Annotated in this window: 82 protein-coding genes, 1 tRNA gene and 2 pseudogenes (1 of these 85 only partly in view); 41 read left to right on the top strand and 44 right to left on the bottom strand. The window is 63.0% G+C overall.

Annotated elements, in window-relative coordinates; translation table 11 throughout:
- Positions 1-275: 275 nt before the first annotated feature.
- The 4 genes from argE (at position 276) to NCR93_RS06730 (ending at position 5,670) form a co-directional block, all read left to right on the top strand.
- The gene (gene argE / locus NCR93_RS06745) at positions 276-1,502 is read left to right on the top strand and encodes an acetylornithine deacetylase (protein WP_175980117.1); all 1,227 of its coding nucleotides are present in this window, start codon (positions 276-278) and stop codon (positions 1,500-1,502) included.
- 23 nt (positions 1,503-1,525) lie between these two features.
- Positions 1,526-2,548, top strand: a complete 1,023-nt coding sequence (locus NCR93_RS06740) for a threonine/serine dehydratase family protein (RefSeq protein WP_175980116.1) — start codon at positions 1,526-1,528, stop codon at positions 2,546-2,548.
- A gap of 569 nt (positions 2,549-3,117) precedes the next feature.
- Positions 3,118-4,041 carry a SphA family protein gene (locus tag NCR93_RS06735; protein ID WP_239294929.1) on the top strand — a complete coding sequence of 308 codons (924 nt, stop codon included), beginning with the start codon at positions 3,118-3,120 and terminating at the stop codon, positions 4,039-4,041.
- Positions 4,042-4,089: 48 nt separating this feature from the next.
- Positions 4,090-5,670 (top strand): NHL repeat-containing protein, encoded by a 1,581-nt coding sequence (locus tag NCR93_RS06730; RefSeq protein ID WP_175980114.1) that lies wholly within the window; start codon positions 4,090-4,092, stop codon positions 5,668-5,670.
- A gap of 107 nt (positions 5,671-5,777) precedes the next feature.
- On the opposite strand, the gene NCR93_RS06725 is transcribed toward NCR93_RS06730, so the two are convergent.
- From NCR93_RS06725 to NCR93_RS06710, 4 genes are all read right to left on the bottom strand, one after another.
- On the bottom strand, positions 5,778-6,593 hold the full coding sequence (locus NCR93_RS06725) for an ABC transporter permease subunit (RefSeq protein ID WP_033536119.1): 816 nt from the start codon (positions 6,591-6,593) through the stop codon (positions 5,778-5,780).
- Positions 6,593-7,501 carry an ABC transporter permease subunit gene (locus NCR93_RS06720; RefSeq protein ID WP_033536118.1) on the bottom strand — a complete coding sequence of 303 codons (909 nt, stop codon included), beginning with the start codon at positions 7,499-7,501 and terminating at the stop codon, positions 6,593-6,595. Before NCR93_RS06720 ends, NCR93_RS06725 begins: the two co-directional genes overlap by 1 nt.
- Positions 7,498-8,670, bottom strand: coding sequence for an ABC transporter ATP-binding protein (locus NCR93_RS06715; protein ID WP_008349801.1), 1,173 nt, complete (start codon positions 8,668-8,670; stop codon positions 7,498-7,500). Before NCR93_RS06715 ends, NCR93_RS06720 begins: the two co-directional genes overlap by 4 nt.
- 129 nt (positions 8,671-8,799) lie before the next feature.
- Positions 8,800-9,915 carry a polyamine ABC transporter substrate-binding protein gene (locus tag NCR93_RS06710; RefSeq protein WP_175980113.1) on the bottom strand — a complete coding sequence of 372 codons (1,116 nt, stop codon included), beginning with the start codon at positions 9,913-9,915 and terminating at the stop codon, positions 8,800-8,802.
- Between the two features lie 552 nt (positions 9,916-10,467).
- On the opposite strand from NCR93_RS06710, the gene NCR93_RS06705 reads away from it, so the two are divergent.
- From NCR93_RS06705 to NCR93_RS06695, 3 genes are all read left to right on the top strand, one after another.
- Positions 10,468-11,805 (top strand): Nramp family divalent metal transporter, encoded by a 1,338-nt coding sequence (locus NCR93_RS06705; RefSeq protein ID WP_175980112.1) that lies wholly within the window; start codon positions 10,468-10,470, stop codon positions 11,803-11,805.
- A 168-nt stretch (positions 11,806-11,973) separates the two neighbouring features.
- A complete protein-coding gene (locus NCR93_RS06700) occupies positions 11,974-13,191 on the top strand; it encodes a phospholipase A (protein WP_175980111.1) in 1,218 nt (405 codons plus the stop codon).
- A gap of 73 nt (positions 13,192-13,264) precedes the next feature.
- Entirely contained in the window at positions 13,265-13,468 is a 204-nt protein-coding gene (locus NCR93_RS06695) for a DUF1289 domain-containing protein (RefSeq protein ID WP_008349809.1), read from the top strand.
- A gap of 69 nt (positions 13,469-13,537) precedes the next feature.
- On the opposite strand, the gene NCR93_RS06690 is transcribed toward NCR93_RS06695, so the two are convergent.
- From NCR93_RS06690 to NCR93_RS06675, 4 genes are all read right to left on the bottom strand, one after another.
- Positions 13,538-15,130 carry an ABC-F family ATPase gene (locus NCR93_RS06690; protein ID WP_008349811.1) on the bottom strand — a complete coding sequence of 531 codons (1,593 nt, stop codon included), beginning with the start codon at positions 15,128-15,130 and terminating at the stop codon, positions 13,538-13,540.
- Between the two features lie 178 nt (positions 15,131-15,308).
- A complete protein-coding gene (thrC, locus tag NCR93_RS06685) occupies positions 15,309-16,754 on the bottom strand; it encodes a threonine synthase (protein ID WP_175980110.1) in 1,446 nt (481 codons plus the stop codon).
- An 11-nt stretch (positions 16,755-16,765) separates the two neighbouring features.
- Positions 16,766-18,088 (bottom strand): homoserine dehydrogenase, encoded by a 1,323-nt coding sequence (locus NCR93_RS06680; protein WP_175980109.1) that lies wholly within the window; start codon positions 18,086-18,088, stop codon positions 16,766-16,768.
- Positions 18,089-18,113: 25 nt separating this feature from the next.
- Positions 18,114-19,352 carry a pyridoxal phosphate-dependent aminotransferase gene (locus NCR93_RS06675; protein ID WP_175980108.1) on the bottom strand — a complete coding sequence of 413 codons (1,239 nt, stop codon included), beginning with the start codon at positions 19,350-19,352 and terminating at the stop codon, positions 18,114-18,116.
- Positions 19,353-19,771: 419 nt separating this feature from the next.
- Between NCR93_RS06675 and NCR93_RS06670 the strand changes: the two genes are divergently transcribed.
- The 12 genes from NCR93_RS06670 to NCR93_RS06615 all read left to right on the top strand — a co-directional run bounded on the left by NCR93_RS06670 (position 19,772) and on the right by NCR93_RS06615 (position 32,600).
- Positions 19,772-20,146 carry an Mth938-like domain-containing protein gene (locus NCR93_RS06670; protein WP_008349815.1) on the top strand — a complete coding sequence of 125 codons (375 nt, stop codon included), beginning with the start codon at positions 19,772-19,774 and terminating at the stop codon, positions 20,144-20,146.
- A gap of 312 nt (positions 20,147-20,458) precedes the next feature.
- Complete coding sequence (locus NCR93_RS06665; protein ID WP_175980107.1) at positions 20,459-22,132, top strand: glycosyltransferase family 39 protein; 1,674 nt, start codon at positions 20,459-20,461, stop codon at positions 22,130-22,132.
- Positions 22,133-22,229: 97 nt separating this feature from the next.
- Positions 22,230-22,601, top strand: a complete 372-nt coding sequence (locus tag NCR93_RS06660) for an SMR family transporter (RefSeq protein ID WP_008349817.1) — start codon at positions 22,230-22,232, stop codon at positions 22,599-22,601.
- A gap of 52 nt (positions 22,602-22,653) precedes the next feature.
- Positions 22,654-23,811, top strand: a complete 1,158-nt coding sequence (locus NCR93_RS06655) for a DegT/DnrJ/EryC1/StrS family aminotransferase (protein ID WP_175980106.1) — start codon at positions 22,654-22,656, stop codon at positions 23,809-23,811.
- A 29-nt stretch (positions 23,812-23,840) separates the two neighbouring features.
- A complete protein-coding gene (locus NCR93_RS06650; RefSeq protein ID WP_008349819.1) occupies positions 23,841-24,878 on the top strand; it encodes a glycosyltransferase in 1,038 nt (345 codons plus the stop codon).
- A complete protein-coding gene (locus NCR93_RS06645) occupies positions 24,875-25,861 on the top strand; it encodes a formyltransferase (RefSeq protein ID WP_008349821.1) in 987 nt (328 codons plus the stop codon). The genes NCR93_RS06650 and NCR93_RS06645 overlap by 4 nt, the downstream gene beginning before the upstream one ends.
- Positions 25,858-26,904 (top strand): bifunctional UDP-4-keto-pentose/UDP-xylose synthase, encoded by a 1,047-nt coding sequence (locus NCR93_RS06640; protein WP_008349823.1) that lies wholly within the window; start codon positions 25,858-25,860, stop codon positions 26,902-26,904. Before NCR93_RS06645 ends, NCR93_RS06640 begins: the two co-directional genes overlap by 4 nt.
- A 9-nt stretch (positions 26,905-26,913) precedes the next feature.
- The gene (locus tag NCR93_RS06635) at positions 26,914-27,810 is read left to right on the top strand and encodes a polysaccharide deacetylase family protein (RefSeq protein ID WP_175980105.1); all 897 of its coding nucleotides are present in this window, start codon (positions 26,914-26,916) and stop codon (positions 27,808-27,810) included.
- Positions 27,811-27,881: 71 nt separating this feature from the next.
- Positions 27,882-28,343 carry a peroxiredoxin gene (locus tag NCR93_RS06630; protein ID WP_008349827.1) on the top strand — a complete coding sequence of 154 codons (462 nt, stop codon included), beginning with the start codon at positions 27,882-27,884 and terminating at the stop codon, positions 28,341-28,343.
- Positions 28,344-28,741: 398 nt separating this feature from the next.
- Positions 28,742-30,607, top strand: a complete 1,866-nt coding sequence (locus NCR93_RS06625) for a PhoH family protein (RefSeq protein ID WP_008349829.1) — start codon at positions 28,742-28,744, stop codon at positions 30,605-30,607.
- 198 nt (positions 30,608-30,805) lie between these two features.
- Positions 30,806-31,735, top strand: coding sequence for a C40 family peptidase (locus tag NCR93_RS06620; RefSeq protein ID WP_033536115.1), 930 nt, complete (start codon positions 30,806-30,808; stop codon positions 31,733-31,735).
- A gap of 58 nt (positions 31,736-31,793) precedes the next feature.
- Positions 31,794-32,600: an SDR family oxidoreductase gene (locus NCR93_RS06615; RefSeq protein ID WP_175980104.1), complete on the top strand. Its 807-nt coding sequence runs from the start codon at positions 31,794-31,796 to the stop codon at positions 32,598-32,600.
- 39 nt (positions 32,601-32,639) lie between these two features.
- On the opposite strand, the gene NCR93_RS06610 is transcribed toward NCR93_RS06615, so the two are convergent.
- From NCR93_RS06610 to NCR93_RS06575, 8 genes are all read right to left on the bottom strand, one after another.
- A complete protein-coding gene (locus NCR93_RS06610) occupies positions 32,640-33,650 on the bottom strand; it encodes an inorganic phosphate transporter (protein ID WP_008349834.1) in 1,011 nt (336 codons plus the stop codon).
- 95 nt (positions 33,651-33,745) lie between these two features.
- Positions 33,746-34,372, bottom strand: a complete 627-nt coding sequence (locus tag NCR93_RS06605) for a DUF47 domain-containing protein (RefSeq protein WP_008349836.1) — start codon at positions 34,370-34,372, stop codon at positions 33,746-33,748.
- A 138-nt stretch (positions 34,373-34,510) separates the two neighbouring features.
- On the bottom strand, positions 34,511-35,899 hold the full coding sequence (locus NCR93_RS06600) for a replicative DNA helicase (protein ID WP_008349838.1): 1,389 nt from the start codon (positions 35,897-35,899) through the stop codon (positions 34,511-34,513).
- A gap of 123 nt (positions 35,900-36,022) precedes the next feature.
- Positions 36,023-36,478, bottom strand: coding sequence for a 50S ribosomal protein L9 (gene rplI / locus NCR93_RS06595; RefSeq protein ID WP_175980103.1), 456 nt, complete (start codon positions 36,476-36,478; stop codon positions 36,023-36,025).
- A 29-nt stretch (positions 36,479-36,507) separates the two neighbouring features.
- On the bottom strand, positions 36,508-36,783 hold the full coding sequence (rpsR, locus tag NCR93_RS06590; protein ID WP_007000150.1) for a 30S ribosomal protein S18: 276 nt from the start codon (positions 36,781-36,783) through the stop codon (positions 36,508-36,510).
- 2 nt (positions 36,784-36,785) lie between these two features.
- Complete coding sequence (priB, locus tag NCR93_RS06585) at positions 36,786-37,085, bottom strand: primosomal replication protein N (protein ID WP_175980102.1); 300 nt, start codon at positions 37,083-37,085, stop codon at positions 36,786-36,788.
- Between the two features lie 33 nt (positions 37,086-37,118).
- Entirely contained in the window at positions 37,119-37,490 is a 372-nt protein-coding gene (gene rpsF / locus NCR93_RS06580; protein WP_008349848.1) for a 30S ribosomal protein S6, read from the bottom strand.
- A 131-nt stretch (positions 37,491-37,621) separates the two neighbouring features.
- Positions 37,622-38,575 (bottom strand): LysR family transcriptional regulator, encoded by a 954-nt coding sequence (locus NCR93_RS06575; protein ID WP_008349850.1) that lies wholly within the window; start codon positions 38,573-38,575, stop codon positions 37,622-37,624.
- 168 nt (positions 38,576-38,743) lie between these two features.
- Here NCR93_RS06575 and gcl point away from each other — a divergent pair, with 168 nt between their 5' ends.
- From gcl to lysM, 4 genes are all read left to right on the top strand, one after another.
- Positions 38,744-40,519, top strand: coding sequence for a glyoxylate carboligase (gcl, locus tag NCR93_RS06570; RefSeq protein WP_175980101.1), 1,776 nt, complete (start codon positions 38,744-38,746; stop codon positions 40,517-40,519).
- Between the two features lie 70 nt (positions 40,520-40,589).
- The gene (gene hyi, locus NCR93_RS06565; protein WP_175980100.1) at positions 40,590-41,390 is read left to right on the top strand and encodes a hydroxypyruvate isomerase; all 801 of its coding nucleotides are present in this window, start codon (positions 40,590-40,592) and stop codon (positions 41,388-41,390) included.
- A 27-nt stretch (positions 41,391-41,417) separates the two neighbouring features.
- Positions 41,418-42,326 (top strand): 2-hydroxy-3-oxopropionate reductase, encoded by a 909-nt coding sequence (locus NCR93_RS06560; protein ID WP_175980099.1) that lies wholly within the window; start codon positions 41,418-41,420, stop codon positions 42,324-42,326.
- Between the two features lie 304 nt (positions 42,327-42,630).
- Positions 42,631-43,125 carry a peptidoglycan-binding protein LysM gene (gene lysM, locus NCR93_RS06555; RefSeq protein ID WP_175980098.1) on the top strand — a complete coding sequence of 165 codons (495 nt, stop codon included), beginning with the start codon at positions 42,631-42,633 and terminating at the stop codon, positions 43,123-43,125.
- Between the two features lie 767 nt (positions 43,126-43,892).
- Here lysM and NCR93_RS06550 read toward each other — a convergent pair.
- From NCR93_RS06550 to NCR93_RS06525, 6 genes are all read right to left on the bottom strand, one after another.
- Positions 43,893-44,894 (bottom strand): asparaginase, encoded by a 1,002-nt coding sequence (locus NCR93_RS06550; RefSeq protein WP_279613021.1) that lies wholly within the window; start codon positions 44,892-44,894, stop codon positions 43,893-43,895.
- A 21-nt stretch (positions 44,895-44,915) separates the two neighbouring features.
- Complete coding sequence (locus NCR93_RS06545; RefSeq protein WP_008349894.1) at positions 44,916-45,842, bottom strand: CysB family HTH-type transcriptional regulator; 927 nt, start codon at positions 45,840-45,842, stop codon at positions 44,916-44,918.
- 25 nt (positions 45,843-45,867) lie between these two features.
- Positions 45,868-46,926 carry a sulfate/molybdate ABC transporter ATP-binding protein gene (locus NCR93_RS06540; RefSeq protein WP_008349896.1) on the bottom strand — a complete coding sequence of 353 codons (1,059 nt, stop codon included), beginning with the start codon at positions 46,924-46,926 and terminating at the stop codon, positions 45,868-45,870.
- A gap of 16 nt (positions 46,927-46,942) precedes the next feature.
- The gene (gene cysW / locus NCR93_RS06535; protein ID WP_175980096.1) at positions 46,943-47,839 is read right to left on the bottom strand and encodes a sulfate ABC transporter permease subunit CysW; all 897 of its coding nucleotides are present in this window, start codon (positions 47,837-47,839) and stop codon (positions 46,943-46,945) included.
- Positions 47,836-48,720 carry a sulfate ABC transporter permease subunit CysT gene (gene cysT, locus NCR93_RS06530; RefSeq protein WP_008349900.1) on the bottom strand — a complete coding sequence of 295 codons (885 nt, stop codon included), beginning with the start codon at positions 48,718-48,720 and terminating at the stop codon, positions 47,836-47,838. Before cysT ends, cysW begins: the two co-directional genes overlap by 4 nt.
- 90 nt (positions 48,721-48,810) lie before the next feature.
- On the bottom strand, positions 48,811-49,833 hold the full coding sequence (locus NCR93_RS06525) for a sulfate ABC transporter substrate-binding protein (protein WP_175980095.1): 1,023 nt from the start codon (positions 49,831-49,833) through the stop codon (positions 48,811-48,813).
- 258 nt (positions 49,834-50,091) lie between these two features.
- Between NCR93_RS06525 and lexA the strand changes: the two genes are divergently transcribed.
- The 3 genes from lexA (at position 50,092) to NCR93_RS06510 (ending at position 51,992) form a co-directional block, all read left to right on the top strand.
- A complete protein-coding gene (lexA, locus tag NCR93_RS06520; RefSeq protein WP_008349903.1) occupies positions 50,092-50,769 on the top strand; it encodes a transcriptional repressor LexA in 678 nt (225 codons plus the stop codon).
- A gap of 197 nt (positions 50,770-50,966) precedes the next feature.
- On the top strand, positions 50,967-51,293 hold the full coding sequence (locus tag NCR93_RS06515) for a hypothetical protein (RefSeq protein WP_008349906.1): 327 nt from the start codon (positions 50,967-50,969) through the stop codon (positions 51,291-51,293).
- Between the two features lie 99 nt (positions 51,294-51,392).
- Complete coding sequence (locus NCR93_RS06510; RefSeq protein WP_175980094.1) at positions 51,393-51,992, top strand: DUF2939 domain-containing protein; 600 nt, start codon at positions 51,393-51,395, stop codon at positions 51,990-51,992.
- A gap of 35 nt (positions 51,993-52,027) precedes the next feature.
- Here NCR93_RS06510 and NCR93_RS06505 read toward each other — a convergent pair whose 3' ends face one another.
- Positions 52,028-52,537 carry a universal stress protein gene (locus tag NCR93_RS06505; protein ID WP_033535751.1) on the bottom strand — a complete coding sequence of 170 codons (510 nt, stop codon included), beginning with the start codon at positions 52,535-52,537 and terminating at the stop codon, positions 52,028-52,030.
- Positions 52,538-52,850: 313 nt separating this feature from the next.
- On the opposite strand from NCR93_RS06505, the gene nodI reads away from it, so the two are divergent.
- Both nodI and NCR93_RS06495 read left to right on the top strand, forming a co-directional pair.
- Positions 52,851-53,813, top strand: coding sequence for a nodulation factor ABC transporter ATP-binding protein NodI (gene nodI / locus NCR93_RS06500; RefSeq protein WP_008349912.1), 963 nt, complete (start codon positions 52,851-52,853; stop codon positions 53,811-53,813).
- Positions 53,814-53,817: 4 nt separating this feature from the next.
- Complete coding sequence (locus tag NCR93_RS06495; protein WP_175980093.1) at positions 53,818-54,663, top strand: ABC transporter permease; 846 nt, start codon at positions 53,818-53,820, stop codon at positions 54,661-54,663.
- Between the two features lie 61 nt (positions 54,664-54,724).
- Here the strand turns inward: NCR93_RS06495 and gnd are convergent, their stop codons facing one another.
- The 3 genes from gnd to NCR93_RS06480 all read right to left on the bottom strand — a co-directional run bounded on the left by gnd (position 54,725) and on the right by NCR93_RS06480 (position 59,146).
- On the bottom strand, positions 54,725-55,705 hold the full coding sequence (gnd, locus tag NCR93_RS06490; RefSeq protein ID WP_175980092.1) for a phosphogluconate dehydrogenase (NAD(+)-dependent, decarboxylating): 981 nt from the start codon (positions 55,703-55,705) through the stop codon (positions 54,725-54,727).
- Between the two features lie 5 nt (positions 55,706-55,710).
- Complete coding sequence (gene tkt / locus NCR93_RS06485) at positions 55,711-57,804, bottom strand: transketolase (RefSeq protein ID WP_008349918.1); 2,094 nt, start codon at positions 57,802-57,804, stop codon at positions 55,711-55,713.
- A gap of 289 nt (positions 57,805-58,093) precedes the next feature.
- On the bottom strand, positions 58,094-59,146 hold the full coding sequence (locus NCR93_RS06480) for an NADP(H)-dependent aldo-keto reductase (protein ID WP_239294933.1): 1,053 nt from the start codon (positions 59,144-59,146) through the stop codon (positions 58,094-58,096).
- Between the two features lie 177 nt (positions 59,147-59,323).
- On the opposite strand from NCR93_RS06480, the gene NCR93_RS06475 reads away from it, so the two are divergent.
- From NCR93_RS06475 to NCR93_RS06455, 5 genes are all read left to right on the top strand, one after another.
- The gene (locus NCR93_RS06475) at positions 59,324-60,748 is read left to right on the top strand and encodes an MFS transporter (protein ID WP_175980090.1); all 1,425 of its coding nucleotides are present in this window, start codon (positions 59,324-59,326) and stop codon (positions 60,746-60,748) included.
- A gap of 54 nt (positions 60,749-60,802) precedes the next feature.
- Positions 60,803-61,000 carry a hypothetical protein gene (locus NCR93_RS06470; protein WP_008349923.1) on the top strand — a complete coding sequence of 66 codons (198 nt, stop codon included), beginning with the start codon at positions 60,803-60,805 and terminating at the stop codon, positions 60,998-61,000.
- 176 nt (positions 61,001-61,176) lie between these two features.
- Positions 61,177-61,566, top strand: a complete 390-nt coding sequence (locus tag NCR93_RS06465) for a hypothetical protein (RefSeq protein WP_175980089.1) — start codon at positions 61,177-61,179, stop codon at positions 61,564-61,566.
- A gap of 4 nt (positions 61,567-61,570) precedes the next feature.
- Positions 61,571-61,909: a hypothetical protein gene (locus NCR93_RS06460; protein ID WP_175980088.1), complete on the top strand. Its 339-nt coding sequence runs from the start codon at positions 61,571-61,573 to the stop codon at positions 61,907-61,909.
- An 18-nt stretch (positions 61,910-61,927) separates the two neighbouring features.
- On the top strand, positions 61,928-62,389 hold the full coding sequence (locus tag NCR93_RS06455; protein ID WP_008349929.1) for a lytic transglycosylase domain-containing protein: 462 nt from the start codon (positions 61,928-61,930) through the stop codon (positions 62,387-62,389).
- Positions 62,390-62,410: 21 nt separating this feature from the next.
- Here the strand turns inward: NCR93_RS06455 and NCR93_RS06450 are convergent, their stop codons facing one another.
- Complete coding sequence (locus NCR93_RS06450) at positions 62,411-63,148, bottom strand: SDR family oxidoreductase (protein ID WP_175980087.1); 738 nt, start codon at positions 63,146-63,148, stop codon at positions 62,411-62,413.
- Between the two features lie 199 nt (positions 63,149-63,347).
- On the opposite strand from NCR93_RS06450, the gene NCR93_RS06445 reads away from it, so the two are divergent.
- Positions 63,348-64,373 (top strand): methyltransferase, encoded by a 1,026-nt coding sequence (locus NCR93_RS06445; protein WP_008349933.1) that lies wholly within the window; start codon positions 63,348-63,350, stop codon positions 64,371-64,373.
- A gap of 25 nt (positions 64,374-64,398) precedes the next feature.
- On the opposite strand, the gene NCR93_RS06440 is transcribed toward NCR93_RS06445, so the two are convergent.
- The 3 genes from NCR93_RS06440 to NCR93_RS06430 form a co-directional block, all read right to left on the bottom strand.
- The gene (locus tag NCR93_RS06440; protein ID WP_175980086.1) at positions 64,399-64,602 is read right to left on the bottom strand and encodes a hypothetical protein; all 204 of its coding nucleotides are present in this window, start codon (positions 64,600-64,602) and stop codon (positions 64,399-64,401) included.
- Between the two features lie 111 nt (positions 64,603-64,713).
- On the bottom strand, positions 64,714-65,109 hold the full coding sequence (locus tag NCR93_RS06435) for a DUF5594 family protein (protein WP_008349935.1): 396 nt from the start codon (positions 65,107-65,109) through the stop codon (positions 64,714-64,716).
- A 40-nt stretch (positions 65,110-65,149) separates the two neighbouring features.
- Positions 65,150-65,452 (bottom strand): hypothetical protein, encoded by a 303-nt coding sequence (locus tag NCR93_RS06430; RefSeq protein ID WP_008349936.1) that lies wholly within the window; start codon positions 65,450-65,452, stop codon positions 65,150-65,152.
- A 180-nt stretch (positions 65,453-65,632) separates the two neighbouring features.
- Here NCR93_RS06430 and dusA point away from each other — a divergent pair, with 180 nt between their 5' ends.
- The 4 genes from dusA to NCR93_RS06410 all read left to right on the top strand — a co-directional run bounded on the left by dusA (position 65,633) and on the right by NCR93_RS06410 (position 67,734).
- Positions 65,633-66,637 carry a tRNA dihydrouridine(20/20a) synthase DusA gene (gene dusA, locus NCR93_RS06425; protein ID WP_175980085.1) on the top strand — a complete coding sequence of 335 codons (1,005 nt, stop codon included), beginning with the start codon at positions 65,633-65,635 and terminating at the stop codon, positions 66,635-66,637.
- Between the two features lie 118 nt (positions 66,638-66,755).
- Positions 66,756-66,831, top strand: a tRNA-His gene (locus tag NCR93_RS06420).
- A 122-nt stretch (positions 66,832-66,953) separates the two neighbouring features.
- On the top strand, positions 66,954-67,199 hold the full coding sequence (locus tag NCR93_RS06415) for a hypothetical protein (protein ID WP_033535750.1): 246 nt from the start codon (positions 66,954-66,956) through the stop codon (positions 67,197-67,199).
- Between the two features lie 109 nt (positions 67,200-67,308).
- Positions 67,309-67,734, top strand: a complete 426-nt coding sequence (locus tag NCR93_RS06410; RefSeq protein WP_008349938.1) for a hypothetical protein — start codon at positions 67,309-67,311, stop codon at positions 67,732-67,734.
- A gap of 48 nt (positions 67,735-67,782) precedes the next feature.
- Here the strand turns inward: NCR93_RS06410 and NCR93_RS06405 are convergent, their stop codons facing one another.
- From NCR93_RS06405 to NCR93_RS06380, 6 genes are all read right to left on the bottom strand, one after another.
- On the bottom strand, positions 67,783-68,892 hold the full coding sequence (locus tag NCR93_RS06405; RefSeq protein WP_034473621.1) for an enoyl-CoA hydratase/isomerase family protein: 1,110 nt from the start codon (positions 68,890-68,892) through the stop codon (positions 67,783-67,785).
- Positions 68,889-69,584, bottom strand: coding sequence for a TetR/AcrR family transcriptional regulator (locus NCR93_RS06400; RefSeq protein ID WP_239294967.1), 696 nt, complete (start codon positions 69,582-69,584; stop codon positions 68,889-68,891). The genes NCR93_RS06405 and NCR93_RS06400 overlap by 4 nt, the downstream gene beginning before the upstream one ends.
- A gap of 49 nt (positions 69,585-69,633) precedes the next feature.
- Positions 69,634-69,816: a hypothetical protein gene (locus NCR93_RS06395; protein ID WP_008349944.1), complete on the bottom strand. Its 183-nt coding sequence runs from the start codon at positions 69,814-69,816 to the stop codon at positions 69,634-69,636.
- Positions 69,817-70,027: 211 nt separating this feature from the next.
- Positions 70,028-70,312, bottom strand: a complete 285-nt coding sequence (locus NCR93_RS06390; RefSeq protein ID WP_008349946.1) for a DUF1488 family protein — start codon at positions 70,310-70,312, stop codon at positions 70,028-70,030.
- A gap of 152 nt (positions 70,313-70,464) precedes the next feature.
- Complete coding sequence (locus tag NCR93_RS06385) at positions 70,465-70,818, bottom strand: hypothetical protein (RefSeq protein ID WP_008349948.1); 354 nt, start codon at positions 70,816-70,818, stop codon at positions 70,465-70,467.
- Complete coding sequence (locus NCR93_RS06380; RefSeq protein ID WP_033535792.1) at positions 70,818-71,084, bottom strand: hypothetical protein; 267 nt, start codon at positions 71,082-71,084, stop codon at positions 70,818-70,820. The genes NCR93_RS06385 and NCR93_RS06380 overlap by 1 nt, the downstream gene beginning before the upstream one ends.
- Before the next feature lie 303 nt (positions 71,085-71,387).
- Here NCR93_RS06380 and NCR93_RS06375 point away from each other — a divergent pair, with 303 nt between their 5' ends.
- Complete coding sequence (locus tag NCR93_RS06375; protein ID WP_175980012.1) at positions 71,388-71,726, top strand: hypothetical protein; 339 nt, start codon at positions 71,388-71,390, stop codon at positions 71,724-71,726.
- A gap of 6 nt (positions 71,727-71,732) precedes the next feature.
- On the opposite strand, the gene NCR93_RS06370 is transcribed toward NCR93_RS06375, so the two are convergent.
- From NCR93_RS06370 to NCR93_RS06335, 8 genes and pseudogenes are all read right to left on the bottom strand, one after another.
- Positions 71,733-72,071 (bottom strand): DMT family transporter, encoded by a 339-nt coding sequence (locus NCR93_RS06370; protein ID WP_008349954.1) that lies wholly within the window; start codon positions 72,069-72,071, stop codon positions 71,733-71,735.
- 18 nt (positions 72,072-72,089) lie between these two features.
- Entirely contained in the window at positions 72,090-72,587 is a 498-nt protein-coding gene (locus tag NCR93_RS06365) for a heme-degrading domain-containing protein (RefSeq protein WP_034473617.1), read from the bottom strand.
- A gap of 607 nt (positions 72,588-73,194) precedes the next feature.
- The gene (gene tssJ, locus NCR93_RS06360; protein WP_372492521.1) at positions 73,195-73,953 is read right to left on the bottom strand and encodes a type VI secretion system lipoprotein TssJ; all 759 of its coding nucleotides are present in this window, start codon (positions 73,951-73,953) and stop codon (positions 73,195-73,197) included.
- A gap of 22 nt (positions 73,954-73,975) precedes the next feature.
- On the bottom strand, positions 73,976-74,992 hold the full coding sequence (gene tssG / locus NCR93_RS06355) for a type VI secretion system baseplate subunit TssG (protein WP_239294937.1): 1,017 nt from the start codon (positions 74,990-74,992) through the stop codon (positions 73,976-73,978).
- A gap of 26 nt (positions 74,993-75,018) precedes the next feature.
- On the bottom strand, positions 75,019-76,833 hold the full coding sequence (gene tssF, locus NCR93_RS06350; protein WP_175980011.1) for a type VI secretion system baseplate subunit TssF: 1,815 nt from the start codon (positions 76,831-76,833) through the stop codon (positions 75,019-75,021).
- A gap of 273 nt (positions 76,834-77,106) precedes the next feature.
- Positions 77,107-77,715, bottom strand: a pseudogene (locus tag NCR93_RS32110) (type VI secretion system protein TssA); the annotation flags it as partial.
- Between the two features lie 88 nt (positions 77,716-77,803).
- Complete coding sequence (locus tag NCR93_RS06340; protein ID WP_308196633.1) at positions 77,804-78,532, bottom strand: type VI secretion IcmF C-terminal domain-containing protein; 729 nt, start codon at positions 78,530-78,532, stop codon at positions 77,804-77,806.
- Positions 78,533-78,590: 58 nt separating this feature from the next.
- Positions 78,591-79,808: pseudogene (locus NCR93_RS06335) on the bottom strand (type VI secretion system Vgr family protein); the annotation flags it as partial.
- A 411-nt stretch (positions 79,809-80,219) separates the two neighbouring features.
- Between NCR93_RS06335 and tssC the strand changes: the two are divergent.
- Complete coding sequence (tssC, locus tag NCR93_RS06330; RefSeq protein ID WP_175980008.1) at positions 80,220-81,608, top strand: type VI secretion system contractile sheath large subunit; 1,389 nt, start codon at positions 80,220-80,222, stop codon at positions 81,606-81,608.
- A 64-nt stretch (positions 81,609-81,672) separates the two neighbouring features.
- Positions 81,673-82,969 carry the 5' portion of a type VI secretion system baseplate subunit TssK gene (gene tssK, locus NCR93_RS06325; protein WP_175980007.1) on the top strand. The gene runs 50 nt beyond the window's last position, so 1,297 of the gene's 1,347 nt are visible here — the first part of the coding sequence; it begins with the start codon at positions 81,673-81,675; its stop codon lies off the right edge, out of view.

Raw genomic sequence — 82,969 nt, 5'->3', positions numbered from 1 at the left:
TGATGCGCGACGGCACAACTTGGAATCCCCCAAAACCATGATCCTTACCAACTCAACCCTTGACGCTCAATACAGTTGCTTTCTTTGCAGCAGCAAAGAAAGTGACTGCCGCCCCGCACAGGGGCAGTGCTAATAGACCACTAAGAAAACGGGATCCAGCGACAACCCCAAAGCGCCAAAGCTCAAAAGCCCCAAAACTCAAAAACCAAAAAGCCCCCTACGGCCAGCATCATTCTTTTGGGCTATGATCAAACCCTACCCGCAGGAGCAAAAATATGTCACAGATCGCTGACACGGCGAATCTCGAAGCTCAATCCAGAACCGAAACGCCCATTTCCCTGCCGTGGATCGAACGGCTCGTATCCATCGATACCGTAAGCCGCAATCCGAATCTCGGCCTGATCGAAACGGTACGCGACGAACTGCGAAAAGCGGGCATCGAAGCGACCATCACCAACGATCCGCGCGGCCAGTGGGCGAATCTCTTCGCCACGGTCCCGGCGCACGACGGCCAAACCGACGGCGGCATCGTGCTGTCGGGTCACACCGATGTCGTTCCGGTCGACGGTCAGGACTGGCAGAGCGATCCGTTCAAGCCCGAAGTGCGCGACGGCCTGCTCTACGGCCGCGGCTCGTGTGACATGAAAGGCTTCATCGGCGCCGCGCTCGCCATGCTGCCGAAGATGCAGGCGACCAAGCTCGCGAAACCCATCCACTTCGCGCTTTCCTACGACGAAGAAGTCGGCTGCGCCGGCGCGCCGCTGATGATCGCCGACCTGAAAAAGCGCGGCCTCAAACCCGATGGCTGCATCGTCGGCGAACCGACATCGATGCGCCCGATCATCGCGCACAAAGGCATCAACACCTATCACTGCTGCGTGCGCGGCTTCGCGGCGCATTCGTCGCTGACGCCGAAGGGCCTGAACGCGATCGAGTACGCAGCGCGGCTCATCTGCCACATCCGCGATCTCGTCGACGAGTTTCGCGCGCAAGGTCCGTTCGACGAACTCTACGACGTGCCCTTCACCACCGGTCAGACGAGCACGATAAAAGGCGGCAACGCGATCAACACCGTGCCCGCCGAATGCAACTTCGAGTTCGAATTCCGCAATTTGCCGACGATCGATCCCGATAAGATCTTCAAACGCATCCAGTCGTACGCGCATGACACGCTGCTGCCGAAGATGCTGAAGGAACACGGCAACGCGGCGATCGAATTCACGAAGCTCGCGTCCGCGCCCGGCCTCGACGCCACCGAGCAGGCCGCGATCACGCAACTCGTGCGCGCGCTCACGCAAAATCAGGACAAGCACAAGGTCGCCTACGGCACCGAAGCGGGCTTGTTCGCGAACGCGGGCGTGCCGAGCATCGTCTGCGGGCCGGGCAACATCGAACAGGCGCACAAGGCGAACGAGTATGTGTCGCTCGAACAGCTCGTCCAGTGCGAGGCGTTCCTGGGCAAGTTCATCCACAGCATGTCCGTCGAAGCACAGCCCCGTTGACCTCTCCAGATCGACAACACGTCATGTCCACTGCCATGCAGCATTCCGACAATACGATCGACGGCACACCGATTCCGACGCTCGACGAAATCGCCGAGCAGCATATGGCGCTCACGCCGTGGGTGACGCGCACCCCGACCTTCGAGCGCCACGACTTTCCGACGCTCGAAGGCACGCCGGTCACGTTCAAGTTCGAACTCTTGCAGGCAAGCGGCACGTTCAAGGCGCGCGGCGCGTTTTCGAATATCCTCGCGCTCACCGACAGCGAGCGTTCGGCGGGCGTCACGTGCGTATCGGCGGGCAATCACGCGGTGGCGGTCGCGTACGCGGCGCAGCGCATGGAAGTGGGCGCGAAGGTCGTCATCATCAAGAGCGCGAGCCCGGCGCGCGTGGCGCTGTGCCGGCGCTACGGCGCGGAAGTCGTGTTCGCGGAGAACGTCGCCGAGGCGTTCGATGTCGTGCGGCGCGTCGAAGCGGAAGAAGGACGCGTGTTCATCCATCCGTTCAACGGCTATCGCACGGTGCTCGGCACGGCGACGCTCGGCTACGAGTGGACGTCGCAGGCGCCCGATCTCGACGCCGTGATCCTGCCGATCGGCGGCGGCGGCCTGGCCGCGGGCGTATCGACGGCGATGCGCCTCGCAAATCCGTCGCTGCATGTCTTCGGCGTGGAACCGGAAGGCTCGGATGCGATGAAACGCAGCTTCGAGGCGAATCACACGGTCAAGATGGGCGCGATGCACGGCATCGCCGATTCTTTGATGGCGCCGCATACCGAGCAGTACAGCTACGAGCTATGTCGGCGGCATATCGACGAGATCGTCACCGTGTCAGACAACGAGCTGCGTCACGGCATGCTGCAGTTGTTCGGTGAACTCAAACTGGCGGTCGAGCCGGCATGCGCCGCCGCCACCGCCGCCCTGCTCGGACCGTTGCGCGAGCGGCTGGAAGGCAAGCGTGTCGGCGTGCTGCTGTGCGGCACCAATACCGACCCGACGACCTTCGCGAAGCATCTAGCGCTCGCGCGGGAAGCGTCGGGCGACTGAAGCTTTCGCAAGCAGGCGTTTGCATGTCTTTTCTCGGGGCGCATCGTGCGCCCCGAACTCGTTTTGCGCAAACTTCACGCTGAGATTTTCTCAAAGCGTATTAATGAAAAAAATAATTGATCTTTGTGCATATCTTTGTCATTCCGGCGGCAAAGCTTGTCTGCGCACGTGCGCGCTGATAGTGTCGCCAACCAAATGCAGTCGGAAGATCTGTTTCTAAACCTGAGCACTGTTTAATCTTTTTCAATCGCCATTAGCGCCCGTTTCAAAGTTCGCGGAGCTGATTCGGCACGAACAAGAACTCTCTCCGGCAAGTACAGGCAGCAACGATCCATCGTTGCGGGAACACGCACACCTACGAATAGCGATTAAATTCAATTAATGTCTACCGCGATATTTACAAAGCGGATAGATAGACGGATCCATTTATTACGGCGCTTTTGGACGCACCAATTTTTCAAACAATGAGCAAAATAAATCGAATCCCAGAAACGGGAATAATGCAATGCGTTTTATCTGAATTCGGCACGCGTCGCGGACTTACCGCGCGCCGATCAGTTCTGGCGCTGATGCTGGCGGCCTCATCGGCCTGCATTCCCGTTGCTCATGCAACCGAAAGCGCGCTCGGCCGGCCTGTCGCGGGCATGAGCGTCGGCCCGAGCGCGGGCATCGTGCCGCCCGAGCCGATGACCATCGTGAACTTCGAGAACATCTATCTCGACGGCTCGATCGGCGCGAACCGCTCCGTGCCGATCGCCGGCACGGCGACTGCCGGCGTCGACGCGAAGATCGACTTCACGCTCGCTACCCTGATGCGCTCGTGGGGCAGCACGGGCGGATGGAGTTTCGCGTCCGCCATCACGCTGCCCTACGTCTGGACCGACGTGAAAGCAGGCGCGTCCGTCGGACGCCTGAACGGCGCGCGCAGCGACAGCGCCGCGAACTTGTTTGACCTCTACTTCACGCCGATCGTCGCGGGATACCACTTCTCGCGCACCGATCACATCGCGCTCAGCTTCAACGTCTGGGCGCCGACCGGCCGTTACGACCCGAACGCGCTCGCCAACACGAGCCTGAACAACTGGACCTTCGTGCCTCAAGTGGCGTACACGAAGCTCGTTCCGCAGTACGGCCTGGAATTCGACGCCGTCGCGGGACTGCAGTTCTACACGCGCAATCAAGCCACCGATTATCAAAACGCCCCGCTCTTCACGCTCGATCTAATGGGCCTGAAGAAATTCGCCAATGGCGTCGGCGTAGGCCTCGTGATGGGCACCGTTCAGCAGCTCGGCAAGGACTCCGGCCCAGTCGCCGATCGGCTCGACGGCTTCGTCGGACATGACTTCTCGCTCGGTCCCATCGTCACTTACGACACCAAGGTGGGCGGCAAACATCCCGTTTCGGCGAGCTTGCGCTGGGTGCCGAGCATCGCGAGCACGAACCGGCTCAAGAGCACCAACAGTTTCATGGCAAGCGCGACGCTGGCGTTCTGATGCCTGCCCGCATCGCGATATGAATTCAACCCGAAGAAGGAGCAACGCATGAAAAAAACCTCTATCAGCACGATAACCGCGCTGCTGTTCGCTGCGGGCACCGCGCACGCGCTGGAAGCGAAGCAGCCGCCGCGCAACCCGTTCCTCGCCGCCGAGAAATATTCGATCACGCACTTCGATTCGTCGCAGAGCGATGCGTTTCCGTATGCGGTCAAGCCCGGCTTCTTCAACGTCGATATCAGCAAGGCGCCGCGCGTCGTCGCCGGTCCGGTGAACATCATGACGCTCGCGTCGACGTCGCCGAACTACATGTGGGGCGTGTCCAGCGAAGGCGTGACGTATATCGACGTGTCGAACGGCGGCTTCAAGGAAGTCGCACGCGCCCCGGCGCCCGGCAACAAGGTCATTCCGGCCGCGCTGCACGACAAGGTGCTCGGCGAGCGCTACACGAACATCAAGCACGCCGAAGACGCAGTGTTCAAGACCTACGGCCTCGACTGGACGCGCGTCGTCAACGGCGTGTACTCGGTGGTGGACAAGGATAATCATGTCTACTACAACGATTCGGACGGCAACATCAGCATGTTCGGTCTCGTGGACGAAAAGAATCCGGCCGCCGGCATCAAGGTCATTAAGACGATCGACATGAAACCGATCGTCGGCAAGGCGCATCTCGTCGGCACGGGTGTCACGTACGACGGCAAGTTCGTCGTGGCATCGAACGTGTCGATCAGCGTGTTCGACCGTTCGCTCGAAGGCCAGCCGCAGACGATCCGCTTTGCGCCGGGCGAATTCGTGAGCAACTCGTTCGCGATCGATCAGAAAGGCGGCATCTACATTGCGTCGAATCGCGTGATGCATAAGGTCGTTTGGACCGGCACGAAGCTCTCGGAAGACGAAGCAGACGGCGCATGGAAGGCCGAATACGAGCACGGCGATCAGCCGCCCGCAGTCAAGTTCGGCGACGGCACCGGCTCCACGCCCACGCTCATGGGCTTCGGCGACGACCAGGACAAGCTCGTGGTCATCACGGACGGCGCGAACCGCATGCACCTCGTCGCGTTCTGGCGCGACCAGATGCCTGCGGGCTGGAAGCAGATTCCGGGTACGAAGTCGCCGCGCATCGCCGGTCAGATCGGCATCACGGCCGGACTCAAGCATCCGCCGAAGTTCGTTCAGAGCGAACAGTCGGTGGTCGTGAACGGCTACGGCGCGTTCGTCGTCAACAACGTTGCCGAGAAGGGCCATCCGGACAAGCTCGTCGACGTGCTGTCGCTCGGTCCGGTCAACAAGCCGGCCTCGGGTGCCGAGCGTCTCGAATGGGATCCGAAGAAGCACGCATGGCGCTCGGTCTGGACGCGTGACGACGTCGTTTCCATCAGCATGGTGCCGAGCACGAGTTCGGCGTCGAACATGGTGTTCGTGAACGGCTACTATCCGAAGACGGGTTGGGAAATCACCGGCATGGACTGGAACACCGGCAAGACCGTGCATCGCGTGTCGTTCGGGCAGAGCAATCTGGGCAACGGCGCTTACGCCATCATCCAGTACCTGTCCAACGGAGACCTGCTCATGAATAGCATCGGCGGTCCGACGCGCGTCGTTCTGAAGGACGCAGCAGCGAAGTAAGCGGCGCGTCTTGATGCAAGAAGGGCCATCGCGACTGAACATCGCGATGGCCCTTCGGCGTTTACAGCGTCGTGCCGGACGCGCTTTTTGCGTCCGGCCACTTGACGTCACATCACCGTTGCGAGCTTTCTCCGTTCGCTGCGCAGCATGAAGACGTTCGCCGCGATCACGCCGACCGTCACGAGCGCGATGAACAAAGTCGCGAGCGCGTTCATCTCCGGATTCAAGCCAAGACGCACGCGCGAGAACACGACGAGCGGCAATGTCGTCGAACCGGGACCGGACAGGAACGCCGACAGCACGAGATCGTCGATCGAAAGCGTGAACGACAGCAGCCAACCGGCGACGAGCGCCTGCGAGATCAGCGGCAGCGTGATCGAGAAGAACACGCGCAGCGGCGTCGCGCCGAGATCGAGCGCGGCCTCCTCCAGCGAAGGATTCAGCTCCCGCACCCGCGATTCCACGATGATCGCCACATACGAGATGCACAACATGACGTGTCCGATCCAGATCGTGAAGAATCCGCGATCCGGCCATCCGATGAGCTTCGCCATTTCGACGAACAAGAGCAGCAGCGAAATGCCCTGAATGACTTCGGGAATCACGAGCGGCGCGTTGATCATGCCCGCGTAGAGCGTGAAGCCCTTGAAGCGCCCCATGCGCGCGAGCACGAAGCCCGCCCACGTGCCGATGACGACCGACGCGCACGCCGTGAAAAACGCGATGCGCAACGACAGCCACGCCGCGTTGATCAGTTCGTCGTCGGTGACGAGCGCGCGATACCACTTGAGCGACGGCTCGGTCCAGACGGTGACGAGCGGCGAATCGTTGAACGAATAGACGATGAGACTCAGGATCGGTATATAGAGGAACGCGAACCCCAGTCCGAGCGCGGTGATTTGCAACGGACGGCTGACCTTGATCATCGCTTTTCCTCCAGTTGCTTCGCCTGGAAGTGCTGGAAAAGCGCCATCGGCACGAGCAGCAAGAGGACCATCGCGCAAGTGACGGCGGAAGCCATCGGCCAGTCGGCGTTGTTGAAGAACTCGTTCCACATGACGCGGCCGATCATCAGCGTGTCCGCGCCGCCGAGCAGTTCGGGAATCACGTACTCGCCCACCGCCGGAATGAACACGAGCAGGCAGCCCGCGATGATGCCGTTCTTCGACAGCGGCAACGTGATCTGCACGAACGCCTTCCACGGCTTCGCGCCGAGATCGTAGGCCGCTTCGAGCAAAGTCAGATCCATCTTCACGAGATGCGCGTAAAGCGGCATCACGAGAAACGGCAAATACGAATACACCATGCCGATATATACCGCGATGTTCGTGTGATACAGCTCGATCGGCGAATGCAGCAGGCCGATCGAAATCAGGAAGTTATTGAGCAGGCCGTTGTTCTTCAGAATGCCGATCCACGCGTACACGCGAATGAGGAACGACGTCCAGAACGGCAGCATCACGGCCATCATCAGGATGTTGCGCGTGGCCGGATTCGAACGGGCGATGTAATACGCCATCGGATAGCCGATCAGGAGGCACAGCACCGTCGATACCGCCGCGACCAGCAGCGAGTTCATGTAGGTCGCGAAGTACAGGCTGTCCTTGACAAGGAACGCGTAGTGCGCGAAGTCGAGCGCGATATGCATCACGCCCTCTTCCATCGTCACGAGATCCGTGTACGGCGGAATGCCGAGCTGGCTGTCGGCGAAGCTGATCTTCACGACGAGCAGGAACGGCACGAAGAACAGCAGCAGGAGCCACAGATAAGGACCGCCGATGACGAGCGTGCGTCCGGAAACGCCGATGCGCTTGAGCCAGTTCGTCATCATGCGGTCAGCACCACACCCGCCGACGCGCTCCAGCGCACGTAGACTTCGTCGTCGAACGTGGGCGAATCGATCTCGCCGATCGCGAGGCTCGACAGGTTCGCGACCACGACCTTGCCGGAATCGAGCGTCACGTGATAGAGCGTGTAGCCGCCCATGTACGCGATGTTCGTCACCTTGCCGCGGCCCCAGTTGTAGGTGCCTTCGGGCGGCTTGCGCGTGAGCGCGATGCGTTCGGGACGCACGGATATCGTCACCGGCATGCCGAGCGGCCCGGTGATGCCGTGGCTCACATAGAGCCGCACCGGAAGGTCCGGCGATTCGACGAAGATGTGATCCGGCTCGTCCTCGACGACATTGCCGTCGAAGAGATTGGTCGAGCCGATGAACTGCGCGGAGAAGCGGCTATTCGGATACTCATAGACTTCGTGCGGCGTGCCGAGCTGCACGATCTGCCCTTCGCTCATCACGGCGATGCGATTGGCCATCGTCATCGCTTCTTCCTGATCGTGCGTCACCATGATGCAGGTGACGCCCACCGTATCGAGAATATTGACGAGCTCGATCTGCGTGCGCTGGCGAATCTGTTTGTCGAGCGCGGACATCGGCTCGTCGAGCAGAAGCAGCTTAGGTCGCTTGACGAGGCTGCGCGCGAGCGCGACGCGCTGCTGCTGACCACCCGACAACTGGTGCGGCTTGCGCTTGGCGAACTTCGCCATCTGCACGAGTTCGAGCGCGTTGTGGACGCGGTCCTTCAGCTCGCCGCCCTTTACGCCTTCCTGCTTCAGCCCGAACGCGACGTTCGATTCCACGCTCATGTGGGGAAAGAGCGCGTAGGACTGGAACATCATGTTGACCGGCCGGTTGTACGGCGGCATCTTCGCGAGGTCTTCCCCGTCGATCAGAATCTGCCCTTCGGTCACCGATTCGAGTCCGGCGAGCATGCGCAAAAGAGTCGACTTGCCGCAGCCCGAGCTGCCCAGCAGCGCGAACAGCTCGCCCTTCTTCACCGACAGGTTGACGCCCCGCACGGCCGTCGTCTCGCCGAACTTCTTCACGACATCGACGATCTGCACGAAGCTGTCGTCCGTGCTCGAGACGGATGGGAAACTGCCCGGCTCGCGCCGGCCGGAATTAGGCGCTGCCTTCAACGCGCTCGACTGCTCACTCATGATTGCCTGTTCGACTCCTTGCTTCCATGCGTCTTTCGTGACTCGCCCCGCCACGCGATGCGATCACGAACAAAGCCCCCGGAGGTCCGGGGGCTTCGTCGTTTCAAAAGAATAACCGGCTTATCGGATTCATCGGCCGGACTTGAATTCCGTCCAGAGCCGCGTCTGCAGGCGCTGGATTTCCGGCGGCAGCGGCTTCAGCAGGAACAGCGTCTTGATGACATCCTGCGGCGGAAACACGGCCGGATCGTTCGCGACGTCCTTGTCCACGTACTTGCGCGCTTCGAGATTTGCGCTCGGGTAGTACACGGCGTTGGTGATCGCGGCGTGAACCTGCGGCGTCTCGATGTAGTTGATCCACTCGTGCGCCGCGTCCTTGTTCTTGGCGTCCTTCGGAATCGCCATCACGTCGAACCACACGGGCGCGCCGCCCTTCGGAATGTAGTACTCGATCTTGAACGGCTTCTTCGCATCGACGGCGCGATGCTTCGCGATCACGACGTCGCCCGACCAGCCGTAGGTGAAGCAGATATCGCCGCCGACCATGTCGTTGATGTAGCCCGACGAGTTGAACTGCGTGATGTACGGACGGATTTTCTTCATCATCGCGAGCGCTTCGCGATAATCGGCCGGGTTCGTGCTCATCGGATCCTTGCCGATGTAATGCAGCGCGGCCGCGAACATCTGGTCCGGCGCGTCGAGCACCGAGACGCCGCACGCCTTCAGCTTCGAGATGTTCTCGGGCTTGAAAAGGATGTCCCAGTTGTTCAGTTCGGCGTTCGCGCCGAGGATCTGCTTCGCCTTGTCGACGTTGTAGCCGAGGCCCGTCGTGCCGTACGCCCAGGGCACCGTGTATTTATTGCCCGGATCCGCGCCCTCGACGAGCTTCATCAGGTCGGGATCGAGATATTTGAGGTTCGGCAGCTTCGACTTGTCGAGCGGCGCGAAGATGTTCGCGGCGATCTGCTTGCCGGCGTAATTGCTGGTCGGCACGACGATGTCATAGCCGGAACGGCCGGTCAGGAGCTTGGCCTGCAGGGTGTCGTCGCTGTCGTAGTTGTCGTACTTCACCTTGATGCCGGTCTGCTTGGTGAAGTTGGGAATCGTGTCCTTCGCGATATAGTCCGACCAGTTGTACACGTTCAACTGCGTGTCTTTCGCGAAGGCCGCGAGCGGAGTCAGCATCGCGGCGCATGCCAGGGCGCCCGCCAGCTTGGCCGTGCGGCTCGCCAGTTTCTCGTTCATTTCGATTCTCCCTTGTTCCGACTTGTCACGACGTCGTGCCGCCCGGACCCGGCGCATTTTCGCATCGCCGAGCGACCCGCGACTCCCCTAAAACCCCGAAAACTACCATTAAACGCGGACGCGACAAAAAATAATCCGCCGCTTGTCGCGCAAAATGTACACGCCCTTGCGCCACGCGGCGACGGTCTTGCCGCGCGGGGCTCTGCCCGGCTTAGCGCCGCGCGCCGACAGCCGGAAAGAGCGCGCATTTTAGCCCCTAATCCGCTGCCGCGGCACGTGATAAACCCACACTCGTCAAAGTGACACGCAGGCGTAAGCCCGATGCAATGTCATTATTCGTGGTCGGTCGCCTGCGTCCCCTTGCGCCCGCCGTTTTGCGAGTCGTTTCTTCGTCGTTTCGTTGACTCGCACGAGCGCGGCCGACACGGGACAAGCCTGACGAATAGCCAGCGGAACAGTTGTTGCGAGCCAATTCGACGTGCGCCGCGAAAAGCGGCGTCTTCTGAACCGGCAACGCGCACCGTTGCAACGCTATCCGAGGCCGCCTCCCGCATGAATACCACTCCCTCCGCGCTCGCCCGGCCGTCAGCCGCGAAATCCGACGCGCAGTCGCCCGTGGCGACCCGTGAAGATCGGGAGCGCGCGCCGCGCCCGCGCAGACACTGGTATTCGTTCGCCGGCGCGGGCGCGCTCGTCGCTGTCGGCTACATGGATCCCGGCAACTGGGCGACGGCGCTCGCGAGCGGCGCGCGCTACGGTTACTCGCTGCTTTTCGTCGTCCTGCTCGCGAGCCTGATGGGGATGCTGCTGCAATGGGTCGCGTCGCGCGTGGGCGTCGTGACCGGGCGCGACCTCGCGCAACTGTGCCGCGAACGCTACAGCCGCCGTACGACGCTCGTTCTGTGGATCGCGTGCGAAATCGCGATCATCGCGTGCGACGTCGCGGAAGTCGTCGGCAGTGCGGTTGCGCTGCAAATGCTCTTCGGCCTCTCGCTCACGGCCGGCGTGCTGGTTTCGGCGGTCGGAACCTTCGCGATGCTCGCGCTGCAAAACCGCGGCAAGCGTTCCCTGCAGCGGGCGGTATCGACGCTCATCTTTCTCGTGAGTTTGTGCTTCGTCATCGAACTCGCGCTGGCGCATCCGGTCTGGGGCGATGCGCTGCGCGGGCTCGCGCCGTCGCGCGAACTCGTCCGCGATGCCGGCATGCTCTGGCTCGCCGCCGGCGTGCTCGGCGCGACCGTGATGCCGCACAACCTTTATCTGCACTCCGCGCTCGTCAAGGAGCACGCGAGCGCGCGCGACGACGCGACCATCGGGCGCGCGCTTCGTGGCGTGAACATCGATACGTTCGGCTCGCTCGGGCTTGCGTTCATCGTCAACGCGTCGTTACTGATCGTCGCGGCCGCCGTCTTCCACGCGAACGGCCACACCGGTGTGAACGATCTCGCCGACGCCCACCGTCTCATTGCGCCGCTCGTCGGCACCCATTGGGCGGGCGTCGTGTTCGCCGCCGCGCTGCTCGCGTGCGGCCTGAACGCGACGGTCACGGGCACGCTCGCCGGCCAGGCGGTGATGGAAGGCTTCCTGCGCCTCAAGATGGCGCGCTGGGCGCGGGCGCTCCTGACGCGCGGGCTCGCGATCGGTCCGGCGCTCGTCGCGGTCGGAAGTTTCGGCCAGCATGGTTCGAACGCGCTCCTCGTCGCGACGCAAGTCGTCTTGAGCCTGCAATTGCCGCTCGCCGTGATTCCACTCGTGCGCTTCGCCTCCGATGCCGCGCTGATGGGCCGCTGGCGCGTCGCGCGCGTGCCGCTGGCGCTGGCGTGGATGTGCGCGGGCGTGATCGTCGCGCTGAACGGCGCGATGCTCTGGCAGGCGGTGTTTTCGGCCTGACGCACCGGTTTCGATGCCATTTCGTCTGGAATGTCGGGATCGCGGCGCGGCTCGCGCTGTCAGACTGTCCTGATGCCCGCCCCGCCCCAACAGGACACGAACTACATGGCCCACGGCCCACGATCGATTTCGCTGAAAAATTCCCGCCGCTCTGCCGGCCGCGCACGCATGTTCGCGCTTCTTCTTGCCGGCCTTTGCACAAGCGGCGCTACGCGCGCGACCGTCGCCGTGCTGCAACCCGCGCGCGAAGCCGCCGCCTCGCAACCGCTCGAACTGACGCTCCTCTATACCGACGATGACGCGAAACCCCTGACCGTCGATGTCCCGAAGCAACTGACCATGAATCTGACCAATGGCGATTTGCCGCCGGCGCCGCTCACGCTCGAGCGCGATCCGACAGTGCCGGACCGTCTGCGCCTTGCGCCCGGCCAGTATCGCCGCGTGCGTTTTTCGGCGCCGTGGCCCGATTCGGCGCGCGGTGCGGTGAAGATCGATCCGGTCGGCTTCGATGCTTCGCCGATGCTCGTGACGCTCAATCGCAGCGATACGCAGACCGAGGTCGCCGCCGCGGAGAAGGCCGAATCGCAAGCGACGACACCCGGCCAACTCGCCGTCGCGACGGCCGCGGCGAATACCGCCGTCCAACCGGCGTCCAGCACGGACACGTTGCTCTCGGGCCGCTTCTCGACGTTCGAGCCGATCTATTTCGCGGATGGCAAAAACGGCGACAATCTCGCGAAATTCCAGTTCAGCTTCAAATATCGCCTGCATCTGCCTGACGATCCCCGCTCGCGCGGCTTCCTCGACAACCTCTATTTCGGCTACACGCAGACGGCCATATGGAATCTCTCGGCCGAATCGGTGCCGTTTCGCGACATCAGCTTTCAGCCGCAACTGTTCTATTACGTGGAGGACACCGGCTGGAAAAGCGCGCTCTTCACGCGCATGGGCGTCGCGGCGGGCATCGGGCATGAATCGAACGGCAAGAGCGGCGACGAATCGCGCTCGATCAACATCGCGTTCGTGCGCCCGACATGGGATTTCGGCGATCTGAACGGCAATCACCTGACGCTCTCGCCGAAGTTCTATTACTACCTGTCGAAGGCGGGCAACGAGGACATCGCGGATTATCGCGGCTACGTCGATTTCCTCGTGAAATACGGCAGCCCGGACGGCTGGCAACTCGCGACGACATTACGCAAAGGCACGAAGCACTGGTACGGCAGCGTGGAATCGCAGTTGACCTATCCGCTCGCGAAGCTGATCGGCAGCGCGTGGGGCGGCTATCTGTTCGTGAGCTACTTCAACGGGTACGGCGAGGACATCCTCGATTACAACCAGCGGCATCACTGGATCGCGCGGATAGGCTACAGTATCGCGCGTTGAGTTTTTTTACGATTTTGAATGCCGCGTTGCCGCCCCTTTTTGTTCGGCGCCGATGCGGTCACGAGCTAGCCCAATGTCTTCGAATCTTCACGATCTGCCTGATAGCCCCTGCATCGGCGTGTGCTCCACGCTCTTCGACGACGTCTGCAAAGGCTGCGGCCGCACGGCCGGCGAAGTGTCCAACTGGGTGTTTCTGAACGACGACGAAAAACGCGCGATCTGGGAGCGCATTACGCGCGAAGGAACGGCGATGCGGTTTCGCAACGACAGGCTTTGACCGGCATGTAAAAACGGCCCGCTCTTTCGAGGCGGGCCGCTTGTTTCAGCGCGAGCGCGAAGCCGGTGATTACTGAATCCCCTGGCTCGCCAGAAAATCTTCGTAATTCCCGCCGAAGTCGCGCAGCGTGCCATCCGTCTTCACTTCGATGATGCGATTCGCCAGCCCGCTCACGAACTCGCGGTCGTGCGACACGAAGATCAGCGTGCCTTCGAACTTCTCCAGCGCGATCTGCAGCGACTCGATCGACTCCATGTCCATGTGGTTGGTCGGCTCGTCCATCAGCAGAACGTTGTGGCGGCCGAGCATCAGCTTGCCCCAGATCATGCGGCCCTTTTCGCCGCCCGACAGCACCTTCACGTTCTTCTTGATATCGTCCGCGTTGAAGAGCAGACGGCCGAGCGTGCCGCGCATCATCTGCTCGTCGTCGCCCTCCTTGCGATACTGGTCGATCCACTCGGTCAGCGTCTCGTCCTTCGGAAACTCTTCGTACGTGTCCTGCGGCATATAGCCGACGTTGGCGTTTTCCGCCCACTTCACCGTGCCGTGATCGAGTTCGAGCGCGCCCTTGAGCGACTTGAGCAGCGTGGTCTTACCCGCGCCGTTCTCGCCGATGATCGCGATACGCTCGCCCGGCTGCACCGAGAGCGAAAAGTTCTGGAAGATCGTGCGGTCGTACTTCTTCGTGATTTCCTCCGCGACCACCGCGATGTTGTGCAGCTTCTTCTCGTACTCGAAGCGGATGAACGGATTCTGACGCGACGACGGCTTGAATTCCTCGATCTTGATCTTGTCGATCATCTTCAGACGGCTGGTCGCCTGACGCGCCTTCGACTTGTTCGCCGAGAAGCGGCGCACGAAGTCCTGCAGGTCGGCCACGCGCTCCTTCGCCTTCTGGTTCGCGGCCTGCTGACGCTCGCGCGCCTGCGTCGACGCCAGCATGTAGTCGTCGTAATTGCCCGGCCAGACCTTCAACGTGCCGTAGTCCATGTCCGCCATGTGCGTGCAGACCTGGTTCAGAAAGTGCCGATCGTGGGAGATGATGATCATCGTCGAGTTGTACTGGTTCAGCACGTCTTCCAGCCAACGGATCGAGTTGATGTCGAGGTTGTTGGTCGGCTCGTCGAGCAGCAGCACGTCGGGCTTCGAGAACAGCGCCTGCGCGAGCAGCACGCGCAGCTTCCAGCCCGGCGCGACGTTGCTCATCGGGCCATTGTGATCGTTGATGTTGATGCCGATGCCGAGCAGCAGTTCGCCCGCGCGCGCTTCGGCCGTGTAGCCGTCGTATTCGGCGAACTTGGCTTCGAGGTCGGCGGCGCGCATGTAGTCGTCGTCGGTGGCGTCGGGGTTGGCGTAGATCGCGTCGCGCTCGGTCATCGCGGCCCACATTTCGGTGTGGCCCATCATGACGACGTCGAGTACGCGCATGTCTTCGTACGCGAACTGGTCCTGGCGCAATTTACCGAGACGCACGTTCGGCTCCAGCATGACGTTGCCCGATGACGGCTCGAGATCGCCGCCCAGGATCTTCATGAAGGTCGACTTGCCGCAGCCGTTGGCGCCGATCAAGCCATAGCGGTTGCCTTCGCCGAACTTGACCGAGATGTTCTCGAAGAGGGGCTTGGGCCCGAATTGCATGGTGATATTGGCGGTAGACAGCACGGCGCGTCCTTTTGAATGGGGTACGACGAAAAACCTGAGATTTTAACAGCTTTTGGCGGGCTTTTGCCCGCGAGCGGCGATTCTGCCAAGCTGGCTCGGGCGGCGGATTTCGTGCCGCATCATGAAAAACGGGGCGCGGCCGTGCAGCCGCGCCCCGTTCATCCCGATGACGATCCTGTTACGTGCGCTCGGCGATGAACGCCTTCACGACGCCAGCATCGGCAGGAACGATATCGAACCTTTGTGGCAGTTTTTCAAGTCCGACGAACGCAGCCGGCCGCTCGGGCTCGCGATTGAGCGCCTCGCGGATCGTCTCGCCGAATTTGATCGGCTGCGCGGTTTCGAGGACGATCATCGGCACGCCGGGCTTCAGATTTTCGCGCGCGACCTTCACGCCGTCGGCGGTGTGCGTGTCGATCATCGTGTGATAGCGCTCGAATACGTCGCGGATCGTCTTCACGCGGTCGTCGTGGCCACTCTTGCCCGACACGAATCCGAATTCCTTCACGCGCGCGAAATCGCCGCTCACCGCGAGGTCGAAGCCGCCCTTCTCTTCGACGTCGCGGAACAGTTGCAGCACGCGCGCCGGATCGCGTCCGAGCAGGTCGTACACGAAACGCTCGAAGTTCGACGCCTTCGAGATATCCATGCTCGGGCTCGTCGTGTGATACGTCTCCGCCGCGCCGCGCACGCGATACACGCCGGTCTTGAAGAACTCGTCGAGCACGTCGTTTTCGTTGGTCGCGACGACGAGTTGATCGATCGGCAGGCCCATCATGCGCGCGATGTGCCCCGCGCACACATTGCCGAAATTGCCCGAGGGCACCGTGAACGACACGCGTTCGTCGTTGCTCTTCGTCGCGGCGAAATAGCCTTTGAAGTAGTACACGACCTGCGCGACGACGCGCGCCCAGTTGATCGAATTGACCGTGCCGATCTTGTGCTTCGCCTTGTACGCGTGATCGTTCGACACGGCCTTGACGATGTCCTGGCAATTATCGAAGTTGCCTTCGACCGCCAGATTGAAGATGTTCGGATCCTGCAGCGAGAACATCTGCGCGGTCTGGAACGCGCTCATCTTCTTGTGCGGCGAGAGCATGAACACGCGCACGCCGGTCTTGCCGCGCATCGCGTATTCGGCGGCGCTGCCGGTGTCGCCCGAGGTCGCACCGAGGATGTTCAATTCATCGCCGTGCTTGGCCAGTGCGTACTCGAACAGATTGCCGAGCAGTTGCATCGCCATGTCCTTGAAGGCGAGCGTCGGGCCGTTCGAGAGTTCCAGCAGCGACAGCGTCGTGCCGTTTTCCTCGCCGAGCGTCTTCAAAGGCGTGATCTGAACCGCGCTCTCTTCGTGGCGCACGTTGCTGTACACCTGCGCGGTGTACGTCTTGCGCGTAAGCGAGCGCAGGTCGTCGGCAGGAATGTCGTCGCTGAACTTCGACAGCACTTCGAATGCGAGATCCGCGTACGACAGCGTGCGCCAGCGCGCGAGTTCGTCGGCGCTGACTTTCGGATACTCCGCCGGCAGATACAGGCCGCCGTCTTTGGCGAGGCCGCCCAGCAGAATGTCGGAGAACGTGTGGCGTTCGTCGGTGCCGGCGCCGCGCGTCGAAATGTAGTTCATCGTGCTTGCCTTTAGTTGAGCGCTTCCATGCGCAGCTTCGTCACCTTGGAGACGACCGTGGACAGCGCCTCGATCTGCGCGATCGCCGCGTTCACGTTCTTTTCGAGCGTCTCGTGCGTGATGAGGATGATGTCGGTCTCGCCCTTGTTCGCGCCGTCGACTTCTTCCGATTCCTTCTGCAGCAGCGCGTCGATGGAGATGCCCTTGTCCGCGAGAATGCGCGTGATGTTCGCGAGCACGCCCGTCACGTCCGCGACGCGCAGGCGCAAGTAGTAGCCGCTCGTCACTTCGTCGATCGGCAGGATTGGCGTGTTCGACAGGCTGTCCGGCTGGAACGCCAGATGCGGCACGCGATGCTCGGGATCGGCCGTATGCAGGCGCGTCACGTCGACGAGATCGGCGACCACGGCGGACGCCGTCGGCTCCGCGCCCGCGCCCTTGCCGTAGTAGAGCGTCGTGCCGACCGCGTCGCCGTGCACGACGACCGCGTTCATCGCGCCTTCCACATTGGCGAGCAGGCGCTTGGCCGGAACGAGCGTCGGATGCGTGCGCAGCTCGATGCCCTTCTCCGAGCGCCGCGCGATGCCGAGCAGCTTGATGCGATAGCCGAGATCTTCCGCGTAGCGAATGTCGATCGCGGCCAGTTTGCTGATGCCTTCCACATACGCGCGATCGAACTGCACCGGCACGCCGAACGCGATTGCGCTCATGATCGTGACCTTGTGCGCGGCATCGACGCCTTCGATGTCGAAAGTCGGATCGGCTTCGGCGTAACCCAGTTCCTGCGCGGCCTTCAATGCGGTCGCGAAGTCGAGCCCGCGGTCACGCATTTCCGAAAGAATGTAGTTCGTCGTGCCGTTGATGATGCCCGCGATGTACTCGATGCGGTTCGCCGTCAGCCCTTCGCGCAGCGCCTTGATGATCGGAATGCCGCCCGCCACCGCGGCCTCGAACGCGACCATCACGCCCTTCGCGCGCGCGGCCTCGAAAATTTCCGTGCCGTGCACCGCGAGCAGCGCCTTGTTGGCCGTCACGACATGCTTGCCGTTCGCGATCGCGCGCAGCACCAGTTCGCGCGCGAAGCCCGTGCCGCCGATCATTTCGCACACGATGGCGATGGAAGGATCGTCGACGACAGCGTTGAAGTCGTCCGTCACCGCGATGCCTTCCTGCTTCGCCGCTTCGGCCTTCGCCGGCGTACGCACGGCGACGCGCGAAATTTCGATGCCGCGTCCCGCGCGTCGTTTGATTTCTTCCTGGTTACGGCGCAGCACCGTGAAGGTGCCGCTGCCGACCGTGCCGAAGCCCAAGAGTCCTACTTTGATCGGTTCCATGCAGCGCGAGTCTTTAAAAGAGAGATTAAGCGGAATGTCGTTTGCGATAGCCGTCGAGGAAGCGCGCGATGCGGTTGATCGAATCCGCGAGATCGTCGACGTTCGGCAGGAAAACCACGCGGAAGTGATCCGGCGTCGGCCAGTTGAAGCCGGTGCCTTGCACGAGCAGCACGCGCTCCTCGAGCAGCAGATCCGTGATGAACTGCTGGTCGTCCTGGATCGGATACATCTTCGGATCGAGCTTCGGGAACATGTAGAGCGCGGCTTGCGGCTTCACGCACGTGACGCCCGGAATCGCCGTGAGCATGTCGTACGCGAGTTCGCGCTGCTTGAAGAGGCGCCCGCTCGGGACGATCAGGTCGTTGATGCTCTGATAGCCGCCGAGCGCCGTCTGGATCGCATACTGGCCGGGTACGTTCGGGCACAGGCGCATCGACGCGAGAATGCCGAGGCCTTCGAGATAATCCTTCGCGCGGCGGCGGTTCTCTTCGATCAGCCCGGAGATCGCCATCCAACCCGCGCGATACCCGCACGAGCGGTAACTTTTCGAAAGGCTGTTGAACGTGACCGTGACGACGTCTTCGGAGAGCGCGGCCATCGACGTGTGCGTCTTGCCGTCGTAGACGATCTTGTCGTAGACCTCGTCCGCGAAAATGATGAGGCCGTGCTCGCGCGCGATCGCGATCAGATCGCGCAGCAGTTCGTCGGAGTACAGCGCGCCTGTGGGGTTGTTCGGGTTGATGACGACGAGCGCCTTCGTGTTCGGCGTGATTTTCGCGCGGATGTCGTCGAGATCGGGCATCCAGCCGTTGCTCTCGTCGCACATGTAGTGGCGCGGCGTGCCCGACGACAGGCTCACCGCGGCCGTCCACAGCGGATAGTCCGGCGCCGGAAGGAGCACTTCGTCGCCGTCGTTGAGAAGCGCCTGCATCGCCATGACGATCAGTTCCGACGCGCCATTGCCGATGTAGATATCGTCCAGTTCGACGCCCGTCACACCCTTTTGCTGCGTGTAATGCATGATCGCCTTGCGCGCGGCGAACACGCCCTTCGAATCCGAATAGCCCGACGAACCCGGCAGATTGCGGATCATGTCCTGAATGATCTCGTCCGGCGCCTCGAAGCCGAACGGCGCCAGATTGCCGATATTCAGCTTGATGATGCGATGGCCTTCTTCTTCGAGGCGCTTCGCGTGTTCGAGCACGGGCCCGCGAATGTCGTAGCAGACGTTTTGCAGCTTGTTGGATTTGAGAATCGGTTTCACGGCTGGCGCTCTGGGTCTGATGTGAATGCGGACGGGTTCTGGTGATGTCGGTCGCGTGCGGCTCGGAATTCGGGGCAGCCAGCCTCGCGCGCGGCGGACGGGCGTTGCAATAAATACCGAGGTGAAAGCCGATGGCGGCTCGCCCGGACGGCCCGCTTTTCCCGAGCGCCGAACGATGCATTTTAGACGCCGCGCCAGGTAAGGCATGGGCGATGCGGACCGGATTGCGTGTCGAAGGCGGCTTGTGGCGGCACGCGAGCGCAACGGGTGACGCACGAGCGAGCCCGGCAGCCAAAAAGTTATAATTTACTGATTATGGCCCAGTTCCGCAATGCACCAATCGAATGCGCCGGAACCGGCGCAAACGGCGCTGCGCGCGCCCGCCGGGCCTCTCTCCTTTTCCTTGCCGGATCATTGTTTTGAAACTGCACCAGGATTCCACCAGCGCGCTCAATACCATCACGAGCTACGGAGACGGTTTCGTGGCGATCAATCTCGAAAGGCACGAAGGCAGCGTGATCGTCATGCCGCAGACGCCCGTCGCGGCGTGGCCGGTGTCGTCGTTCGATGCGCTCAAGCCCGAGGATTTCGATGCGCTCGTCGAGGCCGCGCCGGAAGTCGTCATTTTCGGCAGCGGGTCGCGGCTGCGCTTTCCGCATCCGCGCCTCACCGCGCAACTGGCGAAACACCGCATCGGCGTCGAAACGATGGATTTCGGCGCGGCCTGCCGCACCTACAACATACTGATGTCCGAAGGCCGGCGCGTGGCCGCCGCACTGCTGATCGAAGCCTGAGGGGATCGCTAAGGCGGCGCTAAGGAAGCGTTGGCAGACTCCCGCCGCCCGTCCGATATCGGCAGCAGCCGTCGCTTGCCAGTCGTCAATTTTGACGGATGCCGGTCGGCCGTGCGCTACACTCCCGCCCGGCATCGTCGTTACGCCGGGCGTTTCGACGTCGGACAAGTGCGCAGCGCGCGCTCGAACGTGCGAACTCGCATCGACAATGCGTGCCTGAGCATGCACGAGTTGCATCCTCGCGCGGCGCGCATTCATCGCTCAATTCGTTTCATTAGCGCCGCGCATCGCGGCATCGGACAGGTCGACTTCATGAACGATACGCCTACCCGGCTACCGCTCACGCGTCTTTCGCTCATTCTTCTGGTACTCGCACTCGCGATCATCTGGTTCGCGCCGCTCGGGTATCGTCATCTCGTGCCCAGCGACGAAGGCCGTTACGCCGAAATGGCGCGCGAGATGTTCGTGACCGGCGACTGGATCACGCCGCGCTACAACGGCTACAAGTATTTCGAAAAGCCGCCCCTGCAAACTTGGGCGAATGCCCTCACCTTTGCGTGGTTCGGCATCGGCGAATGGCAGGCGCGCCTTTATACGGCGCTCACGGGCTTTCTGGGCGTGCTGCTCGTCGGCTATACCGGCACGCGCGTATTCAACGCGATGACGGGCTTCGCCGCCGCGGTCATCCTCGCGACGTGCCCGTACTGGAACCTGATGGGCCACTTCAACGCGCTCGACATGGGCCTGTCGTTCTGGATGGAGCTGACCCTCTGCGCGCTCCTGCTCGCCCAGCGCCCCGGACTGCCGACCCGCGAAGTGCGTCTCTGGATGTGGCTCTGCTGGGCCGGCATGGGCGCCGCGGTGCTGTCGAAGGGTCTCGTCGGCCTGATCCTGCCGGGCGCCGTGCTCGTTCTGTATTCACTCGTGTCGCGCGACTGGGCGCTCTGGAAGCGGCTCTATATCGGCAGTGGGCTGATCGTGTTCCTGATCGTGACCGGCCCGTGGTTCGCGCTCGTGCAGATGAAGAACCCGGAGTTCTTCGACTTCTTCTTCATCGTCCAGCAGTTCAAGCGCTATCTGACGCCCGAGCAGAACCGCCCCGGCGCGTTCTATTACTTCGTGCCGGTTCTGATCGTGGGTTTTCTGCCGTGGCTGTCGATCGCCTTTCAGAGTGTGCGCCACGGCTTGAAGACGCCACGCCAGCCCAACGGCTTCGCGCCGGTCACGATGCTGCTGATCTGGTCCGCGTTCATTTTCCTGTTCTTCAGCGCGTCGCATTCGAAGCTCATTTCGTACGTGCTGCCGATCGCGCCGGCGCTCGCGCTCGTCATCGGGCTGTATTTGCCCTCGCTGACGAAATCGCAGTACCGCATGCATCTGATCGGCTATGCGGTATTTCTGATCGCCGCGGCCTTCGGAGCGATTTTCCTCGGCCGCGCGGGCAGCGCCAACACGCCTAACGCGCTTTATCGCGAGTTCCAGATCTGGGTGTACGCGGGCCTCGCCGTCGCTTTCGTCGTGACGATATTCGCGTTATGGCTGAACCGGCGCAGCGTGCTCGCGGGCGCGACGGGACTAGGCGCGGCCTGGCTGCTGCTGGGCACGATCGCGGGCTCCGGTCACGATGTCTTCGGCACGCAGAGTTCCGGCGTGCGGCTCGTGCCGGCCGTGAAGGCCGCGATGGCCAAGCTCCCGCCCGACACGCCGTTTTACTCGATCGCGAAGCTCGACCACACGATGCCCTTCTACCTCGGCCACACGATGATCATGGTCGGCGAAGCCGACGAGCTGACCTTCGGCGTCCAGACCGAGCCGCAAAAATGGGTGCCGAGCGTCGACGAATGGGTCAGGCTGTGGGATTCGGAGCGCTACGCGTTCGCGCTGATGCCGCCCGCACGCTACGACGAGCTCATGGCACGCCACGTGCCCATGCAGGTGATCGCCCGCGACGAGCGCCGCGTGATCGTGGAGAAACCGCAGCCGTGAGCGCGCGTTTTCCTCCCGGTCGCGATGCTGCGCTGCACGATCGTTCGGCATTTCGCGATGAACCGAGTATCCTTGTTCCGCATTTGAAAAACGCGCGATGAACCCGATCTCCTTTATTTGCATCGTCATCGGCGTATCGTTGAACGCATGCGCCCAGCTCCTGCTCAAAGCCGGCGTGAACGCGGTGGGCCATTTCGACATGACGCCCGCCAACATTCTGCCGGTCGGCATCAAGATCGCGACGCAGTGGCCGATCATCGGCGGGCTTGCCTGTTATGTGCTGAGCGTCGTCGTGTGGATCGTCGGGCTGTCGCGCGTGGACGTGTCGATCGCCTATCCGATGCTCTCGCTCGGCTACGTCGTCAACGCGTTCGCCGCGTGGTACCTGTTCGGCGAAGTGCTGTCGATGCAGCGGCTCATCGGCATCGGCATCATTCTGGTCGGCGTCGTGGTGCTCGCGCGCGGCTAGTTGCCGGACCGAAGCGTCCGCCGGATCAATTCATTTTTTAAACGCATAGTCCATGACTCAAACAACGCGGCCGTTCCTGCCCTTCGTGAAGCCCGATATCGACGAAGAAACCATTCAGGGCGTCGTCGACGTGCTGCGCTCGGGCTGGATCACGACCGGCCCGCAGAATCAGCAGTTCGAGGCGGAGTTGTCGGCGTACGTGGGCGGCCGCCCGGTGCGCGCCTTCAACTCGGGCACCTGCACGATGGAAATCGGCTTGCGCATCGCGGGCGTCGGCCCCGGCGACGAAGTCATCACCACGCCGATGACCTGGGTGTCGACCGCGAACGTGATCCTCGAAGTCGGCGCGACGCCGGTGTTCGTCGATATCGATCCGGTCACGCGCAACATCGACCTGAATCTGCTCGAACGCGCAATCACGCCGCGCACCAAGGCGCTGATGCCCGTCTATCTGGCCGGCCTGCCCGTCGACATGGACAAGCTCTACGAGATCGCGCGCGCCCACAAGCTGCGCGTGATCGAAGACGCCGCGCAGGCGTTCGGTTCGACGTGGAAAGGCCAGCGCATCGGCGCGATCGGCGACATCGTGTCGTTCAGCTTCCACGCGAACAAGAATGTGACGTCGATCGAAGGCGGCGCGCTAGTAATGAATAACGAGGACGAAGCGGAACTCGCGCGCAAGTACCGTCTGCAAGGCATTACGCGCACGGGCTTCGACGGCATGGATTGCGACGTGCTCGGCGGCAAGTACAACCTGACGGACGTGGCGGCGCGCGTCGGCCTCGGCTCGTTGAGGCGCGTCGAGAGCCTCACGCAGCAGCGCCGCGAACTGGCGCGCCTCTATTTCGAAGCCTTCAAAGGCGGCGCGGCGGTCGAGCTCGGCATGGGTCTGCCGGTCGAGAACTTCACGGACCACAACTGGCACATGTTCCAGATCGCGCTGCCGCTCGAGAGGCTCAAGCTCACGCGCGCGGAATTCATGGCGCAACTGAAGGAGCGCAACGTCGGAAGCGGCGTGCATTACCCGGCGCTGCACTTGTTCACGCTGTATCGCGCGCGTGGCTACAAGGAAGGCATGTACCCGCATTCGGAGCATTACGGCGCGTCGAACGTGACGCTGCCGCTCTTCCCGGGCATGACCGCCGACGACGTGACGCATGTCGTCCGGTCCATCGACGAAATCTGCGAGCAGTTCGGACACAACGGGTAACACGGACCATCAAGGACAATCAGCGCAACATGAGTCATTTCGATTTTCCGGCGACGTCCCCCGAGCTTTCGGTGATCATCCCGGTGTACAACGAAGCGGACGGCCTCGCCGCGCTTTTCCAGCGCCTCTATCCGGCGCTCGATGCGCTCGGCACGTCGTACGAGGTGATCTTCATCAACGACGGCAGCCGCGACAAGTCGGCCGCGCTGCTCGCGCAGCAGTTCCACGTGCGGCCCGACACGACGCGCGTCATTCTGCTCAACGGCAATTACGGCCAGCACATGGCGATCCTCGCGGGCTTCGAACAGTCGCGCGGCGAGATCGTCGTCACGCTCGATGCCGACCTGCAGAATCCGCCCGAGGAAATCGGCAAGCTCGTCGCGAAGATGCGCGAGGGCTACGATTACGTCGGCACGATTCGCCAGCAGCGGCAGGACAGCCTGTGGCGCAAGAAGGCGTCGCGCGCGATGAACCGCCTGCGCGAGCGCATCACGAAGATCAAGATGACGGACCAGGGCTGCATGCTGCGCGCGTACAGCCGCCATATCATTGATACGATCAATCGCTGCGGCGAGATCAACACGTTCATTCCGGCGCTCGCGTACACCTTCGCGCAAAACCCGATCGAAGTCGATGTCGCACACGAGGAGCGGTTCGCGGGCGAGTCGAAGTATTCGCTCTATAGCCTCATCCGCCTGAACTTCGATCTCGTTACCGGCTTTTCGGTCGTGCCGCTGCAATGGCTGTCGTTCATCGGCGTGATTCTGTCGGTCGGCTCGGCGGGCCTGTTCCTGCTGCTGTTGATTCGCCGCTTCATGTTCGGCGCGGAAGTCCAGGGTGTGTTCACCCTCTTCGCCATCACGTTCTTCATGCTCGGCGTCATCATCTTCGCGCTCGGGCTGCTCGGCGAGTACATCGGGCGCATCTATCAGCAGGTGCGCGCGCGGCCGCGCTATCTCGTGCAGACGATTCTCGAACAGCGCGACGGCGTATCGGTCGCCGCCAAGCCGTTGCAGGACGCCGTGCAGCAAGTGGTCGCCGTCACGCGCGAGGAAGACGACCGATGAAGCCGCGCGCAGTCGTCTTCGCGTATCACAACGTCGGCGTGCGCTGTCTGCAGGTGCTGCTCGCGCGCGGCGTCGATGTTGCGCTCGTCGTCACGCACGAAGACAGCGCAAGCGAGAACATCTGGTTCGGCAGCGTCGCGCAGGTCGCGGCGGAACACGGCATCGACACGATCACGCCTGCCGATCCAAAGTCGCCCGAGCTTTTCGGCGCGGTGGAGAAAATCGCGCCGGACTTCGTGTTCTCGTTCTACTACCGGCACATGCTGCCCGTCTCGCTGCTTTCGCTCGCAAAGCGCGGCGCGTACAACATGCACGGCTCGCTTCTGCCCAAGTATCGCGGCCGCGTGCCGACGAACTGGGCCGTCATCAACGGCGAAACCGAGGCCGGCGCGACGCTGCATGAAATGCTCGCGAAACCCGATGCAGGCGCGATCCTCGCGCAAACGCCGGTGCCCATCCTGCCCGACGACACAGCAGCGCAAGTCTTCGACAAGACCGTCGTTGCCGCCGAACAGACGCTCTGGCGCGTGCTGCCCGCCTTGCTCGCCGGCGAAGCGCCGCATCTGCCGAACGATCTCGCGGCGGGCAGCTATTACGGCGGACGCAAGCCGGAAGATGGCCGCATCGACTGGTCGCAGCCGGCGCAGCGTGTCTACAACCTGATTCGCGCGGTCGCACCGCCGTATCCGGGCGCGTTCACGGATATCGGCGCCGATCGTTTCATCGTCGCGCGGGCGCGGCTCGTGCCCGAAACGGGCGCGCCGGGCGTTTCACCCGAAAGACTCCGTGAGCTGCGGGGTTTGCCCCCGGGCCTGACCGTGGCGGATAATGCGCTGTTTGGCGTCTGCGGCGATGGCCGCGTCATCGCCATCCACGAATTGCGTCACCGGCCCCTGAACGCCGACGCGCAACCGTCGGGCGAAGAACGCACCGTCGATCCTTCCGAATTCGGCCGAATCATTCAATCCTCTCGTCATTCATGAAAAAAGTTCTGATCCTGGGTGTCAATGGCTTCATCGGCCATCACCTGTCCAAGCGCATCCTCGAAACCACCGACTGGGAAGTCTTCGGGATGGACATGCAAACCGATCGCCTGGGCGACCTCGCGAATCACGAGCGGATGCATTTCTTCGAGGGCGACATCACGATCAACAAGGAGTGGGTCGAGTATCACGTGAAGAAGTGCGACGTGATCCTGCCGCTCGTCGCGATCGCCACGCCCGCCACGTACGTGAAGCAGCCGCTGCGCGTGTTCGAGCTCGACTTCGAGGCGAATCTGCCGATCGTGCGTTCGGCCGTGAAGTACGGCAAGCATCTGGTGTTTCCGTCGACGTCCGAGGTGTACGGCATGTGCACCGACGAGCAGTTCGATCCGGAAAACTCCGTGCTTTCCTACGGCCCGATCAACAAGCCGCGCTGGATCTACGCGTGCTCCAAGCAACTCATGGACCGCGTGATCTGGGGCTACGGCATGGAGGGTCTCAACTTCACCCTCTTCCGTCCGTTCAACTGGATCGGCCCGGGCCTCGACTCGATCTACACGCCGAAGGAAGGTTCGTCGCGCGTCGTGACGCAGTTCCTCGGGCATATCGTGCGCGGCGAGAACATCAGTCTCGTCGACGGCGGCGCGCAAAAACGCGCGTTCACCGACATCGACGACGGCATCGGCGCGCTGATGAAGATCATCGAAAACAAGGGCGGCGTGGCGTCGGGCAAGATCTACAACATCGGCAATCCGACGAACAACTTCTCGGTCCGCGAACTCGCGAACAAGATGCTCGCGCTCGCAAACGAATTCCCCGAGTACTCGGACAGCGCGAAGCAGGTGCAACTGGTCGAGACGTCGTCGGGCGCGTACTACGGCAACGGCTATCAGGACGTGCAGAACCGCGTGCCGAAGATCGACAACACGATGCAGGAACTCGGCTGGGCGCCGCAAGCGTCGATGGACGACGCGCTGCGCAAGATCTTCGAAGCGTACCGCGGCCACGTGGGCGAGGCCCGCAAGCTGGTGGAACAGGCGTAAGGCGCGCGCGTGGCTCGCATCGTTCTGAAAATCGACGTCGATACGCTGCGCGGCACGCGCGAAGGCGTGCCGAACCTCGGGCGGCTCCTCGACAAGTACAGCGCCCGCGCGACGTTCCTCTTCAGTCTCGGCCCGGATCATACCGGCTGGGCGCTGCGGCGGGTCTTCCGGCCCGGCTTTCTGAAGAAGGTGTCGCGCACGTCGGTGGTCGAGCATTACGGCCTGAAGACGCTCATGTACGGCGTGCTGCTGCCGGGGCCGGATATCGGCCGCGAAGCGGTGTCGGAAATGCGTGCGATCCACGAGGCCGGCTTCGAATGCGGCATCCATACGTGGGATCACGTCTACTGGCAGGACAACGTGCGCGGGCGTGATCGCGACTGGACCGTCGCGCAGATGCAGCAGAGCCACGCGCGCTTCATCGAGATTTTCGGCGGACCGCCCGTCACGCACGGCGCCGCCGGCTGGCAGATGAACGGCTACGCGTTCGAGCAGATCGACGCGTGGGGCATGCGCTACGCATCCGACGGGCGCGGCCACACGCCGTATATTCCCGTGCTCGACGGCCGCACGCTGAATCACATCCAGATGCCGACCACGCTGCCGACGCTCGACGAAGTGCTCGGCGTCGACGGCGTCGACGAAAGCAATGTCGCGGCGCACGTGCTGCGTCATACGGCGAACAATCCGCACGATCAGGTGTTCACGCTGCACGCCGAACTCGAAGGCCAGAAGCTCGCGCCGGTGTTCGAGCAACTGCTCGCCGGCTGGCGCGCGCAGGGACACAGCTTTGCCACGATGGGCGATTACCATGCGGCGCTGGACCGCGCGTCGCTGCCCACGTACCCTGTGACGTGGGGCGAGATTCCGGGCCGCGCGGGCGAACTGATCGTCCAGCCGGGCTGAAGCGGCGCGTGGCCGCTTTTTCCCCGCCTCGCTTTTCTCACCGATAAACCAGAACAACCGGAGAAACCTACGTGTCAGTTGCAGTCGACCAGCCCGTTCCCGACTTCACCGCACCCGCGACGGGTGGCGAGTTCACCCTGTCCTCCTTGCGCGGCAGAAAGGTCGTGCTCTTCTTTTATCCGAAGGACAACACGCCCGGCTGCACCACCGAAAGCCTGCAATTTCGCGACCACTACGATCAGTTCAAGGCGGCCGGCGCGGAAGTGATCGGCATCTCGCGCGACAGCGTGAAATCGCACGACAACTTCAAGGCGAAGCTCGAGCTGCCTTACACGCTGGTTTCGGACGCTGACGAAGCGATCTGCACGCTCTTCGATGTCATCAAGATGAAGAAGATGTATGGCAAGGAAGTGCGCGGCGTGGAGCGCTCGACCTTCCTCGTCGACGCAAACGGCGTGCTGCGACGCGAGTTTCGCGGTGTCAAGGTGCCGGGCCACGTAGAGGCGATCGTCGAGGCTGTACAAGCGATTTGAGGCACGTTATATTGGTTCGCAATGAGCGCCTGCCTTCCCCATTTCCTTCGTTCCAGTGCAAGCCGCCGTGTGCCTGTGGGTACGGTGGGCATGGACCCGGGCTATGTGGATCCGGCAAGGGAAAGGCGCTCTGAAGCTGAAGTCAGCCGCTGGTTCCGGTAGTCGGAACGGCGGCTTTTTCATTTGGCGTCGCACGAAAGCCACGCTTCATCGGCTCGGGCGCGGCGTGTTGCACGCAACCTCCAAGGAGCAGATCGAAACTTAGGCGAACCGGCGATTTCGACAACGAAGCGCGCCTCCGGGCGCAAACTGCAGGATTCGTATCGCTTCGAGGGCGTACGAGCAGGATGCGACAGGCGGCGCACGATACACGACCCGATTCCTTTCGAGGGAACATCATGCCTTTGCCTACCGCCCCGGCCAAGCTCGGCCATCTCCTTCCGGCTGAAGAATACAAGGCCAAAGCCCGGCCTTCGAAGCAGTCGAAAAAACAAGCCGCGGCGAGCGATGACGACGCCTATGGCGCGGTCGAGACCGTCGCCGCCGAGCGTCCCGCCACGAACGCCGCGCACACGCTGCGCTCGATCGCGAACGAAGTGCTGACCCAGATTCCGGCCGAGCCGCACGTCGAAGCCGTCGTGCCGCCGCCCGCACCGGGCACCGTCCCTACGCGCGGCCGAAAATCGAAGCAGACCGCCGCGCTCCTGCAGCCGACGCCCGGCGCCCGCGCCACGCCGGATGCAGTCGAAGCGCGCACGGAGCGCGCCGAAACGCCCGTCGCGACCGAAGCACCTGTCTCGGCCACGGCGCGCGATACGCGCGCGCAGAACAAACGTCGCAAGGGCACGGCTGCCGAAGCCGAATTACGCAAGCTCTTCGTGCTCGACACCAACGTGCTGATGCACGACCCGAGTTCGCTCTTCCGCTTCGAGGAACACGACGTCTATCTGCCGATGATGACGTTGGAAGAACTCGACAACCACAAGAAGGGCATGTCGGAAGTGGCGCGCAACGCGCGTCAGGTGAGCCGGACGCTCGATGCGCTCGTCGCGCACGCGGGCAACGCCAGCAAGATGGCCGAAGGGCTTCCGCTCGCTGCGCAAGGCAATCGCGACGCGCTCGGCCGCCTCTACTTCCAGACGACGCTCACGGACATCGAGCCGGTCGAAGGCCTGCCCGTCGGCAAGGCGGACAACCAGATTCTCGGCGTCGTGCGCGCGCTGCAGAAGGAGCGGCCGGATCGCCAGGTCGTGCTGGTGTCGAAAGACATCAACATGCGCATCAAGGCGCACGCGCTCGGTCTGCCTGCCGAAGACTACTTCAACGATCAGGTTCTCGAAGACAAGGATCTGCTCTACTCCGGCGTGCGCGCACTGCCGCAGGACTTCTGGACCAAGCACGCGAAGGGCATGGAGAGCTGGCAGGACACCAAGACCGGCACCACGTATTACCGCGTGACCGGGCCGCTGTGCCCTTCGATGCTCGTCAACGAGTTCGTCTATCTCGAGCCGCAGAACGGCGAGCCGTCGTTCCATGCGGTCGTGCGCGAGCTCAACGGCAAGACCGCGCTCCTGCAGACGCTGCGCGACTACGGTCATCACAAGAACAACGTGTGGGGCATCACTGCGCGCAACCGCGAGCAGAACTTCGCGCTGAATCTGCTGATGAACCCGGAAGTCGATTTCGTCACGCTGCTGGGTCAGGCCGGCACCGGCAAGACGCTGATGGCGCTCGCCGCGGGCCTTGCGCAAGTGCTCGACGACAAGCGCTACAACGAGATCATCGTGACGCGTGCGACGGTTCCGGTCGGCGAGGACATCGGCTTTCTGCCCGGCACCGAGGAAGAGAAGATGCAGCCGTGGATGGGCGCATTCGACGACAACCTCGAAGTCCTCCAGAAGACCGATGACGCCGCCGGCGAATGGGGCCGCGCCGCGACGCAGGAGCTCATCCGTTCGCGTCTGAAGGTGAAGAGCATGAACTTCATGCGCGGACGCACGTTCGTCGACAAGTACGTGATCATCGACGAGGCGCAGAATCTCACGCCGAAGCAGATGAAAACGCTCGTCACGCGCGCGGGCCCCGGCACGAAGATCGTGTGCCTCGGCAACATCGCGCAGATCGACACGCCGTACCTGACCGAAGGCAGTTCGGGTCTCACGTATGTCGTCGATCGCTTCAAAGGCTGGACGCACAGCGGTCACGTGACCCTCGCGCGCGGCGAGCGTTCGCGCCTCGCCGATTACGCGTCCGACATTCTGTAAGCGCGCGGCTTTCAACGCGATGAAACGGCCCGGCGGAGCGATCCTGCCGGGCCGTTTCCTTTCGTCCTAACGTTCCGCACTTGCAACACTTACGGCACAGACTTCATGTAAATCCTCAAGACATCTTGCCGCACGGCCGTGCGGCGGATTAGTATCGGCACACTGTCCTTCCTGGCGGGTTGCCGCTCGCCTTTTGCAATGCGTCGAATCTGCCTGCCGCTACTTGTTACCGTCATGCTCGCCGCGTGTGGATCCGCGCCGCAGCAGACGGCACGCAAGCCTGCGGCCAGCACGAGCGCCAACCGCACTTATAGTCCGCCGCCCGGTTTTCCGAAGTTCGTCGATCACAGTGTCGGGCGCGAGGAAATCTCCATTCAGGCGATGTCGCTCGTCGGCGTGCCGTATCGCTGGGGCGGCAACACGCCCGATGCGGGCTTCGATTGCAGCGGGCTCGTGCGGTATGTCGTCGACCGCGCAGCGTCCGTGAATCTGCCGCGTACGACCGCCGACATGAGTTCGCGCGGCGAATCGGTCGAACCCGACGAGATCGCGCCGGGCGATCTGATCTTCTTCAACACGACCGGACGGCCGCATTCGCACGTGGGCATCTATGTCGGCAAGCTGCGCTTCGTGAATGCGCCATCGACGGGCGGCACGGTGCGCCTCGACTATCTGACGAACCCGTACTGGGCGAAACGATTCGACGGCATTCGCCGCGTCGCGCCGCCGAAGACCGCGCCTACCCCGTTCGATGCGCCGACTTACATCGCGTCGCCTGCGCCCGTGCAAGCGCCTGCTCCGTCATCCGCCGACGCTTTCGAGCCACCGCCCTCGACGCTCAACGCGGCGCAACGCCAGGCTCGCGCCGCTAGCGCTACGACGCCTGGCGTCGCGACGATCAACGCTTCATCGGATCCGATTCAGGCCGCCGCCGACGCCTTCGAACCGCCGCCCCCGACATCGACCGCCGCGCGTCAGCAGGCGCGCTCCGCACAAGCCGCTGCCGATCCCTACGATTCCGCCGAGCCGCCCGTGCGCGTGATGCGCGCCTCCACCGGCTCGCTCGCCGCACCCCGCCCCGCACAGAACGACGATCCCATCGCCCGCTTCGCCACCGGCACGAACTGACGCGCGCTGCGCGTCTCTGCTATCGTGTTCCGATCATTCGTCGACGGAGCGCAACACCATGGACCTGGGACTCGCGGGCAAGGTTGTCCTGATTACGGGCGGCAGCAAGGGGATCGGATTTGCATGCGCCAGAGCGTTCGCGAGCGAAGGCGCGAAGGTCGCGATTGTTTCGCGCGACGCTGCGAATCTGGCCCGCGCCCGGGAGCAACTCGCGAGCGACGGGTATCACGTGCATCTCGCGCGCGCCGACCTGCACGAGGCCCACAGCGCCGAGGATGTCGTCGAGGAAGCGAGCACGGCGCTCGGGCCGATCGACATTCTTATCAACAGCGCCGGCGCCGCGCGCCGCTACGATCCGGACACGCTCGACGCCGCGGCCTACAGAGCGGCGATGGACGCCAAATACTTCTCCTATGTCTATCCGCAGCAGGTCGTTCTCAAGCGCATGGCGGAGCGCCTGCGTAACGATCCGAAAGCCGAGCCTGGCGCGATCGTCAACATCGTGGGAATGGGCGGCAAGATCGCGACGGACATCCACATCGCAGGCGGCGCGGCCAATGCGGCGCTGATGCTCAACACCGTCGGGCTCGCGCATCACTACGCGAAGCTCGGCATCCGCATCAACGCGATCAATCCGGGCGCGACGCTCACGGAACGCGTCGAGGAAGCGCTCGATCTGGAGGCGAAGCGGCAAGGCGTGACGCGCGATCAGGTGCTCGCCGACAGTCAGGCGAAAGTGCCGCTCGGACGCTATGCGAAGCCGGAGGAAATCGCCGACGTTGCGCTCTTTCTGGCGAGCCGCCGCGCGAGTTACGTGTCGGGCGCAATCATTCCGATGGACGGAGTGTCGTCGCCGATCATCTGACGCGCTGCGGGCCCGATGAGAGCCCGCAGGCGGAACGAATCAAAGGAAGCGGTGGCCGATCCACCAGCCGGCCGCCGCGAGCGCGGCGGACGCGGGAATGGTCAGAATCCACGCCCACACGATATTGCCCGCGACGCCCCAACGCACGGCGCTGAATTTCTGCGTCGCGCCGACGCCGACGATCGCGCCGGTGATCGTATGGGTCGTCGAAACGGGAATGCCGAGGAACGACGCGACGAAGAGCGTGATCGCCCCGCCCGTCTCCGCGCAGAATCCGCCGACCGGCTTCAGCTTCGTGATCTTCTGACCCATGGTCCGCACGATGCGCCAGCCGCCGAAGAGCGTGCCGAGACCCATCGACAGGTAGCACAGGCCGATTACCCAGACGGGCGGCGCTTCGGCTGTTGCGGAGGCGTAGCCGGTCGCGATCAGCAACATCCAGATGATGCCGATGGTTTTTTGCGCATCGTTGCCACCATGGCCGAGCGAATACAGGCCAGCCGAAACGAGCTGCATGCGGCGGAAACGCCGGTCGACCTTCGAAGGCGGCGTGCGGAAATACAGCCACGACACGAGTAGCATGAAGAACGAGCCGAGCACGAAGCCGAGCAGCGGCGAGATGAAGATGAATGCGACGGTCTTGAGCAGCCCGTCCCAGTTGAGCGACCCCCAGCCGGATTTGGCGAGCGCCGCGCCGACGAGGCCGCCGATCAGTGCGTGCGACGAACTCGATGGAATGCCGTAGATCCAGGTGACGATGTTCCAGCCTATCGCGCCGACGAGCGCGCCGAAAATGACGTAATGATCGACGATTTCGGGATCGATCGTGCCCTTTCCGACGGTTGCGGCGACCTTGAGGTGAAAGATGAAATACGCGATGACGTTGAACGCCGCGGCGAAGGCGACCGCCTGCTGCGGCTTCAATACGCCGGTCGAAACGACCGTGGCGATGGAGTTGGCGGCGTCGTGAAAGCCGTTCATGAAGTCGAACGCGAGTGCGACTATGACGAGCAAGGCGACTGCCCAGATGGCGAGTTGAATCGAATGCATCGGTTGGTGTTGTTTTTACCGGCGCTCGAAGACGGCGCGGGATTGTGTCGTCGTTGCCCGCGTTGCGTGATGCGCCGCGGGCTCGGGCGGCATGATCAGGCGTTTTCCAGCACGATGCCTTCGATGATGTTCGCGACGTCTTCGCACTTGTCGGTAATCGTCTCGAGCAGTTCGTAGATCGCCTTCAGCTTGATGAGCGTCTTGACGTCGTCTTCCTCGCGGAAGAGCTTCGACATCGCCGAGCGCAACACGCGGTCCGCGTCCGACTCGAGCCGGTCGATTTCCTCGCAGATCTTCAGGATTTCGCTCGCGCGCTTCATGTCCGCCAGCAATTCGACGGCCTGCTGCACGCGCGTGACCGTGCTCGTGCAGATATGCGCGAGCTGGCTCGCCTCCGACGTCACGAAACGCACGTCGTACAGGGAAATAGCGGTGGCCACGTCCTCCATCAGGTCGAGGATGTCGTCCATCGTCGTGATGAGCTTGTGGATTTCGTCGCGGTCGAGCGGCGTGATGAACGTCTTGTGCAACAGGTCGATGGTTTCGTGCGTGAGCTTGTCGGCGCGCTTCTCGTTCGCCTGCACGTTCTGCTTGTGAACCTCGGCTTCGTCGAGGTTGTCGATCAGCAGTTCAAGCTCGCGGCTCGCGTCGACCATGCACTTCGCATGCGCGTTGAAAATCTCGAAAAATTTGCCCTCGGTGGGCATGAAACGACCGAACATGAAAATCCCGATAAATGGGTCAATCTGAGTCAGACATCAAACTGACATATTGTACCTGTGTGCACTACCCGACGCACCGCGCGCATCTGACGCGCGGCCGCTATTGCCCCGGACTTGACAGCGGTTGCGGTAACTGGCCTATTCGCCGCCGTAGAAGTTTTGTGCGCCCGCGAAGTTGTCGAACTTCGTGTATTGGCCGTGGAAGGTCAGGCGAACCGGCCCGATCGGACCGTTACGCTGCTTGCCGATGATGATTTCCGCCGTGCCCTTGTCGGGGCTGTCGGGATTGTAGACTTCGTCACGATAGATGAAGAGGATCACGTCCGCGTCCTGTTCGATAGCGCCCGATTCGCGCAGGTCCGACATGATCGGCCGCTTGTTCGGACGCTGCTCGAGACCGCGATTCAGCTGCGACAGCGCGATGACCGGCACGTCGAGTTCCTTCGCGAGGCTCTTCAGCGAACGCGATATCTCGGAGATTTCGGTCGCGCGGTTTTCGCCGCCGCCCGAGCCGGACATGAGCTGCAAGTAATCGACGATGATGAGGCCGAGCTTGCCGCACTGCCGCGACAAACGCCGCGCGCGCGAGCGCAGTTCCATCGGATTCAGGCCGCCGGTTTCGTCGATGAAAAGTTGCGCCTCGCTCATTTTCTGGACGGCGTGCGTGAGCTTCGGCCAGTCTTCGTCGGTGAGACGCCCGGTGCGCATGCGATGCTGGTCCAGCCGGCCGACCGAGCCGAGCATACGCATGGTGAGCTGCGTGCCGGGCATTTCCATCGAGAACACGGCGACGGGCAAGCCGTATTCCACGGCCACGTATTCGCCGATATTCATCGAAAAGGCCGTCTTACCCATCGACGGGCGGCCCGCCACGATGATCAGCTCGCCGCCGTGCATGCCCGACGTCATGCGGTCGAGGTCGACGAAGCCTGTCGGCGTGCCGGTCACATCGCTTGGATTGGCTGTGTGATAGAGCGTGTCGATGCGCTCGACGACTTGCGTCAAGAGCGGTCCGATCTCCAGAAAACCCTGCGTGCCGCGCGCGCCCTCTTCGGCGATCGAGAACACGCGCGCTTCGGCTTCGTCGAGAATCTGGCGGACTTCCTTGCCTTGCGGATTGAACGCATCGGCGGAGATTTCATCGGCGACGGAAACCAGACGGCGCAGCACCGCACGATCGCGCACGATCTCCGCGTAACGGCGGATATTCGCCGCGCTCGGCGTGTTCTGCGCGAGCGCGTTCAGATACGCGAGCCCGCCCACTTCCTCGGCCTTGCCGGCCATCGTGAGCGCTTCGTAGACGGTGATGACGTCCGCCGGACGCGTCGAAGCAATCAGCTTGCCGATATGCTCATAAATGATGCGATGGTCGTAGCGATAGAAATCGCCCTGATGCATCACATCGGCGATGCGGTCCCATGCGGCGTTGTCCAGCAGCAGGCCGCCGATCACGGATTGCTCGGCTTCGATCGAGTGCGGCGGGACCTTCAGCGCGTCGAGTTGCGGGTCTTTGGACGGTGCGTTCATGGGGTGGAATTATCGATGAATTCAGCGCGTAGGAACAACGCTCAGACAAATAAAAAAGGCAGGAACCTCGACGGTTCCTGCCTTTCTTTCGTGCGTTGCGAGACGCGAGGCCTCGCCTGAAACTTACGCGTGCTCGCCGAGCACCGACACGTTGACGTCGACGAGGACGTCCGTGTGCAGCGCCACTTGAACCGGATGGTCGCCGACCATCTTGATCGGGCCTTGCGGCAGACGCACTTGCGCCTTTTCCACTTCCGCGAAGCCTTGCTTCTTCAGCGCGTCAGCGATGTCCGCATTCGTGACCGAACCGAACAGACGGCCGTCGACGCCAGCCTTCTGGGCGATCTGAACCGTGAAGCCGTTCAGCTTTTCGCCCTGAGCTTGTGCGGCTGCCAGCTTTTCAGCGGCGACCTTTTCGAGGTCCGCGCGGCGAACTTCGAATTCGGCGATTGCGTCCTTGGTCGCGCGGCGTGCCTTCTTGCCGGGGATCAGGAAGTTACGTGCGTAGCCGTCCTTGACCTTGACGATATCGCCGAGGTTGCCCAGGTTGACGACCTTTTCCAAAAGAATGATTTGCATTTTTGGCTTTCCTTAGTGCGTCGTCTGATTTAGGCCTTGTGCAGGTCGGTGTACGGCAGGAGCGCGAGGAAACGCGCGCGCTTGATTGCCGTGTCGAGCTGGCGCTGATAGTGCGCCTTCGTGCCAGTCAGACGAGCCGGCGTGATCTTGCCGTTTTCGCCGATGAAGTCCTTCAGCGTTTCCGTGTCCTTGTAGTCGATGTACTCGACACCGGCTGCCGTGAAACGGCAGAACTTCTTGCGCTTGAAGAGCGGGTTTTGTTGCTGACGACGCTTGTCGAATTTCTTACCAGTCGGGCGGGGCATGATTAGTCCTTTCCAATGTCCTGCAATTCTGTGATGTGAAACACCAAGGTTCGCGCGTTACGGCTTCTCTTCGCCAGAAAGCCCGTGAAGCGTGTTTCGACGCCCATCGGACAGCTTTCCAGTTTGCCGCTCGCTTCGCCGGCCGCGACCGCCTGCAGAGTCAGTTCGACTTTCCGGGCGATGCCCGCCTCGACGACTTCTGCCGCGTGTTGCAACGTGCAGCTTGCGATCGGGATGCCGGCGGGCGTGTACCGCACCGGTTCGCGTTCCACGACGCTCGCTGTCAGTTGCAGCCGGTTCACTTAAACCTTGGTGGCTGTGGCGAAAGATTCGCCTTAAGCCTGCGCTTCGGACGGCTGGCTGGCCGCCTTCTTGGCTTCTTCGCGCTGCACTTCCTTCATCATCGGCGACGGGCTGGTTTCAGCCTTCTTCATCTTGACGATAAGGTGACGCAGAACGGCGTCGTTGAACTTGAATGCGTGCTCCAGCTCTTCGAGCGTAGCCTGATCGCATTCGATGTTCATGCAGACGTAGTGAGCCTTCGCGAGTTTCTCGATCATGTAGGCCAGTTGGCGACGGCCCCAGTCCTCGATGCGGTGGATCTGACCACCGTGCGACGTGATCGTGCTCTTGTAGCGCTCGATCATCGCGGGCACCTGCTCGCTTTGATCGGGGTGCACGATAAAGACGATTTCGTAATGACGCATATTCACTCCTTGTGCTGACTTTTGGATGAAAGCCACCCGGGCGTCGGACCGGTGCGGCAAGTGAGAAGCCAAAGATTATAGCTTTTCGTGCGCGCTCGCGCAAATGCAAATTCGAACGCCTTTTCAAGCAGTTAGCGGCCGCGCGCGTGCTCGCGCTGCGGTTCGCCGGGAAGCGTCAGCCGACGGCTCCAATATCCGGGTTGCGCGTAGATTTCCTTAAGATAATCAATAAAGTAGCGCACGCGCGCAGGCACGTAGCGCTGCTGCGGATAGACCGCGAGGATGTCGTAATCGGGAAGTTCGAAGTCGTCGAGCACGGTTTCGAGTTCGCCCGATTCCAGTTGCCGCTGAATTTCCCACGTCGAGCGCCAGCCGAGCCCGAGCCCTTCCGAAGCCCAGCGATGCAGCAATTCGCCGTCGTTGCAGTCGAGGTTGCCGGTCACGCGCACGGTCACGACCTTGCCATTGCGGCGGAAATACCAGCCGCGGTTCTGCCCGCCCTGCAGATTGAACGCGAGGCAATTGTGATTCGGCAGGTCTTCGAGCGTTTTCGGCCGGCCGTGCTTCTTGAAGTACGCGGGCGTGCCGCAGACGACGCGCCGGTTGCTCGCCAGCTTCACCGCGACGAAATTCGGATCGACCGCGCCGCCGATGCGAATCGACAGGTCATAGCCCTCGCGCACCAGATCGACGACGCGATCGGTCAGATTGAACGACATCTGCAATTCCGGTTTGTCGCGCAGGAACGGCGGCGCGTGCGGCGCGACGTGCATGCGCCCGAAGGCCGCCGGCGCCGACACGATCAGATGCCCGCCCACCGCGCGCCGTCCCGCCGCCAGTTCGTTCTCAGCCTGATCCCAGTCCGCGAGCAGGTTCTTGCAGCGGTCGAGGAACGCCGCGCCCTCTTCGCTCACGACGAGCCGTCGCGTCGAGCGATACATCAGCTTCACGCCGAGGCGCTTTTCGAGCGCGTCGATGCGCCGTCCCAGAATCACGGGCGACACGCCCTCTTCCAGCGCCGCCGCCGCGAGACTGCCCGCCTCGGCCACGCGCACGAACGTCTCTATCTGCTTGAAGCGGTCCATCTGCGTCTCCCGCCGATGCCTCATCACTCGGGCATTCGATACTTTTTGTTTGGAAAAAAGCGACTGACGCTGATCTTATCAAAACTTTTTCACAGACTTAAAGTGCAACGGAACCCTGCTTGAATGCAGACAGCGATTTCGGATAGAGACCCCAGGAAGGAGACAACCATGCCCAAAATGAGAGCCGTCGACGCAGCCGTCCTCGTGCTGGAAAAGGAAGGAATCGATACCGCGTTCGGTGTGCCGGGCGCGGCCATCAACCCGTTTTACTCCGCGATGAAAAAGTCGGGCGGCATCAGCCACGTGCTGGCGCGTCACGTCGAAGGCGCATCGCACATGGCCGAAGGTTATACCCGCGCGGCGCCGGGCAACATCGGCGTGTGCATCGGCACGTCGGGCCCGGCGGGCACGGACATGATCACCGGCCTCTACTCCGCCCAGGCCGATTCGATTCCGATTCTCGCGATCACCGGCCAGGCGCCGCGCGCGCGTTTGTACAAGGAAGATTTCCAGGCCGTCGATATCGAATCGATCGCCAAGCCCGTCACGAAGTGGGCTGTCACCGTGCGCGAGCCGGCGCTCGTGCCGCGCGTGTTCCAGCAGGCTTTCCATCTGATGCGCTCGGGCCGTCCGGGTCCGGTGCTCGTCGATTTGCCGATCGACGTGCAGCTCGCCGAAATCGAATTCGACATCGACACGTACGAGCCGCTGCCGGTCTACAAGCCGAAAGCGACGCGCGCGCAGATCGAAAAAGCGCTGACGATGCTCAACGACGCCGAAAAGCCGTTGATCGTCTCGGGCGGCGGCGTGCTGAACGCGGCGGCGGAAGATCTGCTCGTGCAGTTCGCGGAAACGCTCGGCGTGCCGGTCATTCCGACGCTCATGTCGTGGGGCGCGATTCCCGACGATCATCCGCTGATGGCCGGCATGGTCGGCTTGCAGACGTCGCACCGCTACGGCAACGCGACGATGCTCGCCTCCGATTTCGTGCTCGGCATCGGCAATCGCTGGGCGAATCGCCACACGGGCAGCGTCGAGGTTTACACCAAGGGCCGTAAGTTCGTGCACGTGGATATCGAGCCGACGCAGATCGGCCGCGTGTTTGGACCGGATCTCGGCATCGTCTCGGATGCGAAGGCGGCGCTCGAACTGTTCGTCGAAGTGGCGAAGGAATGGAAGGCCGCGGGCAAGCTGAAGGACCGCGGCGCGTGGGTCGCGGACTGCCAGCAGCGCAAGCGCACGATGCAGCGCAAGACGCACTTCGACAATGTGCCGATGAAGCCGCAGCGCGTCTACGAAGAGATGAACCTCGCGTTCGACCGCGACACCTGCTTCGTCACGACGATCGGTCTGTCGCAGATCGCCGGCGCGCAGTTCCTGCACGTGTTCAAGGCGCGCAACTGGATCAACTGCGGCCAGGCCGGCCCGCTCGGCTGGACGATCCCGGCCGCGCTCGGCGTGCGTGCCGCGGACCCGCAACGCAAGATCGTCGCGCTCTCGGGCGACTACGATTTCCAGTTCATGATCGAAGAGCTCGCCGTCGGCGCGCAATTCAAGCTGCCGTACGTGCACGTCGTCGTGAACAACTCGTATCTCGGCCTGATCCGTCAGGCGCAGCGCGGCTTCGACATGGACTACTGCGTGCAGCTCGCGTTCGACAACATCAACGCACCTGAGCTCGAAGGCTATGGGGTCGATCACGTCGCGGTCGCCGAGGGTCTCGGCTGCAAGGCGCTGCGCGTGTTCAAGCCGGAAGACATCGCGGGCGCGCTGAAGCAGGCGCAAGCGTTGGCGGTGGAGCATCAGGTGCCGGTCGTCGTCGAGATGATTCTCGAACGCGTGACCAACATCGCGATGGGCACCGAGATCGACGCGATCAACGAGTTCGAAGAGCTCGCCGAAACGAAGGCGGATGCACCGACCGCCGTTACGCCGCTCGACTAAAGCATCGCCGCCGCGCGTTCATGCAGGAACGCGCGGCGTGCATCCACTGACCGACCATCAGGAAAGAACAATGCCGAAATTTGCCGCGAATTTGACCATGCTGTTCAACGAAGTCCCGTTTCTCGACCGCTTCGCCGCGGCCGCGAACGCGGGTTTCAAAGCGGTCGAGTTCCTGTTCCCCTATGCCTTCTCGATCAGCGACATCCAGACGCGCCTGAAGGACAACGACCTGCAGATCGTGCTGCACAACCTGCCTGCCGGCAACTGGGAAGCGGGCGAGCGCGGCATCGCGTGTCTGCCGGATCGTGTCGCGGAATTCCGCGACGGCGTGCCGCGCGCGATCGAATACGCGAAGGCGCTGAACGTGCCGCAACTGAACTGTCTCGTCGGGATTCCGACGGCGGGCGTATCGGCGGATCAGGCGCGCGCGACCATCGTCGAAAACTTGCGCTTCGCAGCGGAAGCGCTCAAGAAGGAAGGCATCCGCTTGCTCGTCGAGCCGTGCAACGCGTACGACATTCCGGGCTTCGCGCTGAATCGCTCGAAGGAAGGACTGGACGTGATCCAGGCCGTCGGCTCGGACAATCTGTTCTTGCAGTACGACATCTATCACATGCAGCGGATGGAAGGCGAACTCGCCGCGACGATCACGAAGAACCTGCCGAAGATCGCGCATATCCAGCTCGCCGATAACCCCGGCCGCAACGAACCCGGCACGGGCGAGATCAACTACCCGTTCCTGTTCGGGCTGCTCGACGAGATCGGCTATCAAGGCTGGATCGGCTGCGAGTACAAGCCGCTCAACGGCACGGAAGCGGGCCTCGGCTGGCTGCAGAACATCGGCGGCGTGAAGCAGCACGCGACCGCTTAAACCAGACACATAGGAGGAGCTAGAAGTATGGCAACGATCGGTTTCATCGGCCTCGGCATCATGGGCGCGCACATGGCGCGCAATCTCATCAAGGGCGGCCACAAGCTCGTCGTGAACGGCAAGTTTCCGGTGCCGGACGATATCCGCGCGCAGACGCAGGTCGTCGCGGACTCGACCGAAGTCGCACAGGCGAGCGAAATCGTCATCACGATGGTGCCCGACACGCCCGATGTCGCCGCCGTGCTGTTCGCCGATGACGGCGTCGCGAAGGGTCTGACGAAGGGCAAGCTCGTGATCGACATGAGCTCGATCGCCCCGCTCGAAACGCAGGAGTTCGCGAAGAAGATCAACGCGCTCGGCTGCGACTATCTCGACGCGCCGGTGTCCGGCGGCGAAGTCGGCGCACGCGAAGCGACGCTCACGATCATGGTCGGCGGCCCGGAGAAGTCGTTCAATATCGCGAAGCCGCTGTTCGAACTGATGGGCAAGAACATTTCGCTCATTGGCGACAACGGCGCGGGTCAGACTTGCAAGGTCGCGAATCAGATCATCGTCGCGCTGAACATCGAGGCGGTCGGCGAGGCGCTGCTCTTCGCGGCACGCTCGGGCGCCGACCCGGAGCGCGTGCGTAAAGCGCTGATGGGCGGCTTCGCGTCGTCGCGCATTCTCGAAGTGCACGGCGAGCGCATGACGAAGCGCACGTTCAATCCGGGCTTCCGTATCGAACTGCATCAGAAGGACCTAAATCTTGCGCTCGACGGCGCGCGCAAGATGGGCCTCGCCCTGCCCCACACCGCGAGTGCGCAGCAGCTTTTCAGCGTATGTGCGGCGAACGGCGGCAAGGCGTGGGATCACTCGGCGCTCGTGCGTGCGCTCGAAATCATGTCGAACTTCCAGGTGGCCGACGAGCCGCAGCAGGCGAAAGCCGCTGCGTGATTCGCGTCACCTGAACCGTGGGGCGTCCCGCGTATGGGCACGCGGGACAAATGCCGCTCTGGGCTGAGGGCGGCAAAGTGGGGTCCGAGAAGCGGCACCCGGCGGTGCGCCGGGTAAGCCTTGGTCGGTCAGACGGTTTGTCGTCGGGTGTCCGCGTCGGATTGTTGCAAACTGCGTCCTCACGCCGATGCATAGGCGGTGCTACAAATCCTTTTGTTGAAACTCAGAACTATCCGGTGGTCATCGCGACTAATCTGCCTAGACTTCGCGGGCCGTAACACCACCGTCAACCAAGGAGTGAACAATGGGAATCCTCAGCTTTATCAAGGAAGCAGGCGAGAAACTCTTCGGCGCAGCCACGCCGAGCGCGCAGGCGGCGCCCGCTGCGGCACCCGTGGATGTCGCCGCGCTAAATCAGAAGGCAGGCGAAGCCATCGCGACGTACATTCGTTCGCAGGGTCTCAATGCGGACAATCTCGATGTGAAATATGACGGCGCTTCGCATACGGTGACCGTTTCGGGTCAGGCGCCGGATCAGGCCACGAAGGAAAAGATTCTCGTCGCCGCGGGCAATGTGCAGCATGTCGATAAGGTCGACGATAAGCTGACCGTGCCGAGTAGCGAGCCTGAATCGCAGTATTACACCGTCGTGTCGGGGGACAATCTTTGGAAGATCGCCGAGAAGTATTACGGCAATGGGTCCAGGAACGATGTGATCTTCGAAGCGAATAAGCCGATGTTGAAGAGTCCGGATAAGATCTATCCGGGGCAAGTGTTGCGGATTCCTGCTGTTAACTGATTGTCTCTGCTCTACTCGAGAACGCGGACTTCGGTTCGCGTTTCTGCTTTCTGCTGAGGTGGATCTTGGTTTGCCTGCGCTTCTCGGCAATCCTGTGATCGTGTCGGTCTATTAGCGTTGCCCCTGTGCGGGGCGGCACTCACTTTCTTTGCTGCTGCAAAGAAAGTAAGCAAAGAAAGCAGCTCCTGATACGCCCGCGGTCACACGCAATTTGGGTAGTCCTCTCGTCCATCGTGGGCTGCCTAAAGAGTGCCCTCAAACACCTAATCGGGCTTGGCTCGCGCACGGTCTGCCACATCGCACCACACAATAAACTGGTTCAGCACCAAATAGCTCCAGCCCGCTTCGCGGCCGACCGGTCAAGCGGGGATGCATGTGCTTCTCTACTAACGTCTCCATCTCACTGCAATCGCCGCCCTTTGGTTTCCCTTGCATACCCGGCGGCAGCGCGTAGCGCTGTGCCGAAGCTGTTTCGTGCTGAACCAGTGTCCTCAGCGTTTTCGGGCGGCGGACCGTGCGCGATCCAAGCTCGGTTGGGCCTATGAGGGCACTCTTTAGGCGAGTGCCGCCTGTGACGAGAGAACTACCCAAATTGCGTGTGACCGCGGGCCTGAAAAGCTGCTTTCTTTGCCTACTTTCTTTGCAGCAGCAAAGAAAGTAGGTGCCGCCCCGCACAGGGGCAACGCTAATAGACCGACACGAATACAGGATTCCACGACCGACCGCCCGACCAACCGGCGGCCCGCCCGCCCAACACCCCAAACACCTCAATAAACATCAAAAACGCGCTGCACGTCCTGCACATTCGAAGCCACTGCAAGCATAAGCAGCACCCGCGCCTTATAAGGATTCAGCGTCCCCGCGCTGACCGTCCCGAGCGCATCATCGTTAGCGGCGCCGTTGCGCATCACATGTCCCGAACCCACGCGCGAAGCGCGCACCACGGCAACGCCCTGCTTCACCGCATCAGCGAGCGCCTGCGTGAGCACCGCATGCATCGAGCCGTTGCCCGTGCCCGCGACGACGATACCCCTCACGCCCGCAGCAACAAGCGCATCGACCGTCACACGAGACACATCCGCGTAGCTCGCGACGATCTCGACCATCGGCCATCGATCGGCGACAGCGAACTCGCTCGCGACGGTATGCGCCCGCACGACCGTGCGCTGAAACTCGACGCGTCCGTCCTGCACGAACCCGAGCACACCGGTCTCAGGCGAGCGAAACGCATCGACGGCATAAGTGCTCGTCTTGGTGACATCGCGCGCGCTGTGAATCTGATTGTTGAAAGCGACGAGCACGCCCTTGCCCGCCGCATCGTTCGACGCCGCGACCGTCACCGCATTGAGCAAATTCAACGGGCCATCGGCGGAAAGCGCGGTCGATGGGCGCATCGCCGCCGTCAGCACGACGGGCTTCGCGCTCTTCACCGTGAGATGCAGCAGATACGCGGTTTCTTCGAGCGTATCGGTGCCGTGCGTGACGACGACGCCATCGATATCGTCCTGCGCAAGCAGCTCATCGATACGCCGCGCGAGTTGCGTCCACAGCGCGGCGCTCATGTCCTTGCTGTCGATGCTCGCGATCTGTTCCGCGTGGATTCGCGCAACCGAGCCGAGCGCGGGCACGGCGTCGAGCAGCTTGTCGACGCCGACGACGCCCGCCTTGTAGCCCGCGGTCTTGGAGGAATCGCCGGCCTGACCGGCAATCGTGCCGCCCGTGGCAAGCACGGCGACACGAGGAAGCGAGGAAGTATTCATGCCGGCGATTGTAAAACAGCCGGCACGACTCTAAGCGGCTTCGCGAAGCTGCGCGGCGATCTGCGCTTCATCGAGTTGCGGCGCGAACATTTCGATCAGCCGATACGCATACGCGCGCAAGAACGCGCCCTTTCGCAAGCCGACACGCGTCGTGCTCGCCTCGAACAGATGCTGCGTATCGAGCGCGACGAGCTCGGTGTCGCGCTTCGCGTCATACGCCATCGCCGCGACGATGCCGATACCCATGCCCAGTTCGACATACGTCTTGATGACGTCGGCATCGATTGCGGTCAGCACGATATCGGGCATCGCGCCCGCGCTCGCGAACGCCTGATCGACGTGCGAACGCCCGGTGAAATCGTTGTCGTACGTGACGATCGGATATTCGGCGATCTGCTCGAGCGTGATGTTCTCGCGCCCGACGAGCGGATGATCCTTCGGCACAACGACCGTGTGATGCCACGAATAGCAGGCAAACGTGACGATGTCCGGATAACGGTCGAGCGCTTCGGTCGAGATGCCGATATCCGCTTCGCCGTTGATGATCATCTGCGCGATCTGCTGCGGGCTGCCCTGACGCAGCGCGAGATGCACCTTCGGAAACACCTCGGTGAACTGGCGGATGACCTTCGGCAACGCGTAACGCGCCTGCGTGTGCGTCGTCGCGACGACGAGATGGCCGTTGTCCTGATCCGCGAACTGGCGCGCGACGCGCCGCAGATTCTCGGCATCGAGCAGCATGCGCTCGATCAGCTGATGCACTTCCTTGCCCGGCTCGGTCAGTCCCGTCAGACGCTTGCCGCGGCGGATGAAGATATCGACGCCGAGTTCGTCCTCGAGATCCTTGATCTGCTTCGACACGCCCGACTGCGACGTGTAAAGGACGTTGGCGACCTCCGTCAGATTCATGTTCTGACGCACGGCCTCGCGCACGAAGCGCAACTGCTGGAAGTTCATGTCAGCCTCTTTGATTTTTATGATGTCACTGCGCGGGAAACACTCGCAACGCGCGTGGAACGGCGGTCACGCCATCGCCGATATCGAGCCTGAGCGCGCGCCACGCCTCGCGATCCAGTTCTGCCTCGATCACGCCGCCCGCGTTGCCTTCGAGCTCGACGCGCACCGAGCCGCCCAGCGTCACGACGCGCCGCACGCCCACCACGATGCCGTCGCGATGCGTGCCGTCGGCGGGATACAGCGCGAGATCATGCGGACGCACGTACGCGAGCGCCCGCCCGCTGAAATGCGCCTGAGCCGCGATCGGGCTCGCGGCGCCATCGGCGATGAAGCCGTTCGCGTTCACTTCGCCCTGCAGCCGGTTCGCGGCGCCGAGAAACTCGTAGACGAAGGACGTCTGCGGATGATCGTACACGTCTTGCGGACTGCCCACCTGCTCCACGCGGCCATGATTCATTACGACGATGCGATCCGCCACTTCGAGCGCCTCTTCCTGGTCGTGCGTGACGAAGAGCGTCGAGATATGCAGATCGTCGTGCAGCCGGCGCAGCCAGCTGCGCAGTTCCTTGCGCACTTTGGCGTCGAGCGCGCCGAACGGCTCGTCGAGCAGCAGCACTTTCGGCTCGACGGCAAGCGCCCGCGCCAGCGCAATACGCTGCCGCTGTCCGCCTGACAGTTCCGACGGAAAACGCTCCGCGAGCCAGTCGAGTTGCACGAGCTTCAGCAGCTCATGCACTTTCTCGCGAATTTTCGCTTCGCTCGGACGCTCGCGGCGCGGCTTCACGCGCAAGCCGAACGCGACGTTCTCGAACACGGTCATGTGCCGGAACAGCGCGTAATGCTGGAACACGAAGCCGACCTGACGCTCGCGCGCGCCGACCGCCGCGACGTCTTCGCCGTGCAGCACGACCTGTCCCGCATCGGCGAATTCGAGGCCCGCGATCACGCGCAAGAGCGTGGTCTTGCCGCAGCCCGAAGGCCCGAGCAGCGCGACCAGTTCGCCCGCCGGAAAGTCGAGCGACACGTTGTCGAGCGCGGTGAAATCGCCGAAGCGTTTTTGCAGATTGCGAACGATGATGCTCATGATGTTTATCGGCCTCTCAATTCTGTGCGGTGGCTTTTGCGGCGGTCAATGCTTGCGTCATGCGGCGCTCCGCGAGAAGTTTCAGCGCGAGCGTCACGAGCGCGAGCAGCGCCAGCAGCGACGCCACCGCGAACGCAGCCGAGAAGTTGTATTCGTTGTAGAGAATTTCGACGTGCAGCGGCATCGTGTCCGTCTGCCCGCGGATGTGCCCGGACACCACCGACACCGCGCCGAACTCGCCCATCGCGCGCGCGTTGCAGAGAATCACGCCGTAGAGCAGGCCCCACTTCACGTTGGGCAGCGTCACGCGCCGGAAGATCTGCCATCCCGATGCGCCGAGCACGTGCGCCGCTTCCTCTTCGTCGTTGCCTTGCGCCTGCATCAGCGGAATGAGTTCGCGCGCGACGAACGGAAACGTGACGAAGATCGTCGCGAGCACGATGCCGGGCACCGCGAAGATGATCTGCACGTCGTGCGCGGCGAGCCACGGGCCGAACCATCCTTGCGCGCCGAACATCAGCACATAGACGAGACCCGAGATGACCGGCGACACCGAGAACGGCAAGTCGATGAGCGTCGTCAGGAGCGCCTTGCCGCGAAACTCGAACTTCGCGATCGCCCACGACGCCGCCAGTCCGAAGACGACATTCAGCGGCACGGCGATCGCGGCGGTGATCAGCGTGAGCTTGATCGCGGACCACGCGTCGGGATCCTTCAGCGACTCGAAGTAATAGTCGATGCCCTTGGCGAACGCCTGCACGAACACCGCGACGAGCGGCACGACGAGAAAGAACGCGAGAAACGCGAGTGCGATACCGGTCAGGAGCCATCGCACGGCGCGCGGCTCGGTGACGGGATTGAGGCCGTGCGCGTCGCGCTGTGTCGTCGTCTGCAATGGAAGCACCTCGCTCATGCCGTTTCTCCCGCTGCCAGGGAGACGTTGACCGGCGCCGCGCCCGTCTTGCTCGTGCGGCGCTGCAGCCACCATTGCAGCGTGTTGATCAACAGAAGCATCAGGAACGACACGCACAGCATCACGACGGCGAGCGCGGTCGCGCCGGCATAGTCGTACTGTTCGAGCTTCGTGATGATGAGCAGCGACGTGATCTCCGACTTCATCGGCACGTTGCCCGCGATGAAAATCACCGAGCCGTATTCGCCCAAGGCGCGCGCGAACGCGAGTGCGAAGCCCGTCAGCAGCGCCGGAAAGAGCGACGGCAGCACGACGCGCCGGAACGTGAGCCAGCGCGTCGCGCCGAGGCACGCGGCGGCTTCTTCCTGCTCGCGCTCGAAGTCTTCGAGCACGGGCTGCACGGTACGCACGACGAACGGCAGGCCGATGAACGTCAGCGCGACGAGCACGCCGAGCGGCGTGAACGCGACCTTGATGCCGAGCGGCGCGAGATATTGCCCGATCCAGCCATTGCCCGCGTAGACCGCGGCGAGCGAAATGCCGGCGACCGACGTCGGCAGCGCGAACGGCAGATCGACCATCGCATCGACGATGCGCTTGAACGGGAACGTGTAGCGCACGAGCACCCACGCGACGAGAAAACCGAACACCGCGTTGATGAGCGCGCCGCCGAGCGCCGCGCCGAACGTCAGCCGATACGATGCGAGCACGCGCGGCGACGTCACCGCGCGCACGAACTGCGCCCAGTCGAGCGTCGCCGTCTTAGCGAAGGTGGCGGCAAGCGGAATCAGCACCACGAGGCTCAGATAAGCCACCGTGATGCCGAGTGTCAGGCCGAAACCGGGTAGCGCGCTCGGTTTCCTGAATGTGAGAGTCGTCATCCTTGAATCATCCTTTTTGCGCGCGGGGTGGGCGCGCGTTGCTGCTTCGGGCGCGCGGCGTCTTGAACGCGCCGCGTCGCCGGTTGACGCTTATTGCGGCTGATAGATCGAATCGAACACGCCGCCATCCGCGAAATGCGTCTTCTGCGCCTTGGTCCAGCCGCCGAAGGTGTCGTCGATGGTATAGAGCTTCAGCTTCGGAAACTGCTTCGTCAGATCGGCGGGCACCTTGTCCGAACGCGGCCGATAGAAATTGCGCGCGGCGATCTGCTGCCCTTCGTCGCTATACAGATACTTGAGATACGCTTCGGCGAGCTTGCGCGTGCCGTGTTTGTCGACGACCTTGTCGACCACCGCGACCGGCGGCTCCGCCAGAATGCTCACCGACGGCACGACGATCTCGAACTTGTCCGGACCGAATTCCTTCAGCGACAGGAACGCCTCGTTTTCCCACGCGATGAGCACGTCGCCCTGACCGCGCTGCACGAAGCTCGTCGTCGCGCCGCGCGCGCCGGAATCCAGCACGCCGGCGTTCTTGTAGAGCTTCGTCACGAACTCCTTGGCGGTCTGCTCGTTGCCGCCCGGCTTGTGCTGCGCGTACGCCCACGCCGCGAGGTAGTTCCAGCGCGCGCCGCCCGATGTCTTCGGATTCGGCGTGACGATCGACACGCCCGGCTTCGTCAGATCGTCCCAGTCCTTGATGTGCTTCGGATTGCCCTTGCGCACGAGAAACACGATCGTCGACGTGTACGGCGATGCGTTGTCCGGCAGGCGCTTCTGCCAGTCCGCGCCGACGAGTCCCTTGCCCGCGAGCGCGTCGATGTCATAAGCGAGCGCGAGCGTAACGACGTCCGCCTGCAGTCCGTCGATGACCGCGCGCGCCTGGCCGCCCGACCCGCCATGCGACTGCTTGAAGGTTACGGTCTCGCCCGTCTCCGCCTTCCACTTTTTCGCGAAAGCCTGATTGAAGTCCTGATACAGCTCGCGGGTCGGGTCGTAGGAAACGTTCAGAAACGACGTATCCGCCTGCGCCGGCGCCGTCATGATCAAACCCGCCGCGCCAAGCGTCGCCGCAGCAAGAAGCCGTCGCAATCCCGTGTTGAAGCTTTGCATTCCCCGTTCTCCGTCTTATCGAATTGACGGAATCAGTCTAACGAGGCCTCTATATGATTGAAAATAATCGTTCTTCACTTTTTTATACGCAAAACTGCTAAGAACGATATTCCTGGATGGAACAAGCGCCGGCGGGCGCGATCCGACGGTGCGAAGGCTTCGTGGCCGCGAACTTAAAGTAATGCTTGAAAAGCGCCAAATACTGTATAAAAATACAGTCACCTGTCCATTCATACAGTGCATCAGGGGCTCGAGCCAGTGACCAAAACATCAAAACTTACCGCGCGGCAGCAGCAGGTGTTCGAACTCATCCAGCGCGCGATCGACCGCACGGGCTTTCCGCCCACGCGCGCCGAGATCGCGGCGGAGCTCGGCTTCAGTTCGGCCAATTCCGCCGAGGAGCACCTCAGGGCGCTGGCCCGCAAGGGCGTCATCGAGCTGGCGGCGGGTTCGTCGCGCGGCATCCGGCTGCTCGGCGATGCATCTCGCATCGATCGGTCCGAGGAGCTGCCGCATCAGTTTACGCTGCCGCATCAGAGCATCATGCAATTGTCTCTGCCGCTCGTCGGCCGGGTCGCGGCGGGGAGTCCTATCCTCGCGCAAGAGCACATCTCGCAGCACTATGCGTGCGACCCCGCGCTCTTCTCCAGCAAGCCGGACTATCTGTTGAAGGTGCGCGGCCTCTCGATGCGCGACGCAGGCATTCTCGACGGCGATCTTCTCGCCGTGCAAAAGCGCAACGAAGCGAAAGACGGACAGATCGTCGTCGCGCGTCTTGGCGACGACGTCACGGTCAAGCGCTGGAAACGGCGCGCGGACGGCGTCGAACTGATCGCCGAAAACCCCGAGTATGAAAACATCTTCGTGCGCGCCGGCAGCGGCGATTTCGCGCTTGAAGGCATTGCCGTCGGGCTGATCCGCTCCGGCGAGTTCTGATGTTGGCCCGCGAACGGGCAAGGCACGAAAGTCGAAACACATTACTTTCGCACCGAGACACGAAATGTCTCATTGACATCGCAAGATAGCCTCACCAACCGCTTTCGACACCTGATTCAGGCGTCTCACAACACAACAAGCATGACGGCCACCGCGCGCGGTGCGCCGCGGTGCGTCCTATCGTCTGGAGAGTCATCATGGAACGTTTTGCCCGTCTGCTGCCCTTCCGTCAATTCGGCCGCCTGCGCCATCTGCGCACGCTGATCGCCTGCGGCATGCCGCGCGCCGAAGCCACGCCCGATCTCTTCAACGAAATGCCCGCGTTGCCGTCCCGTCAGCCGGCCTTCGCTCGCGTTTCCCTCAACAGCACGGTGCACGCCGAGGCCGAGCAGCGCGCGCCAGTGCGCGTGTATCGCGGGCAATCGCGCGTGATTCTGGTGGGCAAGATCGACGAGGTTTCGCGCATGATCGACCGCTGCATCGCCGAGGAAAATGCCGGGCTGGCCGGCGGAATCCTCGCCTGAATGGAACGCCTTCGCACGCACGACGTGAATTCACGGGATTTAACCGACGCCCGCGCGGTCAATCCGTAATTCACGTTTTGCAAGAGGCTTGGCCCAAGCATGTCCCGCACTACCCGTTCTATTGTCGTTACGCTCGTCGTCCTGGTTATCGTCGCGGCGCTCGGTTTCGTTTACGCATCGCCTTACATCGCACTCGATCGCGTGAAGCGCGCGGCCGATGCGCGCGATGCGCAAACCGTCAACGAATACGTCGATTTTCCGGCGTTGCGCGCGAGCCTCAAGGACCAGATCGCGGCGCTGCTCACGCGTCGCGTGGATATTCAAAAGAGCGGGAATCCGCTTGCGATCATCGGTGCGATGATCGGCGCGGCGCTCGTCGGTCCGCTGGTGGATTCGTATGCCACACCGGACGGCGTCGCGGCGATTCTGAACGGCATCCCGCCGCGCGGCGATCCGGGCGAGCGTCCGCCGCAAGCTGGCGACGGCGCACCAGCGAATGCGGGGAATGGGCCCGCGTCCGGCGTCACGACCGCACGGCAGCCGCCGAAAGAGCCACCGCAGACGACGGCGGGTTATCGAAGCCTGAACACGTTCGTCGTCACGTATCAACACGGCGCCGGCGATGCGCGATACTCCGCGATCTTCCACCGCAACGGGCTCGTGTCGTGGAAGCTCGTCGCGGTCGATCTCAACGGTTGACGCGTCAAGCGTCGCGGTTCACGCTTCGCACCGCATCACGCCCCGGCTTCGGCCTTGACGGGCTTCGCCGCGTACGCCGCTTCGTCTTCCGCTTCGGCCGATTCACCGGCCTGACAGACGGCAACCAGGATGCTGCACTTCACGCGATCCAGCAGCGGCGTGTTGCCCGCGCCCATCCACCAGCGCGCGAGGCCGCTGCGGCAGCGATGCCCGACGACGACGAGATCGACCTGAAGGCTGTCGGCGAGCGCCGCGATTTCGTCGATCGGATGGCCGAACGCGAAATGTCCCTGTGCCTGAAGGCCACGCTCGCGCAGCCATTCGACGCCCTCTTGCAGGATGTCGCGCGCGGCCTCTTCGAAGCGTCCGCAGGCCATGTCGGTTAGCAGTCCGGCGCTCTGCGCGATGCTCGAGCGCATATCCACCACCGCGAGCACATGCGTCTCCGCATTCAGGTCGAGCGCGAGATTGGCGCCCTGACGCAGTGCCTTGCGGCCTTCTCTGGAGCCGTCGTAGCACAGCAGGATTTTTCGGTAGCTCTCCATCTTGACCTCCCTGGCCAACGTGCCGTTGAGCGCGACTTGCCCGCGGCGTTGATTCATCATCGTGCGTCGTCCCATGGGAGACAACGCTGGAAAACGCTTACCGGCGCGAACACGCTAGCTCGCACCGTGCCAGAACCACAAAAACGTCGACGGACAAGCCTCTGGCACTTTCGGCCGGAACCGGTTCGACGCGCCCCGCACGGGTTTGACACGCGCGCGCAGCATGCGGTTGCACGCCAAGCGCCGCCTTGGTGCAATGGATTACACTAGCCCGCTGGGTTTCCCTCATCCGGCTTTCCCTGCGCACAGATGCATGACTGATCAATCTTTGCAACAAAGCGCTACACGCGACGCCGATGGAAACCGCGCACCCGCCATCGAATTCAGCGAAGTAAGGAAGCACTACGGCGAGCGCACGGTCGTCGACGGCCTGTCGTTCGATGTGCGGCCCGGCGAATGCTTCGGACTGCTCGGACCGAACGGCGCGGGCAAGACGACGACGCTCAAGATGCTGCTCGGCATCACTTCGCCCGATAGCGGCGCGATCCGTCTCGTCGGCGAGCCGGTGCCCGCGCGCGCCCGATTCGCCCGCGAGCGCGTGGGCGTCGTGCCGCAGTTCGACAATCTCGATCCCGATTTCACTGTCCGCGAAAATCTGACGGTGTTCGGCCGCTACTTCGGCCTGACGGGCGCGCGCATGGATGCGCTCGTACCGTCGCTCCTGGAGTTCGCGCGGCTGGAGAGCAAGGCCGATGCGCGCGTCGGCGAGTTGTCGGGCGGCATGAAGCGGCGTCTCACGCTCGCGCGCGCGCTCGTCAACGATCCCGATGTGCTCGTGATGGACGAACCGACCACCGGGCTCGATCCGCAAGCGCGGCATCTGATCTGGGAGCGTCTGCGCTCGCTGCTTGCGCGCGGCAAGACCATCCTGCTGACGACGCATTTCATGGAAGAAGCCGAGCGTCTCTGCGATCGCCTGTGCGTGATCGAGGAGGGCCGCAAGATCGCCGAAGGACGGCCGCGCGAGCTGATCGAATCGGTGATCGGCTCGGACGTGATCGAAATCTACGGACCCGATCCGCAAGCGCTCGCCGCCGAGCTTGCGCCGCTCGTCGCGCGCATGGAAGTGAGCGGCGAGACGCTCTTTTGCTACGTCGACGATCCGCAGCCCGTGCATGCGCGCGTGAAGGGCCGCGCGGACGTGCGCTATCTGCATCGTCCGGCGAATCTCGAAGATGTTTTCCTGCGTCTCACCGGACGTGAGATGGTGGACTGAGCCAATGGATACGCTCGAACGATCCCGCATCGACAAACAGCGCGAGCCGAAGCGCGCACAAAACCTCACGCCGCTTTCCAGCGCGTTGCCCGCGAACGCCACGCACTGGATGTCCGTGTGGCGGCGCAACTATCTCGTCTGGAAGAAACTCGCGATCGCCTCGATGATCGGCAATCTCGCCGATCCGATGATCTACCTCTTCGGCCTCGGCCTCGGTCTGGGCCTGATGGTCGGGCACGTCGACGGCGTGTCGTATATCGCGTTCCTCGCGGCGGGCACGGCGGCGTCGAGCGTGATGATGTCCGCGAGCTTCGAATCGATGTACTCGGGCTTCTCGCGCATGCACGTTCAGCGCACCTGGGAAGCGATCATGCACACGCCGCTCACGCTCGGCGATATCGTGCTTGGCGAGATCGTCTGGGCCGCGAGCAAGTCGGTGCTGTCGGGCGTGGCGATCATGATCGTCGCGGGCGCGCTCGGCTATGCGAGCTTTCCGTCGATGCTGATCGCGTTGCCGGTCATCGTGCTGACAGGACTCGCGTTCGCCAGCACGGCGATGGTCGTCACCGCGCTCGCGCCGAGCTACGACTTCTTCATGTTCTATCAGACGCTCGCGCTCACGCCGATGCTCCTGCTCTCCGGCGTCTTCTTTCCCATCGCGCAACTGCCCGCGATCGCGCAACACGTCACGCAGGTCTTGCCGCTGTATCACGCTGTGGAGCTGATCCGTCCGGCGATGCTCGGCCGCCCGTTCGACGGCTTCGCGCTGCATGCGCTCGTGCTCTGCGCGTATGCGGTCGTGCCGTTCTTCCTGTGCGCGTGGCTTTTCAGGCGGCGCATGATGAAATGAAAAACGGCGATGGACTTCGAAAGCCGATCGCCGTTTTGACATCGCCGAAAAGGAAAGCGCGCTACTTCACCGGAAACTCGTGATGCCCGCCGAAGCCGAAGCGCATCGCGGACAACATGCGTTCCGGGAACGATTCGGCATCGCGCGAACGGAACCGCGTGTACAGCGCCGCCGACAGCACTTGCGCCGGCACCGCTTCCTCGATTGCCGCTTCGATCGTCCATCGTCCTTCGCCGCTGTCCGCGACTTCGGTGGAATAGCGATCGAGCGAGCCGTCGCCCGCGAGCGCGCCCGCGGTCAGATCGAGCAGCCACGACGACACCACGCTGCCGCGACGCCACACTTCCGCGATATCGGCGAGATCGAGCGAGTAACGCTCGTTCTCCGGCAGTTCCGTCGAGTCCTTGCGCTCGAGCACGTGAAAGCCTTCGGCATAGGCCTGCATCAGTCCGTATTCGATGCCGTTGTGCACCATCTTGACGAAATGCCCCGACCCGACCGGCCCGCAGTGCATGTAGCCGTTCTCGACGCGCGCATCGCGTCCTTCGCGGCCCGGCGTCGCGGGAATGTCGCCGCGTCCCGGCGCGAGCGTCGCGAGAATCGGATCGATGCGGCGCACGACCGGCTCGTCGCCGCCGATCATCATGCAGTAGCCGCGCGTCAGGCCCCACACGCCGCCCGACGTGCCGACATCGACGTAATGGATGCCCTGCTCGCGCAACTGCGCGGCGCGGCGGATATCGTCCTTGTAGAAGCTGTTGCCGCCGTCGATGATCACGTCGTCCGCGCCGAGGATCTTGTTCAGATCGTTGAGCGTGTCTTCGGTGATTTTCCCCGCCGGCAGCATCAGCCAGACGACGCGCGGCGCGGTCAGTTTCGCGACGAGATCGCCGAGATCCTTCGCGCCCGTCGCGCCTTCGCTCGCGAGCGCTTCGGTGGCCTCCGGATTGTGGTCGTACACGACGCACGTATGTCCGCCGCGCATGAGCCGCCGCCCGATGTTGCCGCCCATGCGCCCCAGTCCCACGATGCCGATCTGCATGATGGTCACTCCTTCCCGTTGGATTTCACGCGTTCGATCTGCTTCTTCGCGGCGTCGTAGACCGCTTCGGGCGTGAAGCCGAACTTCGTCTTCAGCGCCTTCAATGGCGCGGATGCGCCGAACGTGTGCATGACGATCTGCGATCCGAGGCGGCCGACGTAGCGGTCCCAGCCGAGCGTCGCCGCCTGCTCGACGCACACGCGCGCATGCACGTCCGGCGGCAGCACCGATTCCTTGTACGCGAGATCCTGCTTCTCGAAGATGTCCCAAGACGGCATCGACACGACGCGCGCCGCGACGCCTTCGCTTGTCAGCTTCTCGTACGCCTCGACGCAAAGCGACACTTCGCTGCCCGTCGCGAGCAGCAGCACCTCGGGCTTCTTGCCGCCTTCGGTATCGGCGAGCACGTAGGCGCCGCGCTTCACGCCTTCGGCGGACGCGTATTTCTTGCGGTCGAACGTCGGCAGCGGCTGGCGCGTCAGCACGATGCACGACGGCTCCTTCGGATGCGTCAGCGCGACGCGCCACGCTTCTGCGACTTCGTTCGCGTCGGCGGGACGCAGCGTGCACAGGCCCGGCACGCCGCGCAGCGAGGCGAGCTGCTCGATCGGCTGATGCGTCGGACCGTCTTCGCCGACGCCGATCGAATCGTGCGTGAACACGTAGATCACCGGCACTTCCATGATCGCGGACAGGCGGATCGGCGGCTTCATGTAGTCGCTGAAAATCAGGAACGTCGATCCGTACGGACGCAAGCCCGACAGCGCGAGGCCGTTGCAGACCGCGCCCATGCCGTGCTCGCGAATGCCGAAGTGCAGATTGCGTCCGCCGTAGCTGTCGTGCTCGAAGCTGCCCGCGCCTTCGAACTTCAGATTCGTCTTCGTCGATGGTGACAGGTCTGCCGCGCCGCCGATCAGCCACGGCACGCGCGGCGCAATCGCATTCAGCACCTTGCCGGACGAATCGCGCGTCGCGAGGCCCTTGGCGTCCGCCTCGAAGGTCGGGATGTCCGCGTCCCAGTTGTCGGGAAGCTTGCCTTCGAGCATCTGCCACGCTTCTTTCGCGAGTTCCGGATTGGCCTTCTCGTAGGCGTCGAAGCGCTGCTTCCACTCGGCGTGCAGCTTCTTGCCGCGCGCGCCCATGCCGTCGGCGAAGTGCTGCATGACGCCGTCGGGCACGTAGAACTGCTTGTCCTCCGGCCAGCCGTAGAACTTCTTCGCGAGCTTGACCTCTTCCTCCCCGAGCGCCTCGCCGTGCGCGCTCGCGGTGTTCTGCTTGTTCGGCGCGCCCCAGCCGATGATGCTTTTCACGACGATCAGCGTCGGCTTGTCGGTGTGCGACTTCGCCTTGTTGATGGCGGCTTCGAGCGCGTCCGCGTCGTTGGCGTCGTCGACGTGCAGCGTGTGCCAGTTGTAGCCGTGAAAGCGCGCTTCCACGTCGTCGCTGTAGGCGAGCTCCGTATGGCCTTCGATGGTGATGGTGTTGCTGTCGTAGATCCAGATGAGATTCGACAGCCGCAGATGCCCCGCGAGCGACGCCGCTTCGTGCGACACGCCTTCCATCATGTCGCCGTCGCCGCACAGTGCGTAGACGCGGTAATCGAAGAGCTTGTCGTCGCCCTTGTTGAAGCGGCTCTCCTTCCAGCGCGCGGCCATCGCCATGCCCACGCTGTTGCCGAGGCCCTGGCCGAGCGGTCCGGTCGTCGTCTCGACGCCGGTCGTCATGCGGTATTCCGGATGGCCCGGCGTCTTGCTGTCGAGCTGGCGGAACTGCTTGATATCGTCGATCGACACGGCGGGCTTGCCGGTCGGCTTGCCGTCGCCGTCGAACTCCTTCACGCCGGCCAGATGCAACAGCGAGTACAGCAGCATCGACGCATGCCCGACCGACAGCACGAAGCGGTCGCGATTCGGCCATAGCGGCGCGTCGGGATCGTAACGAAGATGGTTCTGCCACAGATGGAATGCGACCGGCGCGAGCGCCATCGGCGTGCCGGGGTGGCCGGAATTGGCCTTCTGCACGGCGTCCATCGAGAGCGTGCGGATGGTGTCGATCGTGAGGCGATCGAGATCTTTGGCCTGAGGTGTTGCTTGAGACATGAGCGACGACTCCTTTGCGAAGAGCGCGCTGTGGCGAGGGGCGCCGCAGCGGGCAACCAGGACCATCGAGCAAGTGCAGTGCCTTACGAAAAGCACCGCACCGCGAATGACACGGGAGCGCGCCGCGAATCCTCGGGTGCGGGATTCGGGCGGCGTTACGGCAGAGTACGGGCCAAAAGTCAGGCCGGTATTACAGAGCGATAAACGACGGGCACGCGAACGTCAATGCTGACACATTCGCGGCAAAGGCATGCAATTCTTCGCCAAATGCTTGAGCCGGCGAAGGAAATCAGGGCGCCGGATTCGGCTGACGCTCGTGCAGCGCGTCGATTTCGGCCAGGATTTCGTCCGACAGTTCGATGTTCACGCTACCGATGTTCTCCTTCAACTGCGGCATCGACGTCGCGCCGATCAGCGTGCTCGTCGTGAACGGGCGCGTGTTGACGAACGCGAGCGCGAGTTGCGTCGGCGTGAGTCCGTGGCGTTTCGCCAGTTCGACGTACGACGTGATCGCGGCGATCGCCTGCGGCTTGCTGTAGCGCTGGAAACGCTCGAACAGCGTGATGCGCGCGCCCGCCGGACGCGCCCCGCCCTCGTACTTGCCCGACAGCCAGCCGAACGCGAGCGGCGAATACGCGAGCAGCCCGACGCCTTCCTTGTGCGTGAACTCCGACAGTCCGAGCTCGTAAGTGCGATTCACGAGGCTGTACGGATTCTGAATGCTGACGATTTTCGGCAGCCCCGCCTTTTCGGCCGCGCGCAGGAATTGCGCGACACCCCACGGCGTTTCGTTCGACACGCCCACATGACGGATCTTGCCCGCCTTCACGAGATCGGCGAGCGCCGCGAGCGTTTCCTCGATCGGCACCGTGTATTCATCGTCGATATAGGGATAGCTGGATCGGCCGAACGTCATCGTGCTGCGATCGGGCCAATGCAGCTGATACAGATCGACGTAATCCGTTTGCAGGCGCTTCAGGCTGCCGTCGATGGCTTCGTTCAGATTCTTGCGATCGAACTGGTTGCCCGCGCCGCGGATATGCCGCGGATTGTGCGGCTGGCGCGCGGGCCCGGCGATTTTCGTCGCGAGGACGATATCGGCGCGCTTCGCCGGATGCTTCGCGAGCCACGTACCGATGTATTCCTCCGTGCGGCCCTGCGTCTCGGGGCGCGGCGGCACCGGATACATCTCGGCGGCGTCGATGAGATTCACGCCTTGGGCGAGCGCGTAATCGATCTGCTCGTGCGCTTCGCTTTCGGTGTTCTGCTCGCCCCAGGTCATGGTGCCGAGCCCGATCAGGCTGACGTCGATACCCGAATCGCCGAGTTTCCGAAACTTCATTGCTCATTCCTCTTGTTGACGAGTTGTTTGCGCGCTGTGGGGAGACCGTAGGCGCTTTGTCGGACAGGCTGCCTGGCTGATTTTCCGGCAATCGCAAAACCTACCATAGGCGCGAAAGCTCTGCTCTCGCGGCTAGAATGGCAAGCTTCCAACCCGTCAGGCAGGAGCACGCAACCGATGCCGTTAGCACGCGATCGCAAGACAAAAGGCTCGTCGCTCATCGTCATGCTCGTCGCGGCGACCTTCTTCATGGAGAACCTCGACGGCACGATCATCGCCACCGCCTTGCCGCAGATGGCGCGCTCGTTCAACGTGCATCCCGCCGACATGAGCCTCGGCATCACGGCGTATCTGCTGACGCTCGCCGTGTTCATCCCGATTTCCGGCTGGGCCGCCGACCGCTTCGGCCTGCGCACCGTGTTCGCGAGCGCGATCGCGGTGTTCACGGCCGCGTCCGTGCTGTGCGCGACGACCTCGACCTTGCCCGCGTTCGCCGCCGCGCGCGTGTTGCAGGGCATCGGCGGCGCGATGATGGTGCCCGTCGGGCGCCTGGCCGTCTTGCGCGCGACGCCCAAGGAGGGCCTGATGCGCGCCATCGCGATCATCACGTGGCCGGGTCTCGTCGCGCCGGTGATCGGCCCGCCGCTCGGCGGCTTCATCACGACGTATTCTTCGTGGCGCTGGATCTTCTATCTCAACGTGCCCCTCGGGCTGATCGGCTTGCTGCTGACGCTGCGCTACATCGGCAACGAACGCGAGGACGCGACGCGGCGCTTCGACTTGCCGGGCTTCGCGCTGTGCGGCATCGCGTGCACGACGCTGCTCTACGCGATGGAACTGATCGGACGCAGCGACGTGGACTGGCGCTTCGTCGGCGCGCTGGTGGCGGTAGGCGTCGTCGCGGGCATCGCGTCGTGGCGGCATCTGCGGCGCGCGGCGCATCCGGTCGTGGATCTGTCGGCGCTGAAGGTGAAGACCTTTGCCGTGGCGATGGGCGGCGGCTCGCTCTTTCGGATCGCGATCAGCGCCGCGCCGTTCCTGCTGCCGCTGATGTTCCAGGTCGGCTTCGGCATGAACGCGTTCGATTCGGGCCTGCTCACGCTCGCGGTGTTCGCGGGCAATCTTTCGATGAAGCTCGTCACGACGCCCGTGATGCGTCGGTTCGGCTTCCGGCCGGTGCTGATCGTAAACGGCGTGCTCGCCGCGCTCTCGCTTGCCGCGATGAGCCTGCTGACGCCCTCGACGCCCACGTTCGTGATCGTCGCCGTGCTGTTCGCGAGCGGCCTGTCGCGTTCGCTGCAGTTTACGGCGCTCAACACGCTGTCCTTCGCCGACGTGCCGAAAGCGCAGATGAGCGGCGCGTCGGCGCTATCGAGCACGCTCTTCCAGATGACGATGGGCATCGGCGTGGCGGCCGGCGCAATCGCGCTGCGCATCGGCGAATGGATCCACGGCCACGATGCCCATTCCATCGGACCGGAGGATTTCAGCGTCGCGTTTCTGATCGTCGGGTTCGTGGGGCTCGTCGGCGTCGTCGATCTGTTCGGGCTCGCGAAGGACGCCGGCGCGCTCGTTTCCGGGCATCGCAAGCCGAAGGCGTGAAGGTTTTATGACGGAAAGGCTCAAGCCTTCGCCGCGCCTGCCGTAATCCGCGGTATGAACTCGCACACGCTCGACGCCCTCTCCGCCCTGACCGAAACGGTTGCCGTCCTCCGCCACGCGCGCGGCCTGAAGAATCCGCACGATTTCCCCGACGGCACGCCCGAGCGGCAACTCACCGCCGACGCCTTCGCCGAGGATTTTCTCCGCGCCCTCGATGCCGAACCGAGCATCGGCGCGTGGTGGCGCATCTGATCGAAGCGTCACAACGGCAAGGTCGCGGCATCTATTACCGACGTCCGCGCGATCTGATTCCCCGAATCGGCAAATTCTGAGTCAAGTCTTCCTATTTGGCGAAACGTTTGCGCGCGGCTATCAAGTCGCGCCCGTGCGCGCCGACAACTCGCATATCGCCATGACCCAATCAGGAGATGCCAGTGAAGTGGGCAGCGTTACTTTTTGCCATCGCCGTCGCGCTCGCCGTGACCGGCTGCGCGCCGATGCCGGCCGCCAATACGGCTCAGATCGAAAAACCGGCGGCTTCCGCCGAGATCATCCGCTTCGAGATTCCCGCTGACGCGCTCGGCGCCCGCGACCCGCAACTCACGGCGATCCTCGCCAAAGCGGGCGCGCTCGCCGCCGCTCAAAAGCAGCCGACGACCATTCTCGTCACCGCGCTCGCGCAGGACTTTCCCTATCTCAATCAGGCGATCTGGAAAGGCATTCCCGCGCGACATGCGGTCAAGCTCAGTCTCGAAAACCTGACCGCCGGCGCGCGCCAGCCGTACAGCGTGTCCATCAAGCCGACGCAGGGAGGCTGACGCGATGCGCCCATTTCTCATCCTCGCGACTGCGCTGTTTTCGATGCACGCCGCCGCCGGTCCGTTCGACGTGAGCGCGCCCGCGTCCGTGCAAACGCTCGCGGCGCTCGGACCTGCCGCGCAGAAGGTCTATCCGCCGCTGCCGACGCTCGCAATGCTTCCGCCTTCCAGCGGCGAGGAAGACGATGCGCCTGCCAAATCCGCGAGCAAGAAAGCGAAGAAAACGCGCCGCGTCGCCGATTGCAAATGCAACGGACCCGAGCCGCGTCTCGTGGTGTCCGACGAGTCGCGCACGTATATGAAAGACGTCGAGCGCCGCATCGACATCGCGCTCGCGCCGTAATCGAAGGAGCCACGTTCCATGTTCCGTCCGATTTGCGCGGCGCTGGCCGCCTGCGCGCTGCTCGCCGCGTCGCTCGCGCCGCGCGCCGCTCACGCCGACGATTGCTTCGAACAGGCCGGCGCCTATCAGGGCGTCAATCCGCTTGTGCTGCGCGCGGTCGCCTGGCGCGAATCGAAAGGCGACGCCGCCGCGCTCAACCGCAACGCCAACGGCTCGATCGATATCGGCCAACTGCAGATCAACTCGATCCATTTTCCCGATCTCGCGCGTCAGGGCATTCCGCATCGCGCGCTCGCCGATCCGTGCGTCAACGTCTTCGTCGCCGCCTGGCTGCTCAAGCAGAAGATGGTGAAGCACGGCAACACATGGCGCGCGATCGGCGCGTATCACTCCGAATCGCCGAAACATCGCGACGCCTACGCGCGCAGCATCCAGCAGATTCTCGTCAACTGGGGCGAGTTGCAGCCCCAGATGCGTTGAGGGTGCAACTCGGCCATCGGCTCAAAGCTGGCTCATGCCGCCGTCGATGATGATCTCCGTGCCGACGATGAAACCCGATTCCGGCGACGCCAAATGCAGCACCGTCGCCGCCACTTCGCTCGACTTGCCGAAGCGGCCGAGCGGAATCTGGCTTTGAAGCTGCGCGGCGGCTTCATCGATGAGGCCGAGCTTGTCGTGGAGCGGCGTCGAGACCGGACCGGGACTCACGACGTTCACGCGCGCGCCGCGCGGCAGCAATTCCGCCGACAGCGTCTTTGCGAGCGACACGAGCGCCGCCTTGCTCGACGCATAGACCGATGACATCGGCATGCCGATATGCGCGTTGATCGAACCGTTCAGCACGATCGACGCGCCTTCGTTCAGCAAGGGCACGAGCGACTGGATCTGGAAGTACGGTCCTTTCACGTTGATCGCGAAGGTTTCGTCCCACGCTTTTTCGTCGATGTCCGTGAACGGCCCGAAGGTGGCGACGCCCGCGTTCACGAAGATCGCATCGAGCCGGATGTTCGCATCGGTCAATGCTTGCGCCAGTTCGCGCGCAGCGCTTACCGTGCCCGCCACGTTGCGGATCGCGATGGCGTTCGCGCCGAGCGACTCGCGTGCCGTCGCGAGCGCGCTTTCATCGCGGCCGGTGATGACGACGCGCGCGCCTTCCGCAGCAAACGCCTGCGCTGCCGCGAGACCGATGCCGCTGTTGCCGCCAGTGATCAGAACTGTCTTGCCTTCGAAGCGTTTCATGACGTTCTCCTTGTGAACGTTGCAGGGTGTGAAGGCATTATGGTCGGGCGTGCGCCATTTTCCGTACGACGCGGCCGGCGCACTCGTTCGATATCGTCGAACGAGTTTTTGTCTGAGTGAGGCGCCCCACAGATGCGCCTTGAAGCGAACGCGATCGCCTCCTAGAGTTACGCAGTTCGTTCCCGACAGGAGGCGCATCATGCAAGACGCGCAACGCGGCGCACAGCCCAATCCCGAGCGGCTGCTGCAAATGGGGATGGCGTTCTGGGCGTCGAAGACGCTGCTTTCGGCGGTCGAACTCGGCGTGTTCACGCAACTGGCGACCGGCCCGCGAACGGCCGACGATCTCGTGCAGGCGCTGGCACTGCATCCGCGGGGCGCGCTGGATTTCCTCGATACGCTCGTCGCGCTCAACCTGCTCTCGCGCGAGGGCGGCTTCTACGCGAACGCCGACGACGCCGATTTCTTCCTGGATCGCAACAAGCCTTCATATGTCGGCGGATTGCTGGAAATGGCGAACGCGCGCCTCTATCCGTTCTGGGGTTCGCTCACGGAGGCGCTGCGCACCGGCCTGCCGCAGAACGAATCGAAGCACGGCGGCAACGTCTTCGAGACGCTCTATAGCGACCCGGCACGTCTGCGCGGCTTTCTCCAGGCGATGAGCGGCGTGAGCATGGGCGCGGCGCACGCGATCGCGCGACAGTTCCCGTGGAGCGAGTACCGCACGTTCATCGATATCGGCGCGGCGCAGGGCGCGTTGCCGGTGCAGGTGGCGCTTGCGCATCCGCATCTGACGGGCGGCGGCTTCGATCTGCCGGTGGTGGGTCCGGTCTTCGACGCGTACGTCGCCGCGCACGGACTCCAAGACCGGCTGCGCTTTTATCCCGGCGATTTCTTCAAGGAGCCGTGCCCGTCGGCGGATGTGCTCGTGATGGGGCACATCCTGCACGACTGGGATCTGCCGCAGAAGCTCGAACTGCTCGCGAAGTGTCATGCGGCGTTGCCGGCGGGCGGCGCGTTGATCGTGTACGACGCGATCATCGACGATGAGCGCCGTCAGAATGCCTTCGGGCTTCTGATGAGCCTCAACATGCTGATCGAAACGCCCGGCGGCTTCGACTACACCGGCGCGCAATGCTGCGCGTGGATGCGGCAAGCGGGATTCGCGACGGCGCGCGTCGAACCGCTCGTCGGCGCGGAGTCGATGGTGATCGCGACGAAGTGAGCGGGCCGCGCGCCTGAACGCTTCGTCAGCGGTCGTTCGACATGCCTTTCAGGCGATCGTTGCCGGCGTCGCGGGCGGCGTCGGCGGTGGAGAAATTCTCTTCGGAAACCAGCGCGCGCTTGACCTCGCGCGCCGCGAAATCGACGAGCGTGATGACCCAGACGAAACCGCCCGACTGCTCCGCGGTCTGCACGAATGCGCGCAGATCGCCTTCATTCGACGATGCCATACCGACCTCCTCGTTCAAGTTGATGCGCCCTGCCGGCCGCGCGAGACGCGTATCGACCGGCGATGCGATGCGTCGGCTGAACGGGCGCTAACGGGCGGCAGCCGGCCGCCTTCAGGCTTCGAAATCGAGACCGCCGAAGAGCACCGACGGTTCCGCCTGCGAGCGCGTCGCGAGATCGACCTCGCGCGCGCCCTGCCACGCATCGAGCTTCGCGCCGATGGCGTCGAGATAACGCAGGAATCGAGCCTCGCCGCCCGCGCCCATCAGCCGTTCGATCTCGTCGTCGTCCCAGGTCAGAAATACGTTCAGGGGATACGGATAAACGCGCCGATGTTCATCGCCCTGTCGCGGTGCACGTTCGGCGCTGACATGCAGACGTGTCGGCACGGCCGGGCTTTCGTAGCCGAGGATGTCGACGCGCACGCCGTGATCGACGACGCGCGTCACACGTTCCACGATGCGCGGCATGAATTCGGTTTCGAACCGGAGCGCCTGTTGCCGGTTCAACGGGCTTCTCCGCGAGCGCTCGACTGCATCAACGGCATCGTCAGACGGCGGGCAAGTCTTCGAGCGATTTCTCGATCTGACCGTCCTGCACGCGCGCTTCGATGCCGATGTGTCCGTTCGTGTAAGGCAGCGCGCTGACTTTCGGGCCGAGGAAGGCGCGGCCGCCGAGCTTGAAGAGCGTGCGGACTTCCTTGCCGCTCTTGATGGCGTCCACGACCTGCTGGACATCCACGATGGTGGTGGGCGCGGCCCAGTCGTTCGTGGCCGGATCGAAACTGCCCCAGCGCACGCTGGTCACGCGGTCGTTGACCCAGCGCACACCGTCGATCGCCAAAGTAGCCATGTCTGCCTCCGATGCCGTCGTTGGGGTGATCTCGAAATCCTAGCATTGTTGGACGAAGGCGGCTGACGTTTGCGCGGGCGAAACGGTCAGCCGGCGCGAACAAACTGCCGCGCTGCGGTAAAATCGCGGATTCCCCTTGAAATTCAAACGGTTCGCATGAAGGTGCGGCCGCCGTCGCCCATGTCAGCCGTATCGAAGATCAGTCCCCGCCGCGTCTCCGTCGCACCGATGATGGATTGGACCGACCGCCATTGCCGGTCCCTGCATCGGCTGGTATCGCGTCATACGTGGCTCTACACGGAGATGGTGACGACGGGCGCGCTGCTCTACGGCGATGTCGCGCGGCATCTCGCGTTCACACCCGCCGAAGCGCCCGTTGCGCTGCAGCTCGGCGGCAGCGAGCCGGCCGATCTCGCGAAAAGCGCGAAGCTCGGCGAGCAATGGGGCTACGACGAGATCAACCTGAATTGCGGCTGCCCTTCCGAGCGCGTGCAGCGCGGCGCGTTCGGCGCTTGTCTGATGAAGGAGCCGCAGCTCGTCGCGGATTGCGTGAAAGCGATGCGCGACGCGGTGTCGATTCCGGTAACGGTCAAGCATCGCATCGGCGTCGACACCGTCGAGGAATATGAGTTCGTGCGCGATTTCGTCGGCACGATCGCCGATGCCGGCTGCGAAGTGTTCATCGTGCACGCGCGCAACGCGATCCTCAAAGGCTTGAGCCCGAAGGAGAATCGCGAGATTCCGCCGCTCAAGTACGAATATGCGTATCGGTTGAAGCGCGACTTTCCGCAACTTGAGATTTCGATCAACGGCGGCATCAAGACGCTCGATGAAGTCGAGGAGCATCTCAAGCACGTCGACGGCGTGATGCTCGGGCGCGAGGCTTATCACAATCCGTACGTGCTCGCCGGCGTCGACACGCGCTTTTACGGTGCGAATACGCCGGTTCCGTCGCGCGAAGAAATCGAGGCGGGACTCATCGACTATGCACGCGGCGAACTGACGCGCGGCACGTATCTCGGCGCGGTGACGCGGCATGCGCTCGGGCTGTATCGCGGCGTGGCCGGCGCGCGCGGATGGCGTCGCGTACTGTCTGACAATCGCCGTCTCGCGAAGGGCAATCTGACGATTTTCGATGAAGCGCGGGCTCAACTACGCGAGGCGGTGGAAGCGCTCGATGCATGATGCGTGGCCGTCGGAAAAAGATGCTAAAAGGGACTAGGCAAGCGCAATCATTGTTCGTATAATCTCGCTTCTTGATTGCTGCAGCGGTTTTGAAGCAGTCGAGATCGCGGTAACAGTGGTGGCTGTAGCTCAGTTGGTAGAGTCCAGGATTGTGATTCCTGTCGTCGTGGGTTCGAGTCCCATCAGCCACCCCACCGAGAATTCATGCAAAAAGCCCAGTCGAATGACTGGGCTTTTTGCTTTGCGGCTTCTGATTCGGACGGCCCTCGGGCACGCGCCGTGCACATCGAAAGTCTCCCCTTGGCGGAGACTCATCATGTCCCGACATCACCTCGCAACAGCCGCCCTTCTCCTCGCCACGACCTTCGCGACCCAAGCCCAGACCGCGCGCCCCGACGAGAGTGCCTCAATGGTCAAGCCGCCGGGCGCACCCGGCGCGCCGTCCGCGAGCGCCACCCGCCCCGACAATCCCGACAACATGCCGGTGAAGCGCCCGAATCCACCGCAGAACAGCGATCGCATGCTGCATCACAGCCCCGCGAGCGACGCGATCGCGAAATAACCCGCAACGGCCCCGAACCCCCGCTGGAAGCACGCGCGACGCCACTATAATGGCGCTCGTCACGATAATCGGAGCCTACCGCGTGCTCATGCTCCAAGCGGTCTAGCCAATGCAAAAAGTCATTCTGCCGTTCGTTTCCGGTTTTCTCGCCGCACTGTTTTTTCGCGAATCGACCCTGGCGCTGTTGCACGCAGCGGGTCTCGTCGATCCGGCCGGCTTTTCCACCGCACCGTTTGTTCCGCTCGGCATCCCGGAATTCATCGCGAATGCGCTGTGGAGTTCGATCTTCGGCGTGCTGATGGCGTGGCTGCTGCGCGTCGCGCCCGAGCGCAGCGCGCCCTGGATCGGCGCACTCGTGTTCGGCGGCATCGTGCTGACGGCCGTCGGCGTATTCGTCATCGATCCGGCCCGCGGCATCTGGCCGAGCGGCAACATGCTGCCGCGTCTCGCGCCGAACTTCATCGCCAATGCGATCTGGGGCTGGGGCGCGCTCGTCTTCATGCGCGCGTTCATGGCGGGTCACGAGCCGCACTGACCCGCCGCCGGAAACGAAAGCGGCCCGCGCGGGCCGCTTTTCACAGCGTCAGTCCTTCAACAGCCGCAGCGGATGCGCCGCGGGCGTCCACGCGCTTTCGAACATGCGATCGACATCGGCGGCGTTCACATCCTCGGCGCGCGCGATCTTCCAGCGCGGCTCGTTGTCCTTGTCCACGATGCGCGCGCGGATGCCTTCCAGCACATCGCCGCGCTCGAACATCGTGCGCGTCAGATCGAGATCGCGGCGCAGCGTCTCGGCCATCGTCGAGAATTTCGCGCGATCGACCTGCTGCAACGCTACATCGACGGACAGCGGCGAGCGCTCGCGCAGCTCGGCGGCCGTGCGTTTCGCCCAGTCGTTGCCGATGTCCGCCTCGCGTTCGAGCGACGCGAGGATCGACGCGCCGTTGCCCGCCGCGAAGTGCTTGTCGATCATCGTGCGCGCGGCGGCCAGCTCGCCCTTTTCGGGAATCGGCGCGACCTTGTACTTCGTCGTTTCGTTCTGCACGAAGCGCACGATCTCGACGCCATCGAGAAAGCGCTGATGCCTGAGCGATTCGATGAGGCCCGGCAGCGCGCCGTCGTCGAGGTAAGCGTCCGCCATGCGGGCGTACAGCGCGTCCGCGGCGGAAAGGCTCGCGCCCGTCGCCGCGAGATAACGGCCGATCGCCCCGGGCGTGCGCGCGAGGAACCAGCTCACGCCGACATCGGGAAAGAGACCGATGCGCGTCTCGGGCATCGCCATCTTCGTCGATTGCGTGACGACGCGCAGGCCGCCCGTGTGATGCGCGCCCTGCGAGATGCCCATGCCGCCGCCCATCACGACGCCGTTCACGACCGCGACATACGGCTTCGGGAACGTGAAGATCGCGTGATTGAGCTTGTATTCGTCGGTGAAGAACGCGTCGATCGCCGCCCGGTCGCCCGCCTGCGCGGACTCGTACAGAAAGCGGATATCGCCGCCCGCGCAAAACGCGCGCACGTGCGGGCTATAGACGATGACGGCGCGGATCGCCTGATCGTGGCGCCACGCGCGCAAAGCCTCGCTGATCGCGCGCAGCATCGGCGGGGTCAACGCGTTGAGTGCCTTCGGACGATCGAGCGCAATGAAGCCGATGCCGTTGGCGGTGTCGATACGGATGTCTTCGGTGGTCATCGTGTTGAAGTGTCGGGTCGATTCGCTGAGATGAATCGAGGTTCGGTTCGGTTGGCCGGCGCGAACCACGCGTCGAGCGACAACTCGACGAGCGTCGTGGCCGGCGTCTCGGGCAGCGCCGCGCCGGTCAGCTTCAGCGCGACGATGCCATGCAGATTCGCCCACAGGCCTTCCGCGCACGCGAGCGGCGCGGCGTGCGCGGGCAGCCGGTCGGCGGCACGCAATTCGGCGAACGCGTCCGCGATCAGCGAAAGCGTCGCCGCGCCTTGCTCCGCCGCGTGATCGTCGCCTTTACGCTGGGCCTCGGCGACTGCCTGCGCGGAATCCGTGTGCTCCATGAACATCAGCCGATACGTCTCGGGCTCGGCCAGCCCGAATTCGACATACGCGCGGCCCATCGCGTTCAGGCGCGCGGCCGGATCTGCAATCGATGTATGGGCGAGGAACGCGTCGCGCAGACTCGCGTGCCCTTCCACGCGCAACGCCCGCGCGATATCGCCACGGCTCTTGAAGTGAAGATAGAGCGCGGCGGGCGAATAATCGATCGCCTCGGCCAGCTTTCTCATCGATAGCGATGCAAAGCCTTCGCGCTTCACGATCTCGCGCGAGACCTCGAGTATGCGCTCGCGCAGCGCCTCGCGCTGCTCGCGTCTTTGCTCCGTGCGGCGCTCTTGCGAACCCATGCGAGGCATTGTCGGCACCGCCTCTTTCGAAGTCAAATTGCGACGCGCGGGCGCGCGCTCAGACGGTCATCTTGCCGTCGTCGTCCCGTCGCGAAGCCGCGCGATAAAGCGGCTCGTCCGAGTCGCGCAGCACGACCGACGCGAACACGATGCACAGCGCAAGAATCAGCACACCAACGGCTGCCCAGATGAGCCATAGCGCATTGGACTCGACAAGTGAGTGAAGAAAGGATTGAAGCATGACGACCCCGCGCGATTTTTATATTTGACCGCCCAAGCGCATGGCGTTGAGCAAGTAATGTGCCGAGCGAATCGCATCGCGTGCGGCGAATAGATGGATGGTACTCCGTTGCGCGATCACGCGGAAGGAGGCGCGGCGTGTCCCGCGCGAATAAAGAGGCGGCGCGATGCAGGTCTTACATCGCGCCGTGTAAGAGATGAACGAAGGTGCGTCAGACGGTGACGCGCCCCGGCGGAAAGTGTCCGCTTTTCAGGAGCACGGGCATGCCGTTGGTCACGCGCAGATGCTCCCGCGCGACCGCTTCGATGCGCGTGCGGCCCGCATCGAATGCGTCGATCCAGCCGGCGCTGTCATAGGTCTGCGCGCCGAAGTGATCTTCGAGCGCTTCGACCGAAATGGCGCACGGCACGCGCCGGCCATCTACGATCGCGGCGAACTCGACGGTCAGGTTGGAATCGCGGTAATCGGGCGCGTCCGGAAGGAATCGGATATTCATGATTGTCTCGTTGCTGAAGACGTTCAAGCGCTGAAATCACTTCTATCGCTGCGTTCGATGCGGGTCCGCTCGCGGCGCCGCGAACGATCGCACGAATCGATTCGGCGACTATGGTACTCGCGCTCGCGCCGCGCGGTCCAGCGCCGCGCCGCTCATGCCGCAAGCACGGATTCGTCGACATCGACGACGAGCAGCGAGCTTGCAAGCGGATCGGCATAGTTGAAGTCGAGCAGCCGGCTCATTTCGCGCACGCGGTCGCACACGCGTTGACGCGCATCCAGCGACAGATGCGGATAGTCGCGCAACACTTGCGCGTCGAATCGGTAATGCACGCCCCACGCGACATTGCCCGGATGATTCGCGACGCCGCCCGTGCGCCAGCTCACGAAAAGCGCCGGCGTCGGCTCCGCGCCGATTTCCGCGACGTCCGCGCCGCTCGGAAACAGATCGATCAGGCTGTTCGCGACGTCGTACAGCACGGTATGTCGAAGATGAACGGGGCGCATTACGTCGATTGCAGCAAGCGGTCGATGTATTCGCGCGCGGCCTGCTCGACGTGTGCGAGCGCCTCGTCTTCGGTTGCGAAGCGCCGCTCGGGACCGAGATCGACGAGCGCTTCGAAACGATGGACATCGTCCGGGCCGCCGCGCGCGAGGCTCACCGAGCCGACATAGATCGGCGCTTCACCGTCGTTTTCGCCGTGCGACTGCACGAGCCGCGCCGAAGCGCTGATGTAATACCCACGATATGGCCCCGTGACTCGTTCTGCCATGGTTTTGCCTCCGTTCAATTGGCCGCGCATGCGCCGGTTTTCGCCGATATCGGCGGCAATTTCAACCGAAACGCCAGATGAATAAGGCGCGCGATCCGGAAAATAGTTCATCGGGCGGCTTGACGCGCATACGGGCGCTCTCACGGTTTGATCGCAAGCATCGCGCCCGCGCGGGTTGCGCTAACAACCGCTTACGTGTCGCGTAAGGCGCGTATGGGACAATGCGTCTCTCAAAAAACGCGCCCTCGCCGCGAAGCTCGAGGCACTGCGGCGCGCATCGCAATTCGCTCTCACGAGGTAAAGATGAAGGAATCCGGTCGGCGCTTGCGCCGTATCTCCGCACGCGTCGCGACGCTCGCCGCTGTCGTCGCGATCTCGGCTCTCGGCGCGTGCGCGTCGTCGAACGAAGCATCGCTCATCAATCTGCCCGATGGACAGACCGGCTACGCGGTCAACTGCAGCGGCGCCGACGCCGGATCGAGCTGGGCGAGCTGCTACGTGCTCGCCGGCAAGAAATGCGGCGCGACCGGTTACGACATCGTGTCGAAGGACAACGAGGAAGGCGGCCCGACCGGCGGCGGCATCAGCAACGTGGTCTCCGCGAACGTCAAGAACCGTTCGATGATCGTGCGTTGCAAGTAGAGCGCATCAATGCGCGCTCATCTTCGAGAAGGCGTTGAGCACGACCACGCCGGCGACGATGAGACCCATGCCGAGCATCGCGGGCAGATCGGGCGTCTGTTTGAAGAGCAGCGCTGCGACGAGCGTGATGAGCACGATGCCCGCGCCCGACCACACCGCATACACGATGCCGACGGGCAACGCGCGCAGCGTCAGCGACAGCAGATAGAACGACAACCCGTATCCGGCCACGACGATCGCGGCGGGCAGCGCGCGCGTGAAGCCATCGGAGGCGCGCAGCGCGGAAGTCGCGATGACTTCGGCGACGATCGCGATGGCGAGAAGCACATAAGCGGTTGAGCGCATCGGCGTCGGGGCTCTCTTTTAGTCGCGTCCGAGAGACAGGTCGCCGAAGTTCTGGCCGAGCACGGCGCATAGTGCTTCGACCACAAGCTGATGGTCATCGCGCTGCGGAAGTCCCGACACCGCGACGGAACCGATCACGCCCGCGCCCTGCACGCGCAGCGGGAATGCGCCGCCGTGCGTCGCGAACGCTTTGGGATCGAGCGTGTACTTGTCCGCGAGCGTCGTGCCGGCCTGTTGCAGCGTGAGGCCGATCGCATACGAACTGCGGCGGAAATGCTCGACGGTGCGCGACTTGCGCTCGACCCAGCGCGCGTTGTCGGGTGTGGTGTTGTCGAGCGCTGCGTAGAAAAGCTGGCGCCCGAAGGTACGCACATCGATGACGATGGCCGCATCGCGCGCCAGCGCCATCTCGCGCAATTGCGAACCGATTTGCCACGCGTGTTCCGAGTGAAATTGCGGGAACACGAGCGTGTGCTCCTGATGCGCGATGGCTTGCAGAACGTGGGGAATGTCCATGGACGGGTCCTTTGGCGTGCTTGAAGCGAAGATGGTGGGTGTGGAGGAGATTTTCGCACGCGTGGGGGAAGGCGCGATGTCTGCGTTGGTCGTGAAGGAGTGGAAATGCGACTTGGGATTTGGAAGTCGAGGACGACGTTGATGCGAAAAGCCTGACTGACCAGGCTGATTGCGACCCCAGAAACCGAACGCGACGGACGCTGCCTGCGCGACAGCGAATGTGTCGTCTGCGAGCATTGCGGACGCAGCGGGTTTCTCAGCCACCTACGACCGACGCCTTGTTTGTCTCGCGCAGCATCGTGACCATCAGTTCTTCCGTGAATCGGCTCTGCTTCATGACTTCCATATCTCGGTTGGAAGCCATTTCTCAGTTTCGGTTGGCCCAAACTCACCAGGCAAGGCAACGAAATCAGGTTATACGGTAATGCGATCAGGCTCACGTTTCGACAGCGGCTCGACATCGCTCAGAATCAGCGCCGGCATCGCTCACTTCATGAAGTTGCAATGCTCGCGCGTAGCGGGCTACAGCGGGCCAGCCGAATTCGTCTGCCTGAGCATGCAGTTGGCGAGTTAAGGATCACTCTTCCGAGGGGCGCTCCGAAAATTGTCATTTGGAAAGCAACCCGCCGGCGCTCGTCGAGATCGAACTTGCGCTCGCTTTGGCGCTTGTGAGCGCGTCGGTCGCCGTGTTGACGCTCTGCGCCGCCGCTTTGCTCGCGGCGGCGGCTCCCGAGACACTCGACGCCGCCGACGCGGCAGCCGCCCCGGCGTTCGATACGGACTGCTGCGGCGCATCGCGTTTCACGGCTTTCGGATCCGCACCTTCGAGCACGAGCAGATTGCTCTGCACACTGATTCTCACCGGATCGGTGTCCTTCCACTGCTTCTTCGGAATCAACAGCTTCCACACGCCGTTGCTGCTCGGCGAGCGGAAGAACGCCACGACGCCAACGTGCTCGGCGTCCTTCTGCATCGGTTCGGCAACGCTCGCGCTCGCGCCCGGGCGCAGCACGACGTCCTTGGTGGCGACGAGATCCGTCTTGAGCAGTTCGAGATCGGCGTTCTGCAACTGGACGTATTCGAGTTGCGCGAAGGTCTTCGAATCCTTGAGCTGATAGAACCGCACCACCGTCGAAAGCGGCTGGCCGGTCGCGTTCTCGTTCAACGCGGCGCGACCGTTCAGTTCGACGTTCATCGACTTGACTTGCGTGGTGAAGAGCCACTCGGCTGCGCTTACCGTGCTGTCCTTCGTGGCCTGCCACGCGCCGCAGCCGGCGATCGAGAGCAGACTGGCCGTGGCGAGTGCGGTCGTTGCGCTTCGCATCAGGCGGCCCGTGATGGAAGCATTCGAGTTGTAGTGATGCATGGTCGGTCCTGCCCTGCTTGATTTATTCGGCTGCGCCATCCCAGCGCCCCAGATGCACGCGCGTAGTGCGCGCAGGCTCGTCCGTCGGGGCCGAGCGGTCGAACAGTTGCGTCGTCAATCCCAGACTGGTTTGCTTCGGCTTCAGCACCGGATCGGGCATCAATTCGGGCCGAACGTGCATCTCCAGATGCGCCTCGGCCTCGTAGCCCAGATAGAAGCGCAACAGCGCCATCACCTCCCGATGCGCATGCCCGCCTGGCGTCAGATCGAGCACCGTCTCGCGTGTATCCGGCGTGATGATCACGCGTACCGCGTTCGAGCGATCGTAGAACCCGCGCCCCAGCAGACACTGCTCGCCGAGGGCCGCCGGTTCATAGTCGTTGACCTCGCGCCAGACCGGATGGAACTCCTCGACCGCAATCGACGCGTCCGGCACCGCGTGCTGCAGCACGCCAGCGAGCCCTTCCGCCGTGCGTGTCTTCTGCGCGGTGATGCCCAGCATCGACATCAGCTTGCGCGGATCGATTCTTGATGAGACCGCATGCGGCTTCGCGCTGAATCCCAGCCCGGCGAAGCTCAAAAGACACCGCGACACCGCATCGCTGCCGCCCTCACGATAGCCGACCGGATAACGATACTTGCGCCACACGCGATAGTGCTGCGTCAGAATGCGGTGGTGGAATAGATCCAGAAACGCCGAGAGCGGTTCGGCGCCATCGCGGTTCTGCGCCACCTCGTCGACGAAGTAAGCCGGCATACGTGCGTCCACGCCGTAAAGGCCAAGGAAGGTCGTGCGTACGGTCGGCGGTGCATCAGGGTGGTCGTCGTCATATTCGACGCTATCGATCTCACGGCTCGGAAAACCGAGCCGTCCACGCGAACGGAACCGCACCGGCTCGGTCATCGGTGAATCGGTCGTACCGATAGGTGCGGCATCGGGTGCGGCCAGCTCGATCAGCTCGCAAAAACGATAGAAGTTCATCCGTGCCGCTTCATCGAGCAGCGTTTGCAGCAGCGTTCGCTCGGCCCCAGGATTCATTGCGCCAAATACCTTCTCCGGCGCGTTCAAAACGGCGCTCCTTCGCCCTTCGTCTCCGGCCACTCGATGCGCGCGCCCGACGGCTGGGAGATGACGACCAGCTTCGTATAGAGATTCAGCGTCGCGTAGAGCGCAAGGAAGCGATTCAGCATGCCGCCGAACATGTCCAGATCTCCGTCGCCCGCGAAGCGCGTGCTGTCGAGTGTCACGCTCACTTCGACCCCGCGCATCAGTCCACCCTTGACGAGCTTTCGTAGCGGACGATGGCGCACGTCCGTGATCGCATCGATACGCCGGCGATTGAGTTCGCCCTCGGTCCAGTCATAGAGCCCGAGCGAGCCACGCAGAATTTCCGCGTTGAGCAGCGAGAGGTAATTCGGCGCGAGATGCGACAGCACGCGCCACTGGAAGCGATCGCCTGTTGGCGGATACACCGGCAATGTCGGCGCAGTCAGGTTGCGCACCGCGCCCACGTTCGTAAAACCGCCACGCATGCGCGTGATGCCCGCCTCGCGCAGCGCCTTGCGCGGCAGCATGCCGTTGGTGCCCGTCACCGTCACCGAAAGCGTCTCCTTCGGCAACGTCTGCGCTTTCTCCCAAGCCTGGCCGCCCAATACGAGCCACGTATCGAAGCGACCGGAGGGGCCGCGCCGCATGCGCGTGTGGAAATAGCGCTCCGGAAGCTCGTGCCGAAGCATCCCGCCGCGATGCTTGAACGCCGCGAACGGCGCATATTCGAAGCGCCGGCCCTTCTCGAAGCCTTCGACGGTATCGACTGAATAGATGTCGACGAGCGACCCATACTGCTCGCGCGCCCGTACGCGGTATTCCGTGTCGAATTGCGTGACCGTAACGGGGTCGGCCGCAATTGGAAACAGGTTGATGACCGGCGTGCAGTACAGCCGAACGTTCTCTTCGGTGAAGCGCATGTCGTCGGGATAGGGTTTGTCCAGCACCACTTCGACATCGAACGAGAATGCCGACTTCGGGATCGCCGCCATGTCGAGCCCCAGCAAATCGACGAACATAAACTTCTCGGGGAACGTGAAGTATTCGAGCAGCAGTTGATAGCCGCCAAACGCGTTATCGGCCTTCGGCCACAGGCGCTCGTCGGTGGCGAAGCCCGCTGGTGCAAGGCGCAAGCCTTCCATCGATTGGGGCATGCCCGGACGCTCTTCCGGGAACCCTGGCACGCGAAACTGCAAGGCGATCGGTTTCGCGGTCAACGCCGCATATAGCGCGTGCGCCACCGGGCGGTCCGCGTTCAGGTAGAAGCGCAGCCGTGGCACGCGCAGGCGGTCGCGCTGCGTTTGCGGCTGGATCGCGAAACGAAAGCGAATGACCGAGCGGCCATCCTCACGCGCATAGGCGCCGGCTTCTGAAAGCGTCAGCGGATATAGATCGACCGGCTGCGTGGTGCGATAGACGCATTCGATTTGCGCCTCGTCAGTCCCGTTCAGGCCGGTGGCGATCGGATCGGATGTCGCTTCGAGCCCAGCTTCGACGACTTCGTGCTTTTGCATCGCGCCCGCGTTTGGAGTGAGCTCCAGAATCGACAACGAAGGGATCATCCGAAGATAGTGCGGCCAAAGCATGCTGACCAAGCCTTCGGTGAGTTCCGGCAGTTCATCGTCGAGCTTGTGACGCAAGCGGCCCATCAGGAACGCGAAGCCTTCGAACAGGCGTTCGACGTGCGGATCGCGCTCGCCGATGCGGTCGATATCGAGTTCTCGTGCGCGATCGGGAAACGCCCGGGCGAATTCCTTGCCTGCCTCGCGCAGATAACGCATTTCCGCTTCGTAATAGCGCAGGATTTCGTTGTCCTTGGTCGGGGACGACATCGTGGTGATTTCCTTGTTCTTCTTAAGTCAGCGCCACCGCGCGGGCGGCGTCGATTGTGGTCAGATCGCAGTGAGGCTGTCGATGCGCCGACGACACCACTTTGTGGGCATCCTTGCGGTTGAAACGGCTCTTGGGAATGCGCAGCAGATGGTGTTTCGCTTCGAACGCCAGTGCCGGCTCCCAGCGGTTGATCTGGAAACGTTCGATGTCTGCATCGAGTGCGCCGAGCAGATGCAGCGCCGTGTCGGCGCGCTCCGCTCGCTCGCCGTATTCGACGACGTCGATGTCGCATCATTCTCGGATGGTGACTCAATGCGACCTTCGAAACGCCCGAACAAAGGCGCGAGCACCGGACGCGCATCTTCCGGCCACGACTTGATGCGGTCGGTGATCAACGCCAGCGCCGACAGCGCGCGTTCGAGCAGCGGCCCGTTGAATCCCTGCACGGCATCGAGCCGATCGGCGAAGGTGCTGCCGCACAGCCATTCGAACGCCGCACGACGCGAACCGGCGCGCGCGGGCAAGAGCGTGTCGTCGAAACGCTCGACCAGCGCCGCGAGCATTTCGAAACCGGCGGCGAGGCCTTCCGCGCCCTCGCGGCGCAGACGGCCATAGACGTAATACACCGCGAGCCGCACTTCCTTCGCGCGGGACTTGATGAGCCACTCAGCCGCGTCGATGATCAGCGCGTCATCGACATTCGAGAGCTTGGCGACTTCATCCTTGATGGCGAGAAAATCGTCGTCGTAACCGGGGTAGTCACCGACGGGCGCATCGGCGCGAATCGGCAGGAGCCAGTCGTCCCATTGCGGCAGCGCTTCGATCGCGCGATCGGACGGCTTGCGTGCGCCGAACAGCGCGTTGAGTAGATGGGTGAACATAAGAAATCAATGTGTGGATTGACCGCTTTTGCCAAGCGTATCGGCGAATCAGCGTGGGGCCACCGGAGCAAGGTCCGGACGCTCGAATTTATAGCGTTCCTCGGCCATTGGGTAACGGCGTTTCAGCTTGCTTGGCCGCCTCGATCGCGGCCTTGGGCAGCGGCGGCGGGCCATCGGTCTTCGTATTGCGCCCGGCCGTCTCGCGCTTCACGAAGATGCGCGTGGGCAACGTGAAGCCGCGCAGATCCAGCAGCTCCAGCGGCCCCTTGCCCACATCCGTGCGCAGCATGTAGGTGAGCGGATACGCCATGTCGGCGGGCGCCGGTGCAGATGGGCCGTGCGCGTTGAGCGCGTCCTGATCGATTGCTTCGTTCGTCTTCGCAAACTTGGTGCGCGTGTCCTCGAATTGCGCCTTCGCCTGCCACGTCACCTGATACGTCGCCGTGTCGATCGGCTCGACATGCGCGCGCTCCAGCATTCGAACGAACGCCCAGCGACCGGCAAATTCGAAGCGCTTGTTGGTGCCCGCCGTTTCGGTTTGCCACTCCAGACGCGTGCCGGCGCTTTGCGGGTCGCTCGTCGGCCACGCCATGCCGCTCCACGTTTCCATCTGGTTGTAGTAATGCAGCTTTTGCGCGTCGATCGTGAGCAGCGTATCGGTGATGCCCGGGGTCGGCACTGGCTTCAGTTCGAACCGGTACGACGGCTCGCCCTGAGCGAGCAGATGGGCCGCGATGCGTTGCAGCGTATTGATCGCCTTCAGGAACGCCGGATCGACGGCGCGTGCGGCGCTGCTTGTACCGGTGGCGGCTGGCACCGGCATTCGTGATGTGATCGACCGCCTGACTGTTGTGATGGAAGCCCAATAGCTCTGGCTTGTCCGGATCGCCGTCCCGGAAGCCGATTACCACCTCGGTATCGTCCAGCCCGGGAAAGTGAAACCCTGTCTGCAACGCGCCCGCGAACGGCTTGGCGAGACGCAACGGCACACTTTCACCGCCTTTGGGCCACTCGTCGAAATCCACATCGAAACGGACCGTGTAGTAGCCGGCGGCCGTCAAATACGCATATTTGTATTTGTCAGGACTTGTCACGCGACCGCTGAGCGTACCCGCAATCTTCGGCCACTTCGATTCGTCGATCTTCAAACGGAAACGTCGGCTAGCCGGAATCGCCTTGAAGGTATTGCTATACGCCTTGTCTCGCGCACCGCCATGCGTCACTTCGACGACCACTAGGCCGTCTTCCGCATCCGGCAACTCGGCATCCGTACGGAAGACACGTCCGCAGCGAAGCTCCTGCACATTGCTCTGGCCTTCGAATACCACCTGCCAGCAAATCGCTTCTTCGTGATACAACTGCGCCTTGCGCTGGGCTTCCACCTGATCGAGATGCGCCGTGCCGTAGATATAAGGCTTGCCATACGTGGTCGGATCCTGTGGCGCTACGTTCTCCTCCGCCTTGAATCGTTCCCAGGCCTTGTCCGGGTTATAGTCTGCGACGACCATCGCTTGCGGCACGACGTATGTGCGGCACGCCAGTTCGTACACCGACTCAATCGACGCTTCCATACCCGCGTTCTCCCGATACGGGACAACGCGATCGGGATCGTAAATGTAATGATCGATGTCATCCGCAAAGACGATTCGATCGCCGTACTCAGTTTCCTCTACATACAAGTAGATGCCCCACTTCGTCATGAGCATCTGGAGGTACGCCAGGTCATCCTGAGCATACTGAAAGCGGAACAGCGTCTGTGGATACACGCCCCGCAACCGAAAAAGGTACTGGTGCGGTTTGAACTTGTGACGAACCAAGATCGCCTCGAGAATTTGAGGGATCGTCTTGTGCTGATAGATTTTGGTGTCGCGAATGCCCTGCAGGCGCGCGAGATGAGATTTGACAACAATCTCATAGCTCACGAAGTCGTTTGTCGTCTTGATCTTTGAGAATGACGAGATGAACCCAGACCACTTACGCGTGGTACCGTCATCGGCGGTCAGCGAAAAGCTCGCGTCCTGGTTCAGATAGTCGCGACGAGAAATGGCACGGGGGTGGGAGACGAGGACCGTCAAGACCACTGGCTCGCCCATCTTCTCCGAGATATGATGCGCCGTCACTGACAGGAGCGCCGCACTGTCTGCGCTCGGCACTTCAAGGTGCTGCGACTGACGCCCCGTCACCAGGCTCGTGATCCGCTCTGCTGCGTCCAATAAGCTGGACATGGTCATACACTCCTTTCTCTGCAATGCTATCGGTGCTTGCCAGAAAGCAAGCGGTGATCAGTCTTCGCATGGATGCGCCATTGGCATCGGACCATAGCTCATTGGCAATCGATCTGTAAGAGGGAAATGTCTTAGTTATCCGTATTCCTGATCTTTCTCAAAGCGCGATAGCATCTCACGTTCGGACGTGATATACGTTGCCGCCTCATCGAATTAACGGCACGCGGTCTCGCCTCTAGGGCGATTGCTCTCGTTACCGCGCTTAAAGCATATTCAAGCATGTTGGTGCATATTCCGTCCGATTCTCGACACCTCACTTCGCACGCGGTCATTGACGCGTCCGATCGATCTGCCTCCGCGCCGCAGCGATCATCCGAATTGCACATCGACATGGAGATCGCGAGTGTCGATCAACGGCTCGGCGATCAACTCGATGCGATCCTGCATCACCCCGACTTCCAGCGGCTCGAAGCGGCCTGGCGGGGCTTGAAGTTTCTGGTCGACCAAACAGACTTTCGCAAGAATGTGCACATCGAAGTGCTCGACGTCGACAAGGAAACGCTGCGGCGGGATTTCGAAGACGCACCCGACGTCGTTCAGAGCGGCCTGTTCCGACACACCTACACCGAGGAATACGACACACCGGGGGGCCAGCCGATCGCTGCTCTGATCTCAAACTACGCATTCGATCGCAGCCCGCAGGATATGGCGCTGTTGCGCGACATTTCGAAAGTGTCCGCCGCCGCACACATGCCGTTCATCGGCGCGGTGTCGCCTGAATTCTTCGGCAAGGCATCAATGGAAGATGTCGTCGCAATTCGCGACCTGCGCGGCCATTTCGAACGCGCCGAATATTTTCGATGGAACAGTCTGCGCAAGACGGACGATGCGCGTTATCTGGGTCTGACGCTGCCGCGCTTTCTGGCGCGTCTTCCGTACGGTGCTGATACGACACCGGTGCGCTCATTCAACTACACCGAGGCGGTGAACCATTCGAATGGCGCCGGATATCTCTGGGCGAACGCGTCGTTCGCTTTCGCCACCAATCTCGTGCGAAGCTTCGTGCGCAACGGCTGGTGCATCCAGATCCGCGGGCCGCGCGCGGGCGGGATCGTCGAGAACCTGCCCACGCAACTGTACGCGCTCGGCGCCGGCAATCTCGCCAAGATTCGCACCGATGCACTCGTGCCCGAGACGCGTGAGTTCGAGTTCGCTCATATCGGTCTGATCGCGCTGTCGCATTTCCAAAATCACGATGACGCGTGCTTCTACTCCGCGCACTCCGTTCAGAAGCCCGAGGACTTCGACACCAAGGAAGCGAGCGCCAACAGCCGCGTCAATGCCCGCTTGCCTTACATCTTTCTGCTCTCGCGAATCGCGCATCATCTGAAGATGATCCAGCGCGAGAACATCGGTACGACCAAGGACCGGCGGCTGCTGGAGCTCGAGCTCAACACCTGGGTCAAGACGCTCGTCACCGAAATGACCGCGCCTGGCGACGACTTGCAGGCCTCGCACCCGCTGCGCGAGGCGCGCGTGGAGGTGGAAGACATCGAGGACAACCCGGGGTTCTTTCGCATGAAGCTCTTTATCGTGCCGCATTTCCAGATCGAGGGCATGGACATCGGTCTCTCGCTCACTTCGCAGATGCCCAGGGCGAAGAATTGAACCCGTTCAATCCAGCGGAAGTGTGTCGAAACGCGCTCCCGGCGACAACAAGACCTTCAACCTTATGAAAATAACGAGACCCCTATGGGCACAAGGCGTCTTTATGACGCCGCAGCACTTCCAGCAACAAGCGTTGTGGGAGCAGTTCGCGAACGCGCGCATCGCCGAGATGGCGAGCCCCGATCCTTGGGGCGTGATCGACGTGGCAGTCGACAAACAGGCGCTGGGCATCGATCGTGTGCAGTTCACCAAGCTGGTACTGCGCTTGCCCGATGGGACGCTCATCGACAGCGACACGTCCGACTGGCTCCCGGCCGCGCGCAGTCTCGATGAAGTCGGCTCGCAATACGATGCGATAACGGTGCTCGCGGGTGTGGCGCTCGTCGATGCGCAAGGCGGCAACTGCATCGAGCCTGGGGCGAAACCCGCCCGGCCACGCCGGTTCGTGCGGGAGTATCTGCACGTCGCTGATTTGTACGGCGAAGGTAAGGAAGAAATCAGCGTCGAACGCCACGCCGTCTCTTTGCTGTTCGATTTCGAGGCGGGCGGCGATTACGTGACGTGCCCGGTTGCGCGCTTTATCCGCAATGCGCAGGGACGCTTCGAACTCGATGCGGCCTTCGTGCCGCCGTGCCTGTTCTTGTCGGCCCATACGATGTTGACGACACGCATGAAGCGCCTGTCGGAAATCCTCAGCGCGAAGAGCGCGAGCCTGGCGGTGCGCCGGCGCGAACGTTCGGACCAGATCGCCGACTACGCGGTCGCCGACGTCTCGCTCTTCTGGCTGCTGCACAGCGTGAACTCGTCCTGGCCGGAACTCGCGCGGCTGGTGCAGGCACCGAATCAGCATCCGGAGCGGCTCTATGCGCTGCTTTCGCGGCTGGCGGGTTCGCTTCTGACTTTCTCCACGACGGAGACGTTGCAGGCGCTCCCCGCCTACGACCATCGCGCACCGGAGCCCGTGTTCGCGGAGCTGGAGTCGCTCATTCGCAATTTGCTCGATACGGTCATCCCATCGCGCGTGGTGCCGATCGCACTAGAGCGCGTGCGCGGCACGGTCTGGACCGGCCAGATCGAAGACGAGCGGCTCGTCGAGGATGCGGATTACTACCTCTCGGTGCAGGCCGCGCTGCCCGCTCATGCCCTCATCGAGCAGTTCCCGAGACTCTGCAAGGCGGGCGCGCCCGATGAAGTCGAACAGATCGTCAATTCGGCGCTCTCCGGCATTCCGATCAAACCGATGGCGCGTCTGCCCGCGGCGATTCCGGTACGCATCGAGAACCAGTACTTCGCGCTCGATGCATCGCACCCGGCTTTCAAACGCATGATCGATGCGCGCGCGTGTCGGTTCTACGTGCCTG

This window comes from Caballeronia sp. ATUFL_F1_KS39 (genome assembly GCF_023630985.1).
Taxonomy (GTDB): Bacteria; Pseudomonadota; Gammaproteobacteria; order Burkholderiales; family Burkholderiaceae; genus Caballeronia; species Caballeronia zhejiangensis.
Note: the sequence above shows the minus strand (reverse complement) of the source record. Positions and strands in the feature narration are given on the sequence as shown.

Excerpts from the sequence above, each read along its gene's own strand:
- NCR93_RS06540 (WP_008349896.1), bottom strand. The coding sequence starts at position 46,926 with ATGAGCATCATCGTTCGCAATCTGCAAAAACGCTTCGGCGATTTCACC.
- NCR93_RS06470 (WP_008349923.1), top strand. The coding sequence starts at position 60,803 with ATGAACTCGCACACGCTCGACGCCCTCTCCGCCCTGACCGAAACGGTT.
- gcl (WP_175980101.1), top strand. The coding sequence starts at position 38,744 with ATGCCCAAAATGAGAGCCGTCGACGCAGCCGTCCTCGTGCTGGAAAAG.
- NCR93_RS06400 (WP_239294967.1), bottom strand. The coding sequence starts at position 69,584 with ATGCCTCGCATGGGTTCGCAAGAGCGCCGCACGGAGCAAAGACGCGAG.
- NCR93_RS06375 (WP_175980012.1), top strand. The coding sequence starts at position 71,388 with ATGAAGGAATCCGGTCGGCGCTTGCGCCGTATCTCCGCACGCGTCGCG.
- NCR93_RS06510 (WP_175980094.1), top strand. The coding sequence starts at position 51,393 with ATGTCCCGCACTACCCGTTCTATTGTCGTTACGCTCGTCGTCCTGGTT.
- NCR93_RS06710 (WP_175980113.1), bottom strand. The coding sequence starts at position 9,915 with ATGAACGAGAAACTGGCGAGCCGCACGGCCAAGCTGGCGGGCGCCCTG.
- NCR93_RS06515 (WP_008349906.1), top strand. The coding sequence starts at position 50,967 with ATGGAACGTTTTGCCCGTCTGCTGCCCTTCCGTCAATTCGGCCGCCTG.
- NCR93_RS06610 (WP_008349834.1), bottom strand. The coding sequence starts at position 33,650 with ATGCATTCGATTCAACTCGCCATCTGGGCAGTCGCCTTGCTCGTCATA.
- NCR93_RS06645 (WP_008349821.1), top strand. The coding sequence starts at position 24,875 with ATGAAGCCGCGCGCAGTCGTCTTCGCGTATCACAACGTCGGCGTGCGC.
- tssC (WP_175980008.1), top strand. The coding sequence starts at position 80,220 with ATGTTGGTGCATATTCCGTCCGATTCTCGACACCTCACTTCGCACGCG.
- NCR93_RS06415 (WP_033535750.1), top strand. The coding sequence starts at position 66,954 with ATGTCCCGACATCACCTCGCAACAGCCGCCCTTCTCCTCGCCACGACC.
- NCR93_RS06445 (WP_008349933.1), top strand. The coding sequence starts at position 63,348 with ATGCAAGACGCGCAACGCGGCGCACAGCCCAATCCCGAGCGGCTGCTG.
- NCR93_RS06395 (WP_008349944.1), bottom strand. The coding sequence starts at position 69,816 with ATGCTTCAATCCTTTCTTCACTCACTTGTCGAGTCCAATGCGCTATGG.
- NCR93_RS06365 (WP_034473617.1), bottom strand. The coding sequence starts at position 72,587 with ATGGACATTCCCCACGTTCTGCAAGCCATCGCGCATCAGGAGCACACG.
- NCR93_RS06410 (WP_008349938.1), top strand. The coding sequence starts at position 67,309 with ATGCAAAAAGTCATTCTGCCGTTCGTTTCCGGTTTTCTCGCCGCACTG.
- NCR93_RS06450 (WP_175980087.1), bottom strand. The coding sequence starts at position 63,148 with ATGAAACGCTTCGAAGGCAAGACAGTTCTGATCACTGGCGGCAACAGC.
- NCR93_RS06575 (WP_008349850.1), bottom strand. The coding sequence starts at position 38,575 with ATGGACCGCTTCAAGCAGATAGAGACGTTCGTGCGCGTGGCCGAGGCG.
- NCR93_RS06460 (WP_175980088.1), top strand. The coding sequence starts at position 61,571 with ATGCGCCCATTTCTCATCCTCGCGACTGCGCTGTTTTCGATGCACGCC.
- NCR93_RS06700 (WP_175980111.1), top strand. The coding sequence starts at position 11,974 with ATGTTCGCGCTTCTTCTTGCCGGCCTTTGCACAAGCGGCGCTACGCGC.
- NCR93_RS06660 (WP_008349817.1), top strand. The coding sequence starts at position 22,230 with ATGAACCCGATCTCCTTTATTTGCATCGTCATCGGCGTATCGTTGAAC.
- NCR93_RS06655 (WP_175980106.1), top strand. The coding sequence starts at position 22,654 with ATGACTCAAACAACGCGGCCGTTCCTGCCCTTCGTGAAGCCCGATATC.
- NCR93_RS06680 (WP_175980109.1), bottom strand. The coding sequence starts at position 18,088 with ATGGAACCGATCAAAGTAGGACTCTTGGGCTTCGGCACGGTCGGCAGC.
- NCR93_RS06495 (WP_175980093.1), top strand. The coding sequence starts at position 53,818 with ATGGATACGCTCGAACGATCCCGCATCGACAAACAGCGCGAGCCGAAG.
- cysW (WP_175980096.1), bottom strand. The coding sequence starts at position 47,839 with ATGAGCGAGGTGCTTCCATTGCAGACGACGACACAGCGCGACGCGCAC.
- tkt (WP_008349918.1), bottom strand. The coding sequence starts at position 57,804 with ATGTCTCAAGCAACACCTCAGGCCAAAGATCTCGATCGCCTCACGATC.
- NCR93_RS06615 (WP_175980104.1), top strand. The coding sequence starts at position 31,794 with ATGGACCTGGGACTCGCGGGCAAGGTTGTCCTGATTACGGGCGGCAGC.
- NCR93_RS06525 (WP_175980095.1), bottom strand. The coding sequence starts at position 49,833 with ATGCAAAGCTTCAACACGGGATTGCGACGGCTTCTTGCTGCGGCGACG.
- NCR93_RS06560 (WP_175980099.1), top strand. The coding sequence starts at position 41,418 with ATGGCAACGATCGGTTTCATCGGCCTCGGCATCATGGGCGCGCACATG.
- nodI (WP_008349912.1), top strand. The coding sequence starts at position 52,851 with ATGACTGATCAATCTTTGCAACAAAGCGCTACACGCGACGCCGATGGA.
- rpsF (WP_008349848.1), bottom strand. The coding sequence starts at position 37,490 with ATGCGTCATTACGAAATCGTCTTTATCGTGCACCCCGATCAAAGCGAG.
- NCR93_RS06430 (WP_008349936.1), bottom strand. The coding sequence starts at position 65,452 with ATGGCTACTTTGGCGATCGACGGTGTGCGCTGGGTCAACGACCGCGTG.
- cysT (WP_008349900.1), bottom strand. The coding sequence starts at position 48,720 with ATGACGACTCTCACATTCAGGAAACCGAGCGCGCTACCCGGTTTCGGC.
- NCR93_RS06640 (WP_008349823.1), top strand. The coding sequence starts at position 25,858 with ATGAAAAAAGTTCTGATCCTGGGTGTCAATGGCTTCATCGGCCATCAC.
- NCR93_RS06605 (WP_008349836.1), bottom strand. The coding sequence starts at position 34,372 with ATGTTCGGTCGTTTCATGCCCACCGAGGGCAAATTTTTCGAGATTTTC.
- NCR93_RS06455 (WP_008349929.1), top strand. The coding sequence starts at position 61,928 with ATGTTCCGTCCGATTTGCGCGGCGCTGGCCGCCTGCGCGCTGCTCGCC.
- NCR93_RS06545 (WP_008349894.1), bottom strand. The coding sequence starts at position 45,842 with ATGAACTTCCAGCAGTTGCGCTTCGTGCGCGAGGCCGTGCGTCAGAAC.
- rpsR (WP_007000150.1), bottom strand. The coding sequence starts at position 36,783 with ATGCCCCGCCCGACTGGTAAGAAATTCGACAAGCGTCGTCAGCAACAA.
- gnd (WP_175980092.1), bottom strand. The coding sequence starts at position 55,705 with ATGCAGATCGGCATCGTGGGACTGGGGCGCATGGGCGGCAACATCGGG.
- tssJ (WP_372492521.1), bottom strand. The coding sequence starts at position 73,953 with ATGCATCACTACAACTCGAATGCTTCCATCACGGGCCGCCTGATGCGA.
- argE (WP_175980117.1), top strand. The coding sequence starts at position 276 with ATGTCACAGATCGCTGACACGGCGAATCTCGAAGCTCAATCCAGAACC.
- NCR93_RS06370 (WP_008349954.1), bottom strand. The coding sequence starts at position 72,071 with ATGCGCTCAACCGCTTATGTGCTTCTCGCCATCGCGATCGTCGCCGAA.
- NCR93_RS06385 (WP_008349948.1), bottom strand. The coding sequence starts at position 70,818 with ATGCGCCCCGTTCATCTTCGACATACCGTGCTGTACGACGTCGCGAAC.
- NCR93_RS06665 (WP_175980107.1), top strand. The coding sequence starts at position 20,459 with ATGAACGATACGCCTACCCGGCTACCGCTCACGCGTCTTTCGCTCATT.
- NCR93_RS06390 (WP_008349946.1), bottom strand. The coding sequence starts at position 70,312 with ATGAATATCCGATTCCTTCCGGACGCGCCCGATTACCGCGATTCCAAC.
- lysM (WP_175980098.1), top strand. The coding sequence starts at position 42,631 with ATGGGAATCCTCAGCTTTATCAAGGAAGCAGGCGAGAAACTCTTCGGC.
- tssG (WP_239294937.1), bottom strand. The coding sequence starts at position 74,992 with ATGAATCCTGGGGCCGAGCGAACGCTGCTGCAAACGCTGCTCGATGAA.
- dusA (WP_175980085.1), top strand. The coding sequence starts at position 65,633 with ATGTCAGCCGTATCGAAGATCAGTCCCCGCCGCGTCTCCGTCGCACCG.
- thrC (WP_175980110.1), bottom strand. The coding sequence starts at position 16,754 with ATGAACTACATTTCGACGCGCGGCGCCGGCACCGACGAACGCCACACG.
- NCR93_RS06440 (WP_175980086.1), bottom strand. The coding sequence starts at position 64,602 with ATGGCATCGTCGAATGAAGGCGATCTGCGCGCATTCGTGCAGACCGCG.
- NCR93_RS06465 (WP_175980089.1), top strand. The coding sequence starts at position 61,177 with ATGCCAGTGAAGTGGGCAGCGTTACTTTTTGCCATCGCCGTCGCGCTC.
- NCR93_RS06380 (WP_033535792.1), bottom strand. The coding sequence starts at position 71,084 with ATGGCAGAACGAGTCACGGGGCCATATCGTGGGTATTACATCAGCGCT.
- NCR93_RS06600 (WP_008349838.1), bottom strand. The coding sequence starts at position 35,899 with ATGAACGCACCGTCCAAAGACCCGCAACTCGACGCGCTGAAGGTCCCG.
- NCR93_RS06650 (WP_008349819.1), top strand. The coding sequence starts at position 23,841 with ATGAGTCATTTCGATTTTCCGGCGACGTCCCCCGAGCTTTCGGTGATC.
- NCR93_RS06475 (WP_175980090.1), top strand. The coding sequence starts at position 59,324 with ATGCCGTTAGCACGCGATCGCAAGACAAAAGGCTCGTCGCTCATCGTC.
- rplI (WP_175980103.1), bottom strand. The coding sequence starts at position 36,478 with ATGCAAATCATTCTTTTGGAAAAGGTCGTCAACCTGGGCAACCTCGGC.
- NCR93_RS06625 (WP_008349829.1), top strand. The coding sequence starts at position 28,742 with ATGCCTTTGCCTACCGCCCCGGCCAAGCTCGGCCATCTCCTTCCGGCT.
- NCR93_RS06740 (WP_175980116.1), top strand. The coding sequence starts at position 1,526 with ATGTCCACTGCCATGCAGCATTCCGACAATACGATCGACGGCACACCG.
- NCR93_RS06715 (WP_008349801.1), bottom strand. The coding sequence starts at position 8,670 with ATGAGTGAGCAGTCGAGCGCGTTGAAGGCAGCGCCTAATTCCGGCCGG.
- NCR93_RS06705 (WP_175980112.1), top strand. The coding sequence starts at position 10,468 with ATGAATACCACTCCCTCCGCGCTCGCCCGGCCGTCAGCCGCGAAATCC.
- NCR93_RS06405 (WP_034473621.1), bottom strand. The coding sequence starts at position 68,892 with ATGACCACCGAAGACATCCGTATCGACACCGCCAACGGCATCGGCTTC.
- NCR93_RS06505 (WP_033535751.1), bottom strand. The coding sequence starts at position 52,537 with ATGGAGAGCTACCGAAAAATCCTGCTGTGCTACGACGGCTCCAGAGAA.
- NCR93_RS06730 (WP_175980114.1), top strand. The coding sequence starts at position 4,090 with ATGAAAAAAACCTCTATCAGCACGATAACCGCGCTGCTGTTCGCTGCG.
- hyi (WP_175980100.1), top strand. The coding sequence starts at position 40,590 with ATGCCGAAATTTGCCGCGAATTTGACCATGCTGTTCAACGAAGTCCCG.
- NCR93_RS06735 (WP_239294929.1), top strand. The coding sequence starts at position 3,118 with ATGCTGGCGGCCTCATCGGCCTGCATTCCCGTTGCTCATGCAACCGAA.
- NCR93_RS06620 (WP_033536115.1), top strand. The coding sequence starts at position 30,806 with ATGCGTCGAATCTGCCTGCCGCTACTTGTTACCGTCATGCTCGCCGCG.
- tssF (WP_175980011.1), bottom strand. The coding sequence starts at position 76,833 with ATGTCGTCCCCGACCAAGGACAACGAAATCCTGCGCTATTACGAAGCG.
- NCR93_RS06695 (WP_008349809.1), top strand. The coding sequence starts at position 13,265 with ATGTCTTCGAATCTTCACGATCTGCCTGATAGCCCCTGCATCGGCGTG.
- NCR93_RS06480 (WP_239294933.1), bottom strand. The coding sequence starts at position 59,146 with ATGAAGTTTCGGAAACTCGGCGATTCGGGTATCGACGTCAGCCTGATC.
- NCR93_RS06720 (WP_033536118.1), bottom strand. The coding sequence starts at position 7,501 with ATGATGACGAACTGGCTCAAGCGCATCGGCGTTTCCGGACGCACGCTC.